Genomic DNA, 115343 nt, shown 5'->3' with positions numbered 1-115343 from the left:
CCTAATCAACATCCCGACTACTCACGGTGGTATCGGTGACCTGTACAACTTCAACGTTGCACCTTCTCTAACTCTAGGTTGTGGTTCATGGGGTGGTAACTCTATCTCTGAGAACGTAGGTCCTAAGCACCTTATCAACAAGAAAACTGTAGCGAAGCGAGCTGAAAACATGTTGTGGCACAAACTACCTAAGTCTATCTACTTCCGTCGTGGTAGCCTTCCAATCGCAATGAGCGACCTAGAAGGTAAGAAACGCGCATTCCTAGTAACTGACCGTTTCCTATTCAACAACGGTTACGCAGATGACGTAGTTAGCTTGCTTAAAGCACAAGGCATCGAAGTTCAAACTTTCTTCGACGTAGAAGCGGATCCAACGCTATCTGTTGTTGAGAAAGGCGCTGAAGCAATGAAGAGCTTCCAACCTGACGTAATCCTTGCTCTAGGTGGCGGTTCTCCAATGGATGCTGCTAAGATCATGTGGGTTATGTACGAGCACCCAGAAACTCACTTCGAAGAACTAGCAATGCGCTTTATGGACATCCGTAAACGTATCTACAAGTTCCCTAAAATGGGTCAAAAAGCTGAGCTTGTATGTATCACTACAACTTCAGGTACAGGTTCAGAGGTTACTCCATTCGCTGTTGTTACTGACGACAAGACTGGTGCTAAATACCCACTAGCTGATTACGAAATCACGCCAAACATGGCTATCGTTGATGCGAACCTAGTAATGAACATGCCTAAGTCTCTAACAGCGTTCGGTGGTTACGATGCAGTAACTCACGCTCTTGAAGCTTACGTATCTGTTCTAGCGAACGAGTACTCAGACGGTCAAGCTCTTCAAGCTCTTAAGATGCTTAAAGAATACCTACCATCAAGCTACAAAAATGGTGCGGCTGACCCAATAGCTCGTGAGAAAGTACACAACGCAGCAACTATCGCTGGTGTAGCATTTGCGAACGCATTCCTAGGTGTGTGTCACTCAATGGCTCACAAAATTGGTGCTGAGTTCCACCTACCACACGGTCTTGCTAACGCACTACTTATCTCAAACGTTGTACGTTACAACGCGAACGATAACCCAACTAAGCAGACTGCATTCTCTCAGTACGACCGTCCACAAGCACGTCGTCGTTACGCTGAAGTTGCTGACCACCTAGGCCTAAGCCAAGCTGGTGACCGTACAGCTCAGAAGATTGAACGTCTACTGACTTGGTTAGAAGAGCTTAAAGTTGACCTAGATATCCCACTATCTATCCAAGCTGCGGGTGTTAACGAGTCTGACTTCATCGCTAAACTAGACGAGCTAGCTGTTGAAGCGTTCGATGACCAGTGTACAGGTGCTAACCCACGTTACCCTCTAATCACTGAGCTAAAAGAAGTTCTAACAACTTCTTACTTCGGCCAACCATACGTTGAAGGCGAAACTTTCGAAGGTACTACAGTTATCCTTAAGAAAGCAGACCAAAAGCCAGCTGAAGCGAAAGCGCCAAAAGCTAAAAAAGAAAAAGCTAACGCATAATAAGTAAGCATTAGTTTTGAGATAAGTTTTCGCTAGCACGATACTTATCTATCGGGAAAAGATGAAAGCCCCAGTCGAGAGACTGGGGCTTTTTTTATGTTTGGTTCGTTTGTAAAACGGATTGAGAGGCAATAGCTCTGCTACTTAATATGAGCTGAGCCAGTCATGTTCAATTGGAATAGGGAGTTAAACCTCTGCCGCGACAACTCGCCCACTGAAGTAGTCATTCGAGACAATGTATTCGGTTGTTCTGGTCAGCTCGTCTTGCAGCTGCGCCCAGTGACATCGGTTGAGCTTGCCATCGGAGTTATGAACGGCGGGAACAACGCCACCGACTCGAATGCCAAAGGGAGTCAGCTCTTTCGCCCAACTATGGGTAAAGCCAGTGATCATTGAGTTTGCGCTCTCTAAGCCAGACACATCGTGAAAGTCATCATGAGATATCACATTCACAATCACGCCTTCCTTATCTTCCTCTCGCAATCTCTCAGCACTGATTTGCCCAAATGCGAACAGGGTCGATGCCATCGATGAGAGATCATTAATAAAGCTGCTCACAGGCTGATCGCCAATTAGGCTAGGCATTGGGGAGCTTATCCAGTTATTGACCAGCACATCGGGTGTCGTGTTGAAGGTGGTTTGAATAAAATCATATACGCTGAGAATCGCTTGGCTGTCATTGCCTTTGAGCGTGTAGTGGTAAACAGAGTCAGAAAACCGGGCACACTGTAGATACGTCGCTTTAAGTGCTTCCGTGTCTTTATCACAAAGGATGACGGTGGCTCCAAGGTTAACAAAGTGGTTCGCAATCGCCCCCCCCAGTAGCGAGCCGGCAGATGTCACCAATATGATTGAGCTTTTTATTTCCATCCCAGTACCTAAACAAATCGTCCATGTCGGATAAGGATGGGTTAAAATTTATACAACGGGTGTGAATTGGTTCAAACTAAGGTGTGCCAATTAATAAGTTTTTATGAACTTAGTGGCACGTCACATTTTGTAGTAACTTCAAGCGGTAACCGACATCAGGTGTTTTTAGGTTGCCTAAGGCTAGTGGTTCATATCATTCGTGTGAATACTTTGAAGTGTGCGAGTTAGTCGAAGAAGAGCTATGGATAGACAGCGAAAAAGGGAAAGGTAGGTGATCGCTATACTTGAGCTTGAATTTGATACCGACGTTGCGCGGTGGTTAGCTCATTGTAGAGCGTGGCATGTGGCAAATCAGGTAAATGCTTGTTTGCGAGTTTGCGTCGGTCATGACCAGAAAGGTTTTGGTAAACCTCTTCGGGTAAGTCGGCTGTATCTTCAGGCATGAAGGCAAGCGCTTCAGGTTTCAAGTAATGGCTGAGTTTGGCGCTGGCAAGGCTAGCTTGATGAAAATGATTAGATTGCTGAGCTGAAATCTCATATGAAGATTGGTTTGAACGCAGTTGTTGAGGTTCTGCTACGCCAAATTGTTTGCGCAGGCGATCTTCATTTGTCTCTGTGATTTCAATGGTGTCAATTGGCGTGCAATCACGGACATCATTAGAAAACATAGATAGCAGCAACGCGAAATCTGCACGGCGACCTTGCTCAACCGCTTGGCTGATCCCGATGCCGAACTTCAGTTCGTTGATGATTCCTGCTTTGTCTAAAGTATGTATTTGCATGTCGCCTCTCATTGGATACACCTTTAACGGCATGGAGTCGGCAAACTTTAGTGTTTAATTACAGGCAAATAGAGAATTTATGTAGGGTTGGGAAGAAGGCTATCAATAATTCGAGAAGTAAGCGCTATTGGCGGGTTTATTACGAAATGTTTAGATTTTGTGGAACACGACAGATACAAAAAAGCTCACGCCGAGGCATGAGCTTTCAATAGATAACTCGCTATAAATAGCGCAGCGTAAGCAATAATTACTTAGCTAGGTTCTCTTCTACGAAAGACCAGTTTACTAGGTTCCAGAATGCAGCCATGTAGTCAGGGCGAACATTGCGGAAATCGATGTAGTAAGCGTGTTCCCATAGGTCAACAGTTAGAAGTGGAGTAACACCTTCTTCTGTTAGAGGAGTAGCAGCGTTAGAAGTGTTAACGATGTCTAGAGAACCGTCAGCTTTCTTAACTAACCAAGTCCAAGAAGAACCGAAGTTGTTGATTGCTGAATCAGTGAATTTCGCTTTGAATTCTTCGAAAGAACCGAATGCAGCGTTGATAGCTTCTGCAACAGCGCCAGTTGGTTCGCCGCCCGCTTTAGGAGCAAGACAGTGCCAGTAGAACGTGTGGTTCCAGATTTGAGCAGCGTTATTGAAAACACCACCAGTAGAAGTCTTAACGATCTCTTCTAGTGTTTTGCCTTCAAACTCAGTACCTGGGATAAGGCCGTTTAGCTTAACAACGTAAGTGTTGTGGTGCTTACCGTGGTGGAAATCTAGCGTTTCTGCTGAGATGTGTGGTTCTAGCGCGTCTTTCGCGTAAGGAAGAGCCGGTAGTTCAAATGCCATTGCTCAATTCTCCATTGATATGAAAGAGTTAACTCTTTCGATTGCTTCCAGTGATATTATTATTCATGGCTCGCTATACTGCCAACCATGGTCAATTTGCTGACTTGCGATATAGTTTAGCAAGTTTTTACTTTATTAAAAGCTTATTTCATTACTTTTGTGTGAATTGTTAGCTTAGCTTGTTAACCGCTTTTTTTATATGGTTTTTATTCTTTTAGTTTGGGGTAGAATAAAGGCAATAAAAGCCGTAATCCATTAACGAGGAAGCAATGGAAACTATCGATAAAATCAAACAGCAAATTGAAGAAAACACTATTCTACTGTACATGAAAGGTTCTCCTAAGCTACCTAGCTGTGGTTTCTCTTCTCAAGCGTCTCAAGCTCTAATGGCATGTGGCGAAAAATTTGCTTACGTAGATATCCTACAAAACCCTGATATCCGTGCAGAGCTTCCTGCTTACGCACAGTGGCCAACTTTCCCACAACTTTGGGTTGAAGGTGAGCTAATCGGTGGTTGTGACATCATTCTTGAGATGTTCCAAAAAGGCGAACTTCAGCCAATCATCAAAGAAGCAGCGGCTAAAGTTGCTGGCGATGACGCTGAATAAGTTCTAGCCTTTGCGCTGAATAGTTAAAATGAGGGGCCTTAATCAGGCTCCTTTTTTGTTTGAATTGATCGAATCATTGACTCGATAAGGAATGAACAATGAACGTAAAACTTCATTATGTGCATGATCCAATGTGCAGCTGGTGTTGGGGTTACAAGCCAACACTTGAGTTATTGAAACAACAATTGCCTGCGAGCATTGAGTTTAACTATGTAGTGGGTGGTTTGGCCCCGGATTCTGATGAGCCAATGTCAGAAGAGATGAAAGGCAAGCTGCAAGCGATTTGGAAGCAGATCGAAGCTAAGTTGGGTACTGAGTTTAACCATGATTTTTGGACAAAGTGCCAACCTGTTCGCAGTACTTACCCTGCGTGCCGTGCCGTGATTGCTGCAGGTTTTCAAGACCACTACGAAGCGATGCTTGAAGCGATTCAACATGCTTACTACCTTCGTGCGATGTTGCCACATAGCCAAGACACACATTTGCAGTTGGCTGAAGAGCTAGGTATGAATGTTCAACAGTTTGAAAATGACCTTTCTAGCAAGTTATTGGAAAGTGAGTTAGATGACCAGCTAGGCTTTAAAGAAGCGATGGGTGTATTTTCTTACCCGACCTTAATGCTTGAAGTGAACGGCATCTTTAGTGAAGTTGAATTGGATTATCATTCAACGGAAGCGACGCTTAAGTCTATTCGCGAAATTTTAGTGAGTAATGCTCCCGCTGCGTAATTCAGCGAGAGTCATCTGTATTCGCAATGATTTCTAAGGCTTACTCATCAGAGTAAGCCTTTTTTGTTTGGTGTCGCTAGTTCAATGAGAGTGAGCGGAAGGAAGAGTAGAATGAATCTCAGAGACAAAAAAGACCGCACGAGGCGGTCTTTATAAAAGTGAGCGTAGGACTGTTTAACTACAGAACCTAATTACAGAACCATGGCTGCAATCCAACCGAATACGATCAGTGGGATGTTGTAGTGCAGGAACGTCGGTACTACGGTTTCCCATACGTGCTCGTGTTGACCATCAGCATTTAGACCAGACGTTGGACCTAATGTTGAGTCAGAAGCCGGAGAGCCCGCATCACCAAGTGCAGCAGCTGTACCTACTAGAGCGATTGTTGCCATTGGCGAGAAGCCAAATGCTGCTGCTAGTGGAACGTAGATAGTTGCAAGGATTGGAATCGTAGAGAACGAAGAACCAATGCCCATAGTAACCAATAGACCAACAATTAGCATAAGTAGTGCTGCTAGAGGCTTGTTGTCGCCGATGCTTGTTGAAAGTGCTTCAACCAGAGATTCAACGCCACCTGTTTGCTTCATAACTGCCGCGAAACCTGCTGCTGCAATCATGATGAAACCGATCATTGCCATCATGTGAACACCCTTGGTGAAGACATCTTGTGTCTCTTTCCAAGCAATAACGCCACCGAAGGTAAATACCATGAAACCCGCTAGAGCACCGATGATCATAGAGCCAGTCGATAGTTGAACTGTTAGCGCTGCTACGATACCAGCTGCTGCTACTAGGATGTGCTTCTTGTTGATCTCTTTCACTTCTGTTGAAACAACAGTGTGAGAGGTTTCTTTGTATTGGCGAGGCTTACGGTAAGTAAAGAATACTGCAGTAAGGAGACCGAAGATCATGCCTGCTGCTGGTAACAACATTGCCATAGGTACTTGGCTTGCTACAACGTTTTCAAGACCATTGTCGTGAAGGTTTTTAAGCAGGATGTTGTTTAGGAAGATGCCACCAAAACCAATCGGTAACACCATGTAAGGTGTAATCAGACCAAAAGTCAGCACACACGCAACTAGACGACGGTCTAGGTTCATTTTTGCGAATACGCCTAGTAGAGGTGGGATTAAGATTGGGATGAAGGCGATATGTACCGGAATCACGTTTTGCGAAGACATGGTCACTAAGATCAACGACGCAAGCATGCCGTATTTAAGACCAGTCGATGCTGCACTGTTCTCTTTGCCGTGAATGCGTTTGATAACACTTTGAGCAAGGAGATCTGTGATACCAGAACGTGAGATAGCAACAGCGAATGTACCAAGCATAGCGTAGCTAAGTGCAATCGTTGCACCGCCGCCTAACCCACTTTCGAAAGCCGCGACTGCGTCGTTCAAGCTCATACCAGAGGCTACGCCACCGATAATTGCACTGAACGTCAGAGCAACGACTACGTTTACGCGCATCAAAGCTAAAACAAGCATGATGCAAACTGAAATTACAACAGGATTCATATTATTCTCGGGATGTTGTGTTTTTTATGAAGGCAATACGAAAAAACGTTTACCGACTCTATTTTTTATTCTTCGTCAACAAGAGGCCAACCACCAAGGGCTTTCCATTTGTTTACAATGCCGCAAAATAACTCTGTGGTTTTTTGCGTATCATACAAAGCAGAGTGTGCTTCTTTGTTGTCAAATTCCATCCCTGCAGTGCGGCAAGCTTTAGCCAAAACGGTTTGACCGTAGGCAAGACCACTAAGAGCTGCAGTGTCAAAAGTAGCAAATGGATGGAAAGGGACGCGTTTAAGCTTACAGCGCTCACTTGCCGCATTAACGAAGTTCAAATCGAATGTAGCGTTGTGAGCAACCATGATTGCACGACTGCAATCTGAAGCTTTTTGTTCTTTTCTCACTAGCTTGTAGATTTCTTTAAGGGCTTCTTGTTCCGACACAGCACCACGTAATGGGCTAAATGGGTCTTTAATTCCGTTAAAGTCTAATGCTGCCTGCTCTATATTTGCGCCTTCAAAAGGCTCAATGTGAAAATGAAGCGTTGATGCAGGGTGCAGATCTCCGTTCTCATCCATTTTTAATGTAATGGCACAGATTTCTAATAATGCATCGGTTTCAGCGTTAAACCCTGCGGTTTCCACGTCGATGACCACTGGAAAATAGCCGCGAAAGCGTTTTTTTAGGGTCAGAGCTTCGTTTTCTACAGTCATGTTAGCCCAAATAAGTGTGATTAAGGCTGCATTATTGCAGATAATAGCAGTGATAAAAACTAGGGAAGGGCAATAAATCTTAAATTACCTAACCCATTGCGGCTTGATAATTGCATATTTAAACGTGAGAGAAAAATGCGGCAATTGGCTGCATTGTTAAACGAATTGCTTAAGAGATACTCCACTTTATGAAGAAACAACTCATAACAGGTTCAATGCTATTTTCGCTACTTGTGTCGTCATCGGTCATGGCACAAGAAAAGCGTTACGGAGCATCTCCTCAACAGTCGACATGGGAGATGGTAGCCAACACGCCACTTGAATGTCGCTTGGTCCACCCAATTCCAAACTTTGGTGATGCTGAGTTCTCATCTCGCGCGAGTAAAAAAATCATTTTGGACTTTGAGCTTAAAATGCGCCGTCCAATGGGTGCGACGCGCAATGTAAGCTTGATCTCCATGCCGCCACCTTGGCGTCCGGGTGAAAGTGCTGATCGTATGACAACCATTAAGTTCTTCCAGCAATTTGACGGCTATGTCGGCGGTCAAACAGCTTGGGGCATCTTGAGTGAGTTGGAGAAAGGGCGTTATCCGACATTCAGCTACCAAGAGTGGCAGAGCCGAGATCAACGTATCGAAGTGTCGTTGTCGTCGGTGTTGTTCCAAGAAAAATACAATGTGTTCAGTGACTGTGTTGCTAACCTGCTGCCTTACAGCTTTGAAGATATCTCTTTCACTATTTTGCATTACGACCGCAACAGCGACCAGCTGAACAAGTCGTCGCGCAAAAGGCTGAGCCAGATTGCCGATTACGTTCGCTATAACCAAGACATCGACCTTGTGCTGGTGGCAACGTACACCGACTCTGTCGACAGCAAAGGGATTAGCCAAAACCTTTCAGAGCGCAGAGCAGAATCGTTAAGAGAGTACTTCAAATCTCTAGGCCTGCCAGAAGATCGTATCCAAGTGCAAGGCTATGGCAAGCGTCGTCCGATTGCGGACAATAACTCGCCAATTGGTAAAGATAAGAACCGACGTGTTGTGATCTCTTTAGGTCGCACACAGGTTTAAGCTAAACAACAGCTTGTTTTGAAATGACAAAGCCCGTCTTGATGACGGGCTTTTTTATGTTTTAAATTTGGAGTCGTTGTTTTAACGGAACTTGTTTAATTCAAGCGGAAGCGGGCGATCATTTCACAGTTGGTCGCGGTATCGATCTTTTCCACCATAGAGGCAATTTTAGGGTTTGGGTGGCGTTTCATGAAATCGATCAGCGCTTTCTTACAGCAACCAATAGAATCGATAAAGCTTGAACATTGAGTATTAGGGCACTGAGGGATCAGTGTGAGTACCTTTTCAGAAGCCAGTTGAAGATACTTAAGTTCATACTCGGTATCACCTGCCCAGCGCCAGAATTGTGCAAGGTTATGACAAGATATAACCGAGATCAGTAACCGCTCATCGGCCTCTATATCTGTGCGCTCAGTAATTTCCTCACTTAGGTTCAATGCCTGCTGATAATGAAGAATACTTCGTACAGGATCGTCGAGCTGCAATGCAGTATCGGCAAGTAACGTGTGTTTTTCCCATTCGCTAATCATTGTATTACCTCACTAATCAATAGGTGGTTAATTTAAATGATAATCATTATCATGTAAAGTTTCATCAATGAGATTGTTAAGAATAATTGGTAAAGAATATCGATTATGGTGAGAGTGATAAAAAAGAAGCGAGCATAGTGCTCGCTTCGTTTTTCATTTCTTCAGGCGTTCAAACCCAACTTCTCAAAGAGGTTAAGGAATTAACCTTCTAGACCTGCGCTTGCTTGTTTGTTCTGAATTAGCTCAATCATGTAGCCATCAGGATCTTTCACGAACGCAATGTGTGTAGAGCCGCCTTTAACCGGACCCGCTTCTCGCGTTACGTTGCCGCCAGCTGCTTTAATCGCATCACACGTTGTGTAGATGTCATCAACACCGATAGCAACGTGACCAAAAGCAGAGCCAAGATCGTATTCCGTGGTGCCCCAGTTGTAAGTCAGCTCAATCACTGCGCCTTGAGATTCGTCGCCAAAGCCAACGAAAGCCAGTGTGTATTCGTACTCTTTGTTTTCGTTCTTACGTAATAGCTGCATGCCCATTACATTGGTGTAGAACTCGATAGACTTGTCTAGATCACCCACGCGTAGCATGGTGTGTAAAATACGACCGTTTGACATGATTTGCTCCTAGCGTTAACTATGTTTACGTTTTTTGTAATTCTGTTTTATGCCGCCAGAAAAGTGCGGCACGGTTTAGCTTCTTAGCTTCTTAGCTTCTTAGCTTCTTAGCTTTGGGCTAACAGCTTATGAGCTTAGACGTCTGTTTTTTCCTTGAACTCACACAAATCCTCAATGATACAGCTGCCACAGCGTGGTTTACGTGCGACACAGGTGTAACGTCCATGAAGAATGAGCCAATGGTGGACATCCAGTTTGAATTCTTTTGGGATAACTTTAAGTAGTTTTGCTTCGACATCGTCGACGGTTTTACCCATCGCTAGCTTAGTGCGGTTTGATACACGATAGATGTGAGTATCAACGGCAATGGTTGGCCAACCGAATGCGGTATTTAACACTACGTTGGCTGTTTTACGACCGACACCTGGAAGGGCTTCTAATGCAGCGCGATCTTCCGGTACTTCACCATTATGTAGGTCAAGCAGCATACGACACGTTTTGATGGTGTTTTCTGCTTTTGAGTTAAATAGGCCGATGGTCTTGATATACTCTTTTAAGCCATCAACACCTAGGTCGAAAATTGCTTGCGGAGTGTTGGCTAAAGGGTACAGCTTATCCGTCGCCTTGTTCACGCTGACATCGGTTGCTTGTGCAGACAATAGAACGGCAATCAGCAGCTCGAATGGGCTGTTCCAGTTAAGCTCAGTCTCTGGCTTTGGATTGTTTTCTCTTAAACGCTCAAGTATTTCTACTCGTTTTACATTGTTCATAGCGACATTACTTTCAAATAGTTAGGGCATGAAGCTTGGATTGCTTCTGCTTTATCATCGGTTACGCGCTCTTATGAGCGTCATTATTATATGTACTGTTTAGATCTGATTTCCCCCGCTGAGTGGTTGAGCTAACTCAGCGAGGTTTAAGCTAATTTAACTTATTAGGCATTGGTAACGCGAGCGCGTTCAATGACTGGTTTTTCTTGTTTTGGTTGTCTAGATTTTGCTTGGTTATCGATGATATTTTTCAAAGCAATTAAGAAACCAACACCAATGAAGGCACCCGGTGGAAGCAGGGCTAACAAGAAGCTGTTATCAAATTGGAATATCTGGATTCGTAACACCGAAGCCCAGTCACCAAGCAGCAGGTCTGCGCCATCAAATAGGGTCCCGTTACCAATAATCTCACGCATCGCACCTAACACGACCAATACTGATGTCATGCCTAGACCCATCCAGAAACCATCTTGAGCCGCTGGTAGCACTTCATTTTTTGAAGCGAAGGCTTCCGCACGACCAATGATGATGCAGTTGGTTACGATCAGCGGGATGAAGATACCCAAAGAGAGGTAAAGCCCATAGGCGTAAGCGTTCATCAGCAATTGAACACAGGTTACTAGCGAGGCAATGATCATTACGAATACTGGGATACGTACTTCTTTTGGCACATGATTACGAACCAAAGAAACAGAAACGTTTGAGCCGACTAGTACAAGCAAGGTAGCAATGCCTAGCCCAAGTGCGTTAGTGACTGTTGACGATACAGCCAGCAGCGGACATAACCCAAGAAGTTGCACTAGGGCAGGGTTATTGGCCCACATGCCATTTTTGATCAATGTTTTATGGTCACTCATTATTCACCACCACAATTTAGAGGTTGAGCAAGCAATGCTTGGTTGTTTTGGTTAACGTACTGGACCGCTTGTTTGACTGACTTCACGACTGCTCTTGGCGTGATAGTAGCGCCAGTAAACTGGTCAAAATCACCACCGTCTTTACGAACCTTCCAACGGTCTAGATTAGAATCCGTCACTTGCTTACCTGAAAACGAAAGAATCCAATCACTCACACGCAGATCAATCTTATCACCCAAGCCCGGAGTCTCTTGGTGAGAAAGCACGCGAGTACCTAAAATAGTACCGTCAGTTTTCATTCCAACAATGACTTTAATCGCGCCATTGTAGCCGTCTGGTGCAATCGCTTCGATCGCAATCGCGCTTGGCTCACCATTAAGCTTAGCAATGTAAGCCGGCATCGCTTGCTCAGTACCAAGCTCTTCTGCTTGAACCAAAGTACAAGACGAAAACAGCTCGTTGTCGTGCTGATCGTGTGGGATCACTTGGTTAAGAACAGACAGTAACTGAGCCTGTTCTTGTTGTTTGATCTGATCTTTGGTCAGGTAGTGAGTTACCGCGACCAAACCCGTCGAAGCACACGCAAAAATCGCGAGTACAAGGCCGTTTTTCTTAATTGCATTTAGCATGGTATCCGCTCCCTTAGTGACCGTATGTGCGAGGTTTGGTGTAGTAGTCAATCAGTGGAACACACATGTTGGCTAACAATACAGCAAACGCCACGCCATCAGGGAAACCACCCCAACTGCGGATGATAAAGACTAAACCGCCGATCAGAGCGCCAAACACTAAGCGACCTTTGACTGTCGTGGATGCTGAAACTGGGTCGGTTGCAATAAAGAATGCACCAAGCATAGTCGCGCCAGACAGAAGGTGAATGGTTGGAGAAGCGGTTTCACCAGGAGTGAGCACTAAGAACACTAAGCTAAACAGAGTAAGACTGCCGATGAAAGCCACAGGGATATACCATTGAATAACACGTTGCTTAATCAGCACTAAACCGCCGATTAGGTAAGCAAGGTTTACCCACTCCCAGCCTACGCCAGCTAACCAACTAAATTGAGGTTGAGATAGTGCTTCTGAGGCAGTATTGCCTGCCGTTAATGCCGTTTTGAATGCATCAAGCGGCGTCGCCATTGTGGTGCCATCAATGCCAAGGCGTGCTTGTTGCAGAGACAAACCTTCGTTATTGAAGCCAGTAAAGATCATCAAGAATGAGTCAATAAAGCTTGTTGCTTCTGCTGTCAGGCTCGCGGGAGCATTCCAACTGGTCATTTGAACTGGGAATGAAATCAGCAAAACAACGTAAGCGACCATCGCAGGGTTAAATGGGTTCTGCCCTAGGCCGCCGTATAAGTGTTTCGCGATAATAATAGCGAAGAACATACCAATGACGAGGATCCACCACGGAGAGTGTGGGGGAATCGCGACACTCAGTAGCCAAGCGGTTACAACAGCACTGTAATCACGCAGTGCCATTACTGGCGGGCGTTTTCTCAATAGCATGACGGCTGCTTCAAAGGTAACAGCAAGTGCAATAGCAAATACTAACTGGATGAGGGTACCCCATCCAAAGAAGTAGGTTTGAGCTAGTAGACCTGGCAATGTACAAATAGCCACCCATTTCATTAGATCTGGGGTGCTTCTACGGCTATGCGCGTGCGGTGAGCTGGCGATAAAGAAGGCCACTACTCTTTCTCCTCATTGTTCTTTTTATCTAGCTCTTGCTGGGCTTTTTTCGCTTTAGCACGAGCGATAGCTGCAGCAACAGCAGCTTTCTTCGGATCGACCTGTTCAGATTGAGTATCAGTTTCTACTTCAACTACTGGTTCAGATGTTTCTGCTTGCTTAGCTTGCTGTGCTTTTTTTGCTTTAGCACGGGCTATAGCGGCAGCAACGGCGTCTTTCTTAGCATCGCCAGAACTTCCAGCTTCAGTTTCAACTGCAGGTTCAGGAGCTTCGGTTGTTTCTTGTGTCGCTTGCTGTGCTTTCTTAGCCTTAGCGCGAGCGATGGCCGCAGCAACAGCAGCTTTCTTAGGGGCGACTTGCTCCGATTGAGTCTCGGTTTCAACTTCAACCACTGGTTCAGATGTTTCTGCTTGCTTCGCTTGCTGGGCTTTTTTGGCTTTAGCACGAGCGATAGCGGCAGTAACAGCATCTTTCTTGGCATCGCCGGATTTTTCAGCAGGAGCTTCAGCAGCAGATTCAGCTTGTTGAGCTTTCTTGGCTTTAGCACGAGCAATGGCCGCAGCGACAGCATCTTTCTTAGCATCGCCAGAGCTTTCAACAGGAGCATCCGAAGCAGATTCCGCTTGCTGTGCTTTCTTCGCTTTAGCGCGAGCAATCGCAGCAGCAACGGCGTCTTTCTTCGTATCGCCTGAGCTTTCTGCAGGAGTATCGGCTGCTGCTTGTTGTGCCTTGCGCTCTCTCGCTTGACGCTTGCGCTCTTCACGCAGTTTAGACATTTCAGAGTTGTCTGGTTCAGCGCCTTCCGCTTTTTGAGCTGCAGCTTGTTTCGCTTTTGCCTTCGCAATAGCGGCAGCAACCGCAGGTTTCACTGCTGGTTCTTCATTCGGAGCCTGATCCGCAGCGGCTTTTTGTGCTTTAACACGAGCAATCGCAGCAGCAATAGCATCATCACCGCCGGATTTTTTCATATCTTTACGGCGGTTATCTGCGGCTTTTTTAAAGCGGTTTTCACGTTCGGCTTTATCACGCTCCATACGAGCGTTCTTCTCTTCAAAACGAATCTTGGCGCGTTCTGCAGCAGCGGCTTCATCTTTTCGAGTTTTGATTTCAGCTTTTGCTTGGCGATAGTACTGAACAAGAGGGATTTCGCTTGGGCAGACAAATGCACATGCACCACATTCAATACAGTCTTTAATATTTAGCTCTTCACACTTATCCAACTCGTTGGCTTTGGCGTGCCATTGCAGTTGTTGAGGAAGTAGAGACGCAGGGCAAGCTTCAGCACATGCGCTGCAACGGATACATTCCATCTCGTAAGTGCTTGGTGAGATCTCACGACGCGTTGGCGCTAAAATACAGTTCGACGTTTTGGTGATTGGCACATTGGCATGCGGCAAGGTAAAGCCCATCATCGGGCCGCCCAAAATTAAACGCGGCAGTTTTTTATCTGCTTTGTAGCCAAACTCTTCAAGTAACTCATGTACTGGTGTGCCTAATAGCGCCCAAACGTTACGAGGTTGCTTAAAGGTTTTACCGGTTAATGTCACAACGCGGTTAACCACAGGTTCGCCGTCAATTACCGCTCGCTTAATCGAGTAAAGAGAGCCGACGTTCTGAACCAAAACACCAATGTCTGCAGGAATGCCGCCAGCTGGAACCTCTTTGTTGGTGAGGATCTTGATAAGTTGCTTCTCACCACCAGAAGGGTATTTGGTTGGGATAACACGAATGACGATATCTTTGTCTTTCGCAGCAATCTCCAGTGCTTTTATCGCATCTGGTTTGTTGTCTTCAATGCCGATAACCGTCAGCTTTGGTTGAAGGATGTGTTCAACCACTTCGATGCCTTTCAATACTTCTTCGGCATGCTCTTGCAGCAACTTGTCATCTGAGGTGATGTAAGGTTCACACTCAGCAGCATTGACGATCAAAATGTCGGTACGACCTAGACCTGATTGAAGCTTCTTAGCCGTAGGGAAGCCTGCGCCACCCATACCTGAAATACCAGCTTGGCGAATCACATCAAGCAGTTCGTCGGATGTCTTTGTAGAAAAATCTTCAACCGGGTGTTTTGTAACCCAAGAGTCTAGGCCATCAGGTTTAATAACCACGCACACATCACTCAAGCCTGAAGGGTGAGCGGTGGTTCGTGGTTCAATAGCGGTAATCACACCCGATGTTGGTGCATGTACTGGCAAAGTGAAGCCAGTCTCTAAGGCCGTCAGTTGTTGACCTTTTAGTACGGCATCACCAACAGCAACCAACAAGTTACCAGGCTTACCGATGTGCTGTTTCACTGGAAGAACGATTTCTTCAGGAAGCCTTGCATGCACGATATCAGTAGTATTCGACTGTTTCTTGTTTTCAGCAGGGTGCACACCGCCCGGGAAGTTCCAAATAGAGCCCGTGCGAATTTGTTCAATTAAAGAGATCATACTAACCCTATGCCTTAGGCTCTGACGCGGTCGCATCAGTTGCTTGGTTAGTGATATCAGTAACAGGAATGATGTTCATCTGCCATTTCCAATTTTCAGTCGTTGTTGCCACTGGAATCATTTCGATACAGTCAGTAGGGCACGGTGCGACACATAGATCACAACCTGTACATTCATCTTTGATTACTGTGTGAAGTGCCTTGGTGCCACCAACAATGGCATCAACAGGGCAGGCTTGAATGCATTTGGTACAGCCAATACACATATCTTCATGAATGAAGGCAACGGTTTTTACTTTGTTATCTAAGTCATGAGCGGAGTCTTCAACTTCTACGCCCATTAAATCTGCAAGCTTCTCAATGGTTGCTTGGCCGCCTGGAGGACATTTGTTGATCTTGTCTCCGTTAGCGATCGCCTCTGCGTATGGGCGACAGCCAGGGTAGCCACACTGACCACATTGAGTTTGCGGTAAAATGGTGTCGATTTGATCGACGATAGGATCGGCTTCGACTTTAAAACGGATAGAAGCAAAGCCCAAAATAGCGCCAAAAACGGCGGCTAAAACGGCGAGTGCAATGATTGCAATTAAGATGGTGCTCATGCTTATTTCACCAACCCAGTAAAGCCCATAAATGCCAGAGACATTAGGCCTGCTGTGATCATCGCAATCGATGCGCCTTTGAATGGCATTGGAACATCAGCAACCGCAATACGTTCACGCATTGCAGCAAATAAGATCAATACAAGAGAGAAACCCACCGCTGCGCCGAAACCATAGATGATCGACTGAATGAAGTTGTGGTTTTCATTGATGTTCAGAAGTGCCACACCTAATACCGCACAGTTGGTGGTGATAAGAGGCAGAAAGATACCCAGCAGGCGATAAAGAGTCGGGCTGGTTTTGTGAACGACCATTTCCGTAAATTGAACAACCACCGCGATAACCAAGATGAAACTCATGGTACGCAGGTATTCAATACCCAGAGGGGTAAGGATGTAGGTTTCTACTAGGTATGCAGAGACCGACGCTAACGTTAGAACGAAAGTCGTCGCGAGGCCCATGCCAATCGCAGTCTCCAGTTTCTTGGAGACTCCCATGAAAGGACATAGCCCTAAAAACTTCACTAGCACAAAGTTATTGACCAGCACTGTGCCAACCAACAACAAAAGGTATTCGGTCATAATGGATTAATTCTTGAGATTCCGATCCCGATATTATCCTGCTTTGCTCACCTAATAACAACCAAGGATCACTAGGGATTTAGACACTTGGTGAAAAAAACATCAGGTAATCGATTGATTATTAAAGTTACCGTAAGTATAGACGGCCAATTTTTACTTCGTGAGACAAGTTTGTAGGAGTAGTTGAATTGGATCTTTCATAAGATCATTCTTGAATTGAACTCGATTTGCTTCCTACGAATAGGGTCATATTTGTGGCTTTTTGTGCTCAGAACTATCAAAAAGAGGAGTGAAAGAGGCGAGTAAAATACGAGCCCAAAGCACTAAAACGCAAAAAGCCGCATCGAGTGATGCGGCTTCTTTAAATTTGGCCCCCTTGTCGAGACTTGAACGCGGGCGGGTAGGTTTGTGACATTAACTTGGAACAAGTTAGTCGCAGTTATATACGAAAAAAGCCCAATCTTTCGATTGAGCTTTTTTCTGAATTTGGCTCCCCTTGCAAGACTTGAACTTGCGACATACGGATTAACAGTCCGCCGTTCTACCGACTGAACTAAAGGGGAATTGCTTGTTAGCGACGCGAATTCTAATAATAGTCCGAATTTCTGTCAACAAAAAATAGCAGAAAAAAATAATATAAAAAACTTTACTTTCTTGGACGCCTTACCGGATTTAGCCTTTCTTTAGTTATCCACCAAAATTGTGGATAAGTGTGTGTGTGAAACTTTAACAACAATAATTGGGATAAATCTGAGAATATAAAAATCTAAGGTAAGATAATGTATTTAAAAGATTTGTATCAAAATATCACTATTGTATAACTTTTGGCGATTATAAAACATACAGTAAAACAAGTGCTATTTTTAGATTTTTTGGGGAAAAGTAGTGGATGAAAAATTGAGTGATTTAGCTGAAGAGATCTTGCAAGGGCACGGATAATACCAAGTTCTAAAAGTAAAAGCTATCACTGATATCTGATCTTAAGATGCATTTCTCTAGATAATTGTTGCAACGACACTCCTCCTAGAGTGACAATGACCTGATTAAAAAAACAGTATGGAAATGGCGACCTATGAGTAAACTCTTTGACTTGGTATCGGACTACAGCCCGTCCGGTGATCAGCCGACAGCGATAACCAAATTACTAGACGGATTAGATTCTGGTTTGGCACATCAAACTCTACTAGGGGTAACGGGCTCAGGTAAAACCTTTACCCTTGCCAACGTCATTTCCCAATCTCAAAGACCTGCGATTCTGTTAGCGCCTAACAAGACATTGGCGGCTCAACTTTACGGTGAGATGAAATCTTTCTTTCCAAACAATGCCGTTGAGTATTTCGTTTCTTACTACGATTACTACCAACCTGAAGCCTACGTTCCAACCACGGACACGTTCATCGAGAAAGATGCGTCTGTGAACGCTCATATCGAACAAATGAGGCTTTCGGCAACCAAAGCCTTATTAGAACGAAAAGACGCCATCATTGTGGCTTCTGTGTCGGCTATCTACGGTCTGGGTGATCCTAAGTCTTATTTGAAGATGATGCTTCATTTGAGTCGTGGCGAGGTGATGGATCAGCGAGACATCCTGCGTCGATTGGCTGAGCTGCAATATTCAAGAAACGATGTCGCCTTTGAACGTGGTCAGTTCCGTGTTCGTGGTGAGGTGATTGATATCTTTCCGGCTGAATCTGACCAAGATGCGGTTCGAATTGAGATGTTCGATGACGAAGTGGACTGCATTAGTATTTTTGATCCTCTGACTGGTGCGGTGAAACAAAGAGACTTGCCGCGCTTTACGGTTTATCCAAAAACTCACTATGTAACGCCAAGAGAAAAAATCCTTGAGGCGATTGAGAAGATTAAGGATGAGTTGCGCGATAGGGCTCAATATTTAAAAGACAACAACAAGCTTCTCGAAGAACAGCGTATTTCTCAAAGAACTCAGTTTGATATCGAGATGATGACGGAGTTGGGTTTCTGTTCCGGTATCGAAAACTATTCACGATACTTGAGCGGCCGTGCGGAAGGGGAAGCGCCTCCAACGTTATTTGATTACCTGCCTGATGATGGTTTGCTGATCATCGATGAGTCACACGTAACTGTGCCGCAAATTGGTGCCATGTATAAAGGTGACCGCTCTCGTAAAGAAACTTTGGTTGAGTTTGGCTTTAGGTTGCCTTCTGCATTGGATAACCGTCCAATGAAGTTTGAAGAGTTTGAGTCTATCGCTCCTCAGACCATTTTTGTGTCGGCCACGCCGGGTAATTATGAGATTGAGAAATCAGATGGTGAGATTGCTGATCAAGTGGTGCGTCCTACTGGCTTACTTGACCCGATCATAGAAGTAAGGCCTGTCGCGACTCAGGTTGATGACCTGTTGTCTGAAATCAGAATTCGTTCAGTGAAAGAAGAGCGCGTATTGGTCACTACGTTGACTAAACGAATGGCAGAAGACTTAACCGAATACCTTAGTGAGCATGGTATTAAGGTTCGTTACTTGCACTCAGATATCGATACCGTTGAGCGTGTAGAGATCATTCGAGACCTACGTTTGGGCGAGTTCGACGTGTTAGTGGGCATTAACTTACTTCGAGAAGGTCTGGATATGCCGGAAGTATCGCTGGTGGCGATTCTTGATGCTGATAAAGAGGGTTTCTTACGTTCTGAGCGTTCTCTGATTCAAACCATTGGTCGTGCTGCGCGTAACTTGGAAGGTCGAGCGATCCTTTATGGTGATTCGATTACTAAGTCGATGAGAAAAGCGATTGATGAAACCGATCGTCGTCGTGAGAAGCAGCAAGCATACAATGAAGAGCAAGGCATCACGCCGCAAGCGTTGAAACGTAATATCAAAGACATTATGGAGCTAGGTGATCTAACCAAGTCGAAGCAGCAGCGCCAATCGAAGCAAGTTCCTCTATCTAAGGTTGCAGAGCCTTCTGAAAATTATGCTGTACTTACACCGCAACAGCTTGATAAAGAGATCAGCAAGCTAGAAGCTGCGATGTATCAGCATGCTCAGAACCTAGAATTTGAATTGGCAGCACAGAAGCGTGATGAAATTGAGCAGCTAAGAAAGCAGTTTATTACTAATAGCTAATCTCACTTTTCACTCAAGAAGTTGATCCCCTCAAGACAAGAATTGAGAGTGTTTCAGACAAAAAACAGCCAGTAGTAAATGTTCTACTGGCTTACGTTTGTGAACACTCGGTCCACTAACAACGTCAGTTGGCTAGGTGACCCGAAGGTCATTTACACCTTTGCATCGTTCGTGCCAGATAGATAAAACATTGATTGTTTGAAGTAAGTAAAAAAACACACTACAAATATTGTGGCTAATTTGCATAATGCAAAGCGGAATGCGACTATAATAAGAAATGCAAATTATAAATGGCTAGGATATGCAATCAAAAACGCTAGATAACAAATCGAAGTATTTGTTGATGGTAGAGGATACCGCTTCGGTAGCAGCTTTATATCGCTCGTATCTTACACCGCTCGAAATTGATATCAACATTGTCGGCACTGGCCGCGATGCAATCGAGAGCTTGAATCATCGAATCCCAGACCTTATTTTATTAGATCTACGTCTGCCTGACATGACGGGTATGGATGTGCTATTTGCTGTAAAACAAAAATACCCTGAAGTTCCGGTTATCTTCATGACGGCTCACGGCTCTATCGATACCGCCGTAGAAGCTATGCGTCATGGTTCTCAAGATTTCCTTATCAAACCGTGTGAAGCCGACCGACTCCGTATTACGGTGAACAACGCGATCCGCAAAGCCACCAAACTTAAAAATAGCTCGGAACACCCGGGAAACCAGAACTACCAAGGTTTTATCGGCAGCAGCCAAACCATGCAGCAGGTTTACCGAACTATCGATTCTGCTGCATCGAGTAAGGCGAGCATTTTCATTACTGGTGAAAGTGGTACCGGTAAAGAGGTATGTGCAGAAGCCATTCATGCGGCGAGTAAGCGTGGCGATAAGCCGTTCATCGCGATTAACTGTGCCGCTATCCCTAAAGACCTGATTGAAAGTGAGCTGTTTGGCCACGTTAAAGGTGCCTTTACCGGTGCTGCGACCGATCGCCAAGGTGCTGCTGAGCTTGCTGATGGTGGAACACTGTTCCTTGATGAACTGTGCGAAATGGACTTAGAGCTGCAAACCAAGCTGCTGCGCTTTATCCAAACCGGTACTTTCCAAAAAGTCGGCTCTTCGAAGATGAAGAGTGTCGACGTTCGTTTTGTGTGTGCGACCAACCGTGACCCTTGGAAAGAAGTACAAGAAGGTCGCTTTAGAGAAGATTTATACTATCGTTTATACGTGATTCCATTGCACTTGCCGCCATTGCGTGAGCGTGGTGAAGATGTCATCGAGATCGCGTATTCTCTGCTAGGCTATATGTCGGTCGAGGAGGGGAAGGCGTTTGTACGTTTTGCTCAGGAAGTACTTGATCGCTTTAATCAATATGAGTGGCCGGGTAACGTTCGTCAGCTACAAAACGTGTTGCGGAACGTGGTGGTTTTGAATAACGGCAAAGAGATTACTCTCAACATGCTTCCACCACCGTTGAACCAACCGATTGAAAACAGTCTGCGATTGAAAGAGAAGCAGAATGAAGACATCACGGTAAAAGATATTTTCCCATTGTGGATCACTGAGAAAACGGCTATCGAGCAGGCCATTAAAGCGTGTGATGGCAACATCCCTCGTGCGGCAGGTTTCTTAGATGTCAGTCCATCGACGATATACCGTAAGTTGCAAACGTGGAATGCGAAGCAGTAATCAACAAACAATAAGAAAATAATAATGACGAAAGTATTAAATCAGCAAAAAGTTGATGAGCTTGCCGGCGAAATAGGCCAAGAGAATGTCCCGGTTTTACTGGAAATCTTTTTAGGTGAGTTGAAAGGCTACTACGAACACCTAGAGATAAATAAAGAGTCGGATACCTCTAAGTACTTGGCTGATATCAGTCATGCGCTTAAGAGCAGCGCAGCAAGCTTTGGTGCGGATTCTTTGTGTAGTTTTGCGATTAGCTTAGACGCAAAAGTGAAGCAAGCGTTGCCTGTAACCGAGATTGATTTTCAAGATATGCAAGACCTCCTGTTATCGACGTACACTGAATATCAGCAGTTGATGACGGACCTTTAAAACAGCGAGTTATTACTGAGATTAAAAAAGGAGCAGCATGCTCCTTTTTTGTTGTTTGTCGCTTGAACCTATGGCTACGCCAACTGGGCTTCAATGGCTTGTTGAAGCTTCACACGGTCGTGTCGCCAATCTCGGTTTGCCGATGCAAGATCTGTGGTCACACAATTCCATTGCACTTCTAGTTCCGGGTGAGGTTCATTGCCTAACACGATGTCTATTTTCCTTGCCTTACAGGTACGTTCACACCACTCCAATTGCTCTTGAAGCGTCATTTTCCCTGCGGGACCGTGCTCTGGTGAAAGGTTTTCAACGAAGATAACTTTTGCCTTGGTGTTCTCAGAGATTGCTTTGCCAATCTCTGGAAGGAGAAGAGGGGGCATCACACTGGTTAAAAAGCTTCCAGGGCCAAGGACAATGCAGTCTGCTTGCTCAACGGCAGCAACGGCTTCTTTGGTTGCTGGCACTTCTGGAGACAAGTCCATCATGCGCAGCTTTTCCGTCATGTCATCAACGTTGGTTTCGCCGGTAACCCAGCGGCCGTCCATTGATAGAGCCGTGAGGTCTGAAGGATGCTCAGTCATCGGCACGATATTGACATCGACCTTGAGCATATTTCGAATCAGGTTAATTGCTTCCAATGGGCGAACGGAAAGGTTGTCTAACGCCGTCAGCATTAGGTTACCCAAGTTATGACCGTCTAGCTCACCTTGACCACGAAAGCGGTATTCGAACATCATCGAACTGATTGAAGGCTCTGTGATTAATTGGTTGATACAGTTGCGTGTATCTCCCCATGCGATGCCACCTTGGCAATCTCTAATACGTCCGGTGGAACCGCCGTTATCTGTCGTTGCAACAATGCCAGTTGCGTTGTTACCAAAGTCTTTTAATGCAGCTAACATGCGACCTAAGCCATGGCCACCGCCGATTGCTACGACTTTCTTTGAAGAGTAAATATTCATTTATTGTTCTTGTTAGGTTATTACCAACTATAATTTAGGTTAAATGCTTCTCGCTATATACTCAACAAGAGTTATTTTGAGCGTTTGATACGTTTTTTTTGCCGATGTGACCCGTTTTTTACCATCAGAGCTAGATTCACGTACAAATATTAAGTATTTTATTACTCAGCTACTGCGCGTGTGAATATAACGCTCAGTTGCCATAACTCCGAGCTCTCGCATGCTAAGTCGCACAGTGGTATTTGCTGTACCGATACGCATCAAGAGCCAGTGACATGTTGTCACAAGGGCTTAATTGGAAATGATTATGCCTCCCGTGTTTGGAAAGGTGTTCCGTGGCGCAACAATTCGAAGATAGATTCCATCGCAAGTTTTATTACTTGCGCTTGTCGGTTACAGACGTCTGTAACTTTAAATGTACTTACTGCTTACCAGATGGTTACAAACCGTCAGGGCAAAAAAACTCGTCTTTTTTAAGTGTTCCCGAGATCAAACGCGTTGTTAAAGCGTTTGCAGATTGTGGTACCTCAAAGATCCGCATTACAGGCGGAGAGCCGAGTCTGCGTAAAGACTTTCCTGAAATCATACATACCGTTGCTTCTACTCCAGGCATCGAAAAAGTAGCCACCACAACGAATGGCTACCGCATGGAGAAACAAGTAGGGCAATGGCGTGATGCTGGTTTAACCCATATAAACGTGAGCGTGGATAGTTTAGATTCGCGCATGTTCCATCAGATCACTGGTGAGAATAAGTTTACTGAGGTTATGCGAGGCATTGATAAAGCGTTTGAGGTTGGCTTTGAACAAGTCAAAGTCAACGTCGTATTAATGAAAGACCTCAATAGTCAGGAATTACCAGCCTTCCTTAATTGGATCAAAGACAAATCTATTCAATTACGTTTTATCGAGCTGATGAAAACCGGCGAGATGGACGAGTTGTTCGATAAACATCATGTGTCTGGCGTTGCGATTCGCAACCAGCTTATTGCTAATGGTTGGCTGTTAAAAGTCAAAGCCGTTAACGATGGCCCTGCGCAAGTGTTTGTCCACCCAGACTACAAGGGTGAAATCGGTTTGATCATGCCTTACGAGAAAGACTTTTGTGAGAGTTGTAACCGACTGCGCGTTTCTGCGACCGGTAAACTTCACTTATGTCTGTTTGGCGACCATGGTGTTGAACTGAGAGATCTGATTCAAGAAGATCAACAAGAGCAAGAACTCATTGATCGAATTCAGGCTCAGCTTCAAACCAAGTCCGTTAGCCACTTCTTACACGATGGCAACAGCGGCATGACTCCAAACTTGGCGTCAATCGGCGGTTAACCCGCTACACACTCTAAAGCATTTTATCGCTCAGCTTCTTCAGGCTGGGCGAATCAGTCTAATGAAAAATTTATATAGGTGAACAAATGGGTCACGCAGAAAGCAAATTCCAAGCAGCAAACATCGCAGTACTAACGGTTTCAGATACTCGTACAGAAGAAAACGACACTTCAGGCGGTTACCTAGCAGAGCATGCTAAAGAAGCGGGTCACAACGTGGTTGATAAGCAAATCGTTATTGATGACATGTACAAGATCCGTGCGATCGTATCTAAGTGGATCGCTGATGAAAGCGTACAAGCGATCATGATCACTGGCGGTACGGGCTTCACTTCTCGCGACAGCACGCCTGAAGCGCTTAAGCCACTGTTCGACAAAGAAGTAGAAGGCTTTGGTGAGCTATTCCGTCAAGTATCTTACGAAGAGATCGGTACATCGACCATTCAATCTCGTGCGATTGCGGGCTTTGCTAACCACACAGTAATCTTTGCGATGCCAGGTTCTACAGGCGCTTGCCGCACCGGTTGGACTAAGATCATCAAGCAACAGATGGATGCTAGCCACCGTCCTTGTAACTTCATGCCACACCTTTCTGTATAAGGCGGTTTGAGTATGAGCCAATTTACACACATTAACGCGTCTGGCGAAGCAAACATGGTCGATGTATCGGCTAAAGCGGAAACAGTACGTGAAGCGAGAGCGGAAGCCTTCGTTCAAATGTCGGCAGAAACGCTAGAGCTGATTGTCTCTGGTAGCCACCATAAAGGTGATGTTTTCGCAACGGCACGTATTGCGGGTATTCAAGCGGCGAAGAAGACGTGGGATCTGATTCCCCTGTGTCACCCTCTGCTATTAACTAAAGTAGAAGTGCAGCTTGAAGCTATCGAGTCTGAAAACAAGGTTCGCATCGAATCTGTTTGTAAGCTTGCGGGTAAGACGGGCGTAGAGATGGAAGCGCTAACGGCTGCTTCTGTGGCTGCGTTAACGATTTACGATATGTGTAAAGCTGTTCAGAAAGACATTGTTATCGAAAACGTGCGCCTGCTAGAGAAGACAGGTGGTAAATCTGGTCACTTTAAGGTGGAGTCATGATTACAGTACTTTTCTTTGCTCAAACTCGTGAACTTGTTGGCGTGGACAGCGTTGAAGTTGATGCACAATTTAAGACGATTGAAGCGATTCGTAGTCATCTTGTGACACAAGAAGGCAAATGGGATATCGCATTGGAAGAGGGGAAGCTTCTGGCTGCACTTAACCAATCAATCGTACCTCTGACAGCTGAAGTGAAAGACGGCGACGAAGTGGCTTTCTTCCCACCAGTGACTGGAGGCTAAGCATGGATCCAAGAGTATTAGTGACAGCTGAGGACTTCTCGGTAGGCGACGAATACGACTACTTGGCTCAAGGTACAGCTGCCGGAGCGATTGTGACGTTCGTTGGTAAAGTTCGCGACATGAACCTTGGCGACAATGTGATTGGTTTGTCTCTGGAGCACTATCCGGGTATGACAGAAAAATCACTGAGCGAGATCTGTGACCAAGCTGAGGCTCGCTGGCCTATTCAGAAGATGCGTGTTATCCACCGTGTAGGTGACTTAGATATCGGCGACCAGATTGTTTACGTTGGTGTATCCAGTGCACACCGTGGTGCTGCATTTGAAGCCTGTGAATTCGTTATGGACTTCCTGAAAACCAAGGCTCCCTTTTGGAAAAAGGAACGCACGACCGAAACGACGCGTTGGGTTGATTCTCGTGATTCAGACACGAAAGCAGCGGAACGCTGGGAGAAGTAATTTCTCTTAAAGTGATGTTGCTTCAGCATTTACTCATTTGTATATGAGACAGTCAAAAACCGACCACTTAGGTCGGTTTTTTTGTACCTGCTATAAATCTATTTATAGATAATCATTGATTTGACAAATGATAATTCATTGTGGTTGCATATAAATTCAGCGCGTAATTTTGTCTTAATTGGTGCATTGGATAACCCGGTTTGGTGCAGAGCATTATGCTGTCTTGTATAAAGTGATTATCCTCACAAATAGTGTAGACGGTTTAGGTGATATGTGATGTGCAATTAGATTTCATGTGGCATTAATGTTAATTTGCGCTCAGTGTTCTAGCATAAGATGCTAAAAAAAAGTATCAACACAGATACATCAACACTATAGGCTGTTTTTTAATTAATCCCTCTACGCAAGTCACTACTGATTTGGGGTTTTTTAGATATTTACACTGATACCTTAAGTATTTCGGAGAATTATCCGATTTTTTGCGACTTGTTTATGGCAAATTACTTCAATGGTTGATAGTGTGTGCCTCAATCTTTGTAAGGTTTTAGATTTTTATGCTTAAAATTTGAGCTAAATAAATCTAAATCACTGCCGTTCAGTGAACCAAGCAAAGAAGTCATGGATGCAATACGGAAAACTTGGAGTTTATTAAATGTACAAGAATAAAATCACTCAGGCCCTTCTTCTAGGTGCTGGTTTGGCAGTGGCTGCCACTTCTACTCTTTCTATCGCTGCTGAAGTTCCAGCAGGCACTGAACTAGCAAAAGTTCAGGAACTGGTTCGCGGTAATGGTACTGAAGTAGCAACACTCGACCCTCACAAATCTCAAGGTGTACCAGAATCTCACGTAATTCGTGACCTTCTAGAAGGTTTAGTGAACCAAGATGGCGACGGCAATACTATCCCAGGAGTAGCTGAAAGCTGGGAAACGACAGACAACAAAACATTCACTTTCCACCTGCGTAAAGACGCTAAATGGTCTAATGGCGATCCTGTAACGGCGAATGACTTCGTTTACAGCTTCCAACGTGCCGTTGATCCTTTAACTGCTTCTCCATACGCTTGGTATATGGAATATACCAAGATGGCGAATGCGAAAGATATCGTCGCGGGTAAGAAAGACAAGAGTGAACTAGGCGTTAAAGCTTTAGATGACTACACGTTAGAAGTGACATTAGATACAGCTGTCCCATATTTCGTAATGATGATGGGTCACACAACAGTGAAGCCAGTACATAAAGCAACTGTTGAAAAATTCGGTGACCAGTGGACTAAGCCTGAAAACTTTGTTGGTAATGGTGCATTTGTTCCAAATCAATGGGTAGTTAACGAGCGTCTTGAACTAGTACGTAACGAAAATTACTGGGATAACGAACATACAGTTCTTAACAAAGTAACATTCCTACCAATTGAGAACCAAGTTGCGGAAATGAACCGCTTCCTTTCTGGCGAACTAGACTTCACATACGAAGTGCCTAACGAGCACTTCCGTCGCTTACAGAAAGAGTACCCAGAAGATGTAAACATTAAGGGTAACCTGTGTACTTATTACTACCAATTTAATGCACAGAAAGCACCTTTCGACGATGTACGTGTTCGTAAAGCAATGTCTTATGCGATGGACCGTGACATCGTGACGAAAGCGATTCTTGGTCAAGGCCAAAAACCAGCTTACTTCTTGACTCCTGAAATTACTGCTGGTTTTGACCCGGTAACTCCAGAGTATGGTCAACTTTCTCAAAAAGAGCGTATTGCTGAAGCGAAGCGTCTTCTTGAAGAAGCTGGCTACACGAAGAGCAACCCACTTGAATTCAACCTGCTTTACAACACGTCTGAAAATCACAAGAAGCTTGCTGTAGCAATCGCATCAATGTGGAAGAAAGAGCTTGGTATTAACGCGAAACTCGAAAACCAAGAGTGGAAATCATACCTAGACAGTAAAGATACTGGTAACTTTGACGTTGCTCGTGCAGGTTGGTGTGGTGACTACAATGAAGCATCTTCATTCCTAACATTGATGGTTAGCCAAAATACAACTGCTGGTCAGCACTATAAGAGCGCAGACTATGACAAGATTATCGATAAAGCACTAAGCTCTACTTCAGAAGAAGAGCGTACTAAGCTATATATCGAAGCAGAAAAATTGCTAGCTAAAGACATGCCAATTGCTCCAGTCTACCAGTACGTTACAACACGTCTTGTATCACCTCAGCTAGGTGGTTACCCAGAAGGTAACGCCGAAGATAAGATCTATTCAAAAGATCTTTATATCAAAGCAAAATAACCTCCTATAAAAATAAAATATAACTAACTTAGACCTGTGTGCGAGAAATCGCACGCAGTGTCTATTTAATTTTTAATTGTCACAGACTGAAAAGAGTGAGTTTATGCTTAAATTCATTATGAAAAGGATATTCGAAGCGATTCCAACCATGTTGGTGTTGATCACTATATCTTTCTTTCTCATGCGTTTTGCACCGGGTAACCCGTTTTCGAGCGAACGCCCATTACCGCCAGAAGTTATGGCTAACATCGAAGCTAAATACGGCTTAGATAAACCTGTATTTGAACAGTACACCACGTACTTGACTAACATCGTTCAAGGTGACTTTGGTCCATCATTCAAATATCAAGATTACACCGTAAATGAGCTGATCGCAGTCGCACTTCCAGTATCTGCGAAGGTAGGTTTTATTGCCTTTATCTTTACCCTGATTATGGGAGTATCGGTCGGGACGATTGCCGCCTTGAAGCACAACACCTGGATTGACTACACCATAATGTCGACCGCTATGCTCGGGGTAGTAATGCCATCCTTCGTGTTGGCACCGGCGCTTATTTACCTTTTCTCTCTGCACTGGAACATATTCCCAGCAGGTGGTTGGCACGGCGGTACTTATATGTACATCGTCCTGCCAGTTATCGCGATGTCTCTTCTTTACGTAGCCACATTTGCTCGTATTACTCGCGGTAGCATGATTGAAACGCTAAACAGTAACTTTATCCGAACTGCTCGTGCAAAAGGCCTAAGTTACCGTTACATCGTTCTAAAACATGCACTGAAGCCAGCACTGCTGCCTGTCGTTTCTTATATGGGACCTGCGTTTGTAGGTATCATTACAGGTTCTGTTGTTGTTGAAACCATCTTCGGCCTACCAGGTATCGGCAAGCTGTTTGTTAACGCCGCGTTTAACCGTGACTACTCGCTAGTAATGGGTGTAACCATCTTGATTGGTTTCCTATTCATCTTGTTCAACGCAATCGTTGATATTTTGCTAGCGCTAATTGACCCGAAAATTCGCTACTAACAGGGACGCATGGTTATGTTGAAGAAAAAAGAAAATTTAGAAGCGATCGAAAAGTTCTCTGAGAGTTTAGAGATTGAAGGTCGCAGTTTGTGGCAGGATGCCCGCATTCGTTTTATGCGAAACAAAGCGGCAATGGTAAGCCTGTTTATTCTTACGCTTATGGTACTGGCGGTTATCTTCTTACCGATGCTTGCTCAGTACACTTATGATGATACTGACTGGTACGCAATGCATGCAGCGCCAAGCGCGGACCACTGGTTTGGTACTGATAGCTTAGGCCGTGATTTGTACGTTCGTACTCTTATCGGTGGTCGTATCTCATTGATGGTTGGTGTGATGGGCGCATTCGTAGCGGTACTGATTGGTACGCTTTACGGTGCAGCTTCAGGTTTCATCGGCGGTCGTACTGACCGAGTGATGATGCGTATCCTAGAGATCTTGTACGCAGTGCCATTCATGTTCCTAGTAATCGTACTGGTAACGTTCTTTGGTCGTAACATCGTCCTAATCTTCGTTGCTATTGGTGCGATTGCTTGGCTAGATATGGCGCGTATTGTACGTGGTCAAACGTTGAGCCTACGTAGTAAAGAGTTCATTGAAGCTGCACACGTATGTGGTGTAAGCAAATGGAAGATCATTACACGTCACATCGTACCGAACGTACTGGGTATCGTAGCGGTTTACTCTACGTTGCTTATTCCAAGCATGATCCTTACAGAATCATTCTTATCTTTCCTTGGTCTTGGTGTTCAAGAGCCTATGACAAGCTGGGGCGCATTGCTTCAAGAAGGTTCGCAAACAATGGAAGTTGCAATCTGGCAATTGACATTCCCTGCGGCATTCATGGTAGTTACGCTGTTCTGCTTTAACTACGTAGGTGATGGTCTGCGCGACGCGCTTGATCCAAAAGACAGATAACGAAATAGCAATTAAAAGCTATAAAAGATTAAGGAAGCAATAATGAGCTTATTAGATGTCAAAGATCTGCGCGTCGAATTTACCACACAAGATGGTATCGTAACCGCAGTAAACGACTTGAACTTCTCACTTAACCAAGGCGAAACGCTGGGTATTGTTGGTGAGTCGGGTTCAGGTAAATCACAAACGGTATTTGCACTGATGGGGCTGCTGGCTAAGAACGGCATCATCTCAGGCAGTGCAAAGTTTGAAGGCAATGAAATTCTCAACCTGCCTGAAAAAGCACTGAACAAGGTTCGTGCTGAACAGATCGCGATGATCTTCCAAGATCCAATGACCTCACTGAACCCTTACATGAAAGTAAGTGATCAGCTGATGGAAGTACTTATGCTGCATAAAGGCATGGGTAAAGCAGAAGCGTTTGAAGAATCAGTACGCATGCTTGAAGCGGTGAAAATCCCTGAAGCACGCAAGCGTATCACTATGTACCCGCACGAGTTTTCGGGCGGTATGCGTCAGCGTGTGATGATCGCAATGGCACTGCTGTGTCGTCCTAAATTGCTTATCGCTGATGAACCAACAACGGCACTGGATGTAACCATTCAAGCGCAAATCATGGAATTGCTGAACGAACTAAAAGATGAGTTCAATACAGCAATCATTATGATCACCCATGACTTGGGTGTTGTTGCTGGTTCTTGTGACAAAGTACTTGTGATGTACGCGGGTCGTACAATGGAGTACGGCACGGTTGATGAAATCTTCTACGAGCCAAGCCACCCATACGCGGAAGGCCTGCTTAAAGCGATTCCTCGTTTGGATACCGAAGGTGAAATTCTACCGACGATTCCAGGTAACCCACCTAACTTACTTCGCCTACCAACAGGTTGTCCTTACCAAGACCGTTGTCACCGTGTAATGGACCGTTGTAAGCAAGAAGCACCGATTTTGCAGCCATTTGCTAAAGACCGTCAGCGTGCTTGTTTTTCAGACTGGGAGACTTGGACAAAATGAGTAAAGAATTACTATTAGATATTAAAGACCTGAAAGTTCACTTTAGCATTGCAGCTAAGTCTGCTTGGCCTTGGGCAAAACCATCAAACCTTAAAGCGGTTGATGGTGTTGATGTTCACCTTTACGAAGGCGAAACACTAGGCGTAGTAGGTGAGTCTGGTTGTGGTAAGTCGACTTTTGCCCGTGCGATTATCGGCTTGGTTGAAGCGACTGAAGGTCAAGTGATGTGGTTAGGTCAAGACCTAACTAAGATGCAGGAAGTGAAGCGTCGTGAGACTCGTAAAGAGATTCAGATGATCTTCCAAGACCCGCTAGCATCGCTTAACCCACGTATGTCAGTAGGCGATATTATTGCTGAGCCTCTAGAGACTTTCTTCCCTGAACTTTCTAAACAAGAAGTGAAGGACAGAGTTAAAGAGATGATGGCAAAGGTTGGTCTACTACCCAACGTAATCAACCGTTACCCTCATGAATTCTCTGGTGGTCAGTGTCAGCGTATTGGTATTGCACGTGCGCTTATCTTGAAACCTAAGATGATCATCTGTGATGAACCTGTTTCTGCACTGGATGTATCTATCCAAGCTCAAGTAGTTAACCTTCTGAAGGAGCTACAAAAAGAGCTAGGTTTGTCTTTGGTATTCATCGCGCACGATTTGTCGGTTGTTAAACACATCTCTGATCGCGTATTGGTGATGTACCTAGGTAATGCGGTAGAACTTGGCGAATCAGATGCATTGTTCTCTGATCCTAAGCACCCATACACCAAAGCGTTGATGTCTGCAGTTCCAATTCCAGACCCACGCTTAGAGCGCAGCAAAACCATTCAGATGTTGGAAGGTGATCTCCCATCGCCAATCAATCCGCCATCAGGTTGTGTGTTCCGTACTCGTTGCCCACAAGCAACAGAGGCGTGTGCGCAAACTAAGCCAACGATTCAAGGCGATGACGTTCACGCAGTATCTTGCTTGCACGTACAAGTCTAGAGCCTATTTAAAACGGTTCAGCCTGTGACAGGCTTAAGCGCGACTAGTTATTAGAGTCGCGCTTTTTTTGTCTTAGGCTTATTGGTTCGCTCAACAAGCTTCATCAAAATATTCGAACAACTAAGCCAACTTCTTCTAGTTTTGAAAAAGTTGGCTTTTTTTATACTAGAGAAAAGTTTCGATGACAGAGGTTTGGATATGGGTAAGTTAGTTGAAGGTGTTTGGCACGATGTGTGGTACGACACCAAAGAAAGCGGTGGTAAGTTTGTTCGTGAAGATGCGGGCTTTCGTCACTGGATAGAGAACAAACCGGGCGCGCAGTTTGAGCCGGAAAGCGGCCGTTATCACTTATACGTATCGTTAGCTTGCCCTTGGGCGCACCGAACCCTTATCTTCCGTGAGCTGAAAGACCTAACCGATCACATTGACGTGACGGTTGTTTGCCCAGACATGATGAGTGAAGGTTGGCAAATGGGGTTACCTGAACCTCTATTTGGCCATACCCGCATGCACCAAATCTACACTCAAGCCAAGCCTGACTACTCGGGTAGAGTAACGGTACCTGTGCTGTGGGATAAGAAAACCAACACCATTGTGAGTAACGAGTCGTCTGAAATCATTCGCATGTTTAACTCAGAGTTTAACGAGCTAACGGGTAACACCGATGATTACTACCCGTGGGAGTTGTCCAAGAAGATTGATGAGTGGAATGATTATATCTACCCAAACATCAACAACGGCGTATACCGAACCGGCTTTGCGACAACACAAGAAGCCTACGAAGAGGCGTATGAAGCGTTATTTGAAGCGTTAGATAAAGTGGATGCGAATCTTAGTGAGAAACGTTATTTAGCGGGAGAGCAGGTTACTGAAGCGGATTGGCGGTTGTTCACGACCTTGGTTCGATTCGATGCTGTGTATGTGGGTCACTTCAAGTGTAACAAGCAACGAATTGCGGATTACAAACATATCCAAGGTTATCTAAAAGAGCTCTATCAAATAGAGGGTATTAAAGAGACGACGGATTTCTACCACATCAAGCGCCACTACTACTACAGCCACACTGGTATCAATCCGACTCAAGTTGTACCCAAAGGACCAGAGCTAGACTTAGAATCACCACATGGTCGAGGCTAGGCTTACCAAGTAGTTCCTTTACTCCAGACATAAAAAAACCCTAGATAAACATCTAGGGTTTTTGCTTTTTACAAAAGAAAAATTAGTTAATTACTTTTTCTTCAGCTTGTGCAGCTTGGTCTGCTTGGATAGCCGTTAGAGCTACTGTGTAAACGATATCGTCTACTAGAGCGCCACGAGACAAGTCATTTACTGGCTTGCGCATACCTTGAAGCATTGGACCGATAGATACTAGATCTGCTGAACGCTGTACAGCTTTGTAAGTCGTGTTACCCGTGTTTAAGTCTGGGAATACGAATACTGTCGCTTTACCTGCAACTGGAGAGTTAGGCGCTTTAGAAGCGGCTACGTTTTCCATGATTGCTGCATCGTACTGTAGAGGACCGTCGATCACTAGATCAGGACGCTTCTCTTGAGCAAGTTTCGTTGCTTCACGTACTTTATCTACGTCTGCACCCTTACCAGATTCACCAGTAGAGTAAGAGATCATAGCAACGCGTGGGTCGATACCGAATGCCGCAGCAGAATCTGCAGATTGGATAGCGATTTCAGCAAGCTGTTCAGCTGTTGGATCTGGGTTGATCGCACAGTCACCGTATACAAGAACTTGATCAGGCAGAAGCATGAAGAAGATCGAAGATACGATAGAAGCATCAGGAGCAGTCTTGATGATCTGGAACGGAGGAACGATAGTGTTCGCCGTTGTGTGAACAGCACCAGAAACTAGGCCGTCAACTTCGCCAGCTTCAAGCATCATAGTACCTAGGAATACTGAATCTTCTAGCTTCTCACGAGCAACAACTTCAGTCATACCTTTAGCGCCACGAAGTTCTACTAGACGAGCTACGTAGTTTTCGCGAACTGATGCAGAATCGATGATCTCAACGCCAGCGCCAAGCTCAACACCTTGCTGCGCTGCAACGCGACGGATTTCTTCAGGGTTACCTAGAAGTACACACGTTGCGATACCGCGCTCAGCACAGATAGCCGCAGCTTTAACTGTACGTGGCTCATCACCTTCAGGAAGAACGATGCGCTTAGCCGCTTTACGAGCAAATTCAGTTAGCTGGTAACGGAATGCTGGTGGGCTTAGACGACGGATGCCTTGAGTACCTTCAGATAGAGAATCAATCCAAGGGCCATCAATGTGGCTTGCAACGTGATCGTTAACGAACTCGATACGCTCTTTATCGTCTGCAGGAACTTCTAGGTTGAAGCTCTGTAGGTTTAGAGATGTCTGCCAAGTGTTACCTTGAGCCTTGAAGATCGGTAGACCTGAAGCGAATGCTGGTGCACAAAGGTTAGCAATGCTTTCTGGAATGTCGTAACCGCCAGTAAGCAGGATTGCGCCAATCTCAACACCGTTTTTCGCAGCAAGAGCCGCAGCAACGATAACGTCAGGACGGTCTGCAGAAGTTACTAGCAGTGAGCCTGGTTTGAAGTGCTCAATCATGTGCGGTAGAGAACGTGCACAGAAAGTGATGCTCTTAATACGACGAGTTGAGATTTCACCTTCGTTAACGATTTCAGCGTTAAGGTGCTTAGCCATATCAACCGCACGAGTTGCGATTAGATCGATGCTCCATGGCACGCAGCCAAGAACACGGATAGGGCTAGAGTTGAAGATTTGCATTACTTCAAGGTTCGCTTGCTGAGCGCTGTCTGCATCGTCAAAGATTTCAGATAGGTCAGGGCGAGTACGGCCAGCCTCATCAACAGGAGCGTTAAGCTTGTTGATGATTACGCCTTTGATGTTTTTGTTCTTAGTACCGCCGAAGTTAGAACATGCTACTTCTATACGCTCTTTAAGCTGCGTAGGGTTGTCAGTACCAGGAGTCGCAACGAATACGATCTCCGCGCCAAGTGTTTTTGCGATTTCCGCGTTCACTTGGTTAGCAAATGGGTGCTTACGAGTAGGTACTAGACCTTCGATTAGCGTAACTTCTGCGTCTTTGTTGATCTTGTTGTATTGCTCAACAACAGACTCAAGAAGCTCGTCCATTTTTTCGCTACCGATCAAAGCTTCAGCTTTAGTCATTGCGATTGGCTCACCAATCTTAATGTCGCTGTTTGCGCTGATGATAGTAGACGTTAGATCTGGTTGGTTACCACCGCTGCGAGGCTGAGCGATTGGCTTGTAGAAAGAAACACTTACGCCCTTACGCTCCATAGCGCGAAGAACACCCATGCTAACACTAGTAAGACCAACACCAGCGCTTGTAGGGATAAGCATAATAGTACGTGACATTGACGAACACCTTTGACTATTGGAAATAAAAAAAGCTCAACTGCTATTCCCACCGATATTTAAATTGGGGTAGGAATAGAAGTTGAGCCCCATTTTCTTGATATGAAAAACTGACTAGCTTCGAATGAAGCTAGTCAGGAAAATCAATTAAAGACCTGCTAGTTTCGCAGTGTCTTCAGCAATTACTAACTCTTCGTTAGTAGAGATAACCATTGCAGGGATACGGCTGTTAGCTGTAGTGATAGTACCTTCGCCGCCGAAACGAGCTTTAAGGTTAGCTTCACCGTCAACTTCGATACCGAAGATGCCTAGGCGGTTAAGAACCATTTCACGGATTGGGCCTGAGTTCTCGCCGATGCCGCCAGTGAAAGTGATTGCGTCTAGACGACCTTCTAGAGTTGCAGTGTAACCAGCTACGTACTTAGCTAGACGGTGACAGAACACGTCCATTGCACGAGTTGCTTCTTCTTTCTCACCGTAGTTGTCTTCAACGAAACGACAGTCAGAAGTCACTTCAGTTAGACCAGCAAGACCAGACTCTTTAGTTAGCATGTTGTTGATTTCTTCAACAGAGTAACCAAGTGCGTCGTGTAGGTGGAAGATGATTGCAGGGTCTAGGTCACCACAACGAGTACCCATTACAAGACCTTCAAGAGGAGTAAGACCCATAGAAGTGTCTACAGATTTACCGTTCTTGATTGCACATACAGAAGCGCCGTTACCTAGGTGACAGTTGATGATGTTAACTTCTTCAACTGGCTTGTTTAGTAGGCCTGCAACTTCACGAGTGATGAATAGGTGAGAAGTACCGTGCATGCCGTAACGACGGATGCCGTGCTCTTTGTACAGGTTGTACGGTAGAGCGTATAGGTAAGACTCAGAAGGCATTGTTTGGTGGAACGCAGTGTCAAAAACAGCAACGTTTTGTAGACCAGGGAAGTTCTGTTGAGCTGCTTCGATACCGATAAGGTGAGCTGGGTTGTGAAGAGGTGCGAAAGTCGCAGCATCTTGAATACCCTTAAGAACTTCATCAGTGATAAGTGCAGAAGAAGTGAACTGCTCGCCACCGTGTACGATACGGTGACCGATAGCGCCAAGGTTAGCTTTAAGCTCAGGCTTAGAAGCAAGAATAGTTTCTACCATGAAAGATAGTGCTTCTACGTGAGCTGCGCCCGCGCCTAGTTGTGCTTCATGCTTGCCATCAAGTTTCCACTTCATACGAGCTTCTGGAAGACCTAGACACTCAGCAAGACCAGTTAGGTGCTCTGCACCTGTTTCTGCATCAACAACAGCGAATTTAAGAGAAGAACTACCACAGTTTAAAACTAAAACTAGCTTAGACATTAATGACTACCTGTTTATTTTTCTGATCGAAATCAGTTAAGGATGAAAATTAATCTCAAGAATAGTCGAAGCACATAGGCTTGCGTACTAACCTTGGTCAAAAAAACGTTAATTTCCGTATAAAGTGAAAGCGCTCTTTATCAAAAAGAGGCTTGTGCATTCCTTGCAGAAGTCTTCCCAAAGTTGCTTAAATTGTAAATAAGGGCAACAATGAGATTGAGGTCTGCAAATAATAGCGATATTGTGCAAATATAACAAAAAAATTTGAAAGAATATTATTTTTCGTCAAATTTTTGTGTTTTTAGTTGATGGTTTCAACTTTTTTTTAATGGGAGACTCATATGAGCAATAGAGTTGGTTTAGCTAGTAGTTTAAAAGATGGCCAAAAGTACATGGATCTCTGGCCCGTCCGAAAAGAGTTAAACGCGATCTTCCCAGAACAGCGCATTATTAAAGCGACGCGTTTTGGCGTGAAAGTGATGCCTGCGATTGCCGCTATTAGTGTTCTTACACAAATGGTTTTTAATAATTACCAAGCGATGCCACAGGCTGTGGTTATGGCTTTGTTTGCAATCAGCTTGCCGCTTCAAGGCATGTGGTGGTTGGGCAATCGCTCAAATACACAACTTCCTCCAGCGCTTGTATCTTGGTACCGTGAATTGCATGAAAAGATCACTGAAACGGGTTTTGCGTTAGAGCCTATGAAGCCGCGCCCTCGCTATAAAGAATTGGCAATCATTTTAAATCGTGCCTTTCGTCAGTTAGATAAATCCTCAATGGAGCGTTGGTTCTAAAGAATCCCAGCTCTCCCTCTTGTCTGAGAACAACTATTCATCTTCTATAGCTTGTTCTCAGATTTGCTCCTCTTTTTGTTACCTCGCTTACTTTCCGTTTAGCTTACCTGTCCTTATTCACTTGGTTTCTTACCTTCCTCCGAAGTCAATATAACCTTTCTCACATAACTCGAGCCTTGTTGTATTTTTGTTAAATATCACTTCAAGTTATCAATGGTTACTGGTAATAATGTCAATAGTGATTTTGATGTTGTTCTCTTTGAGCGAGTAATGACGGGTAGAGCTTGATTCAGGGAGCGATAATGAGTTCTGTAAGAAAGGTATTGGCAGCGGTTTTAAGTTGCTTGATGTTGCTATGGACTGGCAATGCAATGGCAAACGTTGCCAAAGTGTCGGTTTCACAAGTTGTTGACCATCCAGATCTGAATGCGACACGTTTAGGGCTTCTTGAAGGATTGAGAGCCAATGGTTATGAACCCGGTAAGAACTTAGAATTCTCCTATGAAATGGCGAATGGTAACCCGGCTCAGGCAGCCAAGATTGCCAGAGAGCTCGTCAGTGAAAATCCACATGTACTTGTTGGTATCGCGACACCGACTTCACAAGCCTTAGTGTCGGCGACTCGCTCGATTCCTATCGTGTTTACCGCGGTTACGGATCCTATCGGCGCTAGGCTCGTTAAACAATTAGAAAAGCCGGGGCGTAATGTCACGGGGCTTTCTGACTTATCTCCGATCACTCAGCATGTGTCATTAATCAAAGAACTGCTCCCTGAAGCTAATTCAATCGGTGTAGTTTACAACCCAGCAGAAGCAAATGCCGTTGCGTTAGTTGGGTTATTGAGAAAGGCAACTCGAGATTTCGGTTATACACTTCACACCGAAAAAGCGCTGACTGTTGACGATGTCGAAGCAAAAGCAGAATCCATTGCTAAGAAGTCCGATGTTATCTATGCCTTGACCGATAATACGGTTGCAAGCGGCATGGAGGGTCTTATCAAAGCGGCTAACCATGCAGATACGCCAGTCGTCGCAGGCGCCACATCTTATGTCGGAAAGGGAGCGATTGCTGGTTTAGGTCTAGATTATTATGATGTTGGGGTTCAGACCGCGGATTATGTCGCAGCCATTCTGGAAGGACAGAAGCCCGGGAAGTTGAGTGTCAAAACTGCGCAGAGCTCTCAGCTGGTGGTCAACCTAGATGCTGCTCGTGAGCTTGGCGTGACAGTGCCTCAATCTGTGATTGAGCGTGCGGTCATTAGCCGGTGAATTGAGTTTGGTGTTAGGTGAGCTAATAGGCCATAAGTCATATTATTAACAGCATTGAAATGGGCTCAGATAACAAACTCACCTGCTCTATATGTTGGCGCTTCTCTATTTTATTCATTTGTAAGCGGTTATTTGACCGTTAGGTGTGTCGTTAATATCAATTTACATTATTTTACGTCGAGCGAATTGCCGATTAATGTAATAATATTAATGGGGAAAATGAAAATAGCTGAACGCTAAGAGCACATTATATGAAAGTAAATAGGCACTTTAGCCTAACCTTTGTTTTCGGGTTTCCCGCTGTGATCGCCGCGATGTTACTTGGCCTAATAGGAAAGAATCATTTTGACGCGGTAGAAAAAGATATCAGTAGTGAGTTTCATCGTATTGAAGATGTGTTCAAAAGAACCACAAAAGTGGCGACAGCCCTAGACTACAGCTTCTCCAACTATTATAAATCAGGAAACCCTCTCTTTCTTGATCACAACAAACAAGTTGTGGATGGTCTTTGCCAAATTTGGCCTATTGATGTATTGCTACTTGCCGACGGTAAAACCTCAGACATTCCCTCTGTCGATATCGACTATATGCTAATCGGTCAAGAGTCTCTTTGTTCTGAAAGCAGTGATAGTTATAAGAGCGCGTCAGAAAAAATAGCGTTAGCTCCTATTCTTTCATTTTTATCCCAGCTTGATGAATACCATGCCGGCGTGCACTTTATTGATACGAGCGGCTATGTGATCTCTTCACCTGAAGGTTTTGCCAAAGGGCTGAGCAAAGAGTTACTCTCGACCATAAAGAGTCGTCCTTATTGGCAGAAAACAGCCAACAACCCTGACCAACTTACCCTTTCAGGCCCTGGTTATCGTTTTGATTCCCTTGACCGTATAATCAGTATGACGATCCCTGTATTCCATAAAGGCGTTCACCAAGGGATGCTGTCGGTGGATATTAATGCTGACAAGCTGCTCGCAAACTCGAATGAGCATCTTGCAGGTCGGATCGATATCATTGATACCACTTTAGCGACTCCGGTAGATTCTGCGGCTTTTTATCACGAGATCAAACTGGATGGTGTCTCGTCTCACCATGCGATGTATTACAAATTAGACATCGCGAAAGAGGTTGAGCACTTTTTCGTCTACGAGAAAGACAGCCTTATTGTTGCCATCATTGTGTATCTGTTCTCAGTAACCATCTTCTTCTACGTCAATTCCAATATTGAACGTGGTTACTTCAAAGATCTCGCAGCCAAAGACCCTATGACAGGGTTATTGAATCGTCGTGGCTTAGAAGCGTTCTGGCGCAGTGTAGAGCACGATCAACTGTTTGCATTAACCGTCTTCGATATTGATGATTTTAAGTCAATTAACGACACCTACGGCCACGATAAGGGGGATGATGTGATTCGTTATATGTCGCGTCAGATCAGCAACAGTATTCGAAGCAGTGACGTTGCAGCACGGTTTGGCGGTGAAGAGTTTGTCGTTTATATGAAAGGCGAAGATCGTGAAACTTTGATGAGAACATTAGAGCGAGTGAAGAATGCGATTTGTTCCACTTCAGCCGACATTATTCCAAATGGATTTACGGTGTCTGGCGGTGTCTGCATTGTTGAAACTGAGCAAAGTAAACTTAACTTCGATGAGATATTTAAGTACGCCGATGAAAAGCTGTACGTGGCTAAGACGACGGGCAAAGACCGTCTTAAATTTTAACCACGTTATTGAATCGATGCTTTGTATGAAAATGAAAATGAAAATGAAAGAGGGAAGAGCGAACGTGTCTACCAAGCAAAGCTTATTTGCACCGGTAAACACGTTTGTAGCGTTGGGTATTTAACCCTAAACATAATCTTAAACAGGTTGGCGGCGTTCTTCTTGATAACGCTGAAGGCGTTCTACAATCGGTGGCGCCTTTTTGAAAGTACGAATTTCTTTAAACAGTTCGTTCGCTTCAGGGTAGCCTTTACTTAGATAAACAAACCACTGCTTCACTCTATTGGGGTAGTACATGCCTTTGTCCCCTTTAATTTGAAACTCTGAATAGCGCAGCAAAAGTTCAATGACTTTATCCCACGGCATTTTCTGGTGGTTGTGCTTAACGACGTTACCAAGGTTTGGAATATTGAAAGCACCACGGCAGACCATTAATGAATCGACGCCTGTTGCTTCTATGCAATCTTGACCATCTTGATAGTTCCAGATCTCCCCATTAGCAATCAACGGCAGAGATGTTTTTTCTCTTATTTGATTGATGAAGTCCCATTTGATTTCGCTGGCTTTATAGCCGCCAACTTTGGTTCTTGCATGCACGGTGAGTTCGTCAGCTTTGGCTTGTTCGATGGCATCGACGATTTCAAAGCACTCTTCCGGATGCTCCCAACCTAATCGAATCTTTGCGGACACAGGAATGTGTGCCGGTACCGCTTCTCGACAGGCGTTCACCACTTGATAGATGAGCTCTGGCTCTTTTAGCAATGAAGCGCCACCATTACTTTTGTTGACCGCTTTTGCTGGGCAACCAAAATTAAGATCGATCCCTTTCGCGCCTAAGCTAGCAGCTTGAAAAGCATTCTCGGCCATCCAATTTGGGTGTTGCCCTAGAAGTTGGAGATGGATTGGCACACCAGCCATGGTCTGAGAGCCTTGATGTAGCTCAGGGCAAATACGGTGGAACACATGCGGGGGAAGAAGTTGATCTACGACGCGCACAAACTCTGTCACACAGAGATCGTAATCATTAATCTCTGTGAGAATTTCACGCATTAGGTGGTCTAGAACGCCCTCCATAGGGCCAAGTATTACGCGCATGTTGCTTTACCAAAACTGAATGAACCGAAAAATTCGAGGCGTGATTGTACGGTGTGCTTACAGAATTGTCACTATGAGTGTGGTGCATGTCTTAATGATGGTTTCGTCTCTTAATAGCGACATCTTTGGGAGGATGGCGTTATAATATCGAAAATGCCCAATATCCAGAGCTTTCATGACATATCAATTATTAAGCCTACCAGAATCAATCACTGACATTACTCCGCAGTTTATGGAAGGTGCAATCCTTGCCTCTAACTTAGCGACCAAACCACTCGATCCAGAAGAGTGGCTGGTTATCGTTGCGCCTGAAGCGGGTAAAGAGCTGGTAACAACGGTGACAGAACAGATTAATCGCCAGCACAACCTGATTCAGCGTAATGAATACCTATTAACAGACGTACTGGCTGAAGGTGACTTTAACGAACAGTTCGCTGATTTTTCTGAAGGCTTCATGATGGTTTGGCCAACAGTGGAAGAGCAGTGGCAGAGCGTGACAGTCGCGGATGGTACTCTGCGCATGTTGCAAGCGCTCTTAACCACCTTGATGCTTGCGATTGATGAAGAGCAAACTCAACAACAAATGATCGCTGCAGGGCTTACTAACCCACCATCGCTTGCCGATTTAGTGGGTCAAGTCGATCTGATGATCTCAGAAGTGGCAATGGCAGCGGATGAAGCTATGTTGGGCAATAAGTCCCAGAGCGTGAACCCGTTTAAAGACATTGGTCGAAACGACCTTTGCCCTTGTGAAAGCGGCAAGAAGTTTAAACAATGCTGCGGTAAAAGCAGCTAATCACGGCTTGTTGAGCAACTTAGTTTGTGTGAATAACAGACTCTCTTAATATGTTCAAAAGCTTAAGTAATAAAAAAGTCGACCTCGTGGTCGACTTTTTTGTTGTCCAAGTGTCAACGGCTTACTGCAAGTCCTTTTTCGACTTCACAAATTGAGAAATAACCACAATACCGAAAGCAACCAAGTTACCTGCAAAGATAATTACTAGCCACTGAGGCATAGAAAGATCGAAGAACTGCCACACAACCTTGCTGCAATCGCCGTAAGCCTCAAACATCCACGGAGCCCATTGGTTTAAAGGCGCCCAGCTAGGGAAGGTTACGAATAAGTCGCAGGTTGCGAAAGGGGACGGATTGAACTGGTAATCGACGTGCTCTAAAGCAAGCATCAAACCTTTGTATGCGCCAAATCCCCAGCTAGCAAGGCCTAACCAGCGTGATATTGGGTTATTCGGGGCAATCGCACCAATCATGGCGGCAACACCGATAGCGAGCATAGCAACGCGCTCATAGATACACATCACGCAAGGACCAAGCATCATCACGTGTTGGAAGAAGAGAGCGCACGCTTCAAAAAAGACAATGAAAGCCAGCAGTAAAAGCCAAGATAAACGTCCCTTAGAGAAGTCTTTGATCATTGCTAAAAAGTTCACGAATTGAATCCTGTCTATAAAATAAAAAAGCCCTGATTACTCAGAGCTTTTTATCTTGGATAAGTTTCCTAATCAACTAATATTTTTGATTAGTTAGTTATAGTTATTGTGGTTTGCGACACAGTGTTTAGCTTAGTGACCACCAGAGATAACTGGAGCGACTACTTCACCAGTGCGTTGAATGATCCAACCTGCATCATAGAACCATGCTGTCATTGGCTCTACGAAGAACACAATGCCTGCTAGGCCAACCAGTGCCAATACGATGGTGTATGGCAACGCCATGATAACCATGCGACCGTAAGACAATCTAATTAACGGAGCAAGTGCTGATGTTAATAGGAATAGGAATGCAGCCTGGCCGTTTGGCGTTGCAACAGAAGGTAGGTTAGTACCAGTGTTGATAGCAACAGCAAGTAGGTCGAACTGATCACGAGTGATGATGCCTTCAACCAGTGCAGTTTTCACTTCGTTAATGTAAACCGTACCGACGAATACGTTATCTGAAACCATCGATAGAATACCGTTGGCAACATAGAAGAGAGCGAGTTGTGCACCTTTATCTTCAACATGAAGTACAGAATCGATGACTGGCTTAAATAGAGCTTGGTCGATGATTACAGCAACAACAGCGAAGAAAACGGCAAGAAGTGCAGTAAATGGCAGCGCTTCTTCAAAGGCTTTACCCATAGAGTGTTCTTCAATAACACCCGTAAATGCTGTAGCTAAGATGATCACAGACAGGCCAATCAAACCTACTTCAGCAACGTGAAGTGCAAGGCCGACGATAAGCCAAACTGCGATTGCACTTTGAACCCATAGTTTTGCTACGTCTTGCTTTGTGCGGTTTGCACGTTCTTTGTTGTCAAACTCAACTAAGATTTGGCGAACATTCATTGGTAGTTGAGCACCGTAACCAAACACTTTGAATTTCTCGACAAGTGCACAAGTTAAAATACCGCAGAAGAAAACAGGTAGTGTTACTGGCAGCATACGGATGATAAATTCACCGAACTCCCAACCTGCTTGCTTAGCAATTACCAAGTTTTGTGGTTCACCTACCATGGTCATTACACCACCCAGTGCTGTACCCACACCAGCGTGCATTAGCAGTGAACGTAGGAAAGCACGGTAGTTTTCTAGGTCATCACGAGTTAGCTCTGAGATCTCTTCATCATGAGTATGATCGTGCGAAGACGTTGTGCCCTTGCCTGATGCAACCTTGTGGTAGATAGAGTAGAAGCCGACCGCAACGCTAATAACTACGGCGATTACTGTTAGTGCATCTAGGAATGCTGATAAGAAAGCGGCAGCAACACAGAAGGCAACGGAGAGTAAAATTTTAGATTGGATGCCAAGCAAGATCTTCGTGAAAATGAACAAAAGCAGTTCTTTCATGAAGTAAATGCCAGCAACCATGAATACGAGCAAGAGTAATACAGGAAGGTTTGCTTGCAGCTCGTGATAAACCATTTCTGGTTTGGTCATGCCAATGGCGACTGCTTGAATAGCTAATAGACCACCCGGTTGAAGTGGGTAGCATTTGAGAGCCATAGCTAGAGTGAAAATAAACTCAACCACCAATAGCCAGCCCGCAACAAATGGGTCAACTAGGAAGAAAACAAACGGGTTGATGATTAAAAAGGAAATGATGGCAAGTTTATACCAATCAGGAGCTTTACCAAGGAAGTTCTTGATAAAAGCGTTTCCGAGAGACATCGGCATGTTAATACTCTTTTATGTTGATTATGAATAGACAAGCAATACAACATTTTGAGAATCGAGCTATAGAAATTGTTAAAAACTATGACTAACAGTGACTTAGAAAAACTACATTCCATGTAATGTTCTGTGGTCTTGCCAAGTCACTCCCTTAGAAACTCAAGCACTGCTTATTTTTGAGCGCAACTTTACTCTTAGATAACATTTAGTCAACAGGAAAAGCCCTGTAGCCCTAAAAATACCTCTTTTTTGTTGAGAAACGCGATCAAAGTAGCGCAAGCATACCACTTAAAATGTGATAAAAACCGACTAGAATCAATATTTCAGCGAAATGATTGAAAATTACAGAATAACGACGGCTTATATATGATTATTACAACTTAATATTGCAAATTAATAGCTTTAAAAATATGACCAATCCCATTGATTTTAAAGAAAAATTGTTGTGTTAACGGTTTGTTTAAATGGTGGTTTAGAGTCGCTTGCTTTACAAACCTGAGGTGCAAACGTGTGCTGAACTTTAGAGTTATAACTCTAACGGTGTTTAGGGTGAGTAAAATTTTTGAGGGTGTTTCCGCTAGGTGTGAACTAGTGGTATGATGAGTAAATTAGAACAGAATAATTAAATTGGATTGAAGTGTAGATGGTCATTAAGGCGAAGAGCCCGGCAGGATTTGCAGAGAAGTATATCATTGAAAGTATTTGGAATGGCCGTTTCCCTCCAGGTTCTATCTTGCCCGCAGAGCGTGAGCTTTCTGAGCTGATTGGTGTTACACGTACTACGCTTCGTGAAGTACTACAACGTCTTGCTCGTGATGGTTGGTTGACAATCCAACATGGCAAACCAACTAAAGTTAACCAGTTTATGGAAACCTCAGGTCTTCATATCCTTGATACGCTAATGACGTTGGACGTTGATAACGCAAGCAAAATGGTAGAAGACCTGCTTGCTGCTCGTACTAATATCAGCCCGATCTTTATGCGTTATGCATTCAAAGCAAACAAAGAAGCTTCAGAGCGTACTATCAGTAACGTGATTGAATCTTGTGAAGCGCTACTTGCGGCACCAACTTGGGATGAGTTCCTAGAATCGTCGCCATACGCTGACAAGATCAAACAAGCGATAAAAGAAGATTCAGAAAAAGATGAAGCGAAACGTCAGACGATCTTAATCGCGAAGACTTTCAACTTCTATGATTACATGCTTTTCCAACGTTTGGCATTCCACTCAGGCAACCAGATTTACGGCCTGATCTTTAACGGTGTGCGTAAACTTTATGACCGTATCGGTAGCTACTACTTCTCTAACCCAGAAGCACGACGTTTAGCGATGGACTTTTATAAAGAGTTGTTCATTATCTGTGAAAGTGGCGAGCGCGAAACTTTGCCATTAGTGATTCGTAACTACGGTATCGCAAGTGCACAAGTTTGGAATGAAATGAAAACGACATTGCCGACGAACTTCACTGAAGACGACAGCTAAGGCATAGGTTTACTATTGTTGTTCCTGTTTAGTCAGTGACGTAAAGAAAACGAAAAAGCGGCGAGATAATTCAATTATCTCGCCGCTTTTTATTTATCTGTCGTTACTAGAAAATTATCAGTGGGTCAGTTACTTACCTATGACGAGTAATTTATCTATGTGTAGCAACTTAAAATTTATCTAGGAGTAGTAACTTAACCCGCAAACTCTTCTGAGTCTGGACGGTTGGTAAATTGCACACCGTTTAGAAAATCGCAAAGTAGTTGGTCTTCACACACTTTGTAGTTTTTGTTTTCTGGCTTGCGGAAGTAAGCGCCGATTTCGTACTTGCTCAAGCTAATGCCAACCACTTCTAGTACGTCCAAAACATCTTCTGCTTTCATGTTTAATGCGATACGAAGCTTCATGAAGATCATGTTGTTCGTCAGTGCAACTTCAGGTTTAGGTTGCTCGCCTTCTTTTTTGCCACGCTTAAGGTTGATGAAACCATTTAGGAATACCGCCAACTCTTTATCTTTCATCTTAGAGCATGACTTGTCGTTGTCATCTTTTAGCCAGTTAATCACTTGGTCATGAGCAACAGTCACATCAGCTTGTTCGATAGCTTTGATGATTTGTGCATTTTTAAGGTTTAGTGCGTGTTGAATACGACGCAAGATTTCGTTGTTAGTCACTGGGGATTCCTAAAAAGGGTTTTAGAGTAAAGAGGTGTTGGTTTAGCCTATTTTTGTCGACGAACCAATTTCTACTCTACATAGCATAGTTGACGGCGACTCTAACAGAGAACGCTTATTTTCGGTAGATATAAAAAATCCCCAATGCCTATTAACTCATTCAAGTTAAAAGTGCATTAGGGATTTCGCTATGAGTGCTTGTTATCTGACTGAAGCCAGAATTACATTACACGCATACCAGGTTGAGCACCTTCGTGTGGCTCAAGGATCCACAGGTCGCTGCCACCAGGGCCCGCGGCTAGGATCATGCCTTCAGACATACCAAACTTCATCTTACGAGGTTTTAGGTTTGCTACCATTACAGTTAGCTTGCCTTCTAGCTCTTCAGGTTTGTATGCTGATTTGATACCAGAGAATACTTGGCGAGTCTCACCACCGATGTCTAGTTGGAACTTCAGTAGTTTGTTCGCTTTTGGTACTTCTTCACAAGAGATGATACGAGCGATACGCATGTCTACTGCTGCAAAGGCATCGAACTCAATCTCGTCTGCGATTGGCTCTTTGTCTAGCTCAGTTTGGCTTGCTTGCTCTTTTTCAGCTTCTGCTTTTTCTTTCGCTGCTGCTTCAGCGGCTGCATCTTCTTTAGAAGACTCAACCATTGCTTCCACTTTCTTAGGGTCAATGCGGTTGAATAGCGCTTTGAACTTAGTGATCTCGTGATCAGTTAGCGGAGTAGCAATCGCTTCCCACGTTAGCTCTTCGTTTAGGAAAGCTTCAGTGCGAGCTGCAAGCTCTGGCATCACTGGTTTCAGGTAAGCCATCAGTACGCGGAATAGGTTAATACCTACAGAAGAAACTTGTTGAAGCTCAGCTTCTTTGCCTTCTTCTTTTGCAAGAACCCAAGGTGCTTTTTCGTCGATGTACTGGTTAGCTTTATCCGCTAGTGCAGTGATTTCACGGATAGCACGGCTGAATTCACGAGTTTCGTATAGCTCACCGATACGCTCAGCAGCAGCAACGAATTCGTTGTATAGCTCAGGCTCTGCAAATTCAGCAGCTAGCTTGCCTTCAAAACGCTTAGTAATGAAGCCAGCGTTACGAGAAGCTAGGTTAACAATCTTGTTTACTACGTCAGCGTTTACACGTTGAGTGAAGTCTTCAAGGTTAAGATCTAAGTCATCGATGCGGCTGTTTAGTTTAGCAGCGTAGTAGTAACGTAGACACTCAGGGTCTAGGTGGTTTAGGTACGTGCTTGCTTTGATGAATGTGCCTTTCGACTTAGACATCTTCGCACCGTTCACTGTTACGTAGCCGTGTACGAATACGTTGTTTGGCTTACGGAAACCTGCGCCGTCTAGCATTGCTGGCCAGAATAGGCTGTGGAAGTAAACAATGTCTTTACCGATGAAGTGGTAAAGCTCAGTTGTGCTGTCTTTCTTCCAGTATTCATCGAAGTTTAGATCGTCACGTTTGTCACATAGGTTCTTGAAAGAAGCCATGTAGCCAACAGGTGCGTCTAGCCATACGTAGAAGAACTTGTCTTTTTCGCCTGGGATTTCAAAGCCGAAGTAAGGTGCATCACGTGAGATATCCCACTGTTGCAGACCAGACTCAAACCATTCCTGCATTTTGTTTGCAGTTTCATTCTGTAGAGAGCCAGAACGAGTCCACTCTTTAAGCATGCTTTCGAACTGAGGTAGGTCGAAGAAGAAGTGCTCAGAGTCTTTCATTACTGGAGTTGCGCCAGAAACCGCTGATTTAGGGTTAATTAGCTCAGTTGGGCTGTATGTCTCACCACAGTTATCACAGTTATCACCATACTGGTCTTCTGACTTACACTTAGGGCAAGTACCTTTTACGAAGCGGTCTGGTAGGAACATCTCTTTCTCAGGATCGAAAAGCTGAGAAATAGTGCGGCTAGAAATGAAGCCGTTCTTTTTAAGTTCTAAGTAGATGTGAGAAGCCAGTTCACGGTTCTCTTCGCTGTGTGTGCTGTGGTAGTTATCAAAGCTGATATCAAAGCCAGCGAAGTCTTTTTGGTGCTCTTCACTAACAGCAGCGATCATCTCTTCTGGCGTGATACCCATCTGTTGAGCTTTAAGCATAATTGGCGTGCCGTGAGCATCGTCAGCACAGATGAAGTTTACAGTGTTGCCACGTAGACGCTGGTATCGAACCCAGATATCAGCTTGGATATGCTCAAGCATATGGCCAAGGTGAATAGAGCCGTTAGCGTACGGAAGCGCACAAGTTACCAAAAGTTGTCTTGGATCAGTTGCCATACTTAATAATTCGCTTTTTTGATAGGTATAAATTTGAGAGGTAATACTACTTTATAACGTGTGATACGCCAAGGTATCAGACTAAGGATTCCCCTAGTTTTTTAGGGGTTCAGTCTTCATCCCGTGGGTGATAGCATAAATAAAAAAAGGAGTCCCAATGCGTAACTTTACTTCTAAGCAAGATTTCTGTTCATGGTTGAATGAGTTCGAGTCACCAATCCTCATCCCAGAGTGGGCGCTATACCAAAATATTGTATCGGTTGATCCGCGTGGATCATTTGTTATCACCTTACCTTTTGCCGCTAATCAGCTTGCGGTTGAATTGGAACAGTGGATTCACTCTCAGATTGAACAACAGCTTGTTAGCGCTTTTCAGTTTGAAGTGAAGGTGAAGCCGTCTGCGTTAGAAACCACGGTTGCGACACCATTGAAGGGGGTGAAGAACATCATCGCCGTGACATCTGCAAAGGGTGGGGTGGGTAAATCGACCACTTCAGTCAACCTTGCTTTGGCTTTATCTAAGTCTGGTTCAAAAGTGGGTTTGTTGGATGCGGATATCTATGGTCCTTCTGTACCTATGATGCTTGGCCAATTAGATGCGAAACCAGAAGTCCAGAATAACAAGTGGATGATGCCAATCGAAGCGCACGGTATTTTCACTCACTCTATCGGTTATCTTGTGTCGAAAGATGACGCTGCGATTTGGCGCGGTCCAATGGCGGCCAAGGCTTTAGGTCAGCTTGTTAACGAAACCGTATGGCCAGAGTTGGATTATCTAGTTATTGATATGCCACCGGGCACGGGCGATATTCAGCTGACGTTATCGCAACAGATCCCAGTGACCGGGGCTGTAGTGGTGACCACTCCTCAAGATTTGGCGCTAGCGGATGCACGTAAAGGCGTAGCGATGTTTGATAAGGTGAGTGTGCCAGTCGCAGGCTTAGTTGAAAACATGAGCTATCATATTTGTAGTCACTGTGGTGAGAAAGAGCATATCTTTGGCGTTGGTGGTGCCGAAGCTATGTCAGAAGAGTTTTACCTCGATATTTTGGCACAGATCCCTCTTCATATTGATGTGCGAGAAGATATCGATGCAGGTTGCCCGACGGTGATTCGTCGTCCAGATAGTGAACATACACGTCACTACTTAGAGCTTGCAGAGAATGTGGCTGCGAAGATGTTCTGGACCGGCAAGGCGAGACCAGAAGCGATTAACTTCTCTATGGTTGAATAACGAAAGATAATCAAAAAGTTGTGTTAATCATGTTGGATTAGATAAATAGCGGTTGGATTTAGGCTGATCGCCATTGGGGTTGTGCAAATAGTTGTAGGCAAGTTATTTGAAAGCAAACGATTGTATTCATTAAATGCATTGATATCATCAATTTGACTGCAATTAGCTAAAATGGCGACTAGAATCTATGTGCTTTAGCCCCTATAATCAGGCGGTTTATCTCTTCCCACCACCAAACCATATCGGGTGCAAAATTAATGTCTGATAATAATCAATGTGTCATCGTAGGTATCGCTGGCGCTTCAGCTTCAGGAAAAAGTCTGATTGCTAGTACAATTTATAATGAATTGCGCGAAAAAGTAGGCGACCATCAAATTGGTGTTATCACGGAAGATTGCTATTACAGCGACCAAAGCCACTTGAGTATGGAAGAGCGTGTTAAAACTAACTACGATCACCCAAATGCACTAGATCATGATCTTTTATGTGAACATCTACAGCAGCTAATGAGTGGCAACGCCGTAGAAGTTCCTGAATACAGCTACACAGAGCACACACGTACTTCTGAAACGACTACACTTACTCCAAAGAAAGTGATCATTTTAGAGGGTATTCTGCTTCTAACAGACCCGCGTCTTCGTAAACTAATGCACGCAAGTGTGTTTATGGATACACCATTAGACATCTGTCTATTACGCCGTGTTAAGCGTGATGTAGAAGAGCGTGGTCGTACAATGGACACTGTACTTAAGCAATACCAAGAAACAGTACGTCCAATGTTCATGCAGTTTATCGAGCCTTCAAAACAACATGCAGACATCATCGTTCCTCGTGGTGGTAAAAACCGTATTGCGATTGATGTGCTAAAAGCGCACATTGCGAAGTTGTTGAAGTCTTAATCGAATAAAATTTTGCCTAAGTGACTCACTTAGCTTTATTTTTTACCGAATCAGTGGCACTTTTATAGTGCCACTTTCTTTTGGAATCTAAGCAAGGAATATGCGGATGAAGAAACTACTCATTTTCATAGCTGTACCAGTGTTTGTTGTCGTTGCAGCAATTCTGGCACTAGTGCTGTTAGTGAATCCCAACCAATTTAAGCCATTAATTGTCGAACAAGCCCAAAAACACACAGGCCTAGAGCTAGTGATCGAGGGTGATATCAGCTGGCAATTCTTCCCATCCATTGGCTTTGAACTTGGTCAAACTGAATTACGCAACCCTGAAGGTTTTACGCAACCTAACCTATTTAAGGTTGATACCGTTGGCGTTGACGTTTCGGTTACTCCGCTATTTAGCAACCAACTAGAGATCGGCAACATTACTCTAGATGGTGCAGAATTCTATTTAGAAACGCTTAAAGATGGTCGCAAGAACATTGATGCACTAACGCAAGCGTCAGCGCCTCAAGAATCTGAGCCTGCAGCAGGCACAAGTTCTGAATTAGCGCCTGCCCCTCAAGAGCAAACTACCACAGACGCATCGGGTTGGACGATCAACCTTGCAGGCGTAACTGTATCAAACGCATTGTTTGAAATGGACGACAAGCAAGCGGGTTCATTCACTAAGCTATACGATGTGTCTTTGAATCTTTCTGAGTTTGCCGTTGATACATGGACAACCGCGACATTTGCGGCTTCTGGTGAGAACAATCAACAGAAGTTCTCTGCACAAGGCAGTGCAGAATTCAAATTAGCTGAAGGCTTTGCAAGTTACGCACTTCGTAATATCGACTTAAACGCTAAGTTCAATGATCCAGCGACGTCGATTGAGTCAGCAAAAATTGGCTTGAATACGTTTGAGTTCGATAAGGTAAACCAACTGACTTACGCTGTAATCGGTAATGCAGCTGGCCTTGACCTTGATCTTAAAGGTGGCGGTGAACTTACTGTTGATAGCGCGATTTCAAAAGTAACGCTGAACAAGTTAACGTTAGACTCAACATTCAAAGGCGACACGCTTCCTCAGTCTCCAATGAAAGTCGACATGCTGTCTGACTTAAGCTTCGATCTTAACAAGAGCCACCTGCGCTTTGTGTTAGAGAAGCTACAAGCTAACGCTATTGCATTAGACGGTAAAGCAGACGTAATCCTATCTGAAATACCAAAGGTTCGTTTCTCTCTTCATAGCCCGAATATTGATTTAGATGAATTCTTAGGCTTAGGCAATACAACAGAAACAGCGAGCACAGCGCCTTCTGGTTCTGCTGGTGGTTCAACGTCAAGTTCTGGTAGTTCAGATCCAGCTAAAGAAGTGGAACCTGATCTGTCGGCTCTGAAAACGTTAGACGTGAAAGGTGACATCACGATTGATAAGTTCAAGGCGAACAACGCGAAGATGCAGAATGTTAAAACCGCATTTTTGGTTAACCGTGGTATCGCAGAGCTAACCTCATTCACCTCGAATCTTTACCAAGGTTCTATTTCTGCTACTGCAAAGTTAGACGCTCGTAAAACACCAGCGACTTACACGGCTAAGAAGAAAATCAAAGGCGTGAAAGTACAACCGTTACTGGTTGATGTTGCAGATAACGATATGCTGGAAGGTACCGGTAATATTGATGTCAACGTGAAAGGTAAGAGTCTAACTCCGACGGGTATCAAGAAAAACCTAGTCGGTACTATCGCGATTAACTTTGAAGATGGTGCAGTTAACGGCATCAACGTAGCTCAACTGATTCGAGAAAACTACGCTAAGATCAAGGGCGAGAAAGTTGAAAGCACAAATGAAGCTCAAAAAACGGACTTCAGTGCAATGAAAGCGACGCTGAAAGTGGATAAAGGTTGGGTTTCAACTAACGACTTATCAGCACAGTCGCCACTGTTACGTGTGACAGGTCAAGGTAAAGCAAACTTCATCAATGAAACGGTCGACTTCCTTGTGCGTACATCAATTGTGGGTTCACTTGAAGGTCAGGGCGGTAAGAGCATCGACGACCTGAAAGATGTGACTATCCCAATTAAGGTAACAGGTCAGTGGGTAGCCCCGAAATTTGCACTTGTTTTTGATGATGTATTGAAACAGAAAGCACAGAAAGAAATTGATCGTGGTTTAGAAAAGTTAGACGAAAAGTACGGTGACAAGATCAAAGATGAGAAAACAAGAGACGCAGTAAACGGTCTACTAAAAGGTTTGTTTAACTAGTCTTCATCTCATTTAAAAATGAACAAAGCGCCACTCCTGTTGTAGGAATGGCGCTTTTTATTTTTGGCTCGATAATACTCAAGAGAGATTCCCTATGACACTCGTCCCTCGCTCTAGGGAATGACGATAGGCCGTCGTCCTTTGTTCAAGAGCGTAACGGCCTAGTGGTCGTCATCCTCGAGAGGGAAGAATGACCGAGTCGGGGATCTCTGGTTGAAGGTGATTACCAGTCAACGCCTTGTAGCGCTTTAACACCAGATTCAAAAGCGTGTTTCACATTGCGAACTTCAGATACTGTATCTGCTATCTCAGTAAGAGTACGGTGCGCGCCACGACCTGTAATGATGACAGACTGCATCTTCGGGCGGTTATTCAACGCCTCAACCACTTCATCGAGTTCGATGTAACCGTAGCTAACCATGTAAGTCAGTTCATCAAACAGAATCACATCGATCGACTCATCAGCCAGCATGCGTTGGCACTCTTTCCATACACGCTGCGCAGCTTCAATATCTTGCGCTTTGTTCTGAGTTTCCCAAGTAAAGCCTGTGCCCATGACTTGGAACTCGACATCAAGCTTTTGCAGAACGTTTTTTTCGCCGTTATCCCAGGTACCTTTAACAAACTGAGCAACGGCGCATTTCTTACCATGACCAACTGCACGTGTAATCGTACCAAAACCGGATGTTGATTTACCTTTACCGTTACCCGTGATGACCAGCAATAGGCCTTTTACTTCTTGTGCTGCAGCGACACGTGCATCGACTTGTTCTTTTACTTTCTGTTGTCTTGCTTTGTGGCGTTGTTCTTTGTTGTCTTCAGTCGACATAACAAATCCTTTTAAGTTGTGATTGCGTCTATCATAGCCTAACTTAACGATAGCAAAAACCATCGGAAGAACAGGTGATTAGGGATGAAAAAGATACTCGTAGTTTGTATGGGGAATATTTGCCGCTCGCCAACAGGTGAAGCGGTGCTAAGGAAGAAAGCGCAACAGCTGGATATTGATGTTGTGGTCGACTCTGCGGGGACGATTGGTTTTCATCAAGGCAACCCGCCAGACTCGCGATCCAAATCTGCAGGAGAGAAGCGAGGCTACAGCTTTAAGGGGATTACTTCTCGTAAAGTGGTAGATAATGACTTCGAAGAATTTGACCTGATACTCGCGGCCGATAGGGCGAATTTAGACGACTTAATGAGCCAATGCCCAGTTCACCTCCAATACAAGCTCGCATTATTTTTGAGCTTTGGAGAGTCACAATATCAAGAGATCCCCGATCCGTATTATGGTGAGGGAAATGGTTTTGAATTGGTGTTGGATTTAATCGAAGAGTCTAGCGAAGCGATACTGCGTTCGATGTAGTGTAGGAACAATGTACGTCGTTTTGTTATCAGCGTAAGGGCTGACCGATAGGTATAAAAAAGGCCGACATTGAATGTCGGCCTCTCTAAATCTAACTTAAAGCTACAGCTAAGATTACTTAGACATTACTTTGTAGATTGGGTCTTCTGCAACGTTCGCTTCAACTAAGCTACCTGCTTTGTGCAGCATAGCAACACAGTCTTGGCTTAGGTGGCGAAGGTGAAGTGTTTTACCTAGCGCCGCGTAACGGTCAGCAATCGTGTCGATCGCTTCAATTGCAGAGTGGTCAGTCACGCGTGAGTTTGCGAAATCAACGATTACATCTTGTGGATCGTTGTATGCGTCAAACAACTCTAGGAAGTTAGCCGTTGAACCAAAGAAGATTGGGCCGTTAACTTTGTACTCTTTTGAGCCTTCAGCGTTTACTGATGTATCTGCGTAGATGTGTTTAGCATGTTGCCAAGCAAACATTAGCGCAGAAGCGACAACACCAACACCTACTGCCACAGCAAGATCAGTCAGTACTGTTACTACGGTAACAAGAACGATAACGAAGAAGTCTTGTTTAGGAACGCGACGCGCAAGCTTGAAGGTTGCCCATTCAAATGTGCCGATAACAACCATGAACATTACGCCCACAAGTGCTGCTAGAGGAATCATTTCAATCAGTGCAGAACCGAACAGGATGAACATCAGTAGTGCAACTGCGGCGACGATACCTGAAAGACGACCACGACCACCTGAGTTTACGTTGATCATCGATTGACCGATCATCGCACAACCACCCATCGCACCGAATACAGAACACGTTACGTTAGCCATACCTTGACCAACACATTCACGGTTAGATTGACCACGAGTGTTTGTCATTTCGTCTAGTACTGTCAGTGTCAGCAGAGATTCAATCAGGCCGATAGCCGCAAGGATAATTGCGTAAGGCAGGATGATCTGTAGTGTATCTAAAGAAAACGGAACAGCAGGAATTGAGAATGTTGGAAGAGAGCCCGCTAGCGTAGCAGCTTCGTCACCAGACATTGTACGTAGGAAGTCGACAACAGTGCGAGTTTCAAGGTCAAGACCCACAACCAAAGCCGTTACTGTAACAATAGCAACTAATGAAGATGGTACTGCTGTTGTTAGCTTAGGTAGGAAGTGGATGATAGCCATTGTAAGGGCTACTAGACCTAGCATTAGTGTCATTTGACCGCTTGGTAACCAAGTCAACGCACCTGTTACGTCTGGCGCTTTAAATTGACCAAGTTGAGCTAGGAAGATAACAATGGCCAAACCGTTCACGAAACCAATCATTACTGGGTGTGGAACGATACGGATAAATTTACCTAGTTTAAATACACCTGCTGCAATTTGCAGAAGGCCAGCCAGCATAACGGCTGCGAATAGGTATTGAACACCATGGGTTGCCACTAGGCTCACCATTACAACGGCCATTGCGCCGGTTGCGCCAGAAATCATACCTGGACGGCCGCCAAAGACAGAAGTGATTAAACCTACGATGAATGCTGCATAAAGACCAACCATTGGGTCAACGCCAGCAACAAAGGCGAATGCTACAGCTTCAGGTACCAGAGCCAGGGCTACTGTAAGACCTGAAAGCACGTCATTCTTTACAGAGTGCTTTGAAAATTGTGGGAATTCGAACATGTTTGCTCAGCTATGCTTAAGATGGATTTACCGACACGGGTGTATTGCGTAGCCAAACAGTGATGGAAAAGAGCGGCAATAGCGAAGTGTCGAAAAGATAAGTGCGCGAATGCTACCCAAAAATGTGATTAAGTTCAAGGTTGAACCTAACTTTGAGTAATATATCTGTTAATTTTTATTCGATTAGTAGATATGAAAAAGGCTGCTTTAATAAGCAGCCTTTGATTCTATTTACTCGCGATTACCTATCAGTAATCACTAGTAGTTTGGCTTAGTCATCGCCGCGCCAGCTTTGTTCGACGCTGCCTGACTGCCTGCACCTTTCGATACAAAACGTTCAGTGCGGAACGGAGCTGCAATCACTTCAATCTCTTTGATCTCTTGAGGACCAGGAGCTTTAGTCATTGGTGAACCGGCTTGCTTCTTAGCAACAGCTGCCTTTGGTGCCGCTTTAGGAGCTTCTGCTTTAACAACAGGTGCTTCTTCAACTTTTGCACTTTCAGCTTTAGGCGCTTCAGCTTCAACAACTGGTGTTGCTTCTGCTTGCACAGCTTCTGCTACAACAGGCGCTTCAACTTTCGTCGCTTCTGCAACGACTGCAGGAGCTTCAACTACAGCAGGAGTCTCAGCTACTTGAGCTTCAACAGCAGCATCTTCACGACGGATGATAACTTTACCCATTGCAAGCTCTGGACATGCGAAGCCGCCAGTCATTGCTACGTTGCTTTGTGGTGCCGTCTCTAGAGCAACATTCTGCTCTTGAACAGATGTTTGAGCTTCAGCTGCTACTTGAACTTCAGCCACTTCAGGCTTTGCCAGCTTGTGGTGAGGTTTTGGAATGAAGCGAGGCATCACTTTACCCATAGCCATCTCTGGAGAAGCTACACCACCTTTACGTAGGCGGAATGGGTTAGGGCGACGATCACGACCGCGACGACGACGTTGACCACTTGCACGTAGGTGACGTGGAGAACGACGGTTACGACGTTGTTTCGGCTCTTCCTGTTCAGTTTGCTCTGCATTCGCTTGAGTTGCTTCTACTTGTTCCGCAACTTTTTGCTCTTGAGCTACTGACTGTTCTTTTGAAACAGATAGTTCTTTAGCAGCAACCTGCTCTTTTGAAGCGTTATCTTCAGCTTGAGCTTGTTGGTCTTTAACACGAACTTGCTTGTTCAGTTTACGACGCTGACGACGCTCTTTAATCTTAGCTGCTTTCGCTTCAGGTTTAGCCTTAGGCGCTTCCGGTTTACCAGCTTGTGCTTCTGCTGCTAGCTGTAGACCTTCTTCTGCTAATTTAGATGGTGCTTGCTCTTCGCGTTGCTTCTGCTCATCACGTGGCTTGTTGCGACGGTCTTGCTTAGGCTTGCGAGGCTGACGAGTTTGCTGTGGAGCTGCTTCTTTTTGCTCTTCAGGCTTCTCCTCACGAGCTGGCTTACGGCGGCGTTTGTTGTCACGGTTTTCGTTACGATTGTCACCACGTTCACCACGGTCGTTACGCTGTTCGCCACGCTCACCACGTTGGTTACGACGACGGTTATCGTTACGATCACGGCGTTGACGGTTGCCGTTGTTACGATTGTTTTTAGGTTTTTGTTCTTCTTTCTTCTCTTCTTCTTTTTTCTCTTCTTGAGTTGAAGAGCCAAATAAGAAGCTACCGATAGCTTTGAAGAAACGACCAATTAGGCCTGGTTCTTGAGTCGCTGCTGGTTCAGCTTTCTTCTCTTCTACAGCTTTAGGTGCTGGAGCAGGAGTTGGTGCTGATTGAGCAGGAGCTGCGAAGCCTTTCAGAGCAGGTTCTTCGATCTTCTTAGGACGAATAGTCTGTTCAGCAGGCTCTTTGCTTTCCGCTTCTTTTAGAGCTTCTAGCTTGTTAGGCAGTAAGTAAGATAGTAGATCGAACTCTTCACCTTCACGAACACGGATAACCTCAAAATGCGGCGTTTCCATGTCTGAGTTAGGAACAACAGTGATCTTAACTTCTTGGTTCTTCTCGATGTGGTTTACTGAGCGACGTTTTTCGTTCAGAAGGTAAGAAGCGATTGGAACAGGCACAACAGCAAGTACTTGTGCTGTGTTGTCTTTTAGAGCTTCTTCTTCAATCAAACGTAGAACAGAAAGTGCTAGAGATTCGTTATCACGAACAACACCAGTACCTGTACAACGAGGACAAATGTGGTGGCTTGCTTCTGCTAGTGATGGGCTCAAACGTTGACGAGACATCTCTAGAAGACCAAAGCGAGAAATACGACCAATCTGAACACGTGCGCGATCTAAACGAACGGCATCACGTAGACGGCTTTCTACTTCGCGTTGGTGGCGAACCGGGGTCATATCGATAAAGTCGATTACAACAAGACCACCTAGGTCACGTAGACGTAATTGACGTGCAATTTCATCGGCAGCTTCTAGGTTAGTGTTAAGTGCTGTTTCTTCAATATCGCCGCCCTTTGTTGCACGAGCAGAGTTGATATCGATAGAAGTCAGTGCTTCTGTTGGGTCGATTACGATAGAACCACCAGATGGAAGACGAACTTCACGTTGGAAAGCAGATTCGATCTGGCTTTCAATCTGGTAATGGCTGAATAGTGGCACTTCACCATCGTATTTCTTAACGCGATTCATGAAATCTGGGCGTATTAATTGAATGTGCGCTTGTGCACGTTCAAAAATAGTATTGCTGTCGATTAGAATCTCGCCAATATCACGACGTAGATAGTCACGAATTGCGCGAACAATAACGTTACTCTCTTGGTGAATTAGGAAAGGAGCTGCATTTGAATCAGAAGCTTGCTTGATAGCGCCCCAATGGTTCAATAGAACATTCAGGTCCCACTCTAGCTCTTCTGCGCTTTTGCCAACACCCGCTGTACGCACGATTAAGCCCATACCTTGAGGAAGCTCAAGAGTGCTTAATGCTGCTTTCAGTTGAGTGCGTTCATCACCTTCGATACGACGAGAAATACCGCCAGCACGAGGGTTATTAGGCATAAGAACTAAGTAACTACCAGCCAAAGAGATGAAAGTTGTCAGTGCAGCACCTTTGCTACCACGTTCTTCTTTCTCTACTTGTACGATTACTTCTTGGCCTTCTTTTAGCACTTCTTTAATGCTAGGACGGCCTTGGTATGTATAACCTTCAGGGAAGTATTCGCGGGCAATTTCTTTAAGAGGGAGGAAACCGTGACGTTCTGCGCCGTAATCAACGAATGCCGCTTCTAGGCTTGGTTCAATACGGGTAATACGTCCTTTGTAGATATTCGCTTTCTTTGACTCGTGACCTGGACTTTCGATATCTAGATCGAACAGTCGTTGGCCATCAACCAAAGCGACACGCAACTCTTCTTTTTGAGTTGCGTTAATTAACATTCTTTTCATTTAGAAATTCTCATTGTCTTTTCTTATTTTCATCATTGTTCTTATCGCTTTATTTCGTTTCTCATGGTGCCAGATCCCATGGCTTTATCGGTGCAGCCTCCCGGCTGGAGAGGGATGCTCTGGGGCACGTCAGTCATCATAGGGAGTTAGCCTATGATCCGCGATGTGGCGGTGAATACTCAACATGAGTGTACGTGAGTAGAGCGATAAGGAACTCAGTTGACCGTGTCTTACGCCGATTGCAGCACTGTCTAATCTGAGTTATCTACTCATTTACTTGCTTATGAATGGTTAACTGTTTAAATAATAGTCAAACCACTGATAGCAGCTGTGAACTATAGCAGCGGTCGGTAAACACAGCAATCTGCTTTGTCGGAATGCTGTAAAAAAAACAGTTTTTGTTTGGGTTTTGATAGCTCTAACTCACTGTCTATAAATAATTTATCAATTGATATTTTAATTTGCAGGAATCTTGATGCTTTTTTGTTCGAAGAATCAAAGAAATATAGAACTTCAATGACCATTTTGGGATAGATCGGTAAGGATTAGGGATAAATAAGTTCGGAATAGGGCTAAGAAAATATCAATTATCAAAAGTGACAGTGATACAATAGCGCAATGAGCGAAATTAGAACCCAAGTCCAATTCGTCGACATTGACGAAGATATGGCTGGTCAGCGTATTGATAACTTCTTACGCAACCAATTAAAAAACATCCCGAAAAGCATGATTTACCGAATCGTGCGTAAAGGCGAAGTCCGCGTAAATAAAAAACGCATTAAGGCTGAGTACAAACTAAAAGCTGGCGATTTAGTTCGTATCCCTCCGGTTACTATTGAAGAGAAAACAGAAGAGAACGTGCCGAGCACGAAACTCAACAAGGTTTCAGAATTAGAACAGTGCATCATTTATGAAGATGATCACATGCTAATTCTTAACAAACCGTCTGGCACTGCTGTTCATGGTGGTAGCGGATTAAAATTTGGCGCGATTGAAGCATTACGTGCTCTTCGCCCTGATGCTCGTTTTCTTGAATTAGTGCACCGTATCGATAGAGATACGTCTGGCATTTTGCTTGTTGCTAAGAAGCGCTCGGCGCTAAGACACCTTCAAGCACAGTTCCGTGAAAAAACGGTTCAAAAATACTACTTCGCTTTAGTTATGGGCGAATGGAAGAACAGCTGCAAAGTCGTCAACGCACCTTTGTTGAAAAATGAAGTGAACAGCATTGTTCGAGTTAACCCGAATGGTAAAGCTTCTGAAACCCGTTTTAAGGTTTTAGAAAAATTCCAAGAGGCGACGTTGATTCAAGCAAGCCCAATTACAGGCCGAACACACCAAATTCGTGTGCACGCTCAGTATACTGGTCACCCAATTGCTTGGGATGATCGCTACGGTGATCGTCGTTTTGATGCTTACACGGGTAAGGTTGGTCTTGATCGTCTGTTCCTACATGCAGCAAACATCAAGTTCACACACCCAGGTAGTGAAGAGAAGATGGATATCTCGGCGCCAATGGAAAGAAGGCTAGAGAAAGCCCTAACTGGTTTACGTAAGCTTTAAGAAGATACGAGATACGAAGGTATAGAGTGCCTCTAAATTTGTTCTTCAGTATCCATAAATGAGAAAGGTTGACGAATATCGTCAACCTTTTTTGTTTTCATCTGTTGTAGAAGATCCCCAAGTCGCTCGTTCCTCGCTCTTGAGGATGACGACTTTTTAAAATACGCTCTATATCATTAGTTGGTTAGATAAAATTGCGTGTTCCGCCATTCCCTAGACTGACGAAGGAAGGAGTAGGGAATCTCTAACAAAGAGAGCGTATCCGTTATAGTACCCCCATTCCTTGCGCTTCTAACATATCGACTAGATCGATCAGCGGTAAGCCGATCAAAGTATTTGGGTCTTTCCCTTCCATCTGTTTAAACAACGCGATGCCTAACCCTTCACACATAAAGCTACCTGCGCAGTAATAAGGCTGCTCTTTTTCAACATAACTAATGATCTGTTGCTTAGTTAAATCGCGGAAATGCACTACAAAGGTGTCGAGACGTGTGTCAGCTTCATTGGTTTCGTTGTTCCAAACCGAAAGCCCAGTATAAAAAGTAATGCTCTTGCCGCTTTGACGAGATAACTGCTCGATCGCTTTTTCTCGAGTGTGAGGCTTACCAATGATCTCTCCATCAATTACGCAAACCTGATCAGAACCAATGACTAAGCTAGGTTGCTCCACAACACAAGACTTAGCTTTGGTCTCAGCAAGGCGCATCACCAGCTGTTGAGGCGTCTCTTCAGGAAGCGGCGTTTCATCGCAGTCTGGCTTGGCTGTAATGAAGCTTAACTGTAGTTTTTTGAGGATCTCTTGCCTAAATGGTGATGTAGAGGCTAAAACTAGTTGGTAATTTCTCATTTTAATTTACAATTCAAGGAAGCATTTATCTCAGGATAACGTAACTTGTCCTGCTATTCATAATGCTCTGAATAGGAAAGGCAGGAAAGTACATTTTTTTTGCCATTTCCTTTGACTAAACACGATTTGGAAGATAAGATTCGCGCCCTATGCAAAAGGAAAAAATACCGCGTACAGTTGATCCGGCAAGAACGGCTCAAAAACGACTCGATATGGATGGTATCATTCAGGTCAGTCTTTTGAAGCGTTTAACTGAAGCAACTGAAGGCGTAAAACGTGACGCGCAAGTCTCAATGTCATTTGGGCTTGATGAACAACGATTAGTCGTTATCTCTGGTAAAGCTAACGTCGAAGTCGATTTAGAGTGTCAACGTTGTAATGAGGTTTTCGCACATGAGTGCGATGTCCAATTTACTTATACTCCTGTTTACAGTGAGAACAGTGAAGAGGAAGCACCGGAAGAGTACGATTTGGTAGATCTGAACGAGTACGGTGAGTTAGACCTGATTCAATTAGTTGAAGACGAGTTCATCCTTGGATTGCCACAAATAGCAATGCACGACGATGCGAAATGTAGCGTTAACTCAAATAACTTGGTGTTTGGTGAACTTCCTGAAGAAATTGAGGAAGACAAAAAGCCGAATCCATTTGATGTTTTAAAAAGCTTAAAGAAGTAATTGCTTCTTTAAGAATTTACATAGGAGTAGGGTCAATGGCCGTACAAAAGAGCAAGAAATCACGTTCAATGCGTGGCATGCGTCGTTCACACGATGCGCTAACTACAGCTGCACTTTCTGTAGACGCAACTTCAGGTGAAACTCACCTACGTCACAACGTGACTGCCGAAGGTTTCTACCGCGGCAAAAAGGTTATCAACAAGTAAGGTTGACCTTTGCAAAATCTAACCGTTGCGCTTGATGCAATGGGCGGGGACTTCGGTCCTCGTGTAACAGTGCCTGCCGCCGTGCAGGCACTGTCGTATTTCCCAGAGCTAAAAGTCATTCTAATAGGTGATCGAAACGCGATCACATCTCAATTATCTTCATTAGGTCGAATGCCTGATTCTCGTTTGAGTATCCAGCATTGTGATCGAGTCATTTCCAATTCTGAAAAACCTTCACTAGCCTTACGTAATAGTCAGGGTAGCTCTATGCGTGCCGCTATCGATCTGGTTGCCGAATCACAGGCTGATGCTTGTGTGAGTGGTGGTAACACTGGCGCACTGATGGCTTTATCCCGTTTCAGACTCAAGCTTCTTCCCGGTATTGATAGGCCTGCATTGGTTTCAGCTTTGCCTACTGCATCCGGAAATCGCACATGGATGCTTGATTTAGGGGCGAACGTTTCTAGTGACGCAGATTCACTGTTTCAGTTTGCTGTCATGGGCAGTGCATTAGCAGAACAACATTTAGGTCGCGCACCACGTGTCGCTATCTTGAATATCGGTGCAGAAGAAATTAAAGGCAATGACCTTGTAAAACGATGCGCTGAAATGTTGTCTAATACTCAGTCTGTGAACTTCATAGGCTATATTGAAGGTAATCAATTACTTCAAGATGCTGCTGATGTCGTCGTATGTGATGGTTTTGTGGGCAATGTCTGCTTAAAAACGTGCGAAGGTACGGCTCAGCTCTTTATTGATAAGCTAAAAACGCGCATGATGGCTTCAACAATAAAGGGTTGGATAGCCAGAATGCTGTTTTCTGAGCTATTTACTGAATTAAAAACCTTGAACCCCGACCAGTATAACGGCGCAAGTTTGTTAGGATTGCGCGGCATTGTCATTAAAAGTCATGGAAGTGCTGATGTGTCTGCAGTCGTCAACGCGATTGGTGAAGCAGTACACGAGGTCAAACGACAAGTCCCCAGCCGCATTAGCGATCGTTTGGAAGCGGTTTTACTCGAGAGGCATTATTAGTCTTCATGTATAGCAAAATTTTAGGTACTGGCAGCTACTTGCCATCTCAGGTGCGTACTAACGCAGACTTAGAGAAAATGGTAGAGACTAGCGATGAGTGGATCGTTGCTAGAACGGGTATTAAAGAGCGTCGTATTTCAGCGGAAAACGAAACCGTTGCTGATATGGCGTTTTACGCTGCTGAAAATGCCATTGATATGGCAGGTATCGACAAAGAAGAGATTGATTTAATCATCGTTGCGACAACCAGCAGTAGCCACACATTCCCGTCTTCGGCATGTCAGGTACAAGGCAAGCTTGGTATCAAAGGCTGCCCTGCGTTTGATTTGGCTGCAGCGTGTTCTGGTTTTGTCTACGCACTGTCTGTTGCTGATCAACACATCAAGACTGGCATGTGTAAGAACGTTTTGGTAATTGGTGCTGATGCACTGTCAAAAACCTGTGATCCGACTGACCGCTCTACTATCATCCTATTTGGTGATGCAGCAGGCGCGGTGGTTGTAGGCGCAAGCGAAGAGCCAGGTATTTTGTCTACTCATATTTACTCTGATGGTAAATACGGTGAGCTTCTAAGCCTAGAAGTACCAGAGCGCGGCGGTGATGCAGACAAATGGCTGCACATGGCGGGCAACGAAGTATTTAAAGTGGCGGTAACTCAGCTTTCTAAGCTAGTTAAAGACACCTTAGCGGCGAACAATATGGATAAGTCAGAGCTTGATTGGTTAGTTCCACACCAAGCGAACTACCGTATTATCTCGGCAACCGCTAAAAAGCTGACGATGTCGCTTGATCAAGTAGTGATTACTCTTGATAAGCACGGCAACACGTCAGCAGCTACCGTACCAACGGCCCTAGATGAGGCTGTTCGCGACGGGCGAATTAAACGTGGTCAAACGCTTCTACTTGAAGCATTTGGCGGCGGCTTCACTTGGGGTTCTGCGTTAGTTAAATTCTAACCCTAAGCGATAATCAACAAACAAGGCACATAACTTATGTGCCTTATTCAATTTTTTGCTTTGCTTAAAGGAAAATTACAATGAGCAAATTTGCTATCGTATTCCCAGGCCAAGGCTCTCAAGCTATCGGTATGCTTGCTGACCTAGGCGAACAGTATGATGTTGTTAAAAAGACATTTGCTGAAGCTTCAGAAGCACTTGGTTACGATCTATGGGCATTGGTTCAAGATGGTCCTGTAGAAAATCTAAATGAAACTTTTCGCACTCAACCGGCTCTATTAACAGCGTCTGTTGCAATTTGGCGTGTATGGCAAGAGCTTGGCCTAGAGCAACCTGTAAATCTAGCAGGTCACAGCCTAGGTGAATATTCTGCACTTGTATGTGCCGGCGTTATCGACTTTAAAGAAGCGATCAAGCTGGTTGAACTACGTGGTCAACTGATGCAAGAAGCGGTTCCTGCAGGTGTTGGTGCAATGTACGCAATCATCGGTCTAGACGATGAAGCGATTGCTAAAGCGTGTGAAGAAGCTGCGCAAGACGAAGTTGTGTCTCCAGTTAACTTTAACTCTCCTGGCCAAGTTGTTATCGCGGGTAACAAAGCGGCAGTAGAGCGTGCTGGTGCACTTTGTAAAGAAGCGGGCGCTAAGCGTGCACTTCCGCTACCTGTTTCTGTGCCGTCTCACTGTGCACTGATGAAGCCAGCAGCAGACAAGCTAGCGGTGGCTCTAGAAGCTCTAGAGTTCAACACGCCAGCATTGCCTGTTATCAATAACGTTGATGTTATCGCTGAAACAGATCCTGCAAAAATTAAAGACGCACTTGTTCGTCAGCTGTACAGCCCAGTTCGTTGGACTGAAGGCGTACAAGCGATGAATGAGCAAGGCGTTGAGAAGCTACTTGAATTAGGCCCTGGTAAAGTTCTTACTGGTCTAACAAAACGAATCGTAAAAACTATGACAGCTGCTGCAGTTAATGACACTGCATCACTAGAAGCTGCTAAGTAAATAACCACTTAATAGAGAAGTTATGATGAATTTAGAAGGCAAAGTTGCACTAGTTACAGGCGCAAGCCGTGGCATCGGTCGTGCAATCGCTGAACTTTTAGTTGAGCGTGGTGCTAAAGTTATCGGTACTGCGACATCTGAAGGCGGCGCAGCTGCAATCAGCGAGTACCTTGGTGAGAACGGTAAAGGTCTTGCTCTTAATGTAACGGATACTGACTCAATTGCTGCTACACTGAAAACCATCAACGATGAATTCGGTGCGATTGACATTCTAGTTAACAACGCAGGTATCACTCGTGATAACCTACTGATGCGTATGAAAGACGACGAATGGAATGACATCATCGATACTAACCTAACGCCTATCTTCCGCATGTCTAAAGCTGTATTGCGTGGCATGATGAAGAAACGTCAAGGCCGTATCGTAAACGTTGGTTCTGTAGTAGGTACTATGGGTAACGCTGGTCAAGCTAACTACGCAGCTGCAAAAGCAGGCGTAATTGGTTTTACTAAATCAATGGCTCGTGAAGTTGCGTCTCGTGGCGTTACAGTGAACACTGTAGCTCCTGGTTTCATCGAAACTGACATGACTAAAGCGCTAAATGATGACCAACGTGCAGCAACTTTGGCGAATGTACCAGCAGGTCGACTAGGTGACCCTCGCGAAATCGCTGAAGCTGTGGTATTTTTGGCGTCACCTGCGGCAGCTTATATCACAGGTGAAACACTTCACGTCAATGGCGGTATGTACATGGTGTAAATTATGTGCAACATTTGTGCATGATTTAAGTCAAGATCATACGTAATTTCGGTTAAAATCGTGAAAATTGTGGTTTGACCAGAAAAGTTGACCTTGCAACTTTCAATAGATTGAATAAACTACGGAAAACATCGCATAAAGCGAACTCTGTAAAGGAAAAGAAAAAATGAGCAACCTCGAAGAACGCGTAAAGAAAATCATTGTTGAACAGCTAGGTGTAGACGAAGCTGAAGTTAAAAACGAAGCTTCTTTCGTTGATGACCTAGGTGCAGATTCTCTAGACACAGTAGAGCTAGTAATGGCTCTAGAAGAAGAATTTGACACTGAAATCCCAGATGAAGAAGCTGAGAAAATTACTACTGTTCAAGCAGCTATCGATTACGTAACTAGCGCTCAGTAATAATCTCTCCCAGGCGGTCACCTCGACCGCCTGTGTTTTATCTAACTCATCTATCCTCATCTTAAATCACCTCAATCCCCGGAGTGTAAAATCGTGTCCAAGCGTCGTGTAGTTGTCACTGGCATGGGTATGTTGTCACCGGTAGGCAACACTGTAGAATCTTCTTGGAAAGCCCTGCTAGCTGGTCAAAGTGGTATCGTTAATATCGATCATTTTGATGCAACCAATTTCTCAACTCGTTTTGCAGGTCTAGTTAAAGACTTTAACTGCGAAGAGTATATGACTAAAAAAGATGCTCGTAAGATGGACTTGTTCATCCAGTACGGCGTCGCAGCAGGTATTCAAGCTTTAGATGATTCAGCCCTAACTATTACTGAAGAAAACGCTCCACGTGTGGGTGTTGCTATCGGTTCTGGTATTGGTGGTCTTGGTTTGATCGAAGCCGGTCACCAAGCTCTAACTGAAAAAGGCCCTCGTAAGATCAGCCCGTTCTTCGTACCGTCGACGATCGTGAATATGATTGCTGGTCACATGTCTATCATGCGTGGCCTACGCGGTCCAAACATCGCGATTTCTACTGCATGTACGACTGGCCTACATAACATTGGTCACGCGGCTCGTATGATTGCATACGGCGATGCAGACGCAATGCTAGCGGGTGGTGCTGAAAAAGCATCAACTCCACTAGGTATGGGCGGTTTTGGTGCGGCTAAAGCACTTTCTACTCGTAACGATGAGCCTCAAAAAGCTTCTCGTCCATGGGACAAAGGCCGTGATGGCTTCGTTCTTGGCGACGGTGCAGGCATGATGGTTCTTGAAGAGTACGAACATGCGAAAGCTCGTGGCGCTAAGATTTACTGTGAGCTAGTTGGCTTCGGTATGTCGGGTGACGCTTACCACATGACATCTCCAAGTGAAGATGGCTCAGGTGGCGCACTAGCAATGGAAGCGGCTATGCGTGATGCTGGCATTACTGGTGAACAAATCGGTTATGTAAACGCACACGGTACTTCGACTCCTGCTGGTGACGTAGCGGAAGTTAAGGGCATCAAGCGTGCTCTTGGCGAAGCAGGCAGCAAGCAAGTATTGGTTTCTTCTACGAAATCAATGACAGGCCACCTTCTAGGTGCTGCTGGTTCTGCTGAAGCTATCATCACGGCTATGTCTCTGGTTGACCAAATTGTTCCACCAACAATCAACCTAGATGATCCTGAAGAAGGCTTAGATATTGACTTAGTACCTCACACTGCGCGTGAAGTTAGCAACATGGAATATGCTGCATGTAACTCATTCGGTTTCGGTGGTACAAACGGCTGTTTGATCTTCAAAAAGATTTAATCATCTTATTAAAGACGTAAACACTCGTAGATAGTCACAATTAGACTTGTTTTTAAACGGCTTGATGCTTTAGCATTGAGCCGTTTCTTTTTATGGGGAAAAACATGTTTTGGGTTGATGGAGAAAGCCAGCAAACTATCGATATTTTGGATCGCTCGTTTCAGTACGGAGACGGCTGTTTTACGACAATGCTCGTGAGTGATGGTGAGATACAACATCTTCACGATCATCAGCACCGTGTCGACGAGTGCCTTAAAGCGCTACGCATTTCTGCTCTTGATTGGGATGTTGTTAGTCTTTGGCTCGATACTGCGCTTCAACACATCCAACATAACGCTCTTCATGGCACAAAGAGCCTTGATGGTTCAAAGAAGCTCCATAACGCCAACAAGCCTCATAATCAAAAAGCAGGGATCAAGCTGCACGTTAGTCGTGGAGCGGGTGGGCGTGGCTACAGTACCAAGAATATCGCCAAGCCGACAATCACCATCAGTACCTTTGATTACCCAAGCCATTATTCAGCGTGGCAAGACTCCGGTGTTGAACTCGGTATCTGCCATCAAGCGCTAGGTTTGAGCCCACTACTGGCTGGCCATAAGCACAATAATCGCCTTGAGCAGATTTTGATGAAAGATGAAATGGATCAAGCTAATGAAGTGGATGGCGTGGTTCTTGATATATCGGGCAATGTGATTGAAACCACCATGGCCAATCTGTTCTGGCGCAAAGGTCAGTCGATATACACACCTCAACTCACTCAAAGTGGTGTCGCGGGGGTTATGCGTAAGCAAGTGTTAACCGCGCTGAATCAGGCTGAACTTTCCGTTACAATTAGTGACTACTGCTTATCTCAACTCATGCAAGCTGATGAGGTTTTCATGACAAACTCCATTTTAGGGGTTGCCCCAGTTACCCGTATTAGTGATACCCCATTTAACATTGGAACCATTACTCGTAGCCTTCAAGGACAACTAAACTCGTGATCAAAAAGTTTTTTATTTTTATTATCTTGTGCTTAATTGCAGCCGGTGCTGCTGGTTTTTATGTTTACAACCAAGCGCAAGATAACCTGAAACAAGTTATTCAATTAGAAAAACCACAAGTCGTGACTGTTGCTTCAGGTAGCAGCTTTAACCGCGTTCTAGCCCAGTTGATTAACGAGGGGCTGTTTAAGGCTTCTCCTTACGAGAAATTAATCCGTAAGTTACATCCTGAGCTTGTAGACGTAAAAGCGGGTACTTTCCTGCTTGAACCGGGTTTAACCTTAGAGCAAGCGCTACAGGTGCTTGTAGAAGGGAAAGAACACCAGTTTACTATTACCTTTGTTGAAGGCAGTCGTTTTGACGAATGGCTTGTTCAGCTAAAAGACAACGAATTCATTCAACAGACATTGGATGGCGTTTCTGAAAAAGAGATCGCTGAAAAGTTGGGTATTGAAAACGAAAAGCTAGAAGGTCTCTTCTTAGCAGAAACGTATCACTACACCTACGGCACCACTGATTTAGATTTGTTGAAGCGCGCGCATCGAGACCTAATGAGCGTGGTGAATGAAGAGTGGGAAAATCGAGCGGATAAGCTGCCTCTTAAATCGCCATACGAAGCGTTAATTCTTGCATCTATCATTGAGAAAGAGACCGCTGTTGCGTCAGAACGTGAGCGTGTTTCTTCTGTGTTTGTTAACCGTCTAAACAAGCGTATGCGTTTGCAAACTGACCCAACGGTTATCTATGGCATGGGTGACAGCTACGATGGCAACATCCGTAAGAAAGACTTACGCACGCCAACGCCTTACAACACCTATACAATGAGTGGCTTGCCACCGACACCTATCGCTATGGCAGGCAAAGCGTCTATCAACGCGGCGTTGAATCCAGAGAAGAGCAACTACTTGTATTTCGTTGCGAGTGGAACAGGTGGTCACGTATTTTCAAAGAGTTTGACTGAGCATAACCGTGCAGTGCGAGCTTACTTAAAGCAATTAAGAAAAAACAGATAAAGAAATAATTATGAATCAGTCGAAATTTATCGTGGTTGAAGGCCTTGAAGGCGCTGGCAAAAGCACAGCAATCAATGCCATCGTTGAGACATTAAAAGCATCGGGTGTTGAAGATATTGTTAATACTCGCGAGCCGGGTGGTACTGTCTTAGCTGAAAAGATGCGTTCATTGGTTAAAGAAGAGCACGAAGGCGAGAAGCTTCAAGACATGACTGAATTGCTGTTGATGTATGCAGCACGTGTTCAATTAGTCGAGAACGTCATCAAGCCGGCACTCGCCAATGGTCAATGGGTATTGGGTGATCGTCATGATATGTCTTCACAGGCATACCAAGGTGGTGGTCGCCAGATCGCGCGCACGACTATGGAATCACTGAAAGCAACCACGCTAGGCGGCTTTAAACCCGATCTAACGCTATATTTGGACCTAGACCCTAGAGTAGGGCTAGAGCGTGCTAGAGGCCGTGGTGAGCTTGATAGAATTGAAAAGATGGACATCTCATTTTTCGACCGCACGCGTGAGCGCTATCTAGAAATTGCAGAACAAGATGATTCTGTACTTGTGATTAACTCGCAGCAAGAAATTGAGCAAGTAGCCGCTGATATTAAAGTCGCGCTAACTGCTTGGCTCGACAAACAGTAGGTAGTCATGGCTGAAGTGTATTCTTGGCTCACACCGGTATGGAGTGAGTGGAAAAAAAGTCTCGATGCGGAGCGTTTTCCTAACTCTGTGATTGTTAATGCACCGGAAGGGCTCGGCGTTGATGCTTTGATTAGCCAACTTACCGACGCATTGATGTGCACGAACTATGAAAGCGAGTCGTGCGGGTTTTGCCACAGCTGTGAGTTAATGAAGTCGGGCAGTCATCCTGATTTTCATGTGATCTCACCCGAGAAAGAAGGTAAGTCGATCACGGTTGATCAAGTGCGTGCCAGTAACCGCTGGGCTCAAGAGTCTTCTCAGTTAGGTGGTTTGCGCGTTATTTTGCTTAACCCTGCTGAAGCAATGAACGAATCGGCTTCCAACGCACTATTGAAAACTCTGGAAGAGCCATCAAGCAAGTGCATCTTCATTCTGTCTACTCGTAACAGTAATCGCTTAATGCCGACTATTATTAGCCGTTGTCAGCAATTCAATGTGGTTTGTCCGCAGTTAGAGACAGCATCAGCGTGGTTAGATGGTGAAGTGGGCAAAGCGGTACCGCAGTATATTTTAGCACTCAATGACAACGCGCCTTTAAAAGCAAAAGCGATGTTTGAGCAAGGTGGCGTTGAAGCTTCAACAAAAGCGCTCGATGGCTTTGTGAATGTGATAAAAGGCACTCAACCTGACATGCTAAAGTTCTCTACAGAGCTTAGCAAAGACCCTTTGATTCAACTTGGCTGGCTTTGGCATCTATTGTCAGATGTACAGAAGCTGCATTTTGGTTTGGCGAATCAGGCTTTCACTCCGAGTGCGAAAGCATTGTGTGAGGCGATGTCTTATCAAAGTGCTTATGCAGCATCGAATAAACTGCTGACATTGATTGAGCAGTTAAAGCAACACCCTGGGCTCAATACGGAGCTACTCATAATGAATTGGCTGATAGCCACTTGCGAGGAAACATGTTCGTAGATTCCCACTGTCATTTAGACAAACTGGATTACCAAGATTTACACACCAGCGTAGAAGATGTGGTTAACAAGGCGAAGGCTGCTAACGTAGACCAATTGCTTTCTGTCGGTGTGACACTCGATTCGTTTGAAAATATGCTCGAGATGATCTCGCCGTTTGATAACGTTAAAGCCTCTTGTGGCGTTCACCCTCTCGATGTTGAAAGTGATTTCAGCCTAGAGACAATGCGTGAATACGCGAGCAACCCTAAGGTTGTGGCGATTGGAGAGACAGGTTTAGATTATCACTACCAACCAGAGACGGCGGAGCTGCAACAGCTGCGATTTAAGCAGCATGTTGAGTTAGCCGTTGAGCTGAATAAACCTTTGATCATTCACACTCGTAACGCACGTGAAGACACATTAGCTATTTTACGTGATGGCGGAGCTGAGAAGTGTGGTGGTGTGATTCACTGCTTTACCGAAGATCAAGCGTTCGCTGAAGCAGCAATGGAACTAGGTTTCTATATCTCAATTTCAGGCATTGTGACCTTTAAGCAGGCTACAGAACTTAAAGAAGTTGTTAAGAACCTACCGCTAGACAGGTTGCTGATCGAGACAGATTCTCCATATTTGGCGCCCATTCCATATCGTGGGAAGCAGAATCAGCCTGCATATGTCGTCGAAGTGGCGGCCTACATTGGGCAATTAAAAGGTGTGTCGATGAAAGAGGTTGCCGAACAAACGACCAAAAATTACCAAAAACTTTTTTTGCGATAAAAATCTAAGTAAACAAATAAAAGGGAGCGAAAGCTCCCTTTTTGTGTTTTTGATCACTAAAAATACGTTTTTTTTTAATGTTTACGAATTATGTTGAACTTGAGAGCGCTAATTATAACATTTGTAATTTTGTTACTAAAAATAACATTCACTCCTATTTTATTTACTCAGTAAAATAATAGGGCTCTTGAAAAATACTTATATATTTCAATTGATTAAATGCTTGTAAAGGATTGCATTTCTAGATTTGACATGTGATCCAAGACGTGTTTTGAAACTAAATTTCGTAAGTGACTAGAAAGTTAGTTCCCCATCAATATATATTTAGCGGCAGAAAATATAATGCAATACATGGTTACATTTTCGCAGGGTGCTAACATATAGGCTACGGGGGTGTGCCGTTAGAACCCAATATAATTATTTTATCTTTATCAGGAGCATAAACATGTTTAAGAACCTTTTTGCTAGCCTGCAGAAAGTTGGTAAGTCTCTGATGCTTCCAGTATCAGTTTTACCAGTTGCGGGTATTTTGCTAGGTGTCGGTGCAGCAGATCTTCCTTTCATTCCAGAAATCGTTTCAAACTTAATGGAACAAGCTGGTGGTTCAGTATTCGGTCAAATGGCACTACTGTTCGCAGTAGGTGTTGCACTTGGCTTTACTAACAACGATGGTGTAGCGGGTCTAGCTGCTATCGTTGGTTATGGCATCATGACTGCTACACTTGGCGTAATGGCTGGTGTAATGGGCGTTGATAAAATCGATACTGGTGTACTAGGTGGTATCCTAGTCGGTGGTGTTGCTGCTTGGGCATTCAACCGTTTCTTCCGTATTCAACTACCAGAGTACCTTGGCTTCTTCGCTGGTAAGCGTGCTGTGCCAATCATCACAGGTTTCTCTGCGATTGGTCTAGCAATCCTACTATCTGTAGTATGGCCACCAGTTGGCGGCGCTATCTCTGCGTTCTCTGATTGGGCTGCTCACCAAAACCCACAAGTGGCGTTTGGTATCTACGGTATCGTTGAGCGTTCTCTAATTCCATTTGGTCTTCACCACGTTTGGAACGTACCTTTCTTCTTTGAAGCTGGTACTTGTGTAAACGCTGCTGGCGAAACTCAAAACGGTGTTCTTACTTGTTACTTAGTTGCTGATGACGCATCTCGTGCAGCGGGCAATGGCTTCGGTCAGCTAGCTGGTGGTTACATGTTCAAGATGTTCGGTCTACCTGCTGCTGCAATCGCGATTGCACACTCAGCTAAGCCTGAAAACCGCGCTAAAGTAATGGGCATCATGGCTTCTGCTGCGTTGACTTCATTCCTAACGGGTATCACTGAACCAATCGAATTCTCTTTCCTATTCGTTGCTCCAGTACTGTACGCAATCCACGCTCTACTAGCTGGTTCTGCATACGTTCTTGCGAACACTCTAGGTTTTGTACACGGTACATCTTTCTCACACGGTCTAATCGACTTCCTAGTTCTATCTGGCAACGCGTCTAAGATGGGCCTAATGGTTGTATGTGGTATTGCTTACGCTGCAATTTACTACATCGTATTCCGCACTGTGATTAAAGCTCTAGACCTTAAAACTCCAGGCCGTGAAGACGAGACTGAAGAAGAGTCAGTTGCGACTGGTTCTGAACTTGCTGGTGAGCTAGTTGCTGCATTCGGTGGCAAAGCGAACATCACTGGTCTTGACGCTTGTATTACTCGTCTACGTGTTGCAGTAGCTGATACAGCTCTTGTTGACCAAGACAAGCTGAAGAAACTAGGCGCTGCAGGTGTTGTAGTAGTAGCGGGTGGCGTACAAGCTATCTTCGGTACTAAGTCTGACAACCTTAAGACAGACATGGATGAGTGGATCCGTAACAACGGTTAATTCTCTGATTCAATAAATTGAAAGGAGGCCGAAAGGCCTCCTTTTTTGTTTTCTGCTCTATGAAAGATCTATTGTGCTTAATCTCCATTAACTCAGATACTTATCATTCAACTCGATCAGTTGATGGTTGCTCTTAAATTTTTCGTGTCTTTTATCTTTTACCCAGCGATGACACCTTTTGCTGAGATTCCAGTAGACTTCCGTTTTTTAAATACAGTCTGAGAATATTATGAAACATCGTTACTTGATCGGCCTTATGTGCTGCAGCGGAGCCTCGTTTGCTCAAGCTTCTGAAGCTCCAGCTTTGGAAGTGGGACTCGCCATTGACCAAGACCTGAGTGTCGTTGTGGAATTTGATCAGAAATACCGTGCTACGATTGGCAATGACGGCGCTGCCTTTGATTACATTTTGAAGCGTGGTCAGTTCGAGACTGAAGCTCCGTTGAGCTGGTACGTCGGTGCTGGTGCTTGGGCTGAATGGAATGACGACTTTGGCTTACGCTTGCCGTTAGGCGTGAAAGTGAATTTCTACGAAGGTTGGAATGCTTACGCTCAAGTTCACCCTGAACTCGATATGTATAAAGGTGTTGAGTTGCAAGTGGGCGGCGCTTTAGGTGTTACCTATAAGTTCTAACCTGAACTAAAACCGTTTTAATAATGAAAAAACCAGCATTTAGCTGGTTTTTTAGTTTGGGCCGATCTTATATTTTTGCTTCATTGAGCCGCTTAGAAAGTAAAACTCAGTCCGACATTGGCTTGGAATTGGTTCATCCAGTCGGTATCAAAGCGAATGATGCACTCTTGCCCGTTATTTGGGATATTACAAACACCGGAGGTATCGTTGTCGACAACCGTGCCTAACCAACGTACTTGTGTGTTCAACGCTAGTCGGTCACTAAATTTGTACTCTAAGCCACCAAAGATAGAAGTTGAGAATCCATACTTATCTTTTGCCCAGTCTACATCGACGTAAGAAGCACCCAGGCCTAGCCCTAGATAACCCGACAACACAGGCGAAGCAGGGTAGTAGATGCTGCTTTGAAGGTGCAGGTATTGGATGGAGGAGCTTAGGTTAAGCGTTTCTAATTCCGAGCTCTGATTGGAGTAGAAGAAGCCGATGCGTCCTTTTTCAAGTGGCGTTTCAATGGCAAAGGTGTAATTTTCAGAGCCTTTCATGTCATAGGTTTTACCGTCCTGGTCTTCGACACTGCCACCGCCGGTATAACCTACCATAGGTGTAATGATGATCTCCGGCGAAGCATACGCGCTTGAAACGGAGAGAAGCGTAATCAGTGCCATCATATTTGCTTTGTTATTCATGAGTATATCCTTATCCATACACTTACTAATTGTGATGGTTACATCAATATTGTGCGACTAATTTCGACGATTCTTGAAGATACTTCACACACCTGATAGTACTTAAATAGAGACTCGACAAATTAATAATAAGCCAGAGGTGTCTATGGACCATAATCTGAAAAATGCCCTACAAATTACCGTGTTTATCTACATGATCATTCTTTCATTTGGCTTTATTGCGATTGGTAGTTAATACCATCTATTGCGAGGCTGAGTTTTGATACTCAGGGAATAATGAATAATGAATAATGAATAGTGGGACTATAACCAATATTGATACAGCAATAGACTTGGATTATTACGCTAAGTTTATTGCTGGAAAAACAGCACTGGTCGCTCAAGGTGGCGGACAGAGAAGTATTTTTACTTCTGGAGTGCTGGATGCCTTTCTTCTCTCAAATTTTGACCCCTTCGACGAATTTTTTGGTACCTCAGCAGGTGCTCTCAACTTATGTGCTTATCTGTGCCGTGATAAAGGCCTTGGACGTTCTTTTGTTCTCGACCTCACAACCTCACCAGAGTTCTTCAATCTCTTTTCCTATATACGACACAGAAAGAACCTAGGATTAGAATGGGCGCTAGAACAAATCATGGCTTACCCATATAAGCTCGATCTGGATTTAGGGCGACAAACGCTAGGCGATCGCCACTTCTATGCGGCTGTAACGGATTCCAAAGACTTACGAGACCACTACTTCCCATTATTGGGCGAAGATTGGTACAAGGTGATGATTGCGACCTGTGCTATTCCTCGCTTGTACAATGACGAAGTCTTTATTGGTGACAGTGCTTATGTGGACGGTGGTGTATCGGCGTGTATCCCAGTTCAGGAAGCGTGGCGAAGACAAGCCCGTTCTATTGTGGTGATTCGTACCGAGCCAGTGGTGGAGGAAGGCAATAACCATTTGGTTGAAGCTCCAGTCAAGGGATCTTCAGTCAAAGCGCCTAAACCAATCTCTGCCGAAGAACTGGAATGGTTCCGCGAATCTTTTGACAGTGTTCAAGGTCATTGGCAACAGAAAGTGGAACAGTGGAAAACCGACTGGACCTCTTTCTTCCAACAACAAATTATGCGCTCAAAAGAGCAGAAGCGTGACCGTGGGCATTTAGACCTGCTGAACGGTGGTCGCTGGCTATTTGGTGCAGATGATATTTATCGCTTAAGTCATTTAATCGGAGATAAGTTTGATTCAGGGTTGGCTGACATGCTGATGGTGCATTATCAGACCTACTCATTGACTCAGGATTTTTTGAATTCGCCACCAGACGACGCGTTTGTGGTTCAGATAGCACCTAGTCAAACGCTTAAATCGAGCTCATTAATGAGTCATAAAGATGATTTACTGCATGATTACGAATTGGGTTTAGAAGCCGGTTACCGATTTGTGGAGACCTATACCTCAACGGAAAACGCTCGCAACTCGCATATGCCACAGTTAGCCACCATTGCTGCGGGTAACTAATTCCCGAAGTTGATGAGCTAGCATGCTGTGAGCTCGTTATGCTGTTTAAGCAGATTTTAGTGAGTCGTGTTCTGAAATGAAAAAGGGTTATTGAACTTGGTTCGATAACCCTTTTAAGTTTTTGAGATTAGGCGAATCGTTTCGCCTTAAGGTCAAATATTAGGTGACAGGCAAGATTCTCATACAGTTGGTTGACCCTGCTACATCCATAATGTCGCCTTGAGTGACGATCACTAGGTCACCAAACTTAAGGTGTCCTTTCTCTTTCAAGCAAGTGAGTGTAGATAGTGCAATGTCAAAGCTGTCTTCGGCTTCTGTCTCGAAGTAGATTGGTGTCACACCTCGGTATAAGGTACAGCGATTAAGCGTTCCTTCGTTACGAGACAGCGCGTAGATCGGCATGTCGGCACTCAGGCGAGACATCATCAGTGCGGTGCGGCCTGACTCGGTGAGAGTGACAACGCCTTTAATGCCTTCCATATGGTTTGCAGAGTAGATGGTCGCCATCGAAACGGTTTCTTCGGCAGTAACAAAGGTGCGGTCAATACGGTAATTGGATTGGTTATTAATGCCTGCCATTTTTTCCGCACCAATACAGACTTCAGCCATCGATTTTACGGTCTCGACTGGGTAGTCACCAGCTGCAGTTTCACCAGACAGCATCACAGCATCGGTGCCATCGAGTACGGCGTTGGCAACATCCATAACTTCGGCACGGGTTGGCATTGGCGCAGAAATCATTGATTCCATCATCTGAGTTGCGGTGATGACAGTTCGGTTAAGCGCTCTGGCACGGCGTATAAGCTGTTTTTGTACTCCGACTAACTCAGGGTCGCCAATTTCCACTCCGAGGTCACCACGAGCCACCATGACCACATCTGAGGCCATTATGATGTCATCCATGTTCTCAACTGTAGCTACTGTCTCTGCTCGCTCCACTTTTGCGACGAGGTGAGCTTCTAAGCCGGCTTCTCGTGCAAGCTGACGAGCATAGTGCATGTCTTCACCATTACGAGGGAAAGACACCGCTAGGTAATCCACTTTGATTTGTGCGGCGGTGACGATGTCGCGCTTGTCTTTTTCTGTTAGCGCTTCTGCGGAAAGGCCACCCCCTTTTTTGTTGATGCCTTTGTTATTTGAGAGTGGGCCGCCAATGATGACTTCGGTATGAACGCGACAGCCTTCCACTTTGGTTACTTTGAGTTGAACACGACCATCGTCAAGCAACAGTATATCGCCGGCGGATACGTCGTTAGGCAGTTCTTTGTAATCAAGGCCAACGGCTTCTTGATTGCCTTCACCTAAACCTAGGCTGCTATCGAGAGTGAACAGGTCGCCTACGGCAAGTTGGATTTTGCCATCTTTGAATGTCGACACACGAATCTTGGGACCTTGTAAGTCTCCGAGAATGGCGATTTGAGTACCGTGTCTTTTTGCTATTGCTCTGACTTTTTCTGCGCGTTGTATATGGTCGTCGCTGGTGCCGTGAGAGAAGTTCATACGAACAATATTGGCACCGGCTTTGATGATCTCTTCAAGCACGTTACCTTTATCAGTAGAAGGGCCTAGCGTTGTGACGATTTTCGTTTTTCTTAATTCGGCTGTCATGAATACTCCTAGAGTGAGGCCAAGTAATCTTTTAAAAGACTGAATTAAGTATATGCATTAATTGATAATTTATTGGGAGCTAGGAGGATATTTCTTGATTTGCCTTTAATTATTGAATTCAGGGCTCAAACGCGATGTTTTATTCTGAAAATTAAGTCGCAAATTATCGATGTGGGTGTTAATTTTCCTCGAACTATTTGACTCGATACACAAAGATTCATGTATATACGTGATACTGGTCACGGCGATATACCAAGTGACTTCACAATTACTTCGCAAAGTAAAAAAATTACCTCGTTGATGATTTCTGGAGCGTAAAATGTACATGGCTCAACCGGGCCATATTGATCATATCAAACAGGTCAATGCTGGTCGTGTATATAAACTAATTGACCTTAAAGGTCCTATTTCTCGTATCGATCTGTCCAAGCAAAGTGAGTTGGCTCCGGCGAGTATTACTAAAATTACCCGTGAACTCATTGAAGCTCACCTTATTCACGAAACGACGGTTCAAGAAGCCACGACTCGTGGGCGTCCTGCTGTCGGTCTGCAAACCAATAACGAAGGTTGGCAATTTTTGTCGATGCGTCTTGGTCGCGGATACTTGACGATCGCGCTCCATGAATTGGGCGGCGACGTGCTTATCGATACCAAGATTGATATCCATGAACGTGATCAAGACGATGTGCTTGCGCGTCTTCTCCATGAAATCGATGAGTTCTTCCAAACCTATGCCGAGCAACTCGACAGGGTGACGAGTATCGCTATCACACTGCCAGGTCTGGTGAATTCAGAGCAAGGTATTGTGTTGCAGATGCCGCACTATAACGTTGAAAACTTAGCGTTGGGGCCGGAGATCTACAAAGAAACCGGTTTGCCAGTTTTTATTGCCAATGATACCCGAGCGTGGGCATTAGCAGAAAAGCTGTTTGGTAACTCACAAGACAACGACAACTCTGTTCTTATCTCGATTCACCACGGTTTAGGTGCCGGGATCATTCTTGATGGTCGCGTTCTGCAAGGACGTCACGGTAACATCGGTGAGTTGGGGCATATCCAGATCGACAAGGAAGGCAAGCTTTGCCACTGTGGTAATCGAGGCTGTTTAGAAACGGTGGCGAGTTCTCAGGCAATCCGTGAGCAAGTCAAAGAGCGATTGGTAAATGGTGAAGAATCAACGCTAACGGTGTTTGAAGACGTCACTATTGAACAGATCTGTGCTGCCGCTGCTAATGGGGATCCGCTGGCTGTCGAAGTGATTGAACAGTTAGGCCGTTATCTAGGTTCTGCGATTGCGATTGTGATTAACCTGTTCAACCCAGAGAAAATCTTGGTGGGTGGTGTTATCAATCAGGCGAAGAGCGTGTTATACCCGGCGATTCAAAAGTGTATCGAAGAGCAGAGTCTATCGGTTTACCATAAAGACTTAGAGCTGGTGGAATCTCGTTTTTATAAGCAGGCAACCATGCCAGGTGCTGCGCTCATCAAGCAGGCCTTATACGATGGCCAACTGTTAATGAAAGTTATTGAAGGTTAACCCCTTTTTCTCGTCTTGTAGCCTTACCTTGAACCTTTCCATGTACTTAAGCTTTGTATAACATCATTTGTTGTACTTAGTTTAAGCATTCTGTGCATTGGCGCTTTGCTTTAACCTATTGAAGTAGGCTATTGTAGCCACAGTTATTATTTGTCACTAAGGTGTTGTATGTCTGGCGTTTTAAATTCGGTTGATCAGAGAACCAAACTGGTCGGTGAAAACCGTCTGGAACTCTTGTTATTCAGCTTAAATAGTCGTCAACTATTTGCGATTAACGTATTTAAAGTGAAAGAAGTCCTCAAAGTGCCAGTACTCACTCGCTTACCGGGCTCTCATCATCATATTACGGGTGTTGCGTCTTTACGTGGTGAATCGGTGCCTGTTATCGATTTACGCAGTGCCATTGGCTTTCCGCCATCTCGTGCGGAGTCTCAAGAGAGCAACCTGATTATTACGGAATACAACCGAACCGTACAAGGTTTCTTGGTTGGGCAAGTTCGTAATATCGTGAACACGACATGGACAGAAATCCAGCCGCCGCCAAAGACAACAGGCCGTGCAAACTACCTAACCGCTATTACGCATATTCAAGAAGAAGAGCAGCACAAGATCGTCGAGATCATCGATGTTGAGAAAGTGTTGGCTGAGATCATTGATTACGATGTCTCGATCTCTGAAGGCGTTTTAGATGAACAATTAGCTCAGGAGATGATAGGACGCAATGTGCTTATCGTTGATGACTCTTCAACAGCGCGTAACCAAATTAAAGGCACCTTGTCGCAGTTGGGTTTGAACATTATTGAGTGTTGTGATGGCTTAGAAGCACTGACCTTACTTAAGGGCTGGTGTGATGAAGGCAAAGACATCAATCAAGAAATATTGTTGATGATCACCGATGCTGAAATGCCTGAAATGGACGGCTACAAGCTGACACACGAAGTACGTACTGACCCAAGAATGCATGACCTATTCATCACGCTAAATACTTCATTAAGTGGAAGTTTTAATGAAGCTATGGTTGAGAAAGTAGGGTGTAACCGCTTTATTTCTAAGTTCCAGCCAGACCTCTTGGTTGAAGTGACTCAAGAGCGAATGCGTCAGATTTTATAATTAATGCTGCTGTACGGTTTGTTTTGAGTGACCTTATAGAAAACGCTGCTAATATTCACGCAGCATATTTTTCTTAACGAAATATGCTCAACTACTAGCGTAATTTTTCACACACAATCTAAGGTAGTTCCTCTTAATGATATGGTTAACGTCTAAAGTCGTCATGACTTTGAGCTTATTACTGTATAGGGAATTTAAGAAAAGACGTACGGAAGCTGAAGTTGAGTCATAACTCAACAACTGGAATTGAAGGGAAGCGGATGCTTCCCTTTTTCGTTTTTCTTTCTCTCTTTTCTTTAGCCAATGATCGATTGAGAACAGTTGGTACTTCGCTAATGAAAATCCCGAGATTTGGTTTTCAAGCCAACAATTTCATCGGTAATATCGATAAGTTTTCCCGCGATAACATGCACGACTTCACCTTCTTTTTCTAATATCCCTTGTACTTTTAACGCCTTGGCTGTGAGATAAGCTTGCTGTTGAGCGCGTGCGGTTGCTCCCCATACCACGACATTAATATTACCAGAGCTATCTTCTAGCGTGACAAAGGTGACACCTGCCGCGGTGCCGGGAGATTGTTTTCCTGTGACTAATCCGACAACGGTGACCATAGATTTGTGTCTTTGTTGTATTAAATCTTTCATGTGTGTGAATCGACCTAATCGTCCTGCTTCTTCGAGCAAAGTGATGGGGTGCTTGTTCAATGAAATTCCGACACTGGTGAAGTCTTCGAGTAGATCTTGCATCTCATTGGGCTTGTGCAGTACATGTTCGTCATGTCCTGCCTCAGCATCGTCATAGGCTTGGCTAAACAGAGGTAAATCCGACGCCGAGTCCATGATCGCCCAGCGAGTCTGGAAGCGGTCTCCAGAAACGTTATGTAGCGCATTGGCCGATGCCAGTAGCTCGATATCTTTCTTATTCATCGATAACTGTTTCACCTGACTAGGGTGGCGATAACCGGATGGTGGACGATTGGCGAGCACGCTTTGAATTCCATGCTCGCTGAATCCTTTGATTTGTCGCAGCCCTAAGCGAATCGCTAGACCATTCTGATGAGGGGCAACCGTGTGGTCGTTTTGAGAAGCGTTCACACATACCGGAAGTATCACCACATTGTGTCGTTGTGCGTCTTGTACTAACTGTGAAGGGCTATAAAACCCCATCGGTTGGCTATTCAACAGAGAAGCGTAGAAGCACTCTGGGTAGTAGCATTTCAACCAAGCGGAGCAATACGCTAACACCGCAAACGAAGCGGAGTGGCTTTCAGGAAAACCGTACTCGCCAAAGCCGCATATCTGTTTAAAGATCTGCTCAGCAAACTCTGTCTCATAGCCGCGCTTTTGCATTCCTTCGATGAGTTTGTTTTTAAACTTAAAGACGTTGCCATTTTTCTTCCAAGCGGCCATTGCCCGTCTGAGTTGATCTGCTTCTCCGCCTGTGAACCCTGCAGCGACCATCGCGAGTTTGATCACTTGCTCTTGGAATATCGGTACACCTAAGGTGCGCGACAGTACTGATTCCACGTCTTTAGATGGATAACTGATTAGCTCAATGCCATCTCGACGCTTGAGAAACGGATGCACCATATCACCCTGAATAGGACCTGGGCGTACGATAGCGATTTGAATCACCAAGTCGTAATAAGTCTTCGGTTTAAGCCTTGGCAGCATGCTCATTTGTGCGCGTGACTCAATTTGGAATATCCCGACTGTGTCTGCTCGCTGAATCATGCCGTAAACCTGAGGATCGTCCTTAAGGCGAGTGATCTCAGCAATGGTCAGTGATCGCCCGTGAATACGTTTGATCAGGTCGAAACATTTACGAATCGCAGAGAGCATACCCAACGCGAGCACATCAACTTTCAGCAAGCCTAAGGTTTCTAGATCATCCTTATCCCATTGGATAATGGTTCGATCGTGCATCGCTGCATTTTCGACGGGAACCAGCTCATACAAAGGCCCTGAGGATATGACAAAGCCACCGACATGTTGAGATAAGTGACGTGGGAAGCCGATAATCTCATTAACCAAGTGGATAAACTGCTGCCCCTTCAAAGAATCAGGTTGTAGCCCTAATTGAGTGAGCTGAGCCTGCCAACCTAAGCTTTTGTCCCTGCGATTGGTGTTCTTGATGAAGTAGTCGAGCTGAGTTTCTTGTAGCCCTAATGCTTTCCCCACATCTCTCACCGCACTTTTGAAGCGATAAGAGATGACTGTTGCAGCAAGTGCAGCCCGTTCTCTACCGTATTTTTTATAGATGTATTGGATGACTTCTTCACGACGTTCGTGTTCAAAATCGACATCAATATCAGGCGGCTCATCGCGCTCTTTACTGATGAAACGCTCAAACAGCACCGAGATCTGTCTTGGGTCGACAGAGGTGATTTCTAAGCAGTAACAGACCACGGAATTGGCCGCTGAACCTCGACCTTGGTAAAGAATGCCTTGGCTTTTGGCAAACATCACGATGTCATGAATGGTGAGAAAAAAGAAAGGGTAGTCAAGCTCGTCAATTAATCCCAATTCTTTATCTATGATTTGTTGGATGTCGTTAGGTACACCTTGTGGGAAGCGAGTCTGTTTTCCTTTTTCGACCAACATGCACAGATAACTCATGGGTGTCTCCCCTTGAGGAATCAGCTCACTGGGATATTCGTATCGCAAGCTATTTAAATCAAATTCACACAGCTCAGCGATACGGTTGCTCTCTTCTAGCCACTCCGCTTTGAAGATATGAGAGAGCTTATTGATACTCCGTAAACAGCGCTCGGCATTAGCGAGTAAGTGACTGCCCACTTCGGTAATGGGTTTTTGATATTTAATCGCAGTGAGTGAGTGCTGCAAGGGTAAGCGATTCGCATTGTGCATCAACACACCACCACAAGCTGTAATCGGCAGTTGGTGATGTTGTGACAGCTCAACGCAGTAATCTGTGTACTGCTGGTCGGTTTGCTTTAGGTGTCTTTGTAAGCCGATCCACAACCGACCTGAATGATGCTGGGAGAGCCATTGCCCCCAGTGTGCGTCTTCATTTTTCTGTTGAGGAAGCCAAAGAATAAAGCAGTGCTTAGCCGACATGATATCCCACTCAGAGAGCTGATAATGTCCCTTGCTGCTACGACGTCTCGCGTTGGTAATAATACGGCACAGCTCGGCGTAGGCTTGTCTGTTTGGGCATATCAAGACCACTTGGCACTCTTCATTTAGCCAAAACATGCTCCCGACAATTTGCTTGAGTGACAGTTTATGTTGCTTGATTGCAGAGTGAACCTTAACGATGCCCGCGACTGAGCACTCATCAGTAACCGCGAGTGCTTTGTAACGTAAGAAGTCGGCCTGTAAAACAAGCTCTTCCGCATGCGAAGCTCCCTCTAGAAAGGAGTAATTACTTTGACAGAAAAGCTCTGAGTATTGCTGAGACATAACGTAATCTCACTTAACCATTGCGAGTGAACATGATTGAAAAGGGACGCTGAAATTGAATAAGTAGAACGGAGGAGCTAACAAAGTTTCTTGCTGACTTACGTTCTTACCGACTAGCTAAATAAGCCGTGCAAAAACCACTGTTTATCTGGCGTTTTAAATATCCAGAGCCACCGACCGTTTTCGCTGTGAGCAATAAAGTAGTCACGAATGACCTTCTCTCCGTCCCACCAGCCAGACACAATGCGCTCTGGGCCTTGAGATAAGGTGACGCTTTCGGTTAAGGCTTCGGGCTCTGGCAGTAAAATACTGGGCCTGAGCCGCTGTTGAACGACGCTGAGAGCTGTGGTTTGTTGCTCGCTCCTTGAGGGCGCTTGCCTTTTTGTCACAGACTTACTCAGTGTTGGGAGCGAATACTGATTGGCCTTTTCTGGCCTTGGGTCGTGCTGTATTTTTGGTGTTTGAATACAGGCTTGTCCAAGCTTTGCTTGCAGTAGTGAGAGCAAATCTAACGCGGCAAGTGTTCCGGTATTACCATCAAAAAGATCATGGTAGGCCATTTGGGGTTCTCCATGACGAACCAAGCTGAGGGTCAGTCCTTGAACCGGTGCGGTGAGCTTGAGTGACTCTAAGGTGAGATGAGTAAGGTTCGCCCATTTTTCAGCAAGGTAATCACCTTGTGCCGAATAAAAAGAGACAGGGTGATCGTCTTTATCTCTTAGGTGTAAAGTCAGAGTTAACTCGAAAGCCACTCGATCGCGTAGCTTCAAAAAACATTCGAGTTGATTCAGTAATTTCAGCAACGGCTTTTCGATAAATAGGATGTTTTCAATATCAAACAATAGCTCCAAATATTGCTGGAAATTCTCTGGTGGATGATAGAAATCAATCGGGTGCTTGAACTGGCCGTTAAGGCGACCGACATAATTCACCAAGTCGATATCAAAGCGGCGTGCGACCTCTTGCAAAGGCAGCTTTAATAAGTCTTCAACGGTATTGATACCGACACGGTTCAGGCGTTCCACTTGCTTGGTCGGTAGCTCACTGGAAATTAATGCTTGTTGATTGACCCAAGTTTTCATCTGCTCAATATTGTTTGTTGCTTGGTTGATCGCTTGCTTACCCAAAAGGATCGCAGAAAGCGGCGAATAACCCGTCGCAAAGTTGAACTGAATATTGAGCGTTTCTAAATGGCTTTTGAGTTCATGCCAATAGTTATCTAGCCCGTCGTAAAGTGACAGCATGTTAGAGGCTTTAATCAACAAACCATTAGGTGGCAATAACGCCATGTCGGAAGTGACCAGATACGCCCATTGAGCGATCTCTTTAAGCTTACTTTTCTCCAGTTCAATACTGTAAGGGTGGACGTGTAAGTTGTGGCACAAAGCTGCTGCAGACCCTAAGCCCATACCAAGCGAAATTCCCGATTGCAGCGCAGCTGGGTTTGCTTGCAGTACATGGTGATCTTTTTCATCCACGATGATAATAGGTTGTTCGCGTGAGTCTTCGCTCGAACCCAATTCATTAGAGTTAAACAAGGTATCCAACTGCAGAGATGGAAAGTGCAGATAAAGCCACAACATACGTTAGCCTTGCTTCGCAATAGGAAAAGCCAGCACAGTGTTACCAGACAAAGCGTGGTCTGAATTGTCTTCATAAACGACTTTCTCTGTGAGTAACGGCCAGTAGTGTGTCATGTCTAGAATAAAGCTGCCATACGACCAGCTGCCTTTTCTCTTAGTCACTTCAACCTTTAATCCCTGCGCGTGAGAAGAGAGTTTCATGCTTAAGGAAACGGGCAGGGATAATTGATTATGGCTGGTGGCTTTAAAGTGAAACTGCAGGCACTTACCGGTTTCACTGGCTGCTTGTAGGCGCTTTGTTTGGTGTATTTCTAGATCGGCTCCCCATAGCAATACAGAGTGACAAGCGCCGCTTTTGAGGCACTGCTCAGCTGCCCACAACGCATCGAGATCGCGTTGAGGCTGGATAACGAGAATGTTTTCTAATTCAATGCCTTGGCTGTTAAAAAACTCAGCACAGATCTTCCCTGGCGGGTGAATGAATATGGCCAGTTTTTGCGAGTTTTGTTGAGATAAATAGGGCGTCAGTAGGCGAAGCTCGCCGATCCCTTGTTGTGATTCAACTTCAATAACGCCGTGCGTCGGGAAGCCGCCATCAAGCTGTTTATCCAGTTGAGGATAGCCTGTTGAAGTGGTACTTCCTTGCGTTGTTGATTGTAACCCTTTCCAGATTAGCTGGCGGTCTTGTAAGTTTTTTATTAGTTCATGCATAATTAAATACCTGTATATCTATACAGTATATTTAACAATGAAAAAGATGCAAAGAGAAATGATGAAAATTAGCGGCAGTAAGTATTAGATGGTTGATTTAGATACAAAAAAGTCGCTATGGAAGCGACTTTTTACTGTTGGTTAATGATATCAGTTACTTAGGTTGAGCATCGATACATTGGCCATTAATATCTGTCACGCTTGGGTTCATTAAATGTAGGTACAGTGGGATGATGTCGAGTGGCGTTTTTAGCTTATTCGCATCTTCTCCTGGGTACGCTTTTGCACGCATACGTGTTTGAGTGCCGCCTGGATTGATTGCGTTAACACGGATGTTCGTGTCTTCAAGCTCGTCCGCTAGGATCTGCATCATACCTTCGGTAGCAAACTTAGAAATTGCGTAAGTGCCCCAGAATGCACGGCCAGAGTGACCAACCGTTGAAGAGGTAAATACGATACGACCTGCTTCTGCTTTTTTAAGTGCAGGTAGCAGAGCTTGAGTCATCAAGAACTCAGACTTCACATTGATCTGCATAACATCATCAAAGGTTTCTTCATCAATCTGCTCAAACGGGCTCAGAGTGCCAAGAACGCCAGCATTATGAAGTAGGCCGTCTAAACGACCGAACTGTGATTGAATGGTTTCAGCCATATCAACGTAGTTCTGCTTTGTCGCACCTTTTAAATCCAATGGGATAATTGCAGGCTGCGGGTAACCAGCGCTTTCGATTTCATCGTAAATGAATTCTAGGTTTTTAACATTGCGGCCTAACAGAATGACAGTTGCGCCATGTTGAGCGAAGCTTAGTGCAGCTTGGCGACCAATGCCAGCACCGGCACCTGTAACCAAAATTACTTTATCTTTGAGGGCATCTGTAGAGATTGGGTAATCCACTGTGCTTATCCTTCTTTCTTTTATTATGTTCGTCATTCCATTGATGTTTAATCACACAGATAACCGCAGGAATGATGAGAAATTCTTGGTAATCGTGACAAGATGGTTACAATACACTAATTCATACAATAGGGGATATGACATTGGAATTTTTGTTGGACTACGGCTTGTTTTTAGCCAAGATTGCGACCGTTGTAATCGCCATCATTGCAATTTTAGTCATTGCTAAATCTGTGGGTGGAAAATCAAGCGCGATTAAAGGTGAGCTGGAAATCACGAACCTATCTGAACACCATAAACAGACGATTGAACAATTAGAGCACCATCTACACGATGATGCTTTCATCAAAGCCCGTGATAAAGCAGAAAAGAAAGCGGAAAAAGAGAAAGTAAAATCACGCGGTAAAGAAGTGAAGAAAGCAGCGAAAGAGGGTGAGCTTGATAGCAAGCGTGAACCACATCTATTCGTTCTTGATTTTAACGGCAGCATTGATGCGAAAGAAGTGGCTTCATTGCGTGAAGAGGTAACGGCGGTTCTGGCTGTGGCTCGTGAAGGCGATGAAGTCTTACTTAAGCTTGAATCTGGCGGTGGCATGGTTCATGGCTATGGTCTGGCGTCTTCTCAACTTGATCGTATCAAAGCGGCTGGCCTGCCTTTGATTATCTCGGTAGACAAAGTAGCAGCAAGCGGTGGTTACATGATGGCATGTATCGCAGACAAAATCGTATCAGCACCTTTTGCTATCGTTGGTTCTATTGGCGTGATTGCTCAACTACCAAACTTCAATAAACTGCTTAAAAAGCACGACATTGAGTTTGAACAGCTAACTGCGGGTGAGTACAAGCGCACACTGACTATGTTTGGTGAGAACAGCGATAAAGCACGTGAGAAGTTCAAAGAAGAGCTAGAAGAGACACACGGCTTATTCAAAGACTTCATTCGTGACCATCGTCCAGCGCTAGACCTTGATAAGGTTGCAACGGGTGAGCACTGGTTTGGTACACAAGCACATGAACTTGGGCTGGTGGATGAGATCCGTACTTCTGATGACTTAGTTGTTGAAGCATGCAAAGACAAGACGGTTCTAGCGATTCACTATGTACAGAAGAAAAAGCTGTCAGACAAGCTAGCTGGCGTGGCAGGTAAATCTGCAGACAGCGTGCTGATGAAGCTGATTGAACGCGGTCAAAAGCCGATTGTTTAAGCTTATTTAGTTCGAGCCTTAAAAAGAAAGCGCATAAGTCATCAGACTTATGCGCTTTTTTATTGCTCCACTTCCGAGCGGGTGACCACTATGTTGTAGGGGGAGCGGAGTTTTATACCCATAATCTACTTACTATGATGGGTATTAAATCTTGGCTCCATAATCATTACGTTTTGGACAAGTAGTCAGAATCTCTCTATGACCCGTATCTTTGAGCTCTTCCAAAATCACATCAAAGCCCCACAAGCGATAGAGATGCTTCATCACTTCGTCGTAGCCTTTATCAAGCGGGATGCGGTCGTGAGGCACATATTGCAGTGTCATTGAGCGGTCACCACGAACATCGACATTAAACACCTGAATGTTTGGTTCAAGGTTACTTAGGTTGTATTGCGCCGCAAGCTTCTCACGAATCAGGCGATAGCCCGGATCATCATGAATAGCACTCACCTCAATGGTATTTTTACGGTCGTCGTCGAGTACAGAGAACAGCTTAAAGTCTCGAATGATTTTTGGAGAAAGGTATTGGCTGATGAAACTTTCATCTTTGAAGTTGTGCATCGCAAAGTGCACCGCTTCTAACCAATCACTTCCGGCTAACTCAGGGAACCACTCTCTATCTTCATCGGTTGGCTCTTCACAGATGCGTCGGATGTCTCTAAACATCGCAAAGCCAAGCGCATAAGGGTTTATCCCGCTGAAATAAGGACTGTTGTAGGCAGGTTGTGCGACGACACTGGTATGGCTGTGTAGGAATTCTAAGATGAACTTATCACTCACCAAGCCTTCGTCGTAAAGGTGGTTAAGAATGGTGTAATGCCAGAAGGTTGCCCAGCCTTCGTTCATCACTTGAGTTTGTTTTTGAGGGTAGAAGTATTGGCTCACTTTGCGAACGATGCGAACACACTCTCGTTGCCAAGGTTCAAGCAGTGGTGCGTTCTTCTCGATAAAGTAGAGAATGTTTTCTTGAGGCTCGCTAGGAAAGCGGATCTTGGTCTCTTCTTCCTTACTTTTATTTTGAGGAACGGTTCGCCATAGCTCATTCACTTGAGATTGCAGATAAGCTTCGCGTTCTTCTTGTCTTGCTGTCTCTTCTGCAATGGAAATCTTCTCAGGGCGTTTGTATCGGTCTACGCCGTAATTCATCAGTGCGTGACAAGAATCAAGGAGCTGCTCGACTTCAGCAACACCATATTTCTCTTCACAACCACTGATGTACTTCTTAGCAAACAACAAGTAATCGATGATGGAACTGGCATCGGTCCATGTTTGGAACAGGTAGTTGCCTTTAAAGAAAGAGTTGTGGCCATAACAAGCGTGAGCCATTACCAGCGCCTGCATTGTGACCGTGTTCTCTTCCATCAGGTAAGCGATACACGGATCGGAGTTGATTACGATTTCGTATGCCAAGCCCATTTGGCCATGCTTGTAGTTTTGCTCGGTTTGAATGAATTTCTTACCAAAAGACCAGTGGTTGTAATTGATAGGCATACCAATGCTCGAGTAGGCATCCATCATCTGTTCTGAAGTAATCACTTCAATCTGGTTTGGGTAAGTATCTAAACGGTAATGCTGCGCAACACGTTTGATTTCTACGTGGTATTTCTCCAAGAGGTTGAACGTCCAATCTGGACCATCAGGCAGCATCTTGTCGTTTTTCTTTTTTGCAGCTTTGTTTTTCTCTGCAACGTTTGATTTCGCTGTCATGGCAAACTCCCTTACGCTGTCTCTTTCTGGAACAGTTCTCTAAACACAGGAAAAATATCATCCACCGTTTTAATGTTTTTCATGGCGAAGTTGTCAAAGCTTGCTTCTAACTTCTCATACTCGTGCCAAAGCGTTTGGTGAGAGCGGCGTGTAATTTCGATATAAGAGTAATACTGACAAGTTGGCAGAAGCGTATTGACCAACAGCTCTTTACAACGAGGCGAGTCGTCAGCCCAGTTATCACCATCAGATGCTTGTGCCGCATAGATATTCCACTCATTAGCTGGGTAACGGTCTGCGACAATTTCTTTCATTAATTTCAGTGCGCTAGAAACGATGGTGCCGCCCGTCTCTTGTGAGTAGAAGAACTCATGTTCGTCGACTTCTTTCGCTTGAGTATGGTGACGAATAAACACCACATCGACGTTTTCGTAGGTACGATTGAGGAACAAATAAAGCAGTACGTAGAAACGTTTTGCGATGTCTTTAGTCGCTTGGTCCATTGAGCCGGACACATCCATCAAGCAGAACATGACCGCTTGGCTAGATGGAATAGGGCGCTTCTCATAGTTTTTAAAACGTAAGTCGAAGGTGTCAATGAATGGCACGTTTTCAATTTTTTTGCGTAGCTCGGCAATCTCTTCTTTTAAGCGACTCTCTTCAAAGGGTTGTGCCGGTTCCGTCATTTTAACTTGGTCAAGTTGTTCCATCAGTAGGTTAAGCTCGCGCTTTTTACCTGCTGTCATCGCGGTTCTACGAGCTAGAGATTGCTGCAGTGAACGAACAATAGCGATGTTGGATGGAATCCCCGCACTCTGATAACCAGAGCGGTGGGTTTTCCATTCGGTGATTTTGTTGACCTGATTCTTCTCTAAATTAGGTAGAGCTAAATCTTCAAAGAGAATATCAAGATACTCATCTTTTGAAATTTGGAAGGTAAATTCATCTTGGCCTTCGCCATCAGGACTTGCGTCGCCTTGGCCTGAGCCACCACCTTGACCACCACCTTTAGGGCGTTCGATTTTATCGCCAGTGATGAACTGATCATTACCTGGGTGAACGCGCTCTCTAACGCCGCCTTGACCTTGGTGAAAGTTCGGCTCTTTGATGTCTTTATGGGGAATAGTGACGTCTTCACCTGTTTCTGTATTGGTGATTGAGCGTCGGTTAACTGCATCGGCCACAGATTCTTTGATTTGCTCTTTATGGCGTCGTAAGAAACGCTGTCTATTCACAGCACTCTTATTTTTGCCATTGAGCCTCCGATCGATAAATTGTGCCATAAGAACTCCCTCTCAGCTGATGTCGCGATCCTACTTTTTATTTGGGTATAAGAGTTATTGATTTACTAAGGTATAAAAGTTATTGGTTTATACGAGCTGCTCAGTTGAGCAGCTCAATACCGTTTAGTTATGAGGATTTACGAACTCTTAGGTACCACTCAGATAGCAGTCTCACTTGCTTCTCGGTGTAGCCTTTTTCCATCATACGAGCAACGAAGTCGTCATGTTTTTTCTGATCATCCGTTGAGGTCTTAGCATTGAACGAAATAACAGGAAGTAGCTCTTCTGTGTTAGAGAACATTTTCTTCTCAATCACAGTGCGCAGTTTCTCGTAGCTCGTCCACACTGGGTTTTGACCGTTATTGTTGGCTTTGGCACGAAGCACAAAGTTCACAATCTCATTTCGGAAGTCTTTAGGGTTACTGATACCGGCTGTCTTCTCGATTTTCTCTAGTTCACCATTCAGAGAAGCACGGTCAAATAGTTGGCCTGTTTCTGGGTCGCGGTACTCTTGGTCTTGAATCCAGAAATCTGCGTAGGTGACATAGCGGTCGAAGATATTCTGACCGTACTCAGAGTAAGACTCTAGATAAGCGGTTTGAATTTCTTTACCGATGAACTCTACGTAGCGTGGCACTAGGTATCCTTTCAAGAACTCTAGGTACTTCTCGGCGGTCTCTTGAGGGAACTGCTCCCGTTCGATTTGCTGCTCAATAACGTAGAACAGGTGCACTGGGTTCGCGGCCACTTCGGCTTGGTCGAAGTTAAACACACGAGACAGGATCTTAAAGGCGAAACGCGTTGATAGCCCAGACATGCCTTCGTCAACGCCAGCATAATCTCGGTACTCTTGGTAGCTCTTCGCTTTTGGATCGGTGTCTTTTAGAGTCTCACCATCGTAAACACGCATCTTAGAGAATAGAGATGAGTTTTCAGGCTCTTTTAGTCTCGAAAGAATGCTGAATTGCGATAGCAGATCGAGTGTGCTTGGTGAGCAAGGCGCTTGGGATAGCTCACTGTGCTCAAGCAGTTTCTTGTAGATCTTAACTTCTTCAGACACACGCAGACAGTAAGGGACTTTTACAATGTACACACGGTCGAGGAATGCTTCGTTGTTTTTGTTGTTACGGAAGGTCTGCCACTCAGATTCGTTCGAGTGAGCGAGAATCATACCGTCAAATGGCAGTGCAGAAAGCCCTTCGGTACCGTTGAAGTTACCTTCTTGTGTTGCCGTAAGTAGAGGGTGTAATACTTTGATTGGCGCTTTGAACATCTCCACGAATTCCATCACACCTTGGTTGGCTTTACAAAGCGCACCAGAGTAGCTGTAGGCATCAGGATCATCTTGAGAGAAGTGTTCAAGTTTACGAATATCAACTTTACCAACCAGAGACGAGATATCTTGGTTGTTTTCATCACCTGGCTCCGTTTTCGCGATCGCAACTTGATCGAGAATAGAAGGGCGCAGTTTGATGACTTTGAATTTGGAAATATCACCGCCAAAATCGTGTAGACGTTTCGCTGCCCACGGAGACATAATTGAGCGAAGATAGCGTTTCTCAATGCCATATTCATTCTTCAATAAGTCGCCGTCTTCGTTAACGTCGAATAGACAGAATGGGTGATCGTTTACTGGGCTTCGTTCACCGTCAGCAGACAATACATAGATTGGTAGTTTCTGCATCAGGGCTTTGAGTTTTTCAGCGAGAGAAGATTTACCACCGCCCACAGGGCCAAGTAGGTAAAGGATTTGTTTACGTTCTTCTAAACCTTGTGCAGCATGTTTTAAGTAAGAAACAATCTGTTCAATCGCATCTTCCATACCGTAGAAATCTTTAAATTCGCTGTAGCGTGAGATGACACGGTTTGAGAAAATACGACTTAGTTGAGGGTCTTGAGCTGTGTCAATGACCTCCGGTTCGCCAATGGCTAGTAGTAAGCGCTCGGCAGCATTCGCGTAAGCACTTTTATCGTCTTTACACAGCGCTAAGAACTCTTGTAATGTCAGCTCTTCTTCCTTGGCTGCTTCATAACGTGATTGATAGTGGTCAAAGATACTCATAGTCACATTCCCCTTGTTAACCAGTCAAAACTGACGAGCGATTGAAAAATAGGCTCTCCCTACATTTTAAGGTTAGACCCGCTTCCACAATTTTGCTTAACAATTATGTATTTATTTACAATTTTGCGTGTGAAAAACGTGGCGAGCGCAATAGGCAACTTGAGGCGCGTAGAATCAAATTATTTTACATTCGAGGGGATCTGGCCGTTTGTTTTGAGATTTTAGGTCGCTTAACAATACTCACAATGGATTTATGTGCATTAGATGTATAACTGGGCTCTATTGATCTTTGGAATGGAGTACCATATAGTGCGCGAAGTTATCAAAAATTGCTCAATAAATAGGTAGATGTAGTGAAGAATAATGGGTTCAAAATAGTGGCTATCTGCATGTTACGCCAAATGTTCGAGTAACTGGTGGCGTTCGTTATACCAACCTTGAAGGTGATATAGAGAATAGCCCAATACTTGAAGGTGATATAGAGAATAGTCCAATACTTGAAAGTGGTATCAACATGGCCGCGAACGTTGGTGTTGCTTACGTTTTCTAGTTGCTTTGGTTTTTCTCTTTGTGTGCGAACATTAAAAAAAGGGTTACTCATGATGAGTAACCCTTTTTCTTGAAACTTTTTAAAAGTTATCGCTGATCTATTAACGAATTAAGCGCTAAAGATTTGAGATAGCTCTGTCGCACATAGGTGGTACTGACGAGGGCAGTTGCGCCATGTTGTTAGCATGCGACGGTACTTCTCTAGCATTGGCATCTGGCTATTGAAGTGGTGATCGGCTTTGTCGAATTGAGGGTAAAGACCTTCAGAATCAACAAGGAAACGCACGTAGTGTACGATCTGCGCTTCAGAAGCGATATCAAAACCTAAGAACTGCAGGCGACGTTGGTCTACTTCAGCACGCTCTTGTTCTGCAAGCATTTTGTTCGACTCTTGCATTGCATGGTACATCTCCATGATGTCGATAATTTCGCGACATTCTGCTTCAGTCAAACAACCAAACTCTTTGTTAAGTTCACGCATTTGGAGTTCGTAACCACGTTCTACAATCGTTTGTAGACGCTGGTATTTCGCCGAGTTCTCAGGGTTCATTTGAGACATTAGGTAGTATTGATTTGATAGAATTAGACGCTGAGCATTGGTCATTTCCATGGGATGAGCCTCACTAAAAAACTAAATGTTATATTCTTTTGTTGCAGTAAGAGTAACAGCATTCCTACGCGTGGAAACATGATCTCAACACTGATTTAATATGATTTTTTTAATTGATAAACAAAAGTTGTAAAGAAAAGTGAAAGGATAGTTAGCGCTAGAAAAGAAAACGCCCCAATCGAAATTGAGGCGTTTAAAATAGAGGTTGAGCATCGTCTGCAGTATTAGTATTTTACGTTTGAATGATACTGGCTAAGAACAGCAACAATCTCATCCATTTTCTCTTTGCTTGGCGGATTTGTACCTTCAAGAGGGTAGTCAAAACCAAGTGCTTCCCACTTATGTGCACCAAGCTTATGGTATGGAAGCAGTTCTACTTTCTCGATGTTATCCATGTCTTTGATGAATTCGCCTAGCAGATGAGCATCTTCAGGTGTGTCCGTGTAGCCAGGGACAATCACATAACGAATCCACGTCTTCTTACCGATTTTGTGTAAGTAGCGTGCGAAATCCAGAGTACGTCTGTTTGATACACCAATGAAATCGTGGTGAATCTCATCTCGCATGTGCTTAAGATCCAACATAACTAGATCAGAGGCTTCTAGGACTTCATCAACCACTTCAGTGTGCTTACGAATGTAGCCATTAGTATCAAGACAAGTGTGGATGCCTTCAGCTTGAGCTGCGCGGAAAAAGTCACGAACAAACTCAGGTTGTAGCATCGCTTCACCACCAGAACAGGTGATACCACCGCCCGATGCTTTCATGAAATGACGGTATGATTTTGCTTCGTTGATGATCTCTTCGACCGTTACTTCCTTTCCGTCATGAAGATCCCATGTATCACGGTTATGACAGTACATACAACGCATTAAGCAGCCTTGAAGAAACACAATAAAGCGGATACCAGGGCCATCGACAGTACCACAAGATTCGAATGAGTGAATGCGACCAGTTGTAGACATGAGCTATTCTCGTAGAGGAATTTATACCGTTTATTTTATTACAAAAACGGTACATAAAATAGGGTCAAATGGTAACGAGACCTTTAAAAATAAAGGCAACCACCTGTGAAGATGATTGCCTTTATTAAACTTGAAAAGTAAAGGACGAAAGCCCTTACTGGTGGCTAGAAGAAAGCAAATATTGTGATACCGCCAGTGGTGTACACTGACTCTTTCGCTTCTTCGTAATCCGGTGTTTTTGCGGTTAGAGCTAAAGAGGCACCAACGTATCGGTTATACCAAGCGACACCCAATACAGCAGTTGCTTGAATGTTCTCTAAAGTCACATCGTAGATCGCTGGATCTTCGTTGTTTTTATTAGCGTACTCATCAACACCTGAGCGATCGCCTTCGATAGTCAGGTCGTTGAATCGGTAGCGACCTTCGAGGCCTGCATAGGTAAACCAACCAGCGTTTGATGCGCCGATCATGCCCGGTTTGAATGGGTTTTCTGTGGTGATGTTAGCTGCACCAAAGTTACCGCCTAAGTCTGTACCCCAACGAAACATGAAGCCCGTTGAAATGTCACTTCTAAAGTTACCGACGTTGATTTCAGAAACGTTAGAGATTTCGTAGTCAGTATTCGCAAGAGCTTGATTACGCATTAGGTTGAAATGGCTTAGGTAACCAACGCTTCCCGCCCATTCATCATCGACTTGGTATTCCCAACCCATCGGCTCATCCGACTTAGTGATTGAGTGAACCAGCTTTTGAGCATCTTCAGACAGTGCACGTTCGCCCGTAGTACCAAACGTGATATTAAAACGCTGGGCTTGCTGTGGGTTTAAGCTGATGTAATTGAATTCAGTGTGAAGGTAACCTGCGTATGGGCGATCATTAGGCGATGGCGTTTCTAACTCAATGTCAGAAGGCGTATACATCTTGTGGCCAATGGTGATTTCCCACTTGTCTAGAGAGCTTGCACCCCAGTAGGAAAGACTCAATGGTTTTACCCAGTTATATGGCGTAATACTTGATGATGTGTAACCCAGAAATAAGCCGTTGGTATAGTCTTGGTCGACACCAAAAATACCATCATTATCTAAAGCAAAAGTTAACGTAGAACGCTCAGAGGCTAAAGATGAGAAAGAGAGAAGAATCAGGGGTAAACAACGCAGGTATTTCATGGAGCAGTTACTCTTAAATTATGAACCGCGATATTACCGTAATTTGACAGAATTTGTGGAAAAAAAGTGAATGGCAGGGTGCTTTTTTGCTCAACCTAACATTTCGCGGGATAGGTGAGTGTAGTGCGATTTATTTCAGATATAAAAAAGCCCCGCACATTGGCGAGGCTAATATTATTTACTGTCTATTGAGCGTGAGCTTATAGAGACTCAGTAAATGTACGTGCGATTACGTCAGCTTGTTGCTCTGCAGTTAGAGAGTTAAAGCGAACAGCGTAACCAGATACACGGATTGTTAGCTGAGGGTATTTCTCAGGGTGCTTAACTGCGTCTTCAAGAGTTTCGCGGTTAAGAACGTTAACGTTAAGGTGTTGACCACCTTCAATGCCAGCTTCGTGGTGGAAGTAACCATCCATTAGGCCTGCAAGGTTAGCACGTTGGCTGTCTTGTTCTTTACCGAGTGCGTTTGGCACGATAGAGAACGTGTAAGAGATACCATCTTGTGCGTCAGCAAACGGTAGTTTACCTACAGACGTTAGTGAAGCTACAGCGCCTTTCTCATCACGACCGTGCATTGGGTTTGCACCAGGAGCGAAAGGAGCGCCAGCACGACGACCGTCTGGAGTGTTACCTGTTTTCTTACCGTAAACCACGTTAGACGTGATAGTAAGAACTGACTGTGTAGGGATAGAGTTACGGTAAGTCTTAAGCTTACGGATCTTGTTCATGAACGTAGAAACTAGTTCACAAGCAATATCATCTACACGAGAGTCGTTGTTACCGTATTTAGGGTAATCGCCTTCGATTTCGAAGTCAGTTGCGATGCCATCTTCGTCACGGATTGGTTTAACAGTCGCGAACTTGATTGCAGATAGTGAGTCAGCTGCAACAGATAGACCAGCGATACCACAAGCCATAGTACGACGAACGTCACGGTCATGAAGAGCCATTAGAGACGCTTCGTAGCTGTACTTGTCGTGCATGTAGTGAATGCTGTTTAGTGCAGTCACGTATTGCTTAGCTAACCAGTCCATGAATGTGTCTAGGCGACCCATTACGTCATCGTAGTTAAGAACTTCGTCAGTGATCTTGTCTGAAACAGGACCAACTTGCATCTTAAGTTTCTCGTCCACACCGCCGTTGATTGCGTAAAGCATTGTTTTCGCAAGGTTAGCACGAGCACCGAAGAACTGCATTTGCTTACCAACGATCATTGGAGATACACAACAAGCGATAGCGTAATCATCAGACTCTAGGTCAGGACGCATTAGGTCATCATTTTCGTACTGGATAGAAGAAGTATCGATAGATACCTTCGCACAGAAACGCTTGAAGCCGTCAGGTAGTTGCTCAGACCAAAGAACAGTGATGTTTGGCTCTGGAGAAGGACCCATAGTGTATAGAGAGTTTAGGAAACGGAAGTTCGAACGCGTTACTAGCGTACGACCGTCGATACCCATACCACCCATAGACTCTGTTGCCCAGATTGGGTCGCCAGAGAACAGCTCATCGTACTCGGGAGTACGTAGGAAACGAACCATACGCAGTTTCATTACGAAGTGGTCGATCATTTCTTGTGCTTGTTCTTCAGTGATCTTGCCAGCAGCGATATCACGCTCGATGTAGATGTCTAGGAAAGTCGAAGTACGACCTAGAGACATTGCAGCACCGTTTTGAGATTTAACAGCAGCTAGGTAGCCGAAGTAAGTCCACTGGATAGCTTCTTGAGCTGTTTGAGCTGGCTCAGAGATATCGAAACCGTATTTCTCAGCCATTTGCTTGATTTGACCTAGAGCACGATGTTGCTCAGAGATCTCTTCACGCAGTTGCATTGTTTCTGCTAGGTTTTCACCGTTTTCGAATTGCTCTTGAAGAGAAGCAAATTGAGCTTGCTTGTCTTTCATTAGGAAATCAATACCGTAAAGTGCAACACGACGGTAGTCACCAATGATACGACCACGGCCGTAAGCATCAGGAAGACCAGTCAGAACACCAGACTTACGACATTTTAGGATATCAGGAGTGTAGATATCGAAAACGCCAGCATTGTGTGTTTTGCGGTATTCTGAGTAGATTTTTGAAACCATTGGGTCAAGAGTTTCACCGTATGCTTTACAAGAACCTTCAACCATACGCACACCACCGTTAGGGATGATTGCACGTTTTAGTGGCTTCTCAGTTTGTAGACCAACGATAGTCTCAAGATCTTTCTCAATGTAACCTGCATCGTGAGCAGTAATGGTAGAGATAACAGAAGTATCGAAATCTACAGGTGCTTTAGTTGCGTTTTCCTGTTTGATACCTTCCATTACCGAAGACCAAAGCTTGTTAGTTGCTTCAGTACCCTCAGAAACTAGGAAAGACTCGTCGCCTTCATACGGCGTGTAGTTCTTTTGAATGAAATCACGAACGTTTACTTCGCTTTGCCACTCACCTGCAGCAAAATCTTCCCAAGCTTTAGCAAATTGCTCTGCCATGACATACCTACCTTTTTAGTAGAAAAAATACGTACATTAACACTGTTGAGCCAGCGCCCCTCGTAAGGGTAGTACACTCTTATTAATAACAATATATATGAGCATATAAGCATCATATGGTTATATATATTGTCACTACCTTTTATATGTTGTCTTTACTCTATGTATTCAAGACTATGCTAAAAAATTTCTGCAAACCTTAAACTAAATCAATAAATGCCAAAAAAAGTTGAAAAAATTTGAGTGGCAGGGGTTGCCACCCAAACTTTTTTTTAATCCTAATACTACTTTTGTGTAGTAAGGACTATTATAGCCAAGCTTTTAGACCATACTGACCTTCTAGCATACCAACTGCAAGCATTGCCACTAGACAGATAACTAAAACGCCAACAGGGATAACAATCTTATCTACAAATGATAGACGCTTCGCACGCTCTTTATCACCAATTAGACCGTTATTATCTAGAAGCATAGTCAGTGCCCATGCTAATACTGGGTTAACAACCGCTGAACCGAAGATACAGATACCAGCTGCTTGAGAGTCTTTTGAATCTTTAACCATCTGCATACCCGCTTCAAGTAGAGGTAGAGATACACCTACAAGTAGCGCAACACGCATCACTGGTGGCCATACTGCTACGTCCATTGGGAAGCCAAGAATCGCAACAATAATACATAGAGAGCCAAGCAAGATTGCGCCGCCAGGGATTGGACGTTTCGCGATTGCTGCTGGGATCATGTAAGTACCCCAAGATGAAGTGATGTTACCACCACCAACTGCTGTACCTACCATTTGACGAACTGAACACATAGTCATTGTGTCGTCTACGTCCATCAGTACTTTTTCAGACTTTTTAGGGTAGTTCAGTTCTTGGAAGATACGGTGACCTAGGAAGTCAGGTGACCACATTGCTACTGCTAGGATTGCAAATGGTAGAGAAGCGATGAAGTGCTCAACGTTTGGTAAACCAAGCATCCAACCTTCTTCAGTAGAACCCCACCAGTAGATTGGGTTTAGGTTTGGAATGCCTGTTTCAGTTACGAATTTGATATCGAAACCAGCACCAAGTACTAGAGCAATAGCTAGACCAGTGAAAGCACAAACAGGGATTGCTAACCAACGCTTGTTCACTTTAGCAAGGAATGCATATAGACCGATGGTAACGGCTAGAACAATCAAACCGATGTAACCCATGCTACCAGCAGCGACAGTGTCAGACTGAAGACCAACAGCCCAAGCTTGAATTGAGTTGATTTGGCTCATTGTACCGGTTAGACCCAAGAAGATGAGCAAGCCACCCGCCGTACCTTCAGAGGTAAGGTTAACAAGTTTAGACCCACCTTTTAGGAAGCTTAGGATAAGACCGAAGACACCGATAAGGATTGCCAATGCAAGAGGGTGAGCACCAGCAAGAGCGATGGTACCAATAAGAGGAATCATTGGGCCGTGGTTACCGGCAAGGTTAGCTTTAGGGTTAAAGAAACCAGAAGCAAGGATACAGAACAGCAGTGCAGGGATAAGCATTTCTACACGAGCGACTTCAATCGCAAAGTCTTTACCAAGGTTTACGTGATCCCAAGCTTGAGTTAGGCCTTCAGCCCAAGACATCATTACTGCAGAGTACATCGCGATGATACCAATGGTACCAGCCAGTGCAGGAACAAGGTCTTCTAGTTCAAAGCGGAAGTCACGGCCAGGAAGGTTTAGGCCAAAGCGGCGAGGCTTCATGATTTGAAGTTCGTGATCTAGATAATCTGAGCGGTTCTCAAATTCAGAAGCAGGGCGGTGTAGCTCTTTATAGCTTTTCTCTTCTACTTCAGAGTTCGCATTGTTCACAACGTCTGACATAGATTCCTCATATTTTATGTTAGTAATTCTAAAATTGAATTCTATAAGTTCGCGTAATTGCGTAATTGCGTTATTTCTTAGTTATAACTCATTAACATCATGTTGCACGGTTTTGATGTGCTTTATGCAGCTAAGTTAAAAGAAATGTTTGGCATTTTTAATGCCTTATTCTTTGCTGAGGAGTCTAACAAGCTTACCCTTTAGGGTGATTGATCTTGATCACTTTATGAGTATATGTGAAAGAAAGCTACAAAACGCAGCGATTCATTAACTTCCCATTGATGAATCGTGTAATTAGTTTTCACAAATTGACGTTTACCTATCTTCTTCGAGCCTTTGTCGTCATGGCTCGAGTTCAATACTCAATTCTTACTGAGTTATTTCACTATTACTTGCTTCCCAACTGTTCCGAGTGAAATGCTTACAATGTAATAACCTTAAAATAATTGTGCTTTATGGTGAGGGCAGTGTGCTGAATGTGTGCGCTATATTTTGTCGACAGTAATGTTTATAAGTTCACAAAACGTGTTTTTCTTGTGAGACATCCAGCTACGAGAATCTCATTTTGATTAACTTTATTTAAACAATGTAAGGGGTGTAATTGCAGCTTATTGATAGAACTCATTCATTAAATTGAGGCGAAAACGCTACCTTTTGCATAATAAGTCAGAGTGAATCGCTATTTATTCCAATTTATCAGGTTAATAATTTGTTGCATGTTGTTTCGTGTGGTGCTAGTTTGTATCGCATGAAAAGGTCGGAGTACCTTGCATTTTCACAAACTTGGGAGAGAAAGCGCATGAAAGATGTACCAGCGCTGGACATAAAGGATCTACACAAAACGTTTGGTCAAAATGAAGTTTTAAAGGGAATTTCACTTTCTGCGCATAAAGGCGATGTTGTATCGATTATCGGATCTTCAGGGTCGGGTAAAAGTACTTTCCTTAGATGTATCAACCTTTTAGAGACACCAACTGCAGGCGAGATTTGGGTTAATGGCGAATTAATTCAAATGAAAAACAACCGCCAAGGCGTATCTGTTCCTGCCAACGAAAAACAAGTACAGCGTATCCGTTCACGCTTAGCGATGGTTTTTCAAGGCTTCAATCTTTGGTCTCACCTGACCGTTCTCGAAAATGTTATCGAAGCACCCGTTCACGTATTAGGTGTACCTAAAGCTCAAGCGATTGAAAATGCAGAACTACTACTTAAAAAAGTAGGCTTGTATGAGCGCAAAGATTACTACCCAGGTCATTTATCCGGTGGACAACAACAACGAGCGGCAATTGCTCGAGCGTTAGCGGTTGATCCGGAAGTGATGCTGTTTGATGAGCCAACATCAGCACTTGACCCTGAGTTAGTAGGCGAAGTACTCGGTGTAATGCGAGATCTAGCAGAAGAAGGAAGAACCATGCTTGTGGTAACACATGAAATGGCTTTTGCTCGTGACGTATCAAACCATGTGATGTTCCTGCACCAAGGTCTAGTGGAAGAACAGGGCGATCCAGCTAAACTGTTTACGGAACCTGAATCTGAACGTTTACAACAATTTATCTCATCGATTTACTAATCAGAATTGAAACGCCGTTGCCAACGGTAAACAGCGACGGTGTGAACAATAAAACACAACAAGTAAGTTAATAAGCAACAACAAACACAATATTAAAACTAGCAAAACATAAAAACCTAAATCACAGGAGTAGGGATATGAAAAAGTGGTTATTAGTCGCGGCACTTGCTGCAACTGCTGCAACGGGCGTAGCTCAAGCAAAAGAATGGAAAACAGTACGCTTTGGTATTGAAGGTGCTTACCCTCCATTTAGCTGGACAGAAGCTGACGGGTCACTGAAAGGCTTCGATGTCGATATGGCTAACGCACTTTGTACTGAAATGCAGGTGCAGTGTAAGATCGTTGCACAAGACTGGGATGGTATCATTCCTTCTCTACTTGCTCGTAAATATGATGCGATCATCGCGGCAATGTCTATCACGGAAGAGCGTAAGAAAAAAATCGACTTCACTGGTAAATACGCACTTATCCCAAACAAGTTCATCGCTAAGAAAGGTGCAGGCCTTAACTTTGATGATCTAAGCGGTCAAAAGATTGCAGTTCAACGTGCAACAACTCACGATAAATACCTAACAGACAACTACGGCGATACAGTAGAGATCGTTCGTTACGGTTCATTCGACGAAGCTTACCTTGATCTAGCAAACGGTCGTGTTGCTGCTGTACTAGGTGATGCATCTGCTCTAGAAGAAGGCGTGCTGAACAAAGCTGGTGGTGAAGACTACGAGTTTGTTGGCCCATCACTAACTGATCCTAAGTGGTTCGGCGAAGGTTTTGGTATTGCTCTACGTAAGCAAGACAAAGATCTGACTAAGCAATTAGATGCGGCAATCCTTTCACTACGTGAAAAAGGCATCTACCAAGATATCGCGGCTAAATACTTCAACTACGACGTATACGGTCAGTAATCTTTAGCGTCAATTCTTAAGGGAGAGGTTCTCCTCTCCCTGTCTTACCAACTTTTTCGCAGTTCTGTTGGAATCCATTATGTTTGATTTACAAGGATATGAAGCGTCGATCCTGAAAGGGGCGGTGCTCACAATCGAAGTTGCCTTGCTGTCGCTAATTTTAGCTATGGTTCTTGGTATGCTAGGTGCCTTAGCAAAACTCGCGCCTTATCGCTGGGCTCGTGCTATTGCAACCCTCTACACAACCGTCATTCGAGGCATTCCAGATCTCGTACTGATGATGCTGATTTTCTTTGGTGGACAAATCCTTTTAAACAACAGTTTGTATTCCATCAACGAGTGGCTCAACGAGTGGTTTGCATCCAGTGATCCTAACCACGAATGGACCGCTTACTTACCTGATTATATTGATGTCAGCCCATTTGTTGCTGGTGTCTTAACCATAGGCTTTATTTTCGGTGCCTATATGGCAGAAACGTTCCGTGGTGCCATCATGGCTGTCGACAGCGGTGAAATGGAAGCGGCAAAAGCTTATGGTATGAGCCCTGTAAAGGCGTTTCACCGCATACTGCTACCGCAGATGATTCGTCACGCATTACCGGGTTTTGGGAACAACTGGCTGGTATTACTTAAAACCACTGCGTTGGTTTCCATTATTGGCCTAGAAGATATGGTGCGTGTTAGCGCACTGGCAGCGGGTTCAACCAAAATGCCATTTACCTTCTATATGACAGTGGCGATTATCTTCTTATTCTTCACCAGTGTTTCAACGGGCCTGCTTAAGCTGGTTGAACGTAAATTCAGTATCCACGCGAGGTAGTTATGGACTTTTCATTGATAATTGAAAGCCTACCGATTTACCTTGGTGGTTTATGGACAACGGCTTGGATGGTTTGTGTCGCTTTGATTATTGGCTTATTCGTAGCCATACCATTAGCGATTGCTCGTAACAGCCCAAATATGCTGATTAACGCTCCGGCTTGGTCATTCATCTATTTCTTCCGTGGTACGCCATTATTGGTGCAGTTGTACCTGATTTACTACGGAATGGATCAGTTCTTCCCTGTAAAAGATACACTATGGGAAAATGCATGGTTTTGTGCTTTGGTGGCATTCATTCTTAATACATCGGCATACACAGCTGAAATCATTCGCGGTGCGATTAACGGCTTACCAAAAGGTGAAGTTGAAGCAGCAAAAGCGTATGGCATGAGCACACCTAAGACATACCGACGTATCATTCTGCCAAGTGCATTACGTCGTGCATTACCGGCTTACAGTAACGAAGTTATCTTTATGCTTCACGGCTCAGCCGTTGCAGGTATTGTGACGATTATGGATCTAACGGGTGCAGCTCGTTTGGTTAACTCTCGCTACTATGCTCCGTTTGAATCTTTCCTAACAGCAGGTCTGTTTTACATGGGGTTGACGTTTATCATCATTGCGATTTTCAAATTCGCAGAGAAACGTTTCTTAGCTTACTTAAGACCACTTAGCTAATTACACATCATAATTAACAAAACGGCGCTTCTATAGCGCCGTTTTTTATGAGCAGATTCTGTTGCTGTTGATTACTTAAACGTTGACCAAATTGGCGCGTGGTCAGACGGCTTTTCGATGCCACGCAGTTCGTAATCGATGCCTGCTTCAGTACACTTATCAGCAAGCTTCTGAGTCGCAAGTACTACATCAATTCGTAGGCCGCGGTTGTCCACGAAACCTTTCGAGCGGTAGTCAAACCACGAGTATTGGTCGTTTACTTCAGGGTGCAGTAAGCGGAAGCTATCCACAAAACCCCAATCCATCAGTGTTTTCAACCATTCTCGCTCTTCTGGTTGGAAAGAGCACTTACCTGTTTTCAACCAACGTTTCGCATTAGGTTCACCGATGCCGATGTCTGCGTCGATAGGGCTGATATTAATGTCGCCCATCACAATGACTTGTTCGTCTTTGTTGTGGTAGTCATTTAGGTAAGTCATCAAGTCTTTGTAGAACTGGCGTTTGTACGGGTATTTTGTTTCATGCTTGATGTTATCCCCTTGAGGGAAGTAGCCATTTAGCACGGTAACCTTTTCACCATTTTCATCTTCAAACGTCGCCATGATCATGCGTTTTTGATGGTCTTCATTATCTGTTGGGAAACCCTTCTGCACAGAAATAGGCTCTTGCTTACACAACATTGCCACACCGTAGTGGGCTTTTTGACCGTGGAAGTAAACCTTATAGCCCATTGCTTCAACATCAGCAATTGGGAAGGCTTCATCGTGCACTTTTATCTCTTGCAGACCAATCACGTCGGGTTGGTGTTTGTCGATAATAGCTTGCAGTTGGTGAAGGCGGGCTCTAAGACCGTTGATGTTGAAGCTAATTACTTTCATTTGTTTTTATACCTCTCGTAAACCTTTGTCACTGCTTGTTTTTAAAGGTTTTTGATTTGGTGGATTTCATGGTTCATCGTATTTAACCATGCTTAATAATTTCTGTCGCCACTTTGTAGAGACAAAATGGCGACATTAAATGATGTGAATACTTACAGTTACGTAGAATCTATTGAGTCTTAAGTAAATCCAAAAAGAACGCGTATTCAAGTGCGTCTTCTTTTAATCGTTTAAATCGGCCAGAAGCGCCACCGTGACCGGCTTCCATATCGGTTTTGAACAGCAATACGTTGTTGTCTGTTTTCATTTCACGCAGCTTCGCAACCCATTTCATTGGCTCAAAGTACTGCACCTGTGAGTCATGCAGGCCTGTCGTTACCAACATGTTCGGGTAGTTTTGTACCTTAATGTTGTCGTACGGTGAGTACCCCAGCATGTAATCGTAGTAGGCTTTATCGTTCGGGTTACCCCATTCGTCATACTCATTGGTGGTTAGAGGGATCGATTCATCGAGCATGGTTGTCACAATGTCTACAAACGGAACATGTGCACCAATACCACGGTACAGTTCTGGTGCTTGGTTGATGATTGCTCCCATCAATAGACCGCCAGCAGACCCCCCAACGGCGAACACTTTATCTTTCGCGCCGTAGCCTTCTTCAACAAGCTCTTTGGTTACATCAATAAAGTCGTTGAACGTGTTTTGTTTGGTCAGTTTTTTGCCATCTTCATACCAAGGGCGACCAAGCATTTCTGAACCGCGGACATGTGCGATGGCATAAACAAAACCTCTATCCAGTAGGCTTAGGCGAGTTGAGCTGAAGGTAGGTTCAATCGTAGAGCCGTAAGACCCATAGCCGTATTGGTAGATTGGGTTAGTGCCGTCTTTCTTAAATAAGTCTTTACGATAAACCAAAGAGACAGGAACTTGCTTACCATCGCGAGCCGTAATCATGATTCGCTCTGATTGGTAGTTATCCGCTTCGAAATCACCTAATACGGGTGTTTGCTTCATGAGTTCGGATTCACCTGTACTTAGGTCGAAATCATAGTAAGTACCTGGCGTGGTTAAGCTGCTGTAATAGATACGAACTTTTGCGTTATCTAATTCATAGTTACTCGTTAGGTAAGCGGCAAATGCGGTGTCGTTAAATTCAAGTGGAAACTCGTGGCCTGTTGAGAGTTGGCGAACTTTCACTGTAGACAAGCCATCCGCGCGTTGCTCGTAGACAAGATGGTCATCAAACAACTCGAAATCTACAAGCTGAGTATTATCGTCTGCTGGGATGACATCGACCCATTTTGAGCGATCATGCATCTCTTCGGTTGTGACTTTCATTAAACGGAAGTTGACCGCTTGGTAGTTGGTGTAGATGTAATACCAATCACCTAGCTTAGCGATGCTGTACTCTATGCCGGTCTCTTTTGGGTAGAAAGCCTCAGCTGTAGCCTTTGGGTTGTTGGCATCGATGACTGAGACACCGCTGGTTTCTGTGCTCGAATGCCAAATGTAGACCTGTTCTCCATCTTTGCTTTTACTCAAAGAGGTGTGGTAAGCGCTATCGGCTTCTTCGTAGATTAACTGATCGCTTGCCTGAGCTGTGCCTAACACGTGGCGGTAAACTTGATAACCCAGCAATGTTTGTGGATTTTTTTTGATGTAGTAGAAGGCTTGGTTGTCGTTTTGCCACGCGATAGCACTTGAAGCGCCTTCAATTTCATCTTTTAGGTATTCACCTGTTGTGAGGTCTTTGATCTTGATGGTGTAAATGCGGCGGCTTAGCGTATCTTCGCCATAGGCCAACAAGTTTTCGTCTGGGCTGATCGTTAAGCCACCAATACTGAAGAATTCATGCTCTTTTGCTAGCTCGTTTACATCTAAGATGACTTGCTTGTCTGTGCCTAAAAAGTTTTTTTCACGCAGGTGAACTGGGTATTCGTTGTCGCCTGTCACCTTATTCGAGTAGTAGTAACTGCCTTTGCGAACCGGTACCGAATTGTCGTCTTTCGCGATTCGGCCTTTAATTTCTTCAAATAATTGTTTTTGTGCTGCTTCTGTATGTTTCAACACCGTATCTGCGTACTGATTCTCTTGCTCAAGTTGTTGCAATATCTCTGGATCTTGGCGTGCATCATCGCGCATCCAATAGTAATCATCGATTCGGGTTTCACCATGAATCGTCATTGCGTGAGGGACTTTCTTAGCAACGGGTGCTTGGGTTTGCTGAGCGACGAGCTGTGATTGAGAGTAGTGGTTCATGGTTGAGATTCCTTGATTGCTGCATCCGGCGACAAGCGCTATTGATACGGCTAATGTGGTTAAAGCGATACGCATCTGTATATCCTTAGTGTGTACCTTACTCGTTTTAATGCCAGCATCCTTTGTTGTGAGAGTTCAGGTACGTTGGTGTTCTTCCAGTGATATTATTTATAATTGGATTCTGGATATGCACCTTCATCGTAAGTGTCTGTTATTGTTTTCAAAAAATCAAAGCAATGTTAAATGAAATTACTGATACGTGAGAGTGGAAGGAATAAATGTGCAACAAAAAGGGACACACTTTTCAGTATGTCCCTTTCCTTTGTTTAGCAAGATTCGAGTTTTACGTTAAATAGCCAATGGCATTTCGTTTGAGTGGTCAGGTTTACGATTAACCCAACGTAAACCAAGCATAGCGATGAATGACATAGCAATCATCAGGCAACCGAGTGGCAGTTGGTCTTGAGCTGGGAAGAACGATGCCAATAGTGTTGCGATGCCAGCACCTAGGTTTTGCATACCACCTAAAATCGCACCTCCAGTACCAGCGTGGTACGGGAATGGCGAAAGTGCCCCTGTTGTTGCTGCTGGGAATAATATGCCAGCGCCCAAGAAGTAAATTGTGGCACCGCCAATCAAAGTTAATGCTGTTGTTTGACCAAACAGACCCGGTATCAATACCACTGTTGAGCCTACCAATATCGCAACCAGACCAACATTCAATGCACGGCGCTCAGAGCGACGTTGTGCGATGTAACTAGATAAGCCTGCACCGACTAAGTAACCTGGAATAGGCAAGACAAACAGCAAGCTTACTGTGGTTGCCGGTAAGCCAAGTACGCCACCAAGCAACACACCTGCCGCTGCTTCAAATACGGCTACACCAGCAAAGGTTGCGACTAATACCAATAAGAAACCTTGGAAACGTTTATCAGACAGAACGAACTTGTAGCTGTTGGCAACCGATTCATGCTTGCGTCGTTCTTTCGGCAGTGTTTCCATCATGCTCGTCATCATAGTGATCACAACAGCAATACCAAACAGCGCAAGGAATAAGTAGCTAGAACGCCAGCCGAAAACTTCTGTTAGGTAACCACCCAGTACAGGAGCCATCAATGGTGAGAAAATCACACACATGCTAATCAAGCTGTTTGCACGGTGCAGCTCTGCGCCTTCAAAACAGTCGCGAGTCAATGTACGAGACATCGCACCACCACAACCGATGCCCAAACCTTGGATAAAGCTGCCCGCTAAGAACCATTCATATTCGTGAGCGAACAATGCTACCAAAGTACCGATGATGTAGATGATCAAACCAATCACGATGATCGGTTTACGACCTAGGCGATCTGAAAGTGGGCCGTAAACAAATTGCGACAGACCATAAGGGATCAAGTAACACGCCATCACTGCCTGCAGTGAAGATGCCGAAACTAAGAACTCACCTGCCATATGACCGATAGAAGGCACGTACATCGTTTGAGTCATTTGACCTACGGCAGTCAGAATAGCGATTAAAAAGGTAAGTTTCGCTAATGGAAACGAGGCGGACATTTGCGTATCTCTCCAAAAATTAAGACGTAAAAAGCCTTAGCGCTCCATTAAAGGAGAGCCAAATGAATAAAGTGTTCAGGGAATCTAGGCGCGAGATATTAGATCTTGATTGCGGGCTTAGCAATCAAAAAGTGTGAAGTTGAGCAAGATAAAAATCTATAACTTGGATTATAAAAACTAATCCGAAGTTACTGCATTTTAAAGAGGGAGAGGGTGGAGTGGGCTTCCTTTAAATATCGATGTTCTGGCTATGTCCAAAGCGCTAAAACCTAAGCAACACAGCCAATGATTATATGAGTACATCATTTTAAATCACAGAAAAAAGGAAGAAAACACGCTCTATTAACATTTGTATAAACTTTCGTTTTATATGTAAGCAATTTGTGCTGTAATTATCCGCTAAGCTATTCGTCTAACTTGTTTACATTTTGTACAGCAATTCGTTGTCGATGTGATAGTTATGGTTATGGAAGTCTTTTGGCTTAAATAAGGATATTAAATGCGCTCTCTATCGGTACAGTGGAAAATAACCCTCTTAGCAGGTTGTTGTTTAATCATTACGTCACTGTCTCTTATTGGTTTCTCGATCTACAACGCAACGAGCAATCAACAAGTCATCAAATCTCAAAGTTCAGAATCAGTTATCAATAAAACTCAGCAGCTGCTGGCGTCTGTTTCTCAGCTTAATGCTCAAGAAACTCAACGTTATGTAGACGAAGCTATTTACCGCGCAGAAATGCTTGCGGCCAGTGCTCAGTTTCTAAAAAACAATGCAGACGAAAACTTTACACCAAGTGAAGAGCTTCGTACCGCCTTGGATGAAATGGTTCGTCGCTCGGTTTTAAACTTCGACTCTATTCAAGGAGCGTATCTAGTTTTCAAGCCTGACTTGCTCGATAGTGAAGATGCGAATTATGTCGATGCTGATTATGTTGGTTCTAACGAAAAAGGTCGTTTTGCTCCTTACTGGAAGGTGGCAGATAACGGTGAAAATGTTCTAGCGAACGTTCTTTCAGAATCTATCTTGAATGATGACAGCAATAGCGAACGTTTTTACTGTCCTTTGTCTTCAGGGCAAACGTGTATTAGTACGCCGAGAGTCGTGAACAGCGGTGGTGTAGCACTACTTACGTCCTCTATTTCAGTCCCTATTTTGGCTGACGACGTTGCTATTGGTTTTCTTGGTATTGATCTAAGACTTGATGGTTTAACCAGTGTGATTACTCAATCTGACCAGAGCTTGTTTAACGGTGCGGGTAAAGCTTACGTGGTTAGTCTAGATGGTTCGGTCATCGCTTCTGATGATTCAAGCATTGCAGTCGGTTCAACTTTCCAAAGTGGCAATACAAACAGTGATTTAATGACCGACTTTATCTTTGGTGGTGAAGTGACAACGCAATGGAGCGAGAACGGTGAGTGGTTACTTGCCTTTGCACCTGTTGTTGCAGCTAACCAAACTTGGGGGGTGTTGTTTGAGATCCCAAGAGACAGTGTCGTCGCTGACGCAAATAAATTGGATTCCATCATTAGCACTAAGCTAAGTGAAGGCATCAAAACAGAAGTGATCGCCGGTACAGTGTTTATTATCTTTGGCTTAGCCATTATCGCGTTTGCCTCGTTGTCTATTGTGAAGCCGATTCGTCAGGTTGTGGAAAGGTTGAATGACATCGCTTCAGGTGAAGGTGATTTGACGCAGCGCTTGGAAGTGAAGTCTCAAGATGAAATCGGTCAGTTGTCAAAAGGATTTAACCTGTTCCTAGATAAGCTGCAACACACAATCAAAGAAGTCATTCACACCACTGAGCAAGTGGCGAGCACGACAAGCCAGGCTAAAGCATCGGCATCAAGCACTCGAGAAAGCAGTGAATCTCAATTTAAAGAAGTGGATCTTGTGGCGACAGCGGCCGAAGAGATGACTCAAACTGCGGGCTTAGTGGTACAAAACGCAGAAGTGGCCGTTGATGCTGCTTGTGAAGCGAATCGTTCTGCTCAACAAGGGCAACAAGTCATCGAACTTTCAGCCGGTGAAATGAGAAAGCTGGTTGAGCGTATGTCGAGTGCTGTTCCTATTGTTGAAGAATTGGCAAAAAATAACGGAAACATCACCGAGATCTTAAGTGTGATTGAAGGGATCTCTGAGCAAACTAACTTACTGGCATTGAACGCGGCGATTGAAGCGGCTCGTGCTGGCGAACAAGGTCGAGGTTTTGCTGTTGTTGCGGATGAGGTAAGAAACCTCGCAAGTCGCACCCAGTCATCGGTTGGTGAGATCAGAGCGGTGATCGACAAGGTTCATGCTGGAACTCAAGATGTCGTTGAAGCAATACAAGAAGGCAATATCCTAGCTAACGATACAGCACTACACGTTCAGAAAGCAGTTGAAGATCTGGGGTCGATCTTTACTTCTATTGAGGCGATCAGTGATATGAACAGTCAGATCGTTCGAGCAGCCGAAGAGCAACAATCGGTTTCCGGTGAAGTAAATCAAAGCGTGGTTAATATTCGCGATTTGAGTGCGAAGATCTTGGAGCAAGCCGCGGCTTCTGAGCAAGTCGGCAATGAAATTGACCAACTGTCTCAACAACAACAGAAGTTGGTCAATCAGTTCAAGGTATAAGCATTAAGCCTTAACCAGTTCTTGAATAGAAAAAGGGACAAATGAAGATTTCATTTGTCCCTTTTTTAATCGTTTATTTAGAGGCTAGGCAATAACCAGCGGTTGACGCTGCTTACTCTTCGATAAACCAGTAGCCTTTGTTGACCAATTCAGTCACGACAGTTATGCCCGAAGGAGATAGGGCAGTAGCCGAGGTAATCATGGTCTCATCGCAAAGTATGTTGAGTAACGAAGAATCCGCTTCATCAACCTTAACCACTTCGCCATTGATGTAAGCAGTGTTGCTTTCATTTTCGTGGTAGAGCGCCTTTAAGCCTGATACTCGGTGAATCTCACCTTCAGACTCTAAGTGTTGAGCGATCTCTTCTTGAGTCCATAGTGGCTCTGGAGCAACGATATCAAGCTGGTGGCGTGATTGGCTTAGCAGACAACCCATGAATTCACTGATGGTTTCAGGTTGCTCTAGTGCAGATTTCAACATGTCTGTGAGATTGCTTAAATCCGATGAACGAATTTTTCCGTAGCCTTCTTGCATTTTGAATTCTGGATCGTGCAGGTGTACGTCACCCATATCATGAGCAAGCACAAAATCGGCAAAGTTGCTGATCAGTTCTTGTTCTTTAGGCGAGCGGTAGCCAATAGAGTAGCTCATTGACGGCTCTAACGTGCTCCCTTCATGTGGGAAACCTGGTGGGATATAAAGGATATCGCCCGGCTCTAAAGTTTCATCAATGATTGGGTCAAAACCTTCAATTTGACGAAGTGCAGACGCTTGAACAGTCTCTTTGTATTGGCCAACATCTTTAGCGCCAACCTTCCATTGACGTTTGCCTTGGCCTTGAATGATGAAGACATCGTATTGATCAATATGTGGGCCTACGCCGCCTTCAGGTGCTGAGTAGCAGATCATGAGATCGTCGAATAACCAGTTTGGTAACGCTTGGAACGCCTCAGTCAGCTGATTTGCGCCTTGGTGCCAGTGGTTCGCTGCTTGAACGATCAGTTGCCAATGAGTTTCGGTTAATTCGCCAAACTTTTCTTCAGAGAATGGGCCGTGTTCTGCAGTCCACTGATTGTCGAGGTTAGAGACAAAGCGAGAATCCACTTCTTCTTCCATCGATAAACCAGCAAGTTCTTCCGGCGAAATTGGGTCGACGAAGTTTTGGAAGCCACCCTTTAAGATGGTTGGTTTTTTATGCCAGTAGTTTTCAAGAAACTCGGGCATAGAAAAGCTGAGTTGGTACATGTGAATCCTGTATATTTTTATGCTAGATGCTAGATGCTA

98 protein-coding genes, 1 tRNA gene and 1 riboswitch (1 of these 100 running past the window's edge) are annotated in these 115343 nt (G+C 44.5%); of the genes, 53 read left to right on the top strand and 46 right to left on the bottom strand.

The window, feature by feature from the left end:
- A protein-coding gene (adhE, locus tag AB4503_RS01645; RefSeq protein WP_017061183.1) for a bifunctional acetaldehyde-CoA/alcohol dehydrogenase crosses the window boundary here: on the top strand, window positions 1-1522 show its 3' portion. 1184 nt of this gene lie to the left of the window's left edge; only the last 1522 of its 2706 coding nucleotides appear in the window; its start codon lies off the left edge, out of view; it ends in the stop codon at window positions 1520-1522.
- Window positions 1523-1708: 186 nt separating this feature from the next.
- On the opposite strand, the gene AB4503_RS01640 is transcribed toward adhE, so the two are convergent.
- From AB4503_RS01640 to sodB, 3 genes are all read right to left on the bottom strand, one after another.
- Window positions 1709-2392, bottom strand: coding sequence for an SDR family oxidoreductase (locus tag AB4503_RS01640; RefSeq protein ID WP_017063454.1), 684 nt, complete (start codon window positions 2390-2392; stop codon window positions 1709-1711).
- A 278-nt stretch (window positions 2393-2670) separates the two neighbouring features.
- A complete protein-coding gene (locus AB4503_RS01635; protein ID WP_276202729.1) occupies window positions 2671-3174 on the bottom strand; it encodes a VC2046/SO_2500 family protein in 504 nt (167 codons plus the stop codon).
- 247 nt (window positions 3175-3421) lie between these two features.
- On the bottom strand, window positions 3422-4006 hold the full coding sequence (gene sodB, locus AB4503_RS01630; RefSeq protein WP_004734050.1) for a superoxide dismutase [Fe]: 585 nt from the start codon (window positions 4004-4006) through the stop codon (window positions 3422-3424).
- A gap of 269 nt (window positions 4007-4275) precedes the next feature.
- On the opposite strand from sodB, the gene AB4503_RS01625 reads away from it, so the two are divergent.
- Window positions 4276-4614 (top strand): Grx4 family monothiol glutaredoxin, encoded by a 339-nt coding sequence (locus AB4503_RS01625; RefSeq protein WP_004741702.1) that lies wholly within the window; start codon window positions 4276-4278, stop codon window positions 4612-4614.
- Between the two features lie 98 nt (window positions 4615-4712).
- On the top strand, window positions 4713-5342 hold the full coding sequence (locus tag AB4503_RS01620) for a DsbA family protein (RefSeq protein ID WP_017063456.1): 630 nt from the start codon (window positions 4713-4715) through the stop codon (window positions 5340-5342).
- A 191-nt stretch (window positions 5343-5533) separates the two neighbouring features.
- Here the strand turns inward: AB4503_RS01620 and AB4503_RS01615 are convergent, their stop codons facing one another.
- Complete coding sequence (locus AB4503_RS01615) at window positions 5534-6859, bottom strand: Na+/H+ antiporter family protein (RefSeq protein ID WP_029235135.1); 1326 nt, start codon at window positions 6857-6859, stop codon at window positions 5534-5536.
- Between the two features lie 65 nt (window positions 6860-6924).
- A complete protein-coding gene (gene rnt, locus AB4503_RS01610; RefSeq protein ID WP_017061178.1) occupies window positions 6925-7569 on the bottom strand; it encodes a ribonuclease T in 645 nt (214 codons plus the stop codon).
- 188 nt (window positions 7570-7757) lie between these two features.
- Here rnt and motY point away from each other — a divergent pair, with 188 nt between their 5' ends.
- Entirely contained in the window at window positions 7758-8639 is an 882-nt protein-coding gene (motY, locus tag AB4503_RS01605) for a flagellar protein MotY (protein ID WP_017063457.1), read from the top strand.
- Window positions 8640-8734: 95 nt separating this feature from the next.
- Here motY and AB4503_RS01600 read toward each other — a convergent pair whose 3' ends face one another.
- The 10 genes from AB4503_RS01600 to AB4503_RS01555 all read right to left on the bottom strand — a co-directional run bounded on the left by AB4503_RS01600 (window position 8735) and on the right by AB4503_RS01555 (window position 17282).
- Window positions 8735-9169 carry a DUF2753 domain-containing protein gene (locus AB4503_RS01600; protein ID WP_017061176.1) on the bottom strand — a complete coding sequence of 145 codons (435 nt, stop codon included), beginning with the start codon at window positions 9167-9169 and terminating at the stop codon, window positions 8735-8737.
- 200 nt (window positions 9170-9369) lie between these two features.
- On the bottom strand, window positions 9370-9786 hold the full coding sequence (gene gloA / locus AB4503_RS01595; RefSeq protein ID WP_004734046.1) for a lactoylglutathione lyase: 417 nt from the start codon (window positions 9784-9786) through the stop codon (window positions 9370-9372).
- A 134-nt stretch (window positions 9787-9920) separates the two neighbouring features.
- The gene (gene nth, locus AB4503_RS01590) at window positions 9921-10556 is read right to left on the bottom strand and encodes an endonuclease III (RefSeq protein ID WP_017063458.1); all 636 of its coding nucleotides are present in this window, start codon (window positions 10554-10556) and stop codon (window positions 9921-9923) included.
- A 164-nt stretch (window positions 10557-10720) separates the two neighbouring features.
- The gene (locus AB4503_RS01585; RefSeq protein WP_012603531.1) at window positions 10721-11413 is read right to left on the bottom strand and encodes an electron transport complex subunit E; all 693 of its coding nucleotides are present in this window, start codon (window positions 11411-11413) and stop codon (window positions 10721-10723) included.
- On the bottom strand, window positions 11413-12042 hold the full coding sequence (gene rsxG, locus AB4503_RS01580; RefSeq protein ID WP_372113455.1) for an electron transport complex subunit RsxG: 630 nt from the start codon (window positions 12040-12042) through the stop codon (window positions 11413-11415). The genes AB4503_RS01585 and rsxG overlap by 1 nt, the downstream gene beginning before the upstream one ends.
- Before the next feature lie 13 nt (window positions 12043-12055).
- The gene (gene rsxD / locus AB4503_RS01575; RefSeq protein ID WP_372113453.1) at window positions 12056-13102 is read right to left on the bottom strand and encodes an electron transport complex subunit RsxD; all 1047 of its coding nucleotides are present in this window, start codon (window positions 13100-13102) and stop codon (window positions 12056-12058) included.
- Window positions 13102-15537, bottom strand: a complete 2436-nt coding sequence (gene rsxC, locus AB4503_RS01570; RefSeq protein WP_372113452.1) for an electron transport complex subunit RsxC — start codon at window positions 15535-15537, stop codon at window positions 13102-13104. Before rsxC ends, rsxD begins: the two co-directional genes overlap by 1 nt.
- Window positions 15538-15544: 7 nt before the next feature.
- Window positions 15545-16138, bottom strand: coding sequence for an electron transport complex subunit RsxB (gene rsxB / locus AB4503_RS01565; RefSeq protein ID WP_004734040.1), 594 nt, complete (start codon window positions 16136-16138; stop codon window positions 15545-15547).
- A gap of 2 nt (window positions 16139-16140) precedes the next feature.
- Window positions 16141-16719, bottom strand: coding sequence for an electron transport complex subunit RsxA (rsxA, locus tag AB4503_RS01560; RefSeq protein ID WP_004734039.1), 579 nt, complete (start codon window positions 16717-16719; stop codon window positions 16141-16143).
- A gap of 487 nt (window positions 16720-17206) precedes the next feature.
- Window positions 17207-17282, bottom strand: a tRNA-Asn gene (locus tag AB4503_RS01555).
- Window positions 17283-17791: 509 nt separating this feature from the next.
- On the opposite strand from AB4503_RS01555, the gene uvrB reads away from it, so the two are divergent.
- The 3 genes from uvrB to luxU all read left to right on the top strand — a co-directional run bounded on the left by uvrB (window position 17792) and on the right by luxU (window position 21881).
- Complete coding sequence (gene uvrB, locus AB4503_RS01550) at window positions 17792-19822, top strand: excinuclease ABC subunit UvrB (protein WP_372113450.1); 2031 nt, start codon at window positions 17792-17794, stop codon at window positions 19820-19822.
- Between the two features lie 301 nt (window positions 19823-20123).
- Window positions 20124-21512, top strand: coding sequence for a quorum-sensing sigma-54 dependent transcriptional regulator LuxO (luxO, locus tag AB4503_RS01545; protein WP_004734031.1), 1389 nt, complete (start codon window positions 20124-20126; stop codon window positions 21510-21512).
- Window positions 21513-21536: 24 nt separating this feature from the next.
- Window positions 21537-21881 carry a quorum-sensing phosphorelay protein LuxU gene (gene luxU / locus AB4503_RS01540; RefSeq protein ID WP_017062179.1) on the top strand — a complete coding sequence of 115 codons (345 nt, stop codon included), beginning with the start codon at window positions 21537-21539 and terminating at the stop codon, window positions 21879-21881.
- A gap of 74 nt (window positions 21882-21955) precedes the next feature.
- Here the strand turns inward: luxU and AB4503_RS01535 are convergent, their stop codons facing one another.
- Window positions 21956-22843, bottom strand: coding sequence for a YvcK family protein (locus AB4503_RS01535; RefSeq protein ID WP_017062178.1), 888 nt, complete (start codon window positions 22841-22843; stop codon window positions 21956-21958).
- Window positions 22844-23037: 194 nt separating this feature from the next.
- Window positions 23038-23190, top strand: a riboswitch (molybdenum cofactor riboswitch).
- On the opposite strand from AB4503_RS01535, the gene moaA reads away from it, so the two are divergent.
- From moaA to AB4503_RS01480, 11 genes are all read left to right on the top strand, one after another.
- A complete protein-coding gene (moaA, locus tag AB4503_RS01530; RefSeq protein ID WP_372113448.1) occupies window positions 23179-24168 on the top strand; it encodes a GTP 3',8-cyclase MoaA in 990 nt (329 codons plus the stop codon). Its footprint overlaps the riboswitch before it by 12 nt.
- A gap of 86 nt (window positions 24169-24254) precedes the next feature.
- Window positions 24255-24767 (top strand): molybdenum cofactor biosynthesis protein B, encoded by a 513-nt coding sequence (gene moaB / locus AB4503_RS01525; protein WP_004734027.1) that lies wholly within the window; start codon window positions 24255-24257, stop codon window positions 24765-24767.
- A 12-nt stretch (window positions 24768-24779) separates the two neighbouring features.
- On the top strand, window positions 24780-25259 hold the full coding sequence (gene moaC / locus AB4503_RS01520; protein ID WP_004734026.1) for a cyclic pyranopterin monophosphate synthase MoaC: 480 nt from the start codon (window positions 24780-24782) through the stop codon (window positions 25257-25259).
- The gene (gene moaD, locus AB4503_RS01515; RefSeq protein ID WP_017063465.1) at window positions 25256-25501 is read left to right on the top strand and encodes a molybdopterin synthase sulfur carrier subunit; all 246 of its coding nucleotides are present in this window, start codon (window positions 25256-25258) and stop codon (window positions 25499-25501) included. The genes moaC and moaD overlap by 4 nt, the downstream gene beginning before the upstream one ends.
- A 2-nt stretch (window positions 25502-25503) precedes the next feature.
- Window positions 25504-25959, top strand: a complete 456-nt coding sequence (gene moaE / locus AB4503_RS01510; RefSeq protein WP_017062176.1) for a molybdopterin synthase catalytic subunit MoaE — start codon at window positions 25504-25506, stop codon at window positions 25957-25959.
- Between the two features lie 652 nt (window positions 25960-26611).
- Window positions 26612-28243, top strand: a complete 1632-nt coding sequence (locus AB4503_RS01505) for an ABC transporter substrate-binding protein (RefSeq protein ID WP_016767672.1) — start codon at window positions 26612-26614, stop codon at window positions 28241-28243.
- 103 nt (window positions 28244-28346) lie between these two features.
- On the top strand, window positions 28347-29267 hold the full coding sequence (gene oppB / locus AB4503_RS01500) for an oligopeptide ABC transporter permease OppB (RefSeq protein WP_017067676.1): 921 nt from the start codon (window positions 28347-28349) through the stop codon (window positions 29265-29267).
- Between the two features lie 15 nt (window positions 29268-29282).
- Entirely contained in the window at window positions 29283-30185 is a 903-nt protein-coding gene (oppC, locus tag AB4503_RS01495; RefSeq protein WP_017067675.1) for an oligopeptide ABC transporter permease OppC, read from the top strand.
- Window positions 30186-30227: 42 nt separating this feature from the next.
- Window positions 30228-31199 carry an ABC transporter ATP-binding protein gene (locus AB4503_RS01490; protein WP_012603544.1) on the top strand — a complete coding sequence of 324 codons (972 nt, stop codon included), beginning with the start codon at window positions 30228-30230 and terminating at the stop codon, window positions 31197-31199.
- Window positions 31196-32182, top strand: coding sequence for a murein tripeptide/oligopeptide ABC transporter ATP binding protein OppF (oppF, locus tag AB4503_RS01485; RefSeq protein WP_017062172.1), 987 nt, complete (start codon window positions 31196-31198; stop codon window positions 32180-32182). The genes AB4503_RS01490 and oppF overlap by 4 nt, the downstream gene beginning before the upstream one ends.
- Before the next feature lie 198 nt (window positions 32183-32380).
- Window positions 32381-33319 carry a glutathione S-transferase family protein gene (locus tag AB4503_RS01480; protein ID WP_372113446.1) on the top strand — a complete coding sequence of 313 codons (939 nt, stop codon included), beginning with the start codon at window positions 32381-32383 and terminating at the stop codon, window positions 33317-33319.
- Between the two features lie 82 nt (window positions 33320-33401).
- Here AB4503_RS01480 and pta read toward each other — a convergent pair whose 3' ends face one another.
- Both pta and AB4503_RS01470 read right to left on the bottom strand, forming a co-directional pair.
- Complete coding sequence (pta, locus tag AB4503_RS01475; protein WP_017069189.1) at window positions 33402-35567, bottom strand: phosphate acetyltransferase; 2166 nt, start codon at window positions 35565-35567, stop codon at window positions 33402-33404.
- Window positions 35568-35714: 147 nt separating this feature from the next.
- The gene (locus AB4503_RS01470) at window positions 35715-36911 is read right to left on the bottom strand and encodes an acetate kinase (protein WP_017062169.1); all 1197 of its coding nucleotides are present in this window, start codon (window positions 36909-36911) and stop codon (window positions 35715-35717) included.
- Window positions 36912-37252: 341 nt separating this feature from the next.
- On the opposite strand from AB4503_RS01470, the gene yfbV reads away from it, so the two are divergent.
- The 3 genes from yfbV (at window position 37253) to AB4503_RS01455 (ending at window position 40691) form a co-directional block, all read left to right on the top strand.
- The gene (gene yfbV, locus AB4503_RS01465) at window positions 37253-37705 is read left to right on the top strand and encodes a terminus macrodomain insulation protein YfbV (protein ID WP_017062168.1); all 453 of its coding nucleotides are present in this window, start codon (window positions 37253-37255) and stop codon (window positions 37703-37705) included.
- Window positions 37706-38007: 302 nt separating this feature from the next.
- On the top strand, window positions 38008-38973 hold the full coding sequence (locus AB4503_RS01460) for an ABC transporter substrate-binding protein (RefSeq protein WP_017062167.1): 966 nt from the start codon (window positions 38008-38010) through the stop codon (window positions 38971-38973).
- Window positions 38974-39224: 251 nt separating this feature from the next.
- Window positions 39225-40691, top strand: coding sequence for a GGDEF domain-containing protein (locus tag AB4503_RS01455; RefSeq protein ID WP_372113445.1), 1467 nt, complete (start codon window positions 39225-39227; stop codon window positions 40689-40691).
- Window positions 40692-40829: 138 nt separating this feature from the next.
- On the opposite strand, the gene dusC is transcribed toward AB4503_RS01455, so the two are convergent.
- Window positions 40830-41786 (bottom strand): tRNA dihydrouridine(16) synthase DusC, encoded by a 957-nt coding sequence (gene dusC / locus AB4503_RS01450; protein WP_017069187.1) that lies wholly within the window; start codon window positions 41784-41786, stop codon window positions 40830-40832.
- A gap of 175 nt (window positions 41787-41961) precedes the next feature.
- Here dusC and AB4503_RS01445 point away from each other — a divergent pair, with 175 nt between their 5' ends.
- Window positions 41962-42582: a YecA family protein gene (locus AB4503_RS01445; protein WP_017062164.1), complete on the top strand. Its 621-nt coding sequence runs from the start codon at window positions 41962-41964 to the stop codon at window positions 42580-42582.
- Window positions 42583-42703: 121 nt separating this feature from the next.
- Here the strand turns inward: AB4503_RS01445 and dsbB are convergent, their stop codons facing one another.
- Together dsbB and nhaB are read right to left on the bottom strand one after the other, a co-directional pair.
- Window positions 42704-43219 carry a disulfide bond formation protein DsbB gene (gene dsbB / locus AB4503_RS01440; protein ID WP_029235613.1) on the bottom strand — a complete coding sequence of 172 codons (516 nt, stop codon included), beginning with the start codon at window positions 43217-43219 and terminating at the stop codon, window positions 42704-42706.
- A 147-nt stretch (window positions 43220-43366) separates the two neighbouring features.
- Window positions 43367-44959, bottom strand: a complete 1593-nt coding sequence (gene nhaB / locus AB4503_RS01435; protein WP_372113443.1) for a Na(+)/H(+) antiporter NhaB — start codon at window positions 44957-44959, stop codon at window positions 43367-43369.
- 640 nt (window positions 44960-45599) lie between these two features.
- Here nhaB and fadR point away from each other — a divergent pair.
- On the top strand, window positions 45600-46439 hold the full coding sequence (gene fadR / locus AB4503_RS01430; protein WP_081230601.1) for a fatty acid metabolism transcriptional regulator FadR: 840 nt from the start codon (window positions 45600-45602) through the stop codon (window positions 46437-46439).
- Between the two features lie 194 nt (window positions 46440-46633).
- On the opposite strand, the gene AB4503_RS01425 is transcribed toward fadR, so the two are convergent.
- A complete protein-coding gene (locus AB4503_RS01425) occupies window positions 46634-47113 on the bottom strand; it encodes a DUF1456 family protein (protein WP_010437231.1) in 480 nt (159 codons plus the stop codon).
- Between the two features lie 221 nt (window positions 47114-47334).
- Entirely contained in the window at window positions 47335-49395 is a 2061-nt protein-coding gene (gene metG, locus AB4503_RS01420) for a methionine--tRNA ligase (protein ID WP_017062160.1), read from the bottom strand.
- A 157-nt stretch (window positions 49396-49552) separates the two neighbouring features.
- On the opposite strand from metG, the gene apbC reads away from it, so the two are divergent.
- From apbC to AB4503_RS01405, 3 genes are all read left to right on the top strand, one after another.
- Window positions 49553-50629, top strand: a complete 1077-nt coding sequence (gene apbC / locus AB4503_RS01415) for an iron-sulfur cluster carrier protein ApbC (protein ID WP_372113441.1) — start codon at window positions 49553-49555, stop codon at window positions 50627-50629.
- A 257-nt stretch (window positions 50630-50886) separates the two neighbouring features.
- Window positions 50887-51528 carry a uridine kinase gene (udk, locus tag AB4503_RS01410; RefSeq protein ID WP_004734002.1) on the top strand — a complete coding sequence of 214 codons (642 nt, stop codon included), beginning with the start codon at window positions 50887-50889 and terminating at the stop codon, window positions 51526-51528.
- Between the two features lie 106 nt (window positions 51529-51634).
- On the top strand, window positions 51635-53773 hold the full coding sequence (locus AB4503_RS01405; protein WP_372113440.1) for an AsmA family protein: 2139 nt from the start codon (window positions 51635-51637) through the stop codon (window positions 53771-53773).
- 223 nt (window positions 53774-53996) lie between these two features.
- Here AB4503_RS01405 and cobO read toward each other — a convergent pair whose 3' ends face one another.
- Window positions 53997-54602, bottom strand: coding sequence for a cob(I)yrinic acid a,c-diamide adenosyltransferase (gene cobO, locus AB4503_RS01400; RefSeq protein WP_017062158.1), 606 nt, complete (start codon window positions 54600-54602; stop codon window positions 53997-53999).
- Window positions 54603-54686: 84 nt separating this feature from the next.
- Between cobO and AB4503_RS01395 the strand changes: the two genes are divergently transcribed.
- On the top strand, window positions 54687-55136 hold the full coding sequence (locus AB4503_RS01395) for a low molecular weight protein-tyrosine-phosphatase (protein ID WP_017067202.1): 450 nt from the start codon (window positions 54687-54689) through the stop codon (window positions 55134-55136).
- Window positions 55137-55250: 114 nt separating this feature from the next.
- Here the strand turns inward: AB4503_RS01395 and AB4503_RS01390 are convergent, their stop codons facing one another.
- Both AB4503_RS01390 and rne read right to left on the bottom strand, forming a co-directional pair.
- Complete coding sequence (locus tag AB4503_RS01390; protein WP_017062156.1) at window positions 55251-56798, bottom strand: SulP family inorganic anion transporter; 1548 nt, start codon at window positions 56796-56798, stop codon at window positions 55251-55253.
- 258 nt (window positions 56799-57056) lie between these two features.
- Window positions 57057-60173 (bottom strand): ribonuclease E, encoded by a 3117-nt coding sequence (gene rne, locus AB4503_RS01385; RefSeq protein ID WP_372113438.1) that lies wholly within the window; start codon window positions 60171-60173, stop codon window positions 57057-57059.
- A gap of 618 nt (window positions 60174-60791) precedes the next feature.
- Here rne and rluC point away from each other — a divergent pair.
- Window positions 60792-61736 (top strand): 23S rRNA pseudouridine(955/2504/2580) synthase RluC, encoded by a 945-nt coding sequence (gene rluC / locus AB4503_RS01380; RefSeq protein ID WP_017054981.1) that lies wholly within the window; start codon window positions 60792-60794, stop codon window positions 61734-61736.
- 265 nt (window positions 61737-62001) lie between these two features.
- Here rluC and AB4503_RS01375 read toward each other — a convergent pair whose 3' ends face one another.
- A complete protein-coding gene (locus tag AB4503_RS01375; protein WP_017067204.1) occupies window positions 62002-62583 on the bottom strand; it encodes a nucleoside triphosphate pyrophosphatase in 582 nt (193 codons plus the stop codon).
- A gap of 149 nt (window positions 62584-62732) precedes the next feature.
- Here AB4503_RS01375 and yceD point away from each other — a divergent pair, with 149 nt between their 5' ends.
- From yceD to AB4503_RS01300, 15 genes are all read left to right on the top strand, one after another.
- The gene (gene yceD / locus AB4503_RS01370; protein WP_372113436.1) at window positions 62733-63260 is read left to right on the top strand and encodes a 23S rRNA accumulation protein YceD; all 528 of its coding nucleotides are present in this window, start codon (window positions 62733-62735) and stop codon (window positions 63258-63260) included.
- A gap of 35 nt (window positions 63261-63295) precedes the next feature.
- Window positions 63296-63466 (top strand): 50S ribosomal protein L32, encoded by a 171-nt coding sequence (gene rpmF, locus AB4503_RS01365; RefSeq protein WP_004737376.1) that lies wholly within the window; start codon window positions 63296-63298, stop codon window positions 63464-63466.
- 9 nt (window positions 63467-63475) lie between these two features.
- On the top strand, window positions 63476-64501 hold the full coding sequence (gene plsX, locus AB4503_RS01360) for a phosphate acyltransferase PlsX (RefSeq protein ID WP_017062152.1): 1026 nt from the start codon (window positions 63476-63478) through the stop codon (window positions 64499-64501).
- A gap of 5 nt (window positions 64502-64506) precedes the next feature.
- Entirely contained in the window at window positions 64507-65457 is a 951-nt protein-coding gene (locus AB4503_RS01355; protein ID WP_372113434.1) for a beta-ketoacyl-ACP synthase III, read from the top strand.
- Window positions 65458-65537: 80 nt separating this feature from the next.
- A complete protein-coding gene (gene fabD, locus AB4503_RS01350; protein ID WP_017063479.1) occupies window positions 65538-66461 on the top strand; it encodes an ACP S-malonyltransferase in 924 nt (307 codons plus the stop codon).
- Between the two features lie 25 nt (window positions 66462-66486).
- The gene (gene fabG / locus AB4503_RS01345; protein WP_029235138.1) at window positions 66487-67221 is read left to right on the top strand and encodes a 3-oxoacyl-ACP reductase FabG; all 735 of its coding nucleotides are present in this window, start codon (window positions 66487-66489) and stop codon (window positions 67219-67221) included.
- Window positions 67222-67387: 166 nt separating this feature from the next.
- The gene (acpP, locus tag AB4503_RS01340; protein WP_004737381.1) at window positions 67388-67621 is read left to right on the top strand and encodes an acyl carrier protein; all 234 of its coding nucleotides are present in this window, start codon (window positions 67388-67390) and stop codon (window positions 67619-67621) included.
- A 93-nt stretch (window positions 67622-67714) separates the two neighbouring features.
- Window positions 67715-68959, top strand: coding sequence for a beta-ketoacyl-ACP synthase II (gene fabF / locus AB4503_RS01335; RefSeq protein ID WP_010437291.1), 1245 nt, complete (start codon window positions 67715-67717; stop codon window positions 68957-68959).
- A 104-nt stretch (window positions 68960-69063) separates the two neighbouring features.
- On the top strand, window positions 69064-69942 hold the full coding sequence (gene pabC / locus AB4503_RS01330; protein ID WP_372113432.1) for an aminodeoxychorismate lyase: 879 nt from the start codon (window positions 69064-69066) through the stop codon (window positions 69940-69942).
- Window positions 69939-70955 carry an endolytic transglycosylase MltG gene (gene mltG / locus AB4503_RS01325; protein ID WP_372113430.1) on the top strand — a complete coding sequence of 339 codons (1017 nt, stop codon included), beginning with the start codon at window positions 69939-69941 and terminating at the stop codon, window positions 70953-70955. Before pabC ends, mltG begins: the two co-directional genes overlap by 4 nt.
- A 10-nt stretch (window positions 70956-70965) precedes the next feature.
- Window positions 70966-71598: a dTMP kinase gene (tmk, locus tag AB4503_RS01320; protein ID WP_171732063.1), complete on the top strand. Its 633-nt coding sequence runs from the start codon at window positions 70966-70968 to the stop codon at window positions 71596-71598.
- Window positions 71599-71604: 6 nt separating this feature from the next.
- Complete coding sequence (locus AB4503_RS01315; RefSeq protein ID WP_017070536.1) at window positions 71605-72570, top strand: DNA polymerase III subunit delta'; 966 nt, start codon at window positions 71605-71607, stop codon at window positions 72568-72570.
- Window positions 72561-73328, top strand: coding sequence for a TatD family hydrolase (locus AB4503_RS01310; RefSeq protein ID WP_017067206.1), 768 nt, complete (start codon window positions 72561-72563; stop codon window positions 73326-73328). Before AB4503_RS01315 ends, AB4503_RS01310 begins: the two co-directional genes overlap by 10 nt.
- Window positions 73329-73773: 445 nt before the next feature.
- A complete protein-coding gene (gene ptsG / locus AB4503_RS01305) occupies window positions 73774-75204 on the top strand; it encodes a PTS glucose transporter subunit IIBC (protein WP_017062145.1) in 1431 nt (476 codons plus the stop codon).
- Window positions 75205-75433: 229 nt separating this feature from the next.
- The gene (locus tag AB4503_RS01300) at window positions 75434-75838 is read left to right on the top strand and encodes a hypothetical protein (RefSeq protein WP_017062144.1); all 405 of its coding nucleotides are present in this window, start codon (window positions 75434-75436) and stop codon (window positions 75836-75838) included.
- A 92-nt stretch (window positions 75839-75930) separates the two neighbouring features.
- On the opposite strand, the gene AB4503_RS01295 is transcribed toward AB4503_RS01300, so the two are convergent.
- Complete coding sequence (locus AB4503_RS01295) at window positions 75931-76524, bottom strand: outer membrane beta-barrel protein (RefSeq protein WP_017067207.1); 594 nt, start codon at window positions 76522-76524, stop codon at window positions 75931-75933.
- A gap of 145 nt (window positions 76525-76669) precedes the next feature.
- Between AB4503_RS01295 and AB4503_RS01290 the strand changes: the two genes are divergently transcribed.
- The gene (locus AB4503_RS01290; RefSeq protein ID WP_100214626.1) at window positions 76670-76759 is read left to right on the top strand and encodes a YnhF family membrane protein; all 90 of its coding nucleotides are present in this window, start codon (window positions 76670-76672) and stop codon (window positions 76757-76759) included.
- A gap of 55 nt (window positions 76760-76814) precedes the next feature.
- On the top strand, window positions 76815-78029 hold the full coding sequence (locus AB4503_RS01285; protein ID WP_372113427.1) for a patatin family protein: 1215 nt from the start codon (window positions 76815-76817) through the stop codon (window positions 78027-78029).
- A gap of 159 nt (window positions 78030-78188) precedes the next feature.
- Here AB4503_RS01285 and pyk read toward each other — a convergent pair whose 3' ends face one another.
- Window positions 78189-79637: a pyruvate kinase gene (gene pyk, locus AB4503_RS01280; protein WP_017062141.1), complete on the bottom strand. Its 1449-nt coding sequence runs from the start codon at window positions 79635-79637 to the stop codon at window positions 78189-78191.
- Window positions 79638-79956: 319 nt separating this feature from the next.
- On the opposite strand from pyk, the gene AB4503_RS01275 reads away from it, so the two are divergent.
- Window positions 79957-81174, top strand: coding sequence for an ROK family protein (locus tag AB4503_RS01275; protein ID WP_017062140.1), 1218 nt, complete (start codon window positions 79957-79959; stop codon window positions 81172-81174).
- Between the two features lie 168 nt (window positions 81175-81342).
- Window positions 81343-82284 carry a chemotaxis protein CheV gene (locus tag AB4503_RS01270; RefSeq protein WP_017062139.1) on the top strand — a complete coding sequence of 314 codons (942 nt, stop codon included), beginning with the start codon at window positions 81343-81345 and terminating at the stop codon, window positions 82282-82284.
- Between the two features lie 332 nt (window positions 82285-82616).
- Here AB4503_RS01270 and AB4503_RS01265 read toward each other — a convergent pair whose 3' ends face one another.
- From AB4503_RS01265 to AB4503_RS01250, 4 genes are all read right to left on the bottom strand, one after another.
- Window positions 82617-85709, bottom strand: coding sequence for an error-prone DNA polymerase (locus AB4503_RS01265; RefSeq protein WP_372113426.1), 3093 nt, complete (start codon window positions 85707-85709; stop codon window positions 82617-82619).
- A 113-nt stretch (window positions 85710-85822) separates the two neighbouring features.
- Window positions 85823-87292 carry a DNA polymerase Y family protein gene (locus AB4503_RS01260; protein ID WP_372084097.1) on the bottom strand — a complete coding sequence of 490 codons (1470 nt, stop codon included), beginning with the start codon at window positions 87290-87292 and terminating at the stop codon, window positions 85823-85825.
- A gap of 3 nt (window positions 87293-87295) precedes the next feature.
- A complete protein-coding gene (imuA, locus tag AB4503_RS01255) occupies window positions 87296-88003 on the bottom strand; it encodes a translesion DNA synthesis-associated protein ImuA (RefSeq protein ID WP_372113424.1) in 708 nt (235 codons plus the stop codon).
- Window positions 88004-88157: 154 nt separating this feature from the next.
- Window positions 88158-88898, bottom strand: coding sequence for a YciK family oxidoreductase (locus AB4503_RS01250; RefSeq protein ID WP_017062135.1), 741 nt, complete (start codon window positions 88896-88898; stop codon window positions 88158-88160).
- Window positions 88899-89035: 137 nt separating this feature from the next.
- Here AB4503_RS01250 and sohB point away from each other — a divergent pair, with 137 nt between their 5' ends.
- Window positions 89036-90103, top strand: coding sequence for a protease SohB (gene sohB / locus AB4503_RS01245; RefSeq protein ID WP_065583981.1), 1068 nt, complete (start codon window positions 89036-89038; stop codon window positions 90101-90103).
- Between the two features lie 144 nt (window positions 90104-90247).
- Here the strand turns inward: sohB and AB4503_RS01240 are convergent, their stop codons facing one another.
- The 9 genes from AB4503_RS01240 to AB4503_RS01200 form a co-directional block, all read right to left on the bottom strand.
- Window positions 90248-91810, bottom strand: coding sequence for a SpoVR family protein (locus AB4503_RS01240; RefSeq protein ID WP_017062134.1), 1563 nt, complete (start codon window positions 91808-91810; stop codon window positions 90248-90250).
- Between the two features lie 11 nt (window positions 91811-91821).
- On the bottom strand, window positions 91822-93093 hold the full coding sequence (locus tag AB4503_RS01235) for a YeaH/YhbH family protein (RefSeq protein WP_048664662.1): 1272 nt from the start codon (window positions 93091-93093) through the stop codon (window positions 91822-91824).
- A gap of 127 nt (window positions 93094-93220) precedes the next feature.
- Entirely contained in the window at window positions 93221-95155 is a 1935-nt protein-coding gene (locus AB4503_RS01230; RefSeq protein ID WP_372113422.1) for a PrkA family serine protein kinase, read from the bottom strand.
- Window positions 95156-95477: 322 nt separating this feature from the next.
- Entirely contained in the window at window positions 95478-95756 is a 279-nt protein-coding gene (locus tag AB4503_RS01225) for a hypothetical protein (RefSeq protein WP_372113420.1), read from the bottom strand.
- Window positions 95757-95813: 57 nt separating this feature from the next.
- Window positions 95814-96314 (bottom strand): YfbU family protein, encoded by a 501-nt coding sequence (locus AB4503_RS01220; protein ID WP_017070032.1) that lies wholly within the window; start codon window positions 96312-96314, stop codon window positions 95814-95816.
- 224 nt (window positions 96315-96538) lie between these two features.
- Window positions 96539-97279, bottom strand: coding sequence for a pyruvate formate lyase 1-activating protein (gene pflA / locus AB4503_RS01215; protein WP_010437353.1), 741 nt, complete (start codon window positions 97277-97279; stop codon window positions 96539-96541).
- Between the two features lie 164 nt (window positions 97280-97443).
- Window positions 97444-98445 (bottom strand): lipid A deacylase LpxR family protein, encoded by a 1002-nt coding sequence (locus AB4503_RS01210; protein WP_372113418.1) that lies wholly within the window; start codon window positions 98443-98445, stop codon window positions 97444-97446.
- 200 nt (window positions 98446-98645) lie between these two features.
- The gene (pflB, locus tag AB4503_RS01205) at window positions 98646-100922 is read right to left on the bottom strand and encodes a formate C-acetyltransferase (RefSeq protein WP_017066931.1); all 2277 of its coding nucleotides are present in this window, start codon (window positions 100920-100922) and stop codon (window positions 98646-98648) included.
- A 307-nt stretch (window positions 100923-101229) separates the two neighbouring features.
- Window positions 101230-102771, bottom strand: coding sequence for a DUF3360 family protein (locus AB4503_RS01200; RefSeq protein WP_017070031.1), 1542 nt, complete (start codon window positions 102769-102771; stop codon window positions 101230-101232).
- A 799-nt stretch (window positions 102772-103570) separates the two neighbouring features.
- Here AB4503_RS01200 and AB4503_RS01195 point away from each other — a divergent pair.
- The 4 genes from AB4503_RS01195 to AB4503_RS01180 all read left to right on the top strand — a co-directional run bounded on the left by AB4503_RS01195 (window position 103571) and on the right by AB4503_RS01180 (window position 106749).
- Window positions 103571-104341: an ABC transporter ATP-binding protein gene (locus AB4503_RS01195; RefSeq protein WP_004736532.1), complete on the top strand. Its 771-nt coding sequence runs from the start codon at window positions 103571-103573 to the stop codon at window positions 104339-104341.
- A 137-nt stretch (window positions 104342-104478) separates the two neighbouring features.
- Complete coding sequence (locus AB4503_RS01190) at window positions 104479-105249, top strand: ABC transporter substrate-binding protein (RefSeq protein WP_010437364.1); 771 nt, start codon at window positions 104479-104481, stop codon at window positions 105247-105249.
- 79 nt (window positions 105250-105328) lie between these two features.
- Complete coding sequence (locus AB4503_RS01185; protein WP_017062124.1) at window positions 105329-106069, top strand: ABC transporter permease; 741 nt, start codon at window positions 105329-105331, stop codon at window positions 106067-106069.
- A 2-nt stretch (window positions 106070-106071) separates the two neighbouring features.
- Window positions 106072-106749: an ABC transporter permease gene (locus AB4503_RS01180; RefSeq protein ID WP_017063494.1), complete on the top strand. Its 678-nt coding sequence runs from the start codon at window positions 106072-106074 to the stop codon at window positions 106747-106749.
- Window positions 106750-106820: 71 nt separating this feature from the next.
- Here the strand turns inward: AB4503_RS01180 and xthA are convergent, their stop codons facing one another.
- The 3 genes from xthA to emrD all read right to left on the bottom strand — a co-directional run bounded on the left by xthA (window position 106821) and on the right by emrD (window position 111441).
- Window positions 106821-107627: an exodeoxyribonuclease III gene (gene xthA, locus AB4503_RS01175; protein WP_010437369.1), complete on the bottom strand. Its 807-nt coding sequence runs from the start codon at window positions 107625-107627 to the stop codon at window positions 106821-106823.
- A gap of 169 nt (window positions 107628-107796) precedes the next feature.
- Window positions 107797-109887, bottom strand: a complete 2091-nt coding sequence (locus tag AB4503_RS01170) for a S9 family peptidase (RefSeq protein ID WP_372113604.1) — start codon at window positions 109885-109887, stop codon at window positions 107797-107799.
- A 348-nt stretch (window positions 109888-110235) separates the two neighbouring features.
- Complete coding sequence (gene emrD, locus AB4503_RS01165) at window positions 110236-111441, bottom strand: multidrug efflux MFS transporter EmrD (RefSeq protein ID WP_017065927.1); 1206 nt, start codon at window positions 111439-111441, stop codon at window positions 110236-110238.
- 499 nt (window positions 111442-111940) lie between these two features.
- On the opposite strand from emrD, the gene AB4503_RS01160 reads away from it, so the two are divergent.
- On the top strand, window positions 111941-114058 hold the full coding sequence (locus AB4503_RS01160; RefSeq protein WP_372113415.1) for a methyl-accepting chemotaxis protein: 2118 nt from the start codon (window positions 111941-111943) through the stop codon (window positions 114056-114058).
- Between the two features lie 112 nt (window positions 114059-114170).
- On the opposite strand, the gene AB4503_RS01155 is transcribed toward AB4503_RS01160, so the two are convergent.
- Complete coding sequence (locus AB4503_RS01155) at window positions 114171-115304, bottom strand: cupin domain-containing protein (protein ID WP_017070025.1); 1134 nt, start codon at window positions 115302-115304, stop codon at window positions 114171-114173.
- Window positions 115305-115343 lie beyond the last annotated feature (39 nt).

This window comes from Vibrio sp. 10N.222.55.B11 (assembly GCF_041473705.1).
Classification (GTDB): Bacteria; Pseudomonadota; Gammaproteobacteria; order Enterobacterales; family Vibrionaceae; genus Vibrio; species Vibrio crassostreae_C.
This window is presented reverse-complemented; position numbering and strand designations above follow the sequence as displayed.

What these genes read in the sequence shown, in the direction of transcription:
- AB4503_RS01640 (WP_017063454.1), bottom strand. Translation starts at nt 2,392, where the DNA reads ATGGAAATAAAAAGCTCAATCATATTGGTGACATCTGCCGGCTCGCTA.
- AB4503_RS01635 (WP_276202729.1), bottom strand. Translation starts at nt 3,174, where the DNA reads ATGCAAATACATACTTTAGACAAAGCAGGAATCATCAACGAACTGAAG.
- sodB (WP_004734050.1), bottom strand. Translation starts at nt 4,006, where the DNA reads ATGGCATTTGAACTACCGGCTCTTCCTTACGCGAAAGACGCGCTAGAA.
- AB4503_RS01625 (WP_004741702.1), top strand. Translation starts at nt 4,276, where the DNA reads ATGGAAACTATCGATAAAATCAAACAGCAAATTGAAGAAAACACTATT.
- AB4503_RS01620 (WP_017063456.1), top strand. Translation starts at nt 4,713, where the DNA reads ATGAACGTAAAACTTCATTATGTGCATGATCCAATGTGCAGCTGGTGT.
- AB4503_RS01615 (WP_029235135.1), bottom strand. Translation starts at nt 6,859, where the DNA reads ATGAATCCTGTTGTAATTTCAGTTTGCATCATGCTTGTTTTAGCTTTG.
- rnt (WP_017061178.1), bottom strand. Translation starts at nt 7,569, where the DNA reads ATGACTGTAGAAAACGAAGCTCTGACCCTAAAAAAACGCTTTCGCGGC.
- motY (WP_017063457.1), top strand. Translation starts at nt 7,758, where the DNA reads ATGAAGAAACAACTCATAACAGGTTCAATGCTATTTTCGCTACTTGTG.
- AB4503_RS01600 (WP_017061176.1), bottom strand. Translation starts at nt 9,169, where the DNA reads ATGATTAGCGAATGGGAAAAACACACGTTACTTGCCGATACTGCATTG.
- gloA (WP_004734046.1), bottom strand. Translation starts at nt 9,786, where the DNA reads ATGTCAAACGGTCGTATTTTACACACCATGCTACGCGTGGGTGATCTA.
- nth (WP_017063458.1), bottom strand. Translation starts at nt 10,556, where the DNA reads ATGAACAATGTAAAACGAGTAGAAATACTTGAGCGTTTAAGAGAAAAC.
- AB4503_RS01585 (WP_012603531.1), bottom strand. Translation starts at nt 11,413, where the DNA reads ATGAGTGACCATAAAACATTGATCAAAAATGGCATGTGGGCCAATAAC.
- rsxG (WP_372113455.1), bottom strand. Translation starts at nt 12,042, where the DNA reads ATGCTAAATGCAATTAAGAAAAACGGCCTTGTACTCGCGATTTTTGCG.
- rsxC (WP_372113452.1), bottom strand. Translation starts at nt 15,537, where the DNA reads ATGATCTCTTTAATTGAACAAATTCGCACGGGCTCTATTTGGAACTTC.
- rsxB (WP_004734040.1), bottom strand. Translation starts at nt 16,138, where the DNA reads ATGAGCACCATCTTAATTGCAATCATTGCACTCGCCGTTTTAGCCGCC.
- rsxA (WP_004734039.1), bottom strand. Translation starts at nt 16,719, where the DNA reads ATGACCGAATACCTTTTGTTGTTGGTTGGCACAGTGCTGGTCAATAAC.
- uvrB (WP_372113450.1), top strand. Translation starts at nt 17,792, where the DNA reads ATGAGTAAACTCTTTGACTTGGTATCGGACTACAGCCCGTCCGGTGAT.
- luxO (WP_004734031.1), top strand. Translation starts at nt 20,124, where the DNA reads ATGCAATCAAAAACGCTAGATAACAAATCGAAGTATTTGTTGATGGTA.
- luxU (WP_017062179.1), top strand. Translation starts at nt 21,537, where the DNA reads ATGACGAAAGTATTAAATCAGCAAAAAGTTGATGAGCTTGCCGGCGAA.
- AB4503_RS01535 (WP_017062178.1), bottom strand. Translation starts at nt 22,843, where the DNA reads ATGAATATTTACTCTTCAAAGAAAGTCGTAGCAATCGGCGGTGGCCAT.
- moaB (WP_004734027.1), top strand. Translation starts at nt 24,255, where the DNA reads ATGGGTCACGCAGAAAGCAAATTCCAAGCAGCAAACATCGCAGTACTA.
- moaC (WP_004734026.1), top strand. Translation starts at nt 24,780, where the DNA reads ATGAGCCAATTTACACACATTAACGCGTCTGGCGAAGCAAACATGGTC.
- moaD (WP_017063465.1), top strand. Translation starts at nt 25,256, where the DNA reads ATGATTACAGTACTTTTCTTTGCTCAAACTCGTGAACTTGTTGGCGTG.
- moaE (WP_017062176.1), top strand. Translation starts at nt 25,504, where the DNA reads ATGGATCCAAGAGTATTAGTGACAGCTGAGGACTTCTCGGTAGGCGAC.
- AB4503_RS01505 (WP_016767672.1), top strand. Translation starts at nt 26,612, where the DNA reads ATGTACAAGAATAAAATCACTCAGGCCCTTCTTCTAGGTGCTGGTTTG.
- oppB (WP_017067676.1), top strand. Translation starts at nt 28,347, where the DNA reads ATGCTTAAATTCATTATGAAAAGGATATTCGAAGCGATTCCAACCATG.
- oppC (WP_017067675.1), top strand. Translation starts at nt 29,283, where the DNA reads ATGTTGAAGAAAAAAGAAAATTTAGAAGCGATCGAAAAGTTCTCTGAG.
- AB4503_RS01490 (WP_012603544.1), top strand. Translation starts at nt 30,228, where the DNA reads ATGAGCTTATTAGATGTCAAAGATCTGCGCGTCGAATTTACCACACAA.
- oppF (WP_017062172.1), top strand. Translation starts at nt 31,196, where the DNA reads ATGAGTAAAGAATTACTATTAGATATTAAAGACCTGAAAGTTCACTTT.
- AB4503_RS01480 (WP_372113446.1), top strand. Translation starts at nt 32,381, where the DNA reads ATGGGTAAGTTAGTTGAAGGTGTTTGGCACGATGTGTGGTACGACACC.
- pta (WP_017069189.1), bottom strand. Translation starts at nt 35,567, where the DNA reads ATGTCACGTACTATTATGCTTATCCCTACAAGCGCTGGTGTTGGTCTT.
- AB4503_RS01470 (WP_017062169.1), bottom strand. Translation starts at nt 36,911, where the DNA reads ATGTCTAAGCTAGTTTTAGTTTTAAACTGTGGTAGTTCTTCTCTTAAA.
- yfbV (WP_017062168.1), top strand. Translation starts at nt 37,253, where the DNA reads ATGAGCAATAGAGTTGGTTTAGCTAGTAGTTTAAAAGATGGCCAAAAG.
- AB4503_RS01460 (WP_017062167.1), top strand. Translation starts at nt 38,008, where the DNA reads ATGAGTTCTGTAAGAAAGGTATTGGCAGCGGTTTTAAGTTGCTTGATG.
- AB4503_RS01455 (WP_372113445.1), top strand. Translation starts at nt 39,225, where the DNA reads ATGAAAGTAAATAGGCACTTTAGCCTAACCTTTGTTTTCGGGTTTCCC.
- dusC (WP_017069187.1), bottom strand. Translation starts at nt 41,786, where the DNA reads ATGCGCGTAATACTTGGCCCTATGGAGGGCGTTCTAGACCACCTAATG.
- AB4503_RS01445 (WP_017062164.1), top strand. Translation starts at nt 41,962, where the DNA reads ATGACATATCAATTATTAAGCCTACCAGAATCAATCACTGACATTACT.
- dsbB (WP_029235613.1), bottom strand. Translation starts at nt 43,219, where the DNA reads ATGATCAAAGACTTCTCTAAGGGACGTTTATCTTGGCTTTTACTGCTG.
- nhaB (WP_372113443.1), bottom strand. Translation starts at nt 44,959, where the DNA reads ATGCCGATGTCTCTCGGAAACGCTTTTATCAAGAACTTCCTTGGTAAA.
- fadR (WP_081230601.1), top strand. Translation starts at nt 45,600, where the DNA reads ATGGTCATTAAGGCGAAGAGCCCGGCAGGATTTGCAGAGAAGTATATC.
- metG (WP_017062160.1), bottom strand. Translation starts at nt 49,395, where the DNA reads ATGGCAACTGATCCAAGACAACTTTTGGTAACTTGTGCGCTTCCGTAC.
- apbC (WP_372113441.1), top strand. Translation starts at nt 49,553, where the DNA reads ATGCGTAACTTTACTTCTAAGCAAGATTTCTGTTCATGGTTGAATGAG.
- udk (WP_004734002.1), top strand. Translation starts at nt 50,887, where the DNA reads ATGTCTGATAATAATCAATGTGTCATCGTAGGTATCGCTGGCGCTTCA.
- AB4503_RS01405 (WP_372113440.1), top strand. Translation starts at nt 51,635, where the DNA reads ATGAAGAAACTACTCATTTTCATAGCTGTACCAGTGTTTGTTGTCGTT.
- cobO (WP_017062158.1), bottom strand. Translation starts at nt 54,602, where the DNA reads ATGTCGACTGAAGACAACAAAGAACAACGCCACAAAGCAAGACAACAG.
- AB4503_RS01395 (WP_017067202.1), top strand. Translation starts at nt 54,687, where the DNA reads ATGAAAAAGATACTCGTAGTTTGTATGGGGAATATTTGCCGCTCGCCA.
- AB4503_RS01390 (WP_017062156.1), bottom strand. Translation starts at nt 56,798, where the DNA reads ATGTTCGAATTCCCACAATTTTCAAAGCACTCTGTAAAGAATGACGTG.
- rne (WP_372113438.1), bottom strand. Translation starts at nt 60,173, where the DNA reads ATGAAAAGAATGTTAATTAACGCAACTCAAAAAGAAGAGTTGCGTGTC.
- rluC (WP_017054981.1), top strand. Translation starts at nt 60,792, where the DNA reads ATGAGCGAAATTAGAACCCAAGTCCAATTCGTCGACATTGACGAAGAT.
- AB4503_RS01375 (WP_017067204.1), bottom strand. Translation starts at nt 62,583, where the DNA reads ATGAGAAATTACCAACTAGTTTTAGCCTCTACATCACCATTTAGGCAA.
- yceD (WP_372113436.1), top strand. Translation starts at nt 62,733, where the DNA reads ATGCAAAAGGAAAAAATACCGCGTACAGTTGATCCGGCAAGAACGGCT.
- rpmF (WP_004737376.1), top strand. Translation starts at nt 63,296, where the DNA reads ATGGCCGTACAAAAGAGCAAGAAATCACGTTCAATGCGTGGCATGCGT.
- AB4503_RS01355 (WP_372113434.1), top strand. Translation starts at nt 64,507, where the DNA reads ATGTATAGCAAAATTTTAGGTACTGGCAGCTACTTGCCATCTCAGGTG.
- fabD (WP_017063479.1), top strand. Translation starts at nt 65,538, where the DNA reads ATGAGCAAATTTGCTATCGTATTCCCAGGCCAAGGCTCTCAAGCTATC.
- fabG (WP_029235138.1), top strand. Translation starts at nt 66,487, where the DNA reads ATGAATTTAGAAGGCAAAGTTGCACTAGTTACAGGCGCAAGCCGTGGC.
- acpP (WP_004737381.1), top strand. Translation starts at nt 67,388, where the DNA reads ATGAGCAACCTCGAAGAACGCGTAAAGAAAATCATTGTTGAACAGCTA.
- pabC (WP_372113432.1), top strand. Translation starts at nt 69,064, where the DNA reads ATGTTTTGGGTTGATGGAGAAAGCCAGCAAACTATCGATATTTTGGAT.
- tmk (WP_171732063.1), top strand. Translation starts at nt 70,966, where the DNA reads ATGAATCAGTCGAAATTTATCGTGGTTGAAGGCCTTGAAGGCGCTGGC.
- AB4503_RS01315 (WP_017070536.1), top strand. Translation starts at nt 71,605, where the DNA reads ATGGCTGAAGTGTATTCTTGGCTCACACCGGTATGGAGTGAGTGGAAA.
- AB4503_RS01310 (WP_017067206.1), top strand. Translation starts at nt 72,561, where the DNA reads ATGTTCGTAGATTCCCACTGTCATTTAGACAAACTGGATTACCAAGAT.
- ptsG (WP_017062145.1), top strand. Translation starts at nt 73,774, where the DNA reads ATGTTTAAGAACCTTTTTGCTAGCCTGCAGAAAGTTGGTAAGTCTCTG.
- AB4503_RS01300 (WP_017062144.1), top strand. Translation starts at nt 75,434, where the DNA reads ATGAAACATCGTTACTTGATCGGCCTTATGTGCTGCAGCGGAGCCTCG.
- AB4503_RS01295 (WP_017067207.1), bottom strand. Translation starts at nt 76,524, where the DNA reads ATGAATAACAAAGCAAATATGATGGCACTGATTACGCTTCTCTCCGTT.
- AB4503_RS01290 (WP_100214626.1), top strand. Translation starts at nt 76,670, where the DNA reads ATGGACCATAATCTGAAAAATGCCCTACAAATTACCGTGTTTATCTAC.
- AB4503_RS01285 (WP_372113427.1), top strand. Translation starts at nt 76,815, where the DNA reads ATGAATAGTGGGACTATAACCAATATTGATACAGCAATAGACTTGGAT.
- pyk (WP_017062141.1), bottom strand. Translation starts at nt 79,637, where the DNA reads ATGACAGCCGAATTAAGAAAAACGAAAATCGTCACAACGCTAGGCCCT.
- AB4503_RS01275 (WP_017062140.1), top strand. Translation starts at nt 79,957, where the DNA reads ATGTACATGGCTCAACCGGGCCATATTGATCATATCAAACAGGTCAAT.
- AB4503_RS01270 (WP_017062139.1), top strand. Translation starts at nt 81,343, where the DNA reads ATGTCTGGCGTTTTAAATTCGGTTGATCAGAGAACCAAACTGGTCGGT.
- AB4503_RS01265 (WP_372113426.1), bottom strand. Translation starts at nt 85,709, where the DNA reads ATGTCTCAGCAATACTCAGAGCTTTTCTGTCAAAGTAATTACTCCTTT.
- AB4503_RS01260 (WP_372084097.1), bottom strand. Translation starts at nt 87,292, where the DNA reads ATGTTGTGGCTTTATCTGCACTTTCCATCTCTGCAGTTGGATACCTTG.
- imuA (WP_372113424.1), bottom strand. Translation starts at nt 88,003, where the DNA reads ATGCATGAACTAATAAAAAACTTACAAGACCGCCAGCTAATCTGGAAA.
- sohB (WP_065583981.1), top strand. Translation starts at nt 89,036, where the DNA reads ATGACATTGGAATTTTTGTTGGACTACGGCTTGTTTTTAGCCAAGATT.
- AB4503_RS01240 (WP_017062134.1), bottom strand. Translation starts at nt 91,810, where the DNA reads ATGACAGCGAAATCAAACGTTGCAGAGAAAAACAAAGCTGCAAAAAAG.
- AB4503_RS01235 (WP_048664662.1), bottom strand. Translation starts at nt 93,093, where the DNA reads ATGGCACAATTTATCGATCGGAGGCTCAATGGCAAAAATAAGAGTGCT.
- AB4503_RS01230 (WP_372113422.1), bottom strand. Translation starts at nt 95,155, where the DNA reads ATGAGTATCTTTGACCACTATCAATCACGTTATGAAGCAGCCAAGGAA.
- AB4503_RS01225 (WP_372113420.1), bottom strand. Translation starts at nt 95,756, where the DNA reads ATGAGTAACCCTTTTTTTAATGTTCGCACACAAAGAGAAAAACCAAAG.
- AB4503_RS01220 (WP_017070032.1), bottom strand. Translation starts at nt 96,314, where the DNA reads ATGGAAATGACCAATGCTCAGCGTCTAATTCTATCAAATCAATACTAC.
- pflA (WP_010437353.1), bottom strand. Translation starts at nt 97,279, where the DNA reads ATGTCTACAACTGGTCGCATTCACTCATTCGAATCTTGTGGTACTGTC.
- AB4503_RS01210 (WP_372113418.1), bottom strand. Translation starts at nt 98,445, where the DNA reads ATGAAATACCTGCGTTGTTTACCCCTGATTCTTCTCTCTTTCTCATCT.
- pflB (WP_017066931.1), bottom strand. Translation starts at nt 100,922, where the DNA reads ATGGCAGAGCAATTTGCTAAAGCTTGGGAAGATTTTGCTGCAGGTGAG.
- AB4503_RS01200 (WP_017070031.1), bottom strand. Translation starts at nt 102,771, where the DNA reads ATGTCAGACGTTGTGAACAATGCGAACTCTGAAGTAGAAGAGAAAAGC.
- AB4503_RS01195 (WP_004736532.1), top strand. Translation starts at nt 103,571, where the DNA reads ATGAAAGATGTACCAGCGCTGGACATAAAGGATCTACACAAAACGTTT.
- AB4503_RS01190 (WP_010437364.1), top strand. Translation starts at nt 104,479, where the DNA reads ATGAAAAAGTGGTTATTAGTCGCGGCACTTGCTGCAACTGCTGCAACG.
- AB4503_RS01185 (WP_017062124.1), top strand. Translation starts at nt 105,329, where the DNA reads ATGTTTGATTTACAAGGATATGAAGCGTCGATCCTGAAAGGGGCGGTG.
- AB4503_RS01180 (WP_017063494.1), top strand. Translation starts at nt 106,072, where the DNA reads ATGGACTTTTCATTGATAATTGAAAGCCTACCGATTTACCTTGGTGGT.
- xthA (WP_010437369.1), bottom strand. Translation starts at nt 107,627, where the DNA reads ATGAAAGTAATTAGCTTCAACATCAACGGTCTTAGAGCCCGCCTTCAC.
- AB4503_RS01170 (WP_372113604.1), bottom strand. Translation starts at nt 109,887, where the DNA reads ATGAACCACTACTCTCAATCACAGCTCGTCGCTCAGCAAACCCAAGCA.
- emrD (WP_017065927.1), bottom strand. Translation starts at nt 111,441, where the DNA reads ATGTCCGCCTCGTTTCCATTAGCGAAACTTACCTTTTTAATCGCTATT.
- AB4503_RS01160 (WP_372113415.1), top strand. Translation starts at nt 111,941, where the DNA reads ATGCGCTCTCTATCGGTACAGTGGAAAATAACCCTCTTAGCAGGTTGT.
- AB4503_RS01155 (WP_017070025.1), bottom strand. Translation starts at nt 115,304, where the DNA reads ATGTACCAACTCAGCTTTTCTATGCCCGAGTTTCTTGAAAACTACTGG.